Below are 115,343 nucleotides of genomic sequence, written 5' to 3' on the forward strand. Positions count from 1 at the left end.
GCATGTGATATAGCTTTGGGTTTAGCTTTTGAAAGGTTTGAGTGCTGACCCATTTTACTTCTTCAATATCCTGATCCGGATCTAGAATGTTCATCTCTCCCCCGGTTATTTCCGCAAAGAACGTAATGATCAGCGCATGATGCTTTTTATCTTGAAAGAATGCTTCTCGAACCGAATGCAGTTCATTTACTTTGACAACATACCCTGTCTCTTCTTTTACTTCACGGATGACAGCCTGCTGCAGGTGTTCACCTTTTTCCACAGCACCGCCCGGAAGTTCCCAATATCCCTTTACATTCTTGACTGTTAATAGATTTTCTTCCTCATCATAAATAATAGCTGAAACCACGTCTACTCGTTTCAAATAAATCCCCCTCAACATTCTACATTCACATCAATTGCCGGATATATGACACGAACTGTTCATTTTATACATTCTTATTATACTGGTTGGGCTCGTGGGATTTACAGGAAATATCGTTTCTCTTTTGAGACAAATCAAAGCGTCCAACGAGAAAATCATCCGACTGTTAGAACAGTAAAAACCGAAAAAATAAAACCTCTCGCATCTAGCAGGAGGTTTTTGCTATAGGAGAAATCTTCCCCTTACTCATCAAATAACATATTTCTGATTCGCCGAATATAATGAAATGCAATATGACCGAGACATAAAATGAGCCCAATCATCGCAAGAATATAGATGGGTAGCATCAAACCAGGTACATAGTTTACGACAAATCCCAAACTAAACGCTGTCAGCATATATATGCTGATCAACCTCATCAACACCATTCGAAGCCCTCCCTTTCTACAATCACTTTAACATATTTTCCCTTCATTCTCATAATTGGCTTTAAAAAAGATGCGAATCCATTAAGACTCGCATCTTTTACGTATTCAATTCACCTTTTTCGCCCGTGCTTCCTTCCACTGCTCAAGCTCCGAGACTGTTAGTAATTGATATCCTTGTTTGGTCAATTCCTTGATGATCGTGACAGCCGCGTTGGCAGAGGTGTCATAGATGTCGTGCATTAAGACGGTTTCTCCGCTAGACGCATGTGTAAGAATGTAGTTGGCAACGTATTGGCTGTTGCGATATTTCCAATCTTCGGGATCTACATCCCAAAGCGTAACTTTCATGTTGACAGCCGAGTTGATCTGTCCGTTTGTTCCACCATATGGCGGTCTAAAGTGAGTCGGTGTGAACCCGCCTGCTTTTTCAATGATTTGCTGCGTATCTTCTACTTGTTTGATGGCTTGTTTTAATGGCAGTCTTGTGAGTAAAGGGTGGTTATAGGAATGATTTCCGATTTCATTTCCACCTTTTCTGATTTCACCTAGCATATCGGGATAATATTGAACCCTGCTTCCTAATACAAAAAATGTCGCGTGTCCTTTGTTTTCTTTTAAAGCTGTTAAGATTTTTGAAGTTGTTGATGGATTTGGTCCATCATCAAATGTAAGGGCAATGGCTTTTTGATTTGGGTTGAATACTCCCTGTTTTGGCAGTTTTACGATCTTTCTTTTTGCGATCGGTTCTTTTTTCTCGTTTTTGTTTTTTTCTTTATTGATGTATTCTGGCTTTAACATTCCTTTAAGCAGTGTTTTCTTAATCGCCAGCACTTGAGGGCCTTTATTGTCTGGTGCAATTTGCCCTGCTGGAAAATAGAATTCAATAAAACGATCTTTGATGGCAAAATACTGATAATGCTCTGCCTCAGGAGACGTTCCTTGTTTGAGCAAATGCTCGTTTGCAGCAAGAGAGCGATCTTTTTTTAACTCCTCAAATGTCATTTGAGACAGTTTTCGCAGACTTTTTTTCTTTGATAAAAATAGATCATCTATTGATAAAAACTGCTGTTTCTTGAAATCGAAATTGAATATCTTCGTTTCATGTGCGCCTTTTACTCCGCCTTTCCATTCATATGTATTGAATTTGATCGCAGCAGTTTGTTTGGCATAATGAGTAATCTCGTAATCTATGTTTAATTCGTATCGATGATCTTCATCGACATCGCTTGCTTCACTAAACGATGTTTTGAATTTGTCCAGCGCTGTTTCTGCAAATCTTTTCATCTCTTGATCTAGCTTTTTTTGATGAAACACAGGATAGTTCACAGCATATCTCAAGTATCTCCCGTCATTCACGAGGGTCACAATTTCAACTTCTTTATAGCTCGCATCTGGTTCTACCTTCTTCTTCTCTGTCCCGCTTGCCTGCTGATTATGATAAAACGCAGCGATTCCGATGATCATCGCAAGTCCGCATAGGACGAGACTGACTTTCCATTTAATTGACACAATGATTCTCCTCTCGTGATGCCGTCATGCCTGAATGACGTGTGTTTGTAGGATAGACTTTGCATGCCCCCTTTTTAGTTTGCAAATCACACATTTGTCACATTTCCGACACATTTTGGAGAGGAATAAAAAAAGGACTTGATTTCTCAGTCCTTTGATTACTTTTGCATATATAATTGAAATAATTTCGTTTCTTCATCAATGGAACGCGCTCGATCAAATGCCGCTCTGACTGTCTTTGTATTGTTCATGAGCTCGTACAGCATGGTCAGTACAAAGATAAATGCTGCATTCCCATCGATGTAATCATCCGGCGCCGAATAAGATGTAGCCCCTGCCTCTAAAAAAGCATCTGCTAAATTTTTCTCTCCTAGTGTACAGCCTGTAGAGATGACATGAACCCCTTCTAAAGAGGCATACCGCTTGATTTCATCCGCTCCAAAGGCAGTATCTCTAGGCTCCTCATCTTCGTAAACATCTTCCCCTAATTCAGGCATGATAAATGCTCCTTCTTCACCATGAAACGATAAAAGAAGGTAATCTATTTCTCCTCTAACTCTACCAGATAACACATGAATCAGATCATTCGGTCTTCCAATCCAATGCATATCGACTTTCACGCCGAAGTTTTCAAGTGCTGCACGCAGGGCAAAAGATTCCAGCTCACTATTGGGTCCTGCTGCTAATATGATACGCATGGCCTGTTGATCCACTTCTATCTCCTCCAGACTATGATAAAAATAAAACCATTTTTTCCTCATCCGCATATGTATCAGTCCATTTTAGCGCTTTTTCTTCGACAGCGTACGACTCAAATCCAGCGGAGCGATAGAGGCGCTTGGCTGAGTGATTAGTTGTCACCACTGATAAATACATTTGCTCGATATCCTGCCGTTCTCGCGCAAAGGAAAGAACTTTTGTCATCAAGGCCTGGCCTGTTCCTTCTCCGCGGGCACTAGGTGTTACATACATCGCTGTCAGATTCGCTCGGTGTTTTAATTTCTGCAAGGTTTCTTGGATAAGCGTGACTGTTCCCACAAGATGTCCTTGATGAAAGGCGCCAAATGTCCACATAGATTTCGCCGAAGCAAAACGCGCTTTATATTTATCCTCTATATTGATTGGCTCTTCCTCATAGCTCATCGCAAAGCCCTCTGGATTTAATTGCAGTGCTTCTAGTCTGAGTGCTGCATATTCTTCAGCATCATCTGGTGTTAACAATCGAATATTCAGAAAATCGCCTCCAAAAGAATGATGGATACTTCTAATTTTATCTTGAAAAGAACTTTGGATCAAAATTTTATTCCTAAATATAAAAAGGCATCCCATAAAAGGATGCCCCCTTCATTACCACTTACAGCGCTTCACCGGACGGCAGCAAGGGTTTTTGATATCACTGCCGCAATCGTATTCTTCTACAATACACTCGTTGTGAGTCGATTCAGTGACCGGATAGTAGTTTTCGATTCTTTTGATGTTTTTATTGACGTTTGTGATATGCGTTGGGTGAATTTTTCTGATCGTTTGTTCATTCGTTCTTGTGTTGACAATTTGACGTGTGGGGAAAACAACCGTTTCGTCTCCTCCTTGGTTTCCTCTGCGAGGTCCAAAGAAGAAATCATCTAATCGATTTCGGCTCATCTTAACACCCCTTCAAGTTGTCTTTCACTTACACTCTATCGTATGTCAGAGGCACCTTTCGTGATTAGATGCATGTCTATTTTTTAAAAAATCCACTCTCTATCTAGTTTTGTCTTTCTTTACAAAAGGGCAATTTTAACATATTATACAAATGGTACATTAAGAAGAAAGAACATTCATGAAAACAAAATATCAGCTCTTTTTATTCAATGCATTTTTTCCACTCATTATCAAATAAGAGGTGAACGATATGATCAACACGACACAGCCATTCGAACGAAACAAGCTAGACATTGCACTTGAACTAACTCAATTACATCTGAATCAATATCAAACAAACCATCCTGATCAACTGAGTGAAATCTATGCGAAATATTACGCGCTGCTTGAAGTGCTGGATTTGTCTTCCTATGATCAATTGATTGATTTACTGCCAAATGAGCTCAAACAGACGCTTGAGTAAAAAAACCATCTACCCACATGGGATAGATGGTTTTCTTTATTTATACACGTGCTGCCATATCGGTTTCGATTTGCTCTAAGCTTCTTCCCTTTGTCTCGACTAGCACAAAACGGGTAAATAACAGCCCGATTAAGCAGATGACTCCGAATGAGGAGAAAATGACCCCAAAGCTGAATTGATCAGCCAGAATAGGGAAAACGAGTCCAACTGCTAACGATCCGGTCCAGTTAAAGGCAGAAGAGATACCTGCTCCAATACCTCTGACAGAAAGCGGGAAGATTTCGCCGATGATGATCCAGGTGATCGGTGCCCACGAGAAGGCATAGCACAAAATAAAGCAGCAAAGTGAAATCAATGTTACCCAGTTTAAAATTCCTTCACTAACGCCAAGTGCCCCTAATGCGGCGGGAGCAAAGAAAGAAAGAGCCATGCCCGATCCTCCTACGGTGAGAATCGTTCGGCGGTCGAAGCGGTCAACAAATTGTAAAAAGATCACGGTCGTGACGACAAAAATAACACCGACAATGACTGTAAAACCTGCGGCAACTTGAGGTGCAAGCCCTACATTCCGAGCGATACTCGTTGCATAATAGACAATGGAGTTCGCGCCTTGAATTTGCTGAAGGGTTGCCATTCCAACCCCAATGAAAAGAGCCATTCTGAATTTCTTTTGAAACAATTCACGAATCCCCGAGCGTTCTTCTTTGGCGACTTCTAAAATTTCCTGCATTTCTGATTCGATTTCTTCACGGGAAGAACGCAGTGATCCTAATACCTCTCGTGCTTTATGAGCCATTCCGTGTTTAATCAAATATCTCGGTGATTCAGGAAGCTTCAGCATGCCAATATAAAGCACGATCGCAAATAAAGCGGCACTTCCCAGCATCCAGCGCCAGCTGTCTGGGATGGGTTCAAACACAAACGCGACAATATAGCTGAGCAAGAGTCCAGTTACAATCATGAGCTGATTGAGTCCAGATAATTTCCCGCGGATTTTAGCAGGAGCGATTTCAGACATGTAAGCCGGAACCAATGATGAGGCTGTTCCTACTGCTGTCCCTAAAAAGATTCGAGCGATGGTGAGTGAAATCTCTTCTGGTGCGACAGCTGATCCGATCGCCCCGATAAAAAAGATCACGGATGAGACCAAAATGAGTTTTCTGCGGCCAAATTTATCCCCTAAGAGACCGCTTAAGATGGAACCAATGATGGCCCCGCCCATTAATGAAGAGACAACGATTCCAAGCCATAATGGGCTGAGCTGAAATTCTTCCTGAATATGTCCTTCCGCCCCTGCAATAATACCAATATCATATCCAAATAAGATGCCTGCAAAGGACCCGAAAAAGAAGATAAATTTGCTTGACACTTTTTTCTCCAAGTGGATGACCCCCTCACTTAATTAACCGCTTTCATTTCACCCAGTGCTTCTACTGTAACCAGCAGAAGACCTTTCCCCCTTCTATAAAACCACATATTCTGCATTGACTAGCTTTGCAAAATGAACAATTTGATCAACCGTTAAATTGAGAGACACGACTGTATGGTGGCCTCCGCCTTCTTTAATCCATGCTTTGACGCCATCCTGAAAATTCGGTTTGATTTTCCACAATACACGCGCAACTGGTAAATGAGGTGCTGCTTCCTCTGGCTCAAAGGCTTCGACTTCTTGTATGAGCCATTTGAAATGTGTTCCAAAATCCGCTATAGAGACAACGACACCCTCGCCTGCTTTTCCATCAAACACAAGACGTGCTGGATCTTCCCGGTTTCCGATCCCAAGTGGAGACACGACAATGACAGGTTTTGTATGAGCGAGCGCTGGATCTACTTCCAGCATATGAGATTGCAGCACCGCTTCCTGTCCAGACGTCATTTCATACGTGTAGTCCTCCATAAATCCAGTGGATTGATGATGACTCATCACCTTTAATAAGCGGTCCAGTGCGGCCGTTTTCCAATCACCTTCCCCCGCAAAGCCGTATCCCTTTGCCATCAGCCGCTGTACCGCAAGTCCAGGCAGCTGCTTCATCCCATGTAAGTCTTCAAAGTTTGTTGTAAAGGCATGATAGCCGCCTTCATCTAAGAAACGTTTGATGGCGATCTCATATCGCGCCTGCACCTTGACACTTTTTTCCCACTCTTCAACTGAATACGTTCCATAATTCACATCATATTGCGTTAAATACTCAGCAAATAATGCATCTACCTCTTCGTCTTCTACTGCATTTACATATTCGACGAGATCGCCTATTCCAAAGTAGTCAACGGTCCATCCTAATTGAATCTGCGCTTCGATTTTATCGCCTTCTGTCACAGCCACATGCCGCATGTTGTCACCAAACCGGGCTACTTTGATGTGAAAGCTCTCATGATAGGCTGCCGCAACGTCCATCCAATCAGCAATTTGCTGCTGCACTTCCGGCTTAGACCAATGACCGGTCACAATTTGGTTTTGTTTATTTAAACGTGCATTGATATAGCCATATTCTCTGTCTCCATGCGCGGATTGATGGAGATTCATATAGTCCATGTCGATCGTGTCCCACGGAATCTTTTCATAATATTGTGTAACAAGATGCAAAAGAGGCTTTTGCAAAAGACTGGTGCCGCGTATCCACATTTTTGCTGGAGAAAATGTATGCATCCACGTCATCACACCGACAACTTCATCGCGATAATTGACCTCTTTCATAAGCTTTGTGATTTGATCGGCACTGACAGCCAGTTCCTGCAAGATCACTGGATAAGGAAGTAAACCGCTCTCATTTAAAGCATCCGTCATCTTCTGTGCATCTGCTTTTACTTTTTTCAGTGCTTCATCACCATATAAATGTTGTGACCCAACGATAAACCAAAACTCTTTTTTCAGGCTTGTTAACATAGATATCCCTCGTTTCTTTATGTTGAAGGTTTTTGTCCATAGTACGCATGCTTTCCATGTTTTCTTAAGTAATGTTTATCTAAAATTCGCTGCGGCAATGGCTCAGCAAATTCGTTCAATTGCTTGGCAAAAAGATTCATTTTGGCGACTTCATCTAAAATCACACTGTTTGTGACCGCACTTTTAGCATCCTTCCCCCATGTAAATGGACCATGCCCTTGAAGCAATACACCCGGCACCGCCATCACATCTAGGTTTCTTTTCTCAAACGTTTCGATAATCAGCTTGCCCGTTTCTACCTCATAACCCCGATTGACTTCTTCTTCTGTTAGAAAACGAGCGCACGGAACGGCACCGTAAAATGTATCGGCATGTGTTGTGCCCATTGCTGGTAAATCAAGTCCTGCCTGCGCCCAAACGGTTGCCCACATGGAATGGCTATGTGAAATGCCGCCAATTTCCTCAAAGTATTTGTAAAGAACTGCATGTGTAGCTGTATCTGACGAAGGACTCAATTCTCCTTCCACCACTTCACCATCAAAGTTCACCACGACCATATCTTTTGCTGATAGTTGGTCATACGCTATGCCGCTCGGCTTAATCACAAACAAACCACTGTCACGATCACATGCACTGACATTACCCCATGTAAATTTCACAAGTCCGTATTTTGGCAAATCTAAATTTGCTTGATACACTTCTTCTTTTAAGCGATCTAGCATACCGTCGTCACTCCTTTCGTTGGCATCAGATGTGCTACCGCCGCTTCTTCAATCGCAAGCCCATTTTGATAGCGCTTTAAAAATTCGTCAAAGCCTTTGACATCGAGTGGATCGGGCTCCATGAGCTCTTCTGATGTATGGGCAAATACGCGATGGGTGAGAAATTCAGCCAATGTTTGCTGCTGATGATGGACCATATATGAAGCAAGGACAGCCATCCCAAACGCACCGCCTTCTCCAGCTGTTGAAACGACTGATACAGGTGTATTCAGCGCTGCGGCAACCATTTTTTGTCCAACGAGCGGTGTTTTAAATAATCCCCCATGCCCTAGTAAGCGGTCAATCAATACATGTTCCTGTTCCTTTAATCGGTCCATGCCTATTTTCATAGCACCAAAAGCAGAGAACAAATGGGTGCGCATGAAATTAGCAAGATTAAAGCGGCTTTCAGGAGACCTGACAAAAAGAGGTCTTCCTTCTGGCAGTCTCGTAATATTTTCACCAGAGTAATAGCCATAGCTTAAGAGTCCGCCGCCATCTCGATCTGCTTCTAAAGCTTGCTGCAATAAGGATTCGTATAACCTTTCTGACTCCACTTGCAGGCCAAGTGCTTCAAATGCCTCTCTGAATATATTCATCCAAGCGTTTAGGTCACTTGTACAGTTATTTGCATGAACCATGGCAACTGGCAGTCCATCCGGCGTCGTGACCATGTCTACTTCTGGATACACACCTTTTAGATCCTGATCCAGCACAATCATGGCAAAAACCGACGTCCCAACAGAAATATTCCCCGTCCGTCTTTCTACACTGTTTGTCGCCACCATGCCCGTTCCAGCGTCACCTTCCGGCGGGCAAAATGGAATGCCTGGCTGCAAATGTTTTCCTTGATCCAAAATGGCTGCCCCTGCTGCCGTTAACACGCCAGCTTCTTCGCCTGCTAAATAGACACGCGGCAGAAGGTGGCGAAGCTTCCACGGATAGCCTTTTTCTGCAATCAATGCTTCAAATTGCTGGAGCATTTCTTCATTGTAGTCCTTCGTTTGTTCATCAATCGGAAACATCCCTGACGCATCGCCAATACCAATGGCCTGCTTTCCGGTTAACAGCCAGTGAATATATCCTGACAAAGTGGTCATATATTCTAATCGGGATAGATGTTTTTCATCTTCTAATACCGCTTGATACAAATGGGCAATGCTCCATCTTTCTGGAATATGAAATTGAAATACGTCTGTCAGCTTTTGACTCGCCTCGATGGTCGTTGCATTCCGCCATGTTCGGAACGGAACGAGAACCTCTCCTGTATGATCACATGCCACATAGCCATGCATCATCGCTGATACCCCGATTGAGCCAATGGTTTGAATGGTCACACCATACTTTTGCTCGGCCTGTTCTTTCATCTCTCGATACGACACTTGCAGACCTGTAATGATATCAATTAAGTTGTACGTCCATATTCCATCCTCGAGAAAACTTTCCCATTCATATGCACCTTGTGCAATTGGCTGAAATTCCTCATCTATTAAAATTGCTTTAATTCGTGTTGAACCAAATTCAATGCCTAAAGATGTCCGTCCTTCTTTCAAGGCTTTGGCCGTCTCTTTGTGATCCACTCTACGTTCACCCCCATTTTTGATAGCGGTTTCAATTTTCTTTTTCGAGATTCATTGATTCTCTGGTACAATCACAATATAATATTTGTACGTACATATGTCAATAATAAATATAGTTGTACATACATAATGCGACAAAAACTTTCATTTTTTCTGAAGGGGTCATAACAGAAAAGGGAAGCGCCTGTTTTTGATCCGACAACCATGTTAAAATATGTCCATACAATTTCTTCTCAATCCGAGTAGATGATCAACTGAGAAAGAAGTGAAACGATGAAAAAGAAGTACCAGATCATTATTGATGATATAAAAAGCAAAATACTCACAGGGGATTATCGGATCGGGGAGCGTATTCCAACCGAATCAAGCCTGCAAGACATGTATCAAGTAAGCAGACATACAGTTCGAAAAGCCATTTTGGAATTGTCCAGCGAAGGATTTTTGCGCAGCGAAAAAGGTTCAGGCACATTTGTGACCAATCAATATCAAACAAAACCTGCGGGACATGCACATATGAAAACGATTGGGGTCATTACAACATACATATCCGATTACATTTTTCCTTCTATCATTCGAGGCATTGAAAGCCGATTAAACGAAGAGAATTATTCCTTGTTACTGGCAAGTACAAATAACGATGTTGAGCAGGAGAAAAAAGCGCTGGAAATGATGCTGTCATTTGGTGTAGACGGACTTATTGTCGAGCCGACGAAAAGCAATTTATATAATCCAAACATTTCGTACTACTTATCCTTTAAAGAACAGGATGTACCGCTCATTATGATCAATGCCTATTATGAGCAGCTAGAGGTTCCTTTTCTCTGTTTAGATGATGTAAAATCCAGCTATTTAGCCACAAAAGAGCTGATCACCTCGGGTCATCAACAAATTGGACTTATTTCAAAAACAGATGATTTACAGGGAAAATATCGGATGAAGGGCTATATTCAAGCGTTAGGTGAAGCTAAGCTTAATTTCCTGCCTGAGCATGTGCTCTTTTTCGATACAGAATCGAAGCAGCATTTGGGGGAGCAAATTCACACATTCCTGATGGCGCACCAGCATGAGCTGACTGCCCTTGTTTGCTATAACGATGAGGTGGGTTTAGAAGTCGCCAATGTATGCAGCGAAATCGGGCTGTCCATTCCAGATGATCTCTCGATTATTGGACAGGATAATTCGTATATCGCCCAGAAAAATGCCCATGTGAAGCTGACAACACTGACCCATCCTCAGGAGCAAATGGGCCGTGATGCAGCAGACTGGATGATTAAAAAAGTACAAGGAAAAAAGAATCTCCCTGATCAAACGTTTTACGAGCCTGAATTGGTTCCAGGTGAAACGATCAAACGAATAAAATGAGCCCCTACTCCAAGTGGCTCATTTTATTTTAGATTCCAGCATAAGGCGTGAATGGGTCGGATCGCTGAAATGAAAGACATGGGTTTCCCCTCATCCTTAAACAATAAAAATCCCCATCTTATAAAAAGATAGGGAACATATCTATTACGCCTCTTCTTTAGGGGAAGGCACCGCACATACGCCATCTGCACATGCCGCTTCAAACGCATTGTCAGGAGCTTTCTCTGCTTGAGCTGCTTCCTCTTTCCAAGCTGTTTCAAGTGCACGCAGGAACGTATCGGCTGGCTGCGCACCTGCAACTGAATACTTGTCATTGATCAAGAAAAACGGAACAGCATTGATCCCAAACTGTCTCGCTTCTTGTTCATCTTTTCGGACATGATCGGCAAATGCTTCGCCGTCCAAAACTTGCTGCACTTCCTTCACATCAAGACCTGCTTTTTCTGCAATCTCTAAAAGGGTTTGACGGTCCCCAACATGCTTTCCATCTGTAAAATACGCTTGAAACAGCTCTCCCATAACGAAATCGCCTTTCCCCATTTGACCAGCATATTGCGCCAATCGATGGGCATCAAAGGTGTTTGTCAACACGAGCGGATCAAATTGAAAATCGATTCCTTTCTCTTTGCCGGCCTGCTTCACCTGCTCATTCATCGCCATGGCCTGGCTGCGGCTCATGCCATATTTTTTGACGAGCATATCATGAACGTCATGATCGACATCAACAGGTGCGTGGGGATCAAGCTCAAAACTTTTAAACTCTATCTCTACCTGATCCTTCTCTGGGAATTGTTCTAGCGCTGTTTCCAGCTGTTTTTTTCCTATATAACAAAAAGGACAGGCGATATCTGACCAAATTTGTACTTTCATGTTCATCTTCCTTCCGTGTTTACGCTTTTTCTTCAACGATGTAACAATTATAGTTACACCAAATAGAAGATGTCAAGATTCTGATCTTGGTTGAAATGAAAAAGCCTCTCCTTCTAAGAAAGGAAAGGCTTTGAAAATGACTATTCTAAATTTGCATGGTGACCGTACATTGTATGTGTGTCGAGCTCTTTTATTTCCATTAACCTTAAAATGACCGCATCGTATGTCAGAAGAAGCGACTGCTCAAATAGTGAACCCATTGGCTGAATGGTATGATGGTTTCCATCCTGTTGATCCTTCGGTGCACCTGACAATAAGATGACTTCATCCGATAGATCAGCTAAAGGTGACTCAGCAGAAAGCGTGAACGCTGCCACTTTTCCGCCAATTGCTTTTGCCTTTTTTGCAAGGACCAGTAAAGACTCTGTACGGCCAGAGCCGCTCCCCACAATCAAAAGATCCTCTTCTGTAAAGGAAGGCGTATTCGTTTCTCCAATTACATATGCCTTGACGCCAATATGCGTAAGTCTCATCGCAAACGATTTTCCCATCAAGCCAGATCTGCCTGCACCTGTCACAAAGACTTTTTGTGCAGATAAAATACTTGTGACCAGGCGCTCTGCTTGTTCGTCTTGAATGGCAGACGAATGATCAGAAAGCTCATTTAAAATGGCTTTCACATAGTCGCTGGTTTTCATGATTGTGCGATCAGCTGCTTCATTTGTGCAGCCACTTCTGCTTTATTGTCCTGGCTTGCGATACCGCCGCCTACAATGATTAAATCAGGGTTTAATTTCACGACTTCAGGTAACGTATCAAGCTTAATTCCACCTGCAATCGCTGTTTTCGCCTGCTTGACAACTTGTTTAATCGTCATAAGATCAGCAAATGAGTTTTGACCAACCGCTTGCAGGTCATAGCCTGTATGCACACAAATATAATCGACTCCAAACGCATCCACCTCTTTTGCACGGCCTGCGATATCTTTGATGCCAATCATATCAACTAAAATTTTTTTTCCTCTTGCTTTCGCTTCTTTCACCGCTCCTTGAATGGACATATCTTCTGCCGCTGCAAGAATGGTGACGATATCTGCTCCTGCTTCAGATGCCTGCTGCACTTCATAACCGGCAGCATCCATAATTTTTAGATCAGCGAGTACACGTAAATTCGGAAAAGCCTGTTTGACTTCTTTTACAGCACGAAGCCCTTCGTTAATCACAACAGGTGTCCCAATTTCGACCACATCAATGGATGCTTCTACTTCTTTGATCAGCTCAATCGCCTCTGGTATATTCACTAAATCTAATGCTAATTGTAATTTCATCAACTTTCACTCCCGTTTTTCATCTCATCTTCAAGAGCTCCGCGGATGATGCATCTTGAATGATGAAATGAGTATAACAACAGGAATGACGCAATGTAAGTACGCACTTTTTTTTTACATACTATACTTTTCCGCATATGGTTACAAAAAAGATACTGTCTTTTGGGCAGTATCTCAGCGCGCGGACAAACCCTCGCATTCGTTGTCAAGTCTGCGTTCCGGTGCTCACGAATATTCAATTCGCTCCGCTCCGGTACTCGTCCTTCCTAGACTGCAAAGGTTTTCAGGGCACGCTGAAAAGAAGACAAAGGGCTAAAATAAAGTTATTTTAGCCCTTTGTCTACAATCGGTCATCTTTCTATTTATCATCCTTTAAAAAATTGCTGTCGAGATATTGTTTTCCCCAATCATACATCGCCTCTAAAATCGGCATTAAGCTTTCTCCTAGTTCTGTGAGAGAATACTCAACCTTTGGCGGGACGACAGGATAAACCTCCCGGTGCACAATGTGATCTTCCTCTAATTCTCTTAGCTGATTGACAAGCATTCTTTGCGTAATCCCTGGCATTAACGACTTTAACTCACCAAAACGTTTTGTCCCTTCTCTGCCAAGGTGCCATAAAATCAGCATTTTCCACTTACCGCCGATAATATTCAGCGTCAGCTCTTTTTCGCAATTGAACACTTTATTTTCCATTCGTGATGACAACGACATACACTCCTTTAATTTCAAACCACTTTATCATTATACTGCGGCAAAAAGAATTGCCCGAGCATACGGTCTTCGTTATTGATTTTGTTTTTTGACAAAAGCCATCACAGCCTCTGTCATTTTTTGTGCTTCTTTTGGCGCTCTGTCTGATCCAAACCATTTGTTCAGGTCACTATGGCTTAGCGTATGAACCCGAAAAACAAACCGAGAGCCTTTATCATGATTTAGTTTTTCTGCAAATCGGTACACCTCAGGATTTTCCCAGCCCGTCACCAAATAGACAGGCGGTACATTCGCTTGATTCATATAAGTGACAGGTGATGCCTTTGTCCAATTCTCCTTTTGTTTGCCAAAGACTTTTTTGTACGATGGGATGGCTTGTATAAATTGATTGAGGTTTAACGGCCCGTCTAGAACAACAATGGAATTGATCGTTTTTGGCGACAGCCCCACACGTTTTAAGTAGGTCGAATCTGTGGCAACCAGCGCCGTCAAATGACCGCCCGCTGAGTGACCCATGACATTGATTTTTGATGAATCAATTTGATATTCATCCGCATGATCCTTCACCCATTTAATGGCGTTTGCCGTATCATCTGCCATCTGCTCATAGTTGGCATCAGGGTGAAGCCTGTAATTCATTGAAACAAACACATACCCTTGACCTGTAAAATAATCAGCCTTTGAAGCGACTCTATTCTTATCGCCGCCTGTCCAGCCTCCGCCATGGAGATAGATCATCACAGGATGCTTCTTCTTTTTGTCTTCATCTTTGCCCTTTGGCATATACATATCGAGTGTTTGCTGTTTATTTTGTGTGTCTGCATAATGGATATTGGTTGTCGGCTTAGGCTGGTTGAAACGGAACACAAAGAATGCGCATACCAATAAACCAGCGATGACCGCCGCAAATAAGAGCCATTTCATGATTCGATTCAATGTCATTGCACCTTTCTGTGTTGGGATGGGGAAGCATGAGTAGCAGATATGTAGAGAAACTAGCACGATTCAATCAATACTAAATTCATATGGGATGTGCACGTGCAAAACAATTGGTCAAGTCGTAATATTTATTATACTCCTTAAAGTGGTGAAATTCATTGATTTGCTCTAGAGGGTTGATATCGAAACCAGGGATTTGTTTCTGGATTTTTCATCTAAAAACCAATGTCATAGCTTATCCTCCAAGAGGTTATTTTATAAATGCAATGATTCGTTTTCTTGTTTCTTCATGGTACTGGATATAGGAATGTAATAAAGGATACGATTCAAGGATGTGTTGAAACGATTTGATTTGAGGATATTGCTCTTCAAATGACTGACGCAGCACGTTTAGCTGTTTTTTTGGAATTCGTTTATGATCGATCACATAACTTAAGCTGCCTGTCACAAGAGTGAAAAATTCATAAAAATCATCGGACCACAGACCAGTTTCCTCCTCAAAAGATAGGATCTCTTCAGGGTAATCTGAATGAAAACAATATTGATAGCGCTGCTTCAAATCATTGATTAATGCTGTTTTATCTTGGCTGATGTTCATGGCCTTATGCTCCCTTTATATATAGACATTACTGATAATCATTTCTTTGTCTATCATTAGTAATTGATACTTCCCAATTTAAACCACAAGTAACATTACGAATAATTTGATAGCAATTGACTGAAATATTCATTGAATGTTTTTTGATCCTTCAATAACAGTTCTAACCAATTTGCTAAAACGGGATGATCCAGTGGTTTCCATTCTTTTTCTAATAAAATATTTTGGGGACAATCTTTTTTTGATACCATACCTATTACACAAATTTCCAAATCTCTATCTGCTAGAATCGCCCACTGCAAAGAACGGGATAACCAAACCACTATGTTTGAGTTCGTAATTATATTATCCGCTATAGAACCTTTTGGGTGCGTCCATAGTGCATTTACATAATCCTCACCGGAAATGTTCACACTCGCTTTCAGCCAATTGTAATAACCAAACTCCTTAAAATAATAATCAACTGGATCTGGCTTAAGGACTGCGGTCAAAAATTCTCTATCACTTGTTGAATTTAATAAATCCTTGATTGTAGGTAAAATATCATCACTTAATGCCCACTCAAACTCTTGAAACAAAAAACAATCAAAATTCTTACGGAAGACTTGTTGCGGCAGCCTTTTATTTTGTTCAAATACATGATCCACTAAATTCTGATAGAACTTGAATTCTTTTTCTGAACGAATAAATAAGTGCTCAGGCTGGTTCAAGCAAAAGCCCCCTTTCTACAACACTCAAGTGATTTCACTATTATTTTCCTAAAACTAAACCATATATCATCATCTTATCAAAATATCACCTTTTATATATAAAAAAAGCACCCTAAACGGATGCTTCAATCAAATGATATTTTTTCAAAATACGATAGGTAATTTCTTTTGCTTCTAGCCCGGTGCCTTCGATATTTGTGGCGAAGATATAGGTTTTGTTTTCATGTTTGATGAAACCTACGTACCAGCCAATGCCTGAGCCGGAGCCTGTTTTTCCGTATAGGGTGGCATGTTTCTTTTCTTCTTGTATCATCATTCGTTTGACGGTTCTCATGACAGATAGGTCAAATGGGAGACTTTCTTCATATAGCTGTTTGAGGAAATGGACTTGTTCTACTGGAGAAATGCGCAGCGAACTGCTTAACCAAAATTGATCGATTCCGCCAGATATGTCTTCGTTCCCATAATGAATGGCTTTCACCCAATGACTCATGCGTTCTTCTCCGATGTCACGCGCCATGGCTTGATAGTACCAGACGACTGAATCTCTCATGCCAGAGCCCAGTGTATGATCCTTATTCCAGTTATCAATCTCTCTTTTTACTCCGTCCCAATATTTGATGTCATATTCATCTCTCACTGCGCCTGTTTGGAGTCCGATGAGGGCATTTGCCACTTTAAATGTTGATTGTGGGGCAAAGCGCTTGTTCGCTCTTTTTTTGTTATACGCCCATGGCGATTTTTCTTTTACTTCTTGGATGACAAATGTGCCTTCCCGGTCTTTCATGAATTCATCTACTGACCACGCTGGTGATGTTCCCTCACTTGATGAAGGCTGGCCGATACAAAGTGCCATCAACATGAAGCCTGAAAACAGCCATTTCATATGCTTTTTCTTCAAAAAAACCGCTCCTTTTCCTATGATTTGTATCGATTGTAGCATGCCTGAGCGATGAGACATAAGGTACGCTTGTCCTCTTTTCTGCCAAATAAAAAAAGCCGGTTTCATCCGGCTTTTTGATCAGATTAGCTTTCTTTTTTCTCTTCTATGGCCTGCCTCGCGATTTTTGAAATCGTCATATCATCCATTGGCGGGTTATGGAGCCCGGCACGAATATCTCGATAGTAACGCTGAAGCGGACAGCCAAGGCTCAAGCTTTTTGCACCGACTAAACGCATGGCTTTATCAACCACTTGCAGACTATGATTAACGACTGTATGCTTCACAGCACCGAATTCATTGATTAACAGCTCTCTTTTCTCAGGCTTTTCATACAATGTTGTCGTCGAATAAATGACGTGGCGTGCTTGCTTTAGTAGTAAATCAATTTCGCCAATCAATGTTTGGACATTCGGCAGGTCACTAATCGTTCCGCTAATACTGTTCGGTGAATGGGTGATGGCATACTGAACAGCATAGTCTCTTGCCGCCTGTGCAATTCCTAAATAGCAGGAAGGAATATGTGCGATCCAAGGGTTTAACGTACCGCCCCGAGGTCCTTTTTGCACTTCAACAAGCATGTCATCTGAAACCACAACTTGATCTAAGATTAAATCATGGCTTTCTGTTCCTCTCATGCCAACAACATCCCATGTTTCTTCTATAGAAACACCTTCTGTATCACGGTGAATTAAGAAAAATCCCATCGACTCTTTTTCTTCAATCCATACGCCGACTAAAAAGTATGTGAGAGCTGGTGACATCGTTGTGAAAATTTTACGTCCATTGATCACCCAGCGATCACCTGATTTCATCGCTGTCGTCCCAGGCTTACCGCCTCTTGTTGGGCTGCCTGTCTGCGCCTCACTTACAGCGCGGTTGACAAGGGCACCCTTCTTCACTTCTTCCGCAAAGAATTGCAGCTGCTTCTCATTCCATAGTTTCTTTTCATAAATTTCACCAACAACTCCTTGGTGCCAGCCAATTGATAAGGCAGTCGCTCCGTCCATGCTGCCAAGCGTTTCTTGAAATAGAACCATATCCGTTACAGATTGACCCCCGCCTCCATATTCAGCGGGAAGAGACAGGGCTGTATATCCCATGTTTACTAATGATTCGATATTCTGTTTAGGAAAATAAGCGCCTTCATCATGTTTTTTTGCGTTTTGTTCGATCGTTTCACGAAGAGATTCCAGCTGATTGAGCCATGTTTTTTGAAAATCGGTATCGACAAATAATGCTTTAGACAAAACGTATCCAACTCCTCTGTTTCTCACAATCTATGATATCTCATTTTTCCAATCGGAATAAATAAAACACACTTTACTTATAGGATTTAATGTGTTAAATTTTATCAATATTAAGTACATCTGTCAAAGGAACGTGATGCTTTTATGATCTCAGCTACTAATCTACATAAATCTTATGGGCAGACCCATGTGTTAAAAGGCATTGATATCACCGTACAAGAAGGTGAAGTGGTCGCAATTATTGGACCGAGCGGATCAGGAAAAACAACACTTCTCCGCAGTTTAAACAGCCTCGATATTCCAGACAAAGGAGAGCTGACTGTTGGAGAAGTCACGATTCAATTTGAACGATATCATAAAAAAGATCTTTTAAAACTAAGGCAGCAATCTTCCATGGTATTTCAGCATTATCACTTGTTTCAAAATAAACGAGCACTTGAAAATATTACAGAGGGATTGATTGTGTCCCAAAACATGTCTAAAAAAGAAGCAGAAAAGGTTGGAGAGCAATTTTTATCGCGGATTGGACTGCTACATAAAAAGGATGCATTTCCGAGTGAATTATCTGGCGGTCAGCAGCAGCGGATTGGAATTGCCCGCGCTCTTGCGATGAATCCTGCGGTGCTTTTGTTTGATGAACCAACGTCCGCACTGGACCCAGAGATGGTCGGAGAAATCCTTGAAATGATCAAAGATATTGCGAGCCAAGGGATGACGATGGTCATTGTGACGCATGAAATTTCGTTTGCAAAAGACGTAGCGGATACGGTGATCTTTATGGCAGATGGGGAAATCGTTGAAAAAGGCTCACCAGAAGACGTCCTCTTGAAGCCTCAGCATGAACGAACAAAACAATTTTTATCCAGGATTCATCGCGGAATGTGGCAAAGATCGGAGGAAGACATATGAAGCAAAAGACAGCATTCATGACAGCTGGTGTCCTTCTGATTCTCCTCTCTCTGATTGGCTGCAGCAGTGTGAAAACAACAACAGATGATGGAAAACAAATTGTGAAAGTCGCACTGAGCGCAGAGGTCAATCCACCCTTTTTAGCCACAAATGACCGAAACGAACCGATTGGCTATAACATTGATTATTTAAATGAAGTGGAAAAAAGACTTCCGCACATACATTTTGATTACATCTTTGGCGAAGAAGAATCCAATTTAATTGGTGTTGGCGCGGGGAAGTTTGAAATGGCAGCTAATTGGTTTTTCAGTAACCCTGAACGTGAAAAACGGTTTCTTTACCCTAAAGTTCCGTACGGCTATTCGATGACAGGATTAATTGTGAATGAATCAAACCGGGATATTCAATCGCTTGACGATATGACATCAAAAAAGCTCGCTCCTGTCAGTCCCAGCGGCGGATTGCGTTCAATATTAAATCAATATAATGAAGAACATGATCCAGATATTCCGCTGACAACCATTGAAAGCCCTTCAAATGAACTCAACTTAAAGCGTGTTGAAAGCGGACGGTCCGATGCGGCTTTTATGAATATTTCGACCTTTGATACCATTCAAAAGCATCTGAACCTGAAGGTCAAAGTGGGCGGGATCGTGTCAAAGGAGCCGATCTATCTTGTCTTACAGCCAAGTGAGAAGCAGCTTGCAGCAGATTTGGACCGGGTTACACAAGAGATGATTGATGATGGAACATTGCCTAAGCTTGCGAAAAAGTGGTTTGGGGTTGATTTCTTTCAAGATATTGACTACATCTCAGAGCAAGGCTATCAATATGAAGAAAGGAAGGAAGCGTCATGACGTTTACAGCTGGAGATTGGCTTCGGATCTTTTTACAGGTGCTTGAACGCCTGCCACTCACTTTTCTCATAATTGCGGTGTCATTGTTTTTCGCCATCATAATAGGGCTCTTATTTGCATGCATTCGTATAAAACAAATCCCAGTACTGAAGCAATTGGCTGTTGTCTATTTATCTTTTACACGAAGTACGCCATTAATTGTTCAGTTATTCTTAATTTATTTTGGACTTCCTCAGCTTTTACTTGTGGCAGGAATTCAAATCAATCATTGGGATCGCGTGTTATTTGTGATGATGACGTTCTCTTTACATACGGGCGCTTATTTATCTGAAGTCTTTCGCAGTGCGTATTCATCAGTTGGAAAAGATCAGCTGGAAGCCGCCTACATTGTTGGGATGACAGATACACAGGCCTTGATCAGGATCATTATCCCGCAGGCCTTTCTCATTGCCCTGCCAAACCTCGGAAATTACACCATTGATCTTGTGAAAGACACGGCGATTGCCTTTACGATCGGGCTCATCGATATGATGGGACAGGTGAAGATCATTTTAGGAAATAACTATGGAATCGGCATGTTTGAAGTGTATGTGATCATTGCGATTGTGTACTGGCTCATTTGTATGAGCATTGAACTAGTCACCATGCTGCTTGAAAAGAAATTTGTAAAAGGCCGCACCAGCCTGTCACGTTAAGGAGGCGATTTGATGCAAACCATTGATATTCCATTTGCGATTGACCAAGTACCACATATTCTAAAAGGTGTTCCTTTCACCTTATTAATTGCACTAGTTTCCATGGCTGTGAGTCTTGTGATCGGATCTGTTTTTGCTTTCATTCGTCTCTTTCGCATCCCTGTACTCAGACAGCTCGTTACGCTCTACGTCTCCTTTTTTAGAGGTACGCCTCTTATTGTTCAACTGTTCGCTTTCTTTTATGGGCTTCCTTTTGTTCTAAGTAACATGAGCGGCACATTTGGGCTGACCTTTCACCCGGATATGGTCTCCCCATTAGCCGTTGCCCTTATTACCTTCAGCCTGCATTCAGCCGCTCATTTAACAGAGGTGGTCCGAAGTGCACTTCTGGCAGTAGACAAAGGGCAGCTTGAAGCGGCAAAAATTGTAGGCATGACCACACGTCAGGCGATGATACGCATTATTTTACCGCAGGCATTTGTTGTGGCCTTACCAAACCTAGGCAATCAGCTCGTTCAGTTATTAAAAGCGACATCTCTTGCGTTTACAATTGGGGTACTCGAAATCATGGGTATTTCCCGGATCATTGCAAATGACGGCTATCAGTTTTTAGAAACTTATCTCGTCTCTGCTTTGATCTATTGGATGCTGAGCATTGTCTTTGAATTAGCCTTTGCATTATTAGAGAAACGTGTCAGCGTATACGGAAGAACTCTCGGACGTTAAAAAGTCGATCAGGCACAAAAACCTGATCGACTTTTTTATTCACCCTTTTTTGGTGTGTTAAACAGTTCTTTTGGTGCGGGTTTGAGCTTTGGTGCAGAGCCGAAAACGACAGGAGCAGAAATATATCTGAACTCTCCTTTTCCATCCATACTGCGACCATGTGCCCATCTGCCTTGCTTACTTTCTTCCCCTCTTGAGAAGTTAAACAAGTCATAGGATACTTGCTGTTTTTCTAATGAACGAGGGAAGGTGGTTGGTACGACGACATCCCCTTCTCGCTCTTCTAATTCTTTAATTGCCGCAAGCCACATATTTTGATGATATGTATCACGAGCAATGAGGAAGGAGAGCATATCTTTGACGCCGCGGTCATCTGTCATTTCGTAAAGTCTTGTCACCTGAAGACGGCCCTGTGATTCTGCATTTAAATTGGCCCTGAAATCAGCCATTAAATTTCCGCTTGCAATGATATACTTGGCATTCCAAGGATACCCTTGACTATCCGCTGCCATCGCCCCTAAACCGGCAACAATTGCATGCTGCGGGTTCATTCCGCCCATAACAGCCGCAAGTGCTGGATCACTTTGATACGCCTGTTCTTGGTCTTTGACGGGTGCATTATCTAATAAACGTGCGATCATCGTTGCCAGCATTTCGACATGACCAACTTCCTCGGTTCCAACATCAAATAACAGATCTCTATATTTTTGGTCTGCCCGGCAATTAAAGCCTTGAAATAAATATTGCATCATTACACTGATTTCACCATATTGACCGCCTAATACTTCTTGCAGCTTTTTCGCGTAAAGCGGATCAGGTTTTGAGGGCTTTGCTTCATATTGCAATTCTTTGATGTGATAAAACATGATGTCATCTCCCTTATCAAAAACATCTTTTCACTTATCACTATTCAACCGCAGCTCTCATTATGAAAATGACCTGATCACATAAAAAAAGAGAATGGCTTATGCCATCCTCTTTGTTATCTTACTTATTCAGCACTGACTAAAATTTTCACTTGATCTTTTTCATTGATTAATGCATGGAAGCCATCCTCAATCACATCGTCCAGCTTGATTTTTTTCGTGACGAGTGTGTCTGCAGAGAAATAGCCTTTTCTCATTAAGTTTAATACAGATGGGAATACGTCTCTGTAGCCGATAATTCCTTTTACTGTACGTTCTTTAATGACAATGTCATTCGGCATAATTTCAGCGCCTTTTTCCCAAATGCTTACAATGACTGTTTCGCCTGAAATTCTAGTTGATTGGATTGCTTGCTTCAATACAACAGGTACACCTGTCACTTCAAAAGAAACATCGACGCCACCGTTTGTGCGGCTAGCAATTTCTTGAACAACATCTTCATACTGAGAAGGATCTACAATGATCGCTCCAAGCTCTTTTGCTTTCTCTTGACGTTCTTTTGATAATTCAACTGCATAAATATCAGTAGCACCAGCTGCTTTTAATGCTTCAATGACAAGTAAACCAATTGGTCCGCAGCCAAACACAGCCGCTGTATCCCCAGCTTGTACTTTACTAGAACGAACCGCATATAAAGCAACCGCAGAAGGCTCGACAAGCGCGCCTTGCTCATATGAGATTTCGTCTGGTAATAAATGAAGTAATTCTTCATCGACTGATACATATTCAGAGAATCCACCGCCGCCTCCGGCAAGCCCTAAAAAGCCCATGTTTTCATCTAAGTTATAAGCACCTTGATGGCCGTGAGTTGCAAAAATAGGTTCAACAACCACTCGATCGCCTACTTTATAATTGCTCACGCCTTCTCCTACTTCAACAACTTCACCAGAGAACTCGTGTCCCAGTGTAATTGGTGCTTTTTCTTTTGTAAGTGGATGAGGTTCATTCACAGGAATGAAGATCGGTCCGCCTAAATATTCATGTAAATCACTACCGCAAATGCCACACCATTTTACTTTCAGTTTCACTTTTCCTGGAGCAACTGTTGGTTCATCAATTTCCTCTAGTCGAATGTCCTTTTTATCGTGCCAGCGTAGTGCTTTCATTTGTAAGACTCCTTTTCTCATCAATTTAATTAACTTACTTAAATAATGATAACATAATTTTTTTAATTTTCTAAGTAGGATGCACTATTTTTTTGACAGTCAATAGACGAAAGATGACAAAACATAACAATAGACAGATTAGAAGCATACATATACACCCAATGATGACGGAGATTCTGATCGATAAAATATGAGCGAGTCCGCCAAATATTCCTGTCATGGCCATCGTCAGAATGGCTTCAACCAAAGCATAAAAGCTGGCTACCCTCCCCATCACCTCTACAGGAATATTCGTTTGATAGAACGTCATAAAGCCTGTGTTCGCAAATGCTAAAAAGAAGGCTAATATAAAAAATCCACCGGCGGCTGCAACTAGACTGCTGGAAAATGCATAAATAAGATAGCCAAACGCCACAAACAAACTGCCGATTCCAAGCATCAGCGAAACTGACAGCCTTTCGACAATGACCGAATTAAGACTTGCCCCTGCGATAATACCCGCTCCAGCTATACTGACAAGAAGGCCATATTGTGTATCAGTCAGCATCAATACTTCTTTTGCAAAGGCTGTTTCAAGTGAGTCTATGGCCGTAGGAAGGACCGTTATCGCCGCACTAAATAATAAATATACCGTCATGATCTGGCGTGACGTCAGACTAAAACGCAGAACAAGCTTTGCATCCTCTTTTAACATTGAAAGGGAAAACCGCTTTTGGGCAGCATCTGTTTTGAGCAAATTCGGTAAACACATCGTTAACAGTGCAGATATCAACAGGCAGATGGCATTTACATAAATTGAAAGAACAGGCGTCCCGATGAGAAAGAGCAGACCTGCTGCTGCGGGCCCAAGTAAAAATCCACCGGATTGTAATAAAGAGCGAATGGCATTAAACCGTTTTCGGTTATCCGCCGGGATGAGTCCTGTCATATACACCATCGACGCTGGATGAAACATCGCTTGTGCCATCTGTATGAAAAACACCATGACATACAGAATGAGCAGATGTCCTGAAAATAAGGCAAAAGGGATGCATGCAATGAGCAGAGCACGGGTAATATCTAAACTGATCATCACTTTCCGCTGATTCAGCCTGTCAATCAAACTGCCGGACCAGCTATTGGTCAAAAGAGCAGCAGCCGGTCTTAGCAAATAAACTGCTGTTACAGCAAGTACAGAGCCCGTTTCTTGAAAAATAAGCAGATGGAGGGCAATCATATAAATCCATTCTCCTATGTTCGCGATCCCGATGGCTCCAAGTAAAATACTCATATCCCGCCAATGTTTTTTCATCATTGTCCCCCCTATTTGTCATAAAAAAATCCCGCCCCCAAGACATGTCTGTCTTGAGGACGGGATTTACTCCGCGTTGCCACCTCAGTTCATTCATCTGTTGCCAGATGAACCTTAGCGGGTGATCATTCACCCTTCTCTGTAACGGGAGAAGTTCGCTGCACCACCATCCGAGGGAATCCGGTGCAGAGCTAAGAGGCTTGGTTCCATCATGCTTCCCAGCTCCTTCTCAGCTTCACGGAGTTCTCTGTGTGGGGCAGCTATGATGTACTCTTCTCTATTTGCGCTTTGTCTTTTTTTCATCACGATCTTCAGCTGAATTGTTACATATTGTACTGCGCCTCGATCAAAGCGTCAATGTTTTTTTCATGTTAATCCGCATAAATCATTTTCCTAGTCATGCCGCCATCAACAACCAAATCTGTGCCGTTCACAAATTGATTGTCTTCATCTGTTAAATAAAAACAGGCTTTCACAATATCCTTTGGCGTGCCGACTCGATTGGAAAGATGCTGCTGATGGTCAATTTCTCGAAGACTTTTCTCATCTTTCGTTTCAATCCATCCAGGGGAAATGCTATTTACCGTAATGTGATCCTGACTAAAAGAAACTGCCAAGGCATGAGTAAGCGCGGAAATGCCGCCTTTTGATGCAGCATATGCTTCTGTATAGGGCTCTGTCATGGTCGCACGGGTAGATGAAATGTTCACAATGGAACCGCCGTTTGGATTCTCTTTGATGTAACGTGCTGCTTCTCTAGCGCATAAAAAAGTCCCTCTTACATTTGTATGCAGCACATGATCCCACTCATCGACCGTTAACTCATAAGGCGATGCTGTGCACATGACGCCGGCATTATTAATAAGAATATCAATTGTTTTGCAGTGCTCCACCGCAAACGACATTAAGCGCTGAATATCCTTCTCCTGTTTCACATCTGTTTTAATGAAATAAACTTCAAAGGACTCTTTTCTCAGCTGCTCCTCCAAACGCTTCCCCTTCTCTTCATCTATATCCGCAAGCACCACACGCGCCCCTTCTTTTGCATAACCGCAGGCGATCGCTTCACCAATACCATTGGCTGCGCCTGTGATGATGACGGTTTTATGTTGAAAATTCATCATTCATCCAATCCTTTCTCCATGAGATGTTGTCGTCTATCATATCATTTTGAGGAATCTCGGCACAAAACTGAATTTGTATGACTAGATCAACTGGTCAAAGAGGTCACCTGCTTCGTAAAATTGAGCAGTAATTGATTTCTCATTTATCGTAGATAAGAAAAAAGCGTATTATAGCGAAATCAAAGGTCGTCCATCTCTTGATTTGTTGTTATTTAGAATCTAATTGAATATATAAAATGATTAAGATTTAGGAAGTAGGATGTTGTTCTGTCCCAAAGAATACACGAAAGCAACTGACTCGAAACATTTTCGTTTAATCTTCAGTTAAACGACCATTTTGCCAAAGCTGTTGATAATACGGATGTGTTTTTTGTAATTCTTCATGTGTGCCTTGACCTGACAAGCGTCCATCTTCAAAGACAAGGATTTGGTCTGCACTTGTAATCGTGGATAACCGATGGGCGATGATGATCGTCATCCGGTTTTTCGTTAACGCTTGAAGAGCAAGCTGCACTTCACGCTCTGATTCGTTATCTAAGTTCGATGTCGCCTCATCAAGTAATAAGATTCTCGGATTTCGTAAAATCGCACGAGCAATCGCAATACGCTGTTTTTGACCACCTGAAAGCTTAATACCTCCTTCACCAACCTCTGTATCGAGGCGTTTATCCAGCTGCATGACAAAATCATAGGCATAGGCTGCTTTTAATGCGCCAAGTACCTCTTGTTCACTTGCTCCATTCGTCCCGTACATGACGTTGTCACGAATCGTTCCGTTTAATAACGGTGCATTTTGACTTACATAGCCAAACAACCCACGCCACTCTGTTAAGTTAAATTGCTCAATGTTTTCTTTGCCATACAGTATCGCACCTGATGACACGTCATAAAAACGTTCAATAAGGGAGAACATGGTCGTTTTCCCGCCTCCACTTCGGCTGACAAAGGCCGTTGTTTCATTTGGCTTTAACGTAAACGTCATACCTTTTAACACGTACTTTTCGTTGTACTTAAACGACACATTTTCAAAATGAATCGGCTGTGACGCAGCAGTTACCGGTTTACCGTCTTGGACTTCACGCTTCTCATCTAAAGCCTCGACAATACGCTCTGTTGCGCCAAGTGTTTTTTGTAAATCAGTAAAGAATGTCGCCATTTGTGTAAATGGCATAATAATTTGTACTAAATAAATCATGATTGCCACAAGCTCGCCAGAACTAATGGCACCTGAAGCAACCTGTGAACCGCCATACCCAAAAATCGCAATGATCACAACCATCATGAGCAGTGTCATAAGTGGTGAAAGAATCGCAACAATTTTTGCTTCTTTTAATCCATACTTGTACAGCTGCTGAATTTGCTTTTCTCCGCCTGCTAGCTCTTGCTGCTCTGTTTGTGAAGCTTTCACAAGGCGAATGTTTGTTAAAATTCTTCCTAATCGTCCGCCAAATCCTGCCAACTCATCTTGATTGGCTTTCGAAATCGCGTACATTTTTTCTCCTAGCGGATACGTCACAAAAATTGTGAGTGGTACGGCGATCAGTAGCAGCAGCGTCATTTTCCAGTCAATCCACAATAAAACAACGATTGCACCAAGTATCGCAAAAAGCCCTGACACAAACGATACGAGCTTTTCCGTTACAAACTCCTTTACGACGTTTGTATCCTGCGTAATTCGACTCATCGTTTCGCCAGATTCATGTGCATCGTAATATGTTAATCGTAAATGCAGCATATGCTCCCATACTTCTGTGCGTAAATTCGCGACAACTCCTTCACCTAAACGACGCATCATATAAAATGTAACGGCACTAAGCATCGCCTGTACAATTAAAACACCAATGACTGGAGAGAGTGATGTTAATGCAAAACCAGTATCTGAAATTTGGTTAATAAGCTTCATTGTGAGTAGTGGCACAGCAAGTCCAGCTGCCACCTCTACGATACTTATAAAAAATAAAAGAACTAATTGACTATTCGCCATTTGACTGCGCTTCATCAAAATCCAAAGCTGTGAGATTTTCCCTTGCATTATGATTTACTGCTCACTTTCGTCATGACCTTTTCAAAACGGAAAAACTCATACTCTTCATCCGATTCCGGCTCTTTGCCTTCAACATTAGGTCCTGGGTTGCCTTGGTGATAAAACTCAACAATTTTAAAGCCGCATTTATTCACGTAAAAATGAATATTACGCTTTTCAAAATATGGTGTGTGCAGCTCCCAAACCTTCGTCTCTGGGAACGCTGCTTCTATCGCTTCCCACATTTTAGTGCCAAGACCTTTGCCATGTGCATTTGCCCTTGTATACAGGAAATCCACTTCGTTTCGCTGGGTTTCGTTATTCATTTTCAATACAACACCACCAATTCTTTCGGCGTTTAGTAAAAGTTGACGTACAACCGATTCTTTAGCAGTAAGTGAATGATTGAAATCTTCCTCAGACGGGATTGGTCCCATTTCTGCCGGATCTTCCGCATCTGTAAAACGATCTTGTAACCCTTTCATAAATGCCTCTTGTAATTCTGCCTTAAATGCTGCTAGCTCGTCCTGCGGTACAGGTGCTAATGTCATTTGTTGATTTAGTTTTGTCATTTCTAAATAACCCTTTCTTGTAAACTGATTAAAAATGGTCTAGACTCCGTTTTCGAATCCAACCTTCCGCCTTATTACTCCATTTCATTGAGAAACCCAACCATTTACCAAGCCAAGTTAGTAGTGGTCGAATGTTAGGTCATGTTAAGTACAAGAAATAGTGTAAAGTATGGAGTAACTCTAGAGTAAAGAAAGAAATGAAAAATATATTCGAAGAAATAATTATCAGCTAAACCTCTTATGTAAAGCGACGAGAAAATAGGTTGGTCGGTACCAACGGAGAAACTTTACGAGCAATCTACTCATTTTTTTAAAAAACTTGGGGTTAAAATACGGTATTGTGTATGCAAAAGAAGATGACTTAAATGAGGAGTCTGGAGATGTAGGCTGCCTATTTGTCGTCTATATGACCGTCAGCAAGAATGAAAACAGCTGGGTTCTATGAGATTATTTATCATCAAGGACCTTATGAAGAAACCTTAGAAAGTATCTCTTTCGTTGATATGTATTGTATATTCAATGTGAATTCCACAATAAAGAGCCGTCCCATTTATGGAGTGGCTCTTTATTGTTAAACATTTATTGAGAAACCAATACCATTGGCTGCGCCTATGATGATGACTGTTTTCCCTTTAAAATGTAGCATATGATTAATTCCTTTCAATGACTCGTATGAATGATTTACTTTTACCCTTTCCTGAAAAGAGCAATCCAGTCATCCACCTCTATTGATTCTATTTGATCCTCTGTCATGTTCAATCTATAATATTGCTTTATTTTCTCGTTAGCATCTAACATGTATTTTGTAACGATCTCTTCTTCCTTTAAAGTTTTTGTTGTTCGCTTGACCCATTCTTGAAAAGGGTAACGTTTTTTTCGTTCCATTGATCTTACTTCTTTTATTCCCTCTTTATAAAACAATTCCCGCCATTGTTCTTTAGATAGACAGGACACATGACTTGGGTCTCTCAATCTTTCCAGCTCATTGATAAATAGTGCAAGCTCTTCATCATTTGGCGAAACATTATCAATAAAGAAAAACAGACCATTTGACTTTAATACGCGAGATGCCTCTTTGGCAAACTGTTCAGGGTGCGGGAAATGGTGTGCTGCAATTCGGCATGTGACCATATCAAATGTGCCATCTAAAAAAGGAAGGCTTTCTGCATCCGCTACTACATAAAAAATTTGTGGATACGCTTTTAAATGAAGTGATGTATGCGAAAGCATCTCTTTTGTTAAATCCGTCGCAAATACTTGATTCACATATGGAGCCAATGCTTTTGCGGTATGCCCGCCACCAGTTGCTATATCGAGGACGATCCAGCTTTCTTCTGGAGCTGTCCATTCAACAATTAGATCCAGGTCTGCTCCCTTTGCATGAGTTTGACTCGTCACATACTTTTCTGCATTTCTCCCAAATTGTTCTACAACCCTTCTTTTGGCTTGATCTGAATTCATCTAATTCCTCCCCCTTGAAATGGATTTGTATATTCTATGTGATTTTCCACAATAAAGAGCCGTCCCATTTTATTGAGCGGCTCCTTTCATGTTAAAAATTATCGAGAAAGCATCCCGTGCGGGTCAATGACAAATTTCTTCGCCACACCCGAATCAAAGTCACTATATCCTTTAGGGGCTTGATCAAGGTCAATGACGGTCGCATTGACGGCTTTAGCGATCTGTGCTCTGCCGCTTAAAATGGATTTCATTAGACTGCGATGATATTGCATAACAGGGGTTTGACCTGTCACAAAGGTATGAGCCTTCGCCCAGCCAAGTCCAATTCGCACTTTCAGAGAACCGACTTTTGCATCGGCATCCACTGCTCCTGGATCTTCTGTGACATAAAGCCCTGGAATTCCAAGCTTGCCGCCAACTTTGGTAATATCCATAATCGTATTTAAAACAGTTGCTGGTGCTTCTCCCTGGTCTCCATGACCCGAAGCTTCAAAGCCGACACAATCGACGGCACAATCAACTTCTGGCTCCCCTAAAATATTCGTAATTTGTTCGCCGATTCGATCATGTTTTCGTAGATTGATCGTCTCACAACCGAAGCTTCTTGCCTGTTCCAGTCTTTGCTCATTCAGATCTCCAACAATCACAGCAGATGCGCCAAGAAGCTGAGCCGAATGTGCTGCTGCAAGACCTACTGGCCCAGCACCTGCAATATATACGGTCGAACCAGGCTTTACTCCAGCCGTATAAGCACCATGAAAACCTGTCGGGAAAATATCGGAAAGCATCGTGAGATCAAGTATTTTTTCCATCGCTTGATCTTTGTCTGGAAATTTGAGCAGTTGAAAATCTGCATATGGAACCATGACATACTCGGATTGGCCGCCAACCCATCCGCCCATATCTACATATCCATAGGCAGAGCCTGGGCGGTCCGGGTTTACATTTAAGCACACATGGGTTTTTTGTTCCTTACACATGACGCAGCGTCCGCATGCAATATTAAACGGAACGGACACGAGATCTCCTTTTTGAATAAACTCCACATCTCGCCCAACTTCCACGACTTCACCTGTAATTTCATGACCAAGGACAAGTCCTTCAGGTGCAGTCGTACGCCCTCTCACCATGTGCTGATCACTTCCGCAAATATTCGTCGTCACTACTTTTAAAATGACGCCATGCTCACATTTGCGCCCCACATTGGCTTTAGGTACACCCGGGCCGTCTTTTAAGACCAAATCAGGGTATCCAATATCCTCAACTGCTACTTTTCCTGCTCCTTTATAAACGACACCTTTGTTTCCCGACATGATTTCATTCCTCCCTTTTGTTTAAAAATGAAGTCTCTACAATTTTCTCTATTTCTTAAGCAATTTCCTTCTTCAAACAGCACATTATGTGAAAAATAAGGAGGCACATGTCTATGTGAGAAAGAAAAATGTGTCTTTCAGCGAAATAAAAAAGAAAATATTGAAAAAAAAGCTAAACTTTTGCAGAACGGTGTCGATATAAGAAATAAGCCAGACAGGTATCCTTAATCGACAAACAAATTCCTTATATATACTATCATTCCTTACACACCTGGCTGGCGCCTATATCACATACAAAAGGCTCTTCTGATGAAGAACCTTTTTTTATTGCAGGCAAAGAGGCTCCTCTGACGAAGAGCCTCTTTTTTGAGTGCTTGTTCATTACCTGGGAAATATTTTCATCATTTTAAGGCTTTGATACAGATGTATGTATCATAGTGATAAACCGAGACTTCTCTAAAGTGATATGCTGAAAACAGACGGCTGATCTCTTCTTCACTGTACGATGAAAAAGATGTTGACCGTTTTTGTTCGTTGATCAGCTCCTGCTTTTGGAAAGATAAAAATACTTCTCCATCCACTTGAAGGACGCGGTACACTTCCTTCATGACTTGCTCAATATCCTTCAAGTAATAGATCGTCTGCACCGTAAATAATTTATTGAATGATCTGTCTTCAAAAGGTAATTGCTCAGCCTTACCAAGCGTAATGACGGCTTTGTCCTGTTCCGCAAGCTTCTTATGTTTTCTTTTTGCATATTTAATCATATGGCGAGAGGCATCCACTCCATATACTTTTCCGCGGTCAAGTTTTTCAGCTACCTTTGATAAGGTGATGCCTCTTCCAGTCCCAATTTCTAAAATTCGGTCATTTTCTTGTATATTTAAGAGTTGAATCGTCCATTCATTGATATTATGATGATTTTTTTCCATATAGCGGGCAACCCATTTTGAGAACAAGCCTTTTGGTTCCCTCATTTGTTTTCCAATCCAGCTTTGAATCAATGTTAACACCTGCTTTTCACCAGTAAATAAAACTATTTACAAATTTTCTTACTTTTCATATCGGCTCTCACCTAACAAAAATTAAGACCTAGTCCTAATTTATTTGTCTTTTATAAGACGCTCCTTTTCAGAAAATGTTTCGCAGAAAGTGAAAATTTTTTTAACCTGAATAGGCGTTTTCATTATTTGTGCTCAGATTGATTTCGTTTTCTGCATGAGCTGCATAATTTATAAATGTATCTTGATTAGATAAAGGTGGTGCTAGATTATGGGCTTTGGCGGTTATTCTGGAGGCTACTGCGGTGGCTACGGTGGCGGTTTTGCAGGCGGATTCGCATTGCTTGTTGTACTGTTCATTTTGTTGATCATCATTGGTGCAAGCTGGATTTGCTAACGTAAAAGGAGCAGGAAACGTCATGGTTTCCTGCTCCTTTTCTTTAATACCAATAAGTCCGGTACTGATACATATAACGTCTGAGCATTTCCTCTTGCTCTCTTTGCATGCGGTATGGATTGCCGTATCCGTGCTTTAAGGAATGCGGAATAGATGCATACCCGTGCCCGACAGAAGGAAATCTCATATATGGTGACATCGACATTCATTGATCACCTCACAATCACCTTTTACGGTATCATATGTGCAGGTGATCAATGTGGAGCGTGTCTAAACCTGGTCCTTCTCCATCGTATAACAATCAAGCATGGCAAGCATCATAAACATGTCAATCTCCTCCTTTTCACATTTTTCATTTCCTGTTTTAGTTCATATACTTTAGTTGTTTCTGTTTCATTTCTTCATAAATTGTTTCGACTTCTTGTTCGTAAAGAACGGTCTCAATGTCCTTGTATTTCCGCTTAATCGTCAAAGTAATAAAAAATAAATGGATTGTCATATACGCTCACCTCCCTTCAGTTCGCAGCACGCGAAATAGCCCGCAGATCTTCTTTATCAGTTGACCTGCGGGCACACAAAAATGCAGATCAAAAGACAGTGTCTTCCAACCTGCAATGGATGATACGTGTGAAATCCTCGTTTACTTAAACAGTTTTGAAGCGTGCACCGTATAAGGCAAAGGAAGGACACGAACTCTTCCACAGGCTGATGACATGATGAAATTGTTGGTTGAATTGATCACAAGTAGATACGAATAACATATTCTTCAGCCTCCTTTACGTTTTTTTAATTACTTTGTAAGTATATCCAGCAAGCACCATTTTGTAAACCTGTTTTTAGTAATATAGATGAATTTTGTGTTTTTGACTAAATTTCTACAGTTATTCTTGTCCGATTATCCAATACAATAAAAAAGCCTCCTCAGGCAAATGAGGAGGCTTTCGAATTAATCTTCATCTAATTCTTGCAGTTTCTTTTGAAAGAAAATCGCTCGTTTAACACAAACAAAAGCTGCTAATAAGAAAACACAATCTATTCCGATCATCAGCATTTTTGGAGATGCTTCGATGTGCTGGTTCGGTAAGATCGTACCAATATATAAAAAGGTGCTGACAGCAAGCAAAATAAAAGCGTACTGCTTGTAATCTGTCACTAAATCACTCCACTTTTTCTTCACTTGTTTCACCTTCCAGTTATCAATGTCTATTCATAGCTTAACATAGTGAGAGAAAGCGAGGAGCATGTAAATCTATCCATTCGCCAGTGCGCTTAGTCCTTGCTTGATATCATGTAGTAAATCATCCACATCTTCAATTCCGACGGAAATACGAATTAAACCATCTGTGATGCCAAGCTCCTCCCGGCGGTCTTTTGGAATGGACGCATGGGTCATCCGGGCAGGGACAGAAATTAAGCTTTCAACCGCTCCAAGGCTTTCTGCGATTGTAAACAGCTTAAGCTGGCTTAAAAATACATCGACATGTTCTTCTTTTCCAATATCAAAAGAGATCATGCCGCCGAAGCCGGATGCTTGTGTTTTCGCAAGTTCATGTCCAGGGTGAGTATCGAGACCTGGATAATAAACACGTGTGACGGCTGCATGCTGCTTTAAAAACTCAGCGATTTTCTGTGCATTTTGTTGATGTGCTTCCATTCGTAGTCCAAGCGTTTTCATCCCTCTCATGAGAAGCCATGAATCCTGCGGTCCAAGAATTCCGCCTGTCGAGTTTTGAACAAAGTGCAGTTCTTCTCCAAGCTCTTTCGTCGCTGTGACGACAAGCCCGCCTACAACATCACTATGGCCGCCTAAATACTTAGTCGCACTGTGCAAGACAATGTCTGCGCCATATTCAATCGGCTTTTGGAAATACGGTGTGAAAAATGTATTGTCGACAATCATCAAGATGTTGGCTTCCTTTGTCAATTCGCCGATGGCTTTTAGATCTGTCATTTTGAGTAAAGGATTGGTTGGCGATTCAATGTAAACGGCTTTTGTTTCAGGTAAAATGGCTTTTTTCACTGCTTCAGGATCACTTGTGTCAACAAAGGTTGCAGTAATGCCAATGCGGTTTAGCACCTTTGTGATGACGCGGTAGGTTCCGCCGTACACGTCATCTGTCAGCACAATATGATCTCCGCTGTTAAACAGCATCATCACAGCCGTAATGGCTGCCATCCCTGAACCAAATGCGTAGCCGCTTGCTCCTCCTTCAAGATCACGAATGACTGTTTCCAGGGCAGTTCTTGTTGGATTTGCTGTTCTGGAGTATTCATACCCCGTATGTTCGCCTGCTTTCGGCTGCTTATAAGTACTCACTTGGTAAATCGGTACAGACACGGCGCCTGTTCTTTCATCACCCGTTGTTCCGCTGTGAATCATCATTGTTTTTGGTTTCATTCTATTTTCCTCCCTCATAAATTCCTTTACTTAAATATCGCTCACTGCTGTCAGGAAAAATGGTGACAATGACTGTCCCAGGTGCTGCTTTCTTTGCTTCCTCTAAAGCGGCAAATAAAGCGGAACCGGAAGAGCTGCCGATGAGAACACCTTCTTTTTCAGCTGCTTCTTTCACCATTTGAAACGCATCATCATCACTGACAGTGTAAATCTCATCAAATAAAGCCTGCTCCATATAATCTGGGATAAATTCAAGGCCAATTCCTTCCGTTCTATGCGGACCCGGGTCCCCTCCATTTAAAATTGATCCTTCAGGCTCCACAACCACTGTTTTTAACGACTGATTCTGCTCTTTTAAATAGGCGGCACAACCTTGAAAAGTTCCGCCAGATCCTGCTCCCGCCACGAATACATCGATATTCCCTTTTAAGTCGGACCATAATTCGGGACCGAGCGTTCTGTAGTAAGTCAATGGATTTACTTGGTTTTTAAATTGTAAAACACAATAGGCATTGTCAAGGCTTGCCTCTAATTCAAGGGCTCGATCAATCGCACCCTTCATGCCTTCTTTTCTCGGCGTATGAATAATCTCTGCACCGAGCGCCTTCATCAGTTGTTGTTTTTCTTGACTAAAATGTTCTGGTACACAAAAAATGGTTTGCAATTGATGCTTTCTTGCACTTAGGGCAAGCCCAATTCCTGTGTTTCCAGCAGTTGCTTCAATAATAGTTCCGCCTGGACGCAGTTTGCCAGATGCTAATGCTTCTCTGATGAGCATGTCACCTAAACGATCCTTAATACTTCCACCTGGATTCATCATCTCAAGCTTTGCATACACCTCAACGCCTTCTGGGACGCCAATCCCTGACAGCTTTAAAAGCGGTGTGCGGCCAATTAATTCAGTAATATCCTTTATGACAGCCATATGATTCCCTTCCTTTGTATGGAAAAGAAGGGGGGAACCCCTTCTTTTATTGTGTTTGCTTTATCATACGCAAGACAAGGTCGGTTGAGTGAATCGCTGCTTGCTCAAGGAATTGATCAAAGGAGATATTGGATTCTTTCCCTGCAATATCTGATAGCGCTCGAACGACAACAAATGGCGTACCAAAGAGCTGGCAGACCTGTGCAACGGCTGCGGCTTCCATTTCCACCGCATATAGCTCTGGAAACTTCTCTCTCACAAACGCTACACGATCCGGATCATTCATAAACGAATCTCCTGTTGCAATCGTTCCTTTTGCCACTTGAATATGATCAATTTCTAAAGCAGATTCTTCTGCCAGCTTCACAAGCTTTTCATCTGCAATGAAAGCAGCTGGAAGTCCCGGCACTTGTCCATATTCGTAATCAAAGATGGTCACATCTACATCATGATGTCTCACATCAGTAGAGATGACAATATCACCTACATTTAATGAGTGGTGAAAACCGCCAGCAGATCCTGTATTGATCACATAATCTGGCTGAAAGCGGTCAAGCAGTAATGTTGTGCTGACCGCTGCATTTACTTTTCCAATCCCTGATTTTAATAAAATCACTTCTTTATCTTCATAAACACCTGTTGTAAATTCACACCCAGCGATGTTTTCTTGTGTAGCATTTTTTAGTTGATCTCTTAAAATCGTCACTTCTTCTTCCATTGCACCTATAACTGCGATTTTCAAATCAAAAACATCCTTTCATTCCCTTTTCTTCGCTTCTACGATCCAAACAAAATCATTCATTTGATGAAAGGACGTGCTAAAACCTTCTTCTTCAAAGATTTGCTTTAGCACATCAATGGATGGATAATATTCCGTTTCTAAATCCTCTGCAAGCTGATCGAACCCTGCGGCTCTCGCTTTGTCGATCTGAGCTTGATGTGCTGCTTGATTTTGAAACATTGTATCAGCAAAAACTATTTTACCATCTGAGTGAAGGATGTTGCTATAGGTGTGAATGGCTTGTTTTTTTTCTTCATCCGTTAAATGGTGGAATGCATATGAGCTGACGATCGTATCCGGCTCAAAAGGCGGCGCTGGAAATGATAAAAAATCCCCATCATGAAGTATATTTGGTATTCCTTTTTGAAGAGCTGCTTTCTTCATAGCATCTGATGGTTCAACACCAAACACGTTTTTATCAGCTGCAAGCAGGAGCGCTGTTAGATTCCCCGTACCGCTTCCAAACTCAAGAACATCTTGGCCTGAACGGCGGGTAATTTCTTTTAAAATAGCCGGATACCGGCGAAACACTTCTTTATACTGCTCGTCATGACCACTCACCGTGTCGTCATAAGAGTCAGCCCAATGATCAAATAAAGAAAGAAATTCACGTCCCATTTTCTTTCCCTCCACTTTATCTTTTTATTCCTATGCGTATAGTATGTTTTATTCCGTCGAACAGTTCCTATCCTACCACAACTTCTGTTTCTTTCCTACTAAAAAATACTGGGAGAGGTAGAAAAATATTTGCCCTTCTGAGGGAGAGAGATTAAGATGAATGAAGAGTATAGAGAGGTGAATCAAATGGATTTTCAGCTGGATTTTTTAAAGGATAAAATTGAATTTTTTGAAGCAACATCTTTAAAAGAACTTGAACAAAAGATCCAAAAACAAATTGAACATAATCAGGCGATTCTGCTGACCGTTCATTCTGTCAGTCATCAAACGACTGGGATCGATGAGCGGATTTTGTATACAGCAGTTGTTCATTTTAAAGCGAATGTCTAAACAAAAAAAGATAGCAAATATGCTATCTTTTTTTCGTGTTTATCTTAATTTTTCAACCTTCACAGGTTTCCAGCCTTTTTCATCTACCCACGTAATTTCCACGCGGTAGCGTTCACCTGTTGATTTATCACGGATGGTTCCTTTTGCATCTTGAGGACCTCCGTTATTTCCTAACCAAAGAACGGTCATTTGATCTTCTGAAATTCCTGTCGCATAGGACATCGCTTTGATCATTTCTTTCCAGTCTTTTGATTTAGAATCATAGGTCGCTGTATGTGAACCGGATTGCTCTGTTCCTACAGGCTCCCAGTCATCGTTTTCGTATGTTTTGTCTACGTCACTCGTTTTGCCACCGTCTGTTTCTTTGGCATCTTTTAACGCATCTTTATTAGGTTTTTCTTCATCATCTGTCTTCTTCGTATCGTCGTCTTGATCAGATGAATCATCTTTTTTTGCATCTGAATCATCGGATGTGTCTTTCTTTGGATCTTTCACATCTTCTTCTGAGTTTTGTTTATTTTCACTTGTTGCAGGTGCCGTTTTTGATGGTGCATCCGCTACATCTGGATCTTTCGGCTTATTAAAAATTAACAAACTCGATGCGACAACCAAAATAAGCACCACAACGATACCAATTAATATGTTAAGCACCATATTTGCCTTTCTGCGCTTATCACGATGTTCAAATCGAGAATTTCTACTCAAAATCTCTGCACTCCTTTGCCTCTGTTCCCTAAGTCGTTTCTATTCTAACATGACATGTAGGGATGTTCTATGTCTGTTTCTTTTCAATTTCATTGACCTTTTTTACAATATCATAAAACGCATCATTTGTCTTAGCCCGGCCACTTGTCTCGTCAAGGTGAACAACCACAAGGGCGTATTTTGGTTTTTCTACCGGAAAGTATCCAGCAAACCACTTATGATAAAGCGGATTCCCCTTTTTGTCTTGACCGCCGGTTTGGGCAGTACCTGATTTTCCCGCTACATCGTATGGCAAATCTTGAAACCTTCTTCCCGTTCCCTTGTCAGAGGTCACCACCTGTCTTAAAAATTTTTGCAGCTTTTGGGCTGTATAGCGGTCTATGCTGCCCCCTTCAGGCCGTTTGTTTTGAAAGGACAGCATCGTTGTTCCGTTTTGATACAGCACTTTTTCTGCGATTTTCACTTCTTTTCGTTCTCCTCCTCTTGCGATCGTAGCCATCATATTCGCGATTTGCAGAGGCGTCGTTTTGACATTTTTTTGTCCTATTGCGGTTTGTGCAATGGCTTTTTTGACATGCTTGTCTCTTTTATCTCCCCACACACTGCCTGTTTCTTCACGATCAAACTGTTTGAAGTGCTGCTTATGATAGACATCCCCTTCCCAGCCAGCTCGATCTAAGAGTCCAAGCTTTGCAGCCGTCTTTTCGATGATTTGATCATCTGTTTGAATGAGCCTTTCAGCAAGTGTCGCAAAGGTATAATTGCAGCTCTCAGAGAAACTGTCCGTCAGATTCAGCACTTCCTGTTTTCCTTCAGGCTCTCCATATAAATTCTTTCGACAGTCATACATGGTTTGTGGCTGGTCAAGATTTTTTTCGATTGCTGCGGCAAGCACAGCCGTTTTAAAGACTGAGCCTGGAGCAATCGCTGTCAGCATATAATTTCTTGCCTCATGCCGGTTTTTACTTGTGACATTTGGGGTACTCGCCATCGCGAGTACACTGCTGCTTTCAATGTCGAGCAGAACGGCACCGCCTTTTTCAACGCCTTGTTCTTTGAGCACCTTCTCCATTTCAGCCTGCATGTCTTCATCTATTGTTGTCTGTACCTGAAGTGGATAAAAGGAATGAGCTTCTGCTGTATATTTGACGTCCATACCGAACAAAGGGTTTCCCCTTCCGTCCACATGATATAACAATTTTGTGTCTTGCTCGGGTAATAGAAATTCGTCAAAGGTGCTTTCCAGCCCAAATGTGCCGATTTCAGTACGAATAGAAAGCTCTTTTTTGTCAGGATAACGCTTTCTCAATAGTTCTGGATTCTCGCTTGTGAAACCTAATGTGTGGAGGGCAAGTCTTTTTTTGTCCTTCTCTTTCATATATACGCCGTACACACCTGAATATTTCATATCATTGATGTCTTTCAGCTTTTTTTTCGTAATGTCATCTTTTAAAATGAGAGGTTTTTTCGTTTCTGTTAACTGTTTTTTGAGTTCATCCTCTTCCATCTCAAGAATAGAGGCGGTTTGCTGTAAGCGTGGAAGATCATATTGCAGGAAAGGAAATAAGATAACCGCAGGCTGTTCTTTTGTAAGAAGTGCTTGGCCGTTTCGATCTAAAAACTCACCGCGCCCGTCTGAAATAACGACTTCTTCTGTTCGCTGTTTGACACTTTCTTGTATTAAATTGATATCAAGCTTTGAAAACGATTCTGTGAAAAACAGCTGAATTTCTGCCAGTCTCATCAGAAGACCGAGCATTAGTATAAAAATAATCGCACCTGTCCATTGAATTCTTCTTTTTTTGCGCATAAAAACACCTCGTCCCTATTGTGGACGAGGTGTTTACCTGATAAACGTGATTATGAAATTTTTACAATTTGGACGAACATTTCTCCGCCAGGTGTTTGAACGGTTACTTTGTCGTCTACTTGTTTACCTAAAAGGCTTTTTGCAATAGGTGAATCGTTTGAAATCTTGCCTTCGAACGGGTCAGCTTCTGCACTTCCAACAATTGTGTAAGACTCTTCTTCCCCGTCTGGTAATTCAACGAATGTCACCGTTTTACCAAGTGAAACCACATTTGAATTTCCTTCATCTTCGATAATTTTAGCATTACGAATCATATTATCAAGCGTTGTAATACGGCCTTCTACAAACGCCTGCTCTTCTTTAGCAGAATCATACTCCGAGTTTTCAGAGAGGTCTCCAAAACTTCTAGCGATTTTAATACGCTCTACAACCTCTTTACGTTTAACCGTTTTCAAATATTCAAGCTCTTCTTCTAATTTACGTTTTCCTTCTTCTGTCATTGGAAATACTTTCTCTTGTGCCATGAATCATTCACTCCTTCTATTAATCCTCATCATACAAACTTTCTGCACGTGAGTGACGACTGAAATATACAAGAATGAGGACATGTTCAGGCCCTCATTCCTTCTGTACCATATTCGTAAAAGTCCATCTTACATGGCGTCCCTTTTAGATGCAACTATTATGCCTTTTATTAGACAGGACCACTCGCAGCGGTCTAAAATCGCACAAACTGTGGAAAGGCACAGGAAGCTCCTGTACCTCGTTCGGCCATTTCGATCATATGTAGAAGAATAGCTTATCCATTCTCCATCTTCCAATACATAATATGGTCAGTGTACGATATGTCTATGCTATATTATTACAAAATTGCATTTTGATCAAGAATTGTTTGAAAATTTGTGATGATTTGTTTGTCGTTTTTTTAATATACTTTTTCAATTTCATTCTTTCGCTATGTGGTAGTGATTTCTCCATCTCTTCTTTTCTTCATTGTTTTCTTATCATATCAAACCCTTAAGATTTTTTCCGAGAATGCTGCTCTAATAACAGTCTATAATGCTGCAGCAACACGTTATTGGACAGATAACCAGAGTGTTGCTTCTGTTAGCTCTAATGGGCTAGTGACCGCTCATTCTCGTGGCGATGCCACTATCACTCTTTATAAAAACAAGTTTTTGTGAGAGTTTGGTAAGATGATGCTGAAAAGACCTTTACTATGTAAAGGTCTTTTTCTTCTCCACCATTTACTCTGCTCGATTTTGAAGAATGGTTTGAATTTTTGTGACCATTAAGTCGATCGCCACATGGTTTTGGCCGCCTTCTGGGATGATGATATCGGCGTATCGTTTCGTCGGTTCAATGAATTGATTATGCATCGGTCTGACCACAGATACATATTGTTCAATCACCGAATCGATCGACCGGCCTCTTTCCTTCGTATCGCGTAAAATGCGGCGGATGATGCGAAGGTCTGCATCTGTATCGACATACAGTTTAATATCCATTAAGTCTCTCAAACGTTCGTCTTCGAGCGCAAAGATACCTTCAACGATAATGACATCCTTCGGCTCAACATGAACCGTCTCTTCTGAACGTGTGTTTAGTTTAAAATCATATATTGGTTTTTCAATGGATTCGTACCTTAAGAGCTGTTCCAAATGCTCAAACATCAGGTCATTGTCGAATGCAAGCGGATGATCATAGTTCGTGAGCAGGCGCTCTTCAAATGGCATATGACTTTGATTTTTGTAATATAAGTCTTGCTGAAGCATGAGGATGGAATGTCCTTTAAATTTTTCATAGATTGAATTGGTGACGCTCGTTTTACCTGAACCCGAGCCGCCAGCAATACCAATGACAACTGGTTTACTCCTCATGTGGCTGTTATTTCCCCTTTCTCATCATGTTGCTAGGGTATACTTTTTGATCAAGCTTGAATTTGACGATTTGCAGCGGATGACGAGCGGCATCTAGTTCATTTCCTTTTTCATCCCAAATCGTTTCAATTTTGCATGTGAAATTCTCAATCTCTGGTCCGAAGAATTCGACTTCGTCGCCTTGCTTAAAGAAGTTACGCTGCTGCAATGTCACGATTTGTTCTTTTTCATCATAATGAAGAACAAGACCTGCGAAATCAAATGTCGTTTTCTTCCCATGGATGCCAAACATTTGTTCATCCGTTCCTGGTACGCCTTCGAAAAAGGCTGGTGCTGTGTCACGGTTTGCGCATTTATCTAATTCATCTAACCATTCCTGCTGAATGACAAAATTGTCTGGGTCAGCACAATACGCATCAATGACTTTGCGATATACACTTACAACAGTGGCAACATAATGAATGGATTTCATCCGTCCTTCGATTTTTAAGCTGTCAATTCCCATTTCGATCATTTGAGGAATGGATTCAACAAGCTTCAAATCTTTTGGACTCATTGCAAATGGCGCATCTTCCTCACCAAATAAAGGCGCTTCCTCAGAACCTTCTAGTTTATAAAGATCATAATCCCAGCGGCAGGACTGGCAGCAGCCTCCGCGGTTAGAATCTCTTGCCGTCATATGGTTACTGAGCACGCAGCGGCCAGAGTATGCGATACACATCGCACCGTGAATGAATGTTTCGATTTCAATATCGACCTTTTCTTTCATTTCTCTAATTTCTAGCGCACTTGTTTCACGTGCAAGCACCACACGCTCAAGCCCTTCTTCCTTCCAAAACTGAACAGCTTTCCAATTTGAAAGAGATTGCTGTGTGCTTAAATGGACTTCAAGTTTTGGTGCAACACGTTTACATGTTTCAATGATCAGTGGATCAGCTACGATAATGCCTGCTACTCCAGCGCCCTCGATCCCTTGAAGGTATTCCTCCAGCCCGTCCATGTTTTCATTGTGGGCGAAGATATTTGTTGTCACATAAATGCGTGCGCCATATTTGTTTGCAAATGCGACACCTTCTGCCATTTCTTCAATTGAAAAGTTATCTGCATTTGAGCGAAGTCCAAATTCTTTCCCGCCAATAAAAACAGCGTCAGCTCCGTAATGTACAGCAATTTTCAGTTTTTCCAAGTTTCCTGCGGGTGCAAGCAGTTCTGGTTTTTTTGTAATGACACGTTTCCCATCAATCATTTCAGAAATACCATCTTTCAATAATGCCATTTCCTCTGCCTCCTCTTATCTTAATAAACCGTTTCTTTAAAGAAGAACCCTGTATCAATCGAACGATTCACTGGCTGAATCTCTTCAATCCGCTTCACCCAGTCATCTTTCTGATCTTCATACGCGTCTTTGTCAGTCGTTAGTAAATCAATTGCTTTTCTATAAAGTGATGTCACCTCTGTCATATAAGAAAGTGACTTTAAAATTCCGTCAATTTTAAATGAGTCAATGCCTGAGTCAACAAACTCTTCTAATTCGTCAATCATACACACATCATTTGGACTCATAATATGTGTTCCGTTTGCATCCTCGAAAATAGGATATTTGTTTTGACGCTCTTGGTCATGCAGGAATAGCCCTTCCTCCATGTTTCTGCCTACGACATCCATTTGTTTGCCCTGATATTCAAAGTAGTTGCCGATGAGCGTACGTTTCGATTGAAACATACATGTCATGCCATGGACTTGAATTTCAATCTCCACTTCAGCATTTTCTTTGATGTCGATCACACTGTCCATATTCAGCTCTTTTGCAAGAACAGCACGCGATGCACCTTTTCTTCCCCAGTAGTTACAAGTGTAATAGTTTGTCCCAGTCGTTTCTGTACTCCAGTGAAGATTCAGGTTCACTCCTGTTTCCTTTGCTGCCATGATCACGGCTGGGTCTCCAAAGACGACGCCGTCCACGCTTAATGAATCGAGAAAGGTTAAATAATCTCCAAGCAGCTGCACGCGATCATTATGAAAAATCGCATTCATCGCTACATACACTTTTTTGTGATGGGCATGTGCAAGCAGAGCCGTTTGTTTCACATCTTCTCTTGAAAACTCACCTGCAAGACGAATACCGTATGTTTGTTCGCCTATTAAGAATGCATCAGCTCCTGCCTCAATTAATGGCAGTACGTCTGACACGCTGCTTGGCGTCACAAGCAATTCTGGTTTCTTCATGATTGGTCACCTCTTTTTGTACTAATGGCGATCCCGTCTCCAACTGGAATAATGCACGTTTGGAAATCAGGGTTTGACATGAGCCATTGATTGTATCGATCAATTTTTCCAATTAATTGTTTTTTTCGTTTATCTTCAATTTCTTCTTCATAATTCGTTGCCACTAAGCCTTTAAATAATACATTGTCTGTGATAATCATTCCGTCGTGAGCGAGCATCGGTTCAAACAATTCAAAAAAACGCTTGTACTGCCCTTTTGCGGCATCAATAAAAATCACATCATAGGGCGCCATCGTTTGGACCGTTTTAGCCGATTCCATCGCATCACCAAAAAACACGTGTATTCTTTCTTTTAACTTTAATTCCTCAATGTTCCGTGTTGCTTCTTCATAGCGCTTTGCATTTCGCTCAATCGTATAAATCTCAGCATCTGGAAGAGCTGTTGCCATTCGAATAGCGGAATAGCCAATCGCTGTCCCGACCTCCAGAATTTTCTTCGGCTGTTTCATCGAAAGCAGCTGCAATAAAAGCTCGATGCTCACCTTTTCCATAATTGGTACATGATGCTCTTTTGCATAGATCTCTAATTGAGCGATTGCATCAGGACTTGGGTGAATTAAATGTTCAATATAATCATTTATTCGATCATCTTCGATAGTCATTATCTGTCTAGCTCCTTCATGACCTGAAAAAGAAGAGTCCTGCCTATTGCAGCTCTCTTTCTCGTCAATCTTTCGTTCATCTAAGTAAAAACAACCCGATATATTTTACCACAAAGAAGTAGCAATTGCGAACCTATAAAATGGAGATTCCAACGAAAAAAACTGCAGGCAATCTCGTATTGTCTACAGTCTTTTTCGATTCACTTGTCCATTAATTGCTGCCTGTGATGTATTTCGCTTTTGCTTTATTATGCTCATTTAACGTTTTCGTAAATACGACTTCTCCATTTTTCTTCGCAAGGAAGTAAACGTAATCCGTTTTCTCTGGATGCAGTGCGGCTTTCCAAGAGGATTCACCCGCATTTGCAATAGGTCCAGGCGGCAGCCCTTTGTTGTTATACGTGTTATAAGGAGATTTCACTTTTAGGTCTTTGTAATACACGCGGGATTTATGCTCACCAAGTGCATAAAGAACGGTTGGATCAGTTTGAAGCGGCATGTCTTTTTTCAACCGGTTATAGAATACACTTGAGATTTTTGCCCGATCTGTCTTTTCTGTTGCTTCCATTTCAATCAGTGATGCCATCGTTAACACATCATGTATGGACATGTTTCTCTTTTTCATGTCTTTTTCATACGTTTTCACGTATTGATCTGTTTGTTTAATCATCGTTTCAATGATCGTTTCGAGCGATTCATCCTCACGATAAAATGGATACGTAGCAGGGAATAAATAACCCTCCAACGGATGTTTCACCTGTTTTCCATTCACCTGTGATGTCACGGTTTTCGGATACTTTTTCATTAACGTTTGAATAAAAGCAGGATCATCCAGCTTCGCTTCAACTTCCTTCGCTGAAAAATTCGTCTGGTTTGCAATAATGGCAGCAATATCAGACAGCTGTTTTCCCTCTGGAATCACTAGCTGAAAGGCGTAGTCTGTCCCGCCAGATGTCAGTTTTTTAATCAGTGTGTCTGCGTCCATTGTTTGTTTTAGATGAAAATAGCCTGCTTTAAAGCCGGACGCTTTTTTGTATTTTGCATAATAAGTGAAAATCGTGTCATTCGAAATGAGCCCATTATCTTTTAAAATGCCCGCAATTTCGCGCACAGATGTCCCATTTGGAATATGAATATTAATCGTTTGTTTACTTTTTTGATCGACCGGTCCAAGTGCTGATTTAACATATACAAAGCCTGATAATGCTGCAATGATGATGACAGCAAGGACTGATAACAGGACGATCCCCATTTTTCTTTTGAAGAATGGTCGTTTCTTTTGTTCTGAAAACATGCATGGCCCTCCTCACATCTAGCTTTTATAGTACATGATTCGACGGAGTTCGGCAATTACTTGCTTATGCATCTCATGACAGAACTTGACATAACACGGCTAAACCAATGCCGCCACCGCTTCCAATAGCAGCCATGACATAGCTTCTATTCGGTAAGGCGTGCGCTTCATAAAATAATCTCACCATCATAGCAGCTCCTGACGCGCTGTATGGATGCCCAAGGCAAAGTGCACCGCCTCTTCTATTGATCCGCTCATATGGTATACCCAGCGTCCGGGCAATAAGTGCTGGTTTCAGCGCAAACGCTTCATTGATTTCAAATAACGCCACTTCTTCTGCCTTTATATTCTCTTGATGCAAAAGTTTCTCGATCGCATCAATTGGTGAAGCAGCTGGAAAATGAGGATGTATCGCTGTCACAGCGCTTCCGACATACCGTAACATCGCCTTATATCCACTCGCTTCCGCTAGCGATCTTTCCAACACAGCGACAGCAGCTGCTCCGTCTGCTTCCTTACAGCTATTGGCGGCAGTCACAGTTCCTTTTCCCGGTAAAAATACAGGCTTTGCCCGCTTGATCAGCTTTGCCATCGGTCTTATTTTAGCAGCGGCTTCATCTATGTTCATCCCGTCAATCGAAACGATTTCTTCTGAATATGTACCATGTGTGAATGCCGCTAAACTTCTTTCCCAGCTCAAAAGGGCATAGTCATCTTGTTCTTTTCTCGTGACAGAAAATGCCGACGCGGTCAGCTCTGCTGCTTCTCCCATATGCGGATCTCCTATCCGCTCCGGTGAAAAGCGTGCTCTCTCTTTCATTGGTGAGCTGGAAATGCTCTCAGTCCCGCCAGCGATATACATCGTGCCCTCCCCCGATTGAACCATGACGCAAGCTGTTCGGATCGCTTCAAGACCAGAGGCACACTGCCTGTCAATTGTCATACCAGGAACGTGTAAAGGAAGTCCTGCTTCTAATGAGGACAGACGGGCCATATTTCCACCGCCTCCGACGACATTGCCTAATATGACGTCATCCGGTGTCATGATCTGAGACAAATGCCGGATAAGGGGAGCGGCTAATTGCTCTGGGCGATAATTTTTCAGCATCCCATTTTTGTCACCGAAGGGTGTTCGTTTTGCCTCTACAATCACTGCTTGCATGACAATTGCTCCTCCGCCCACTTTTTCATGCTCGCGCGGGCTATTTTTCCGCCGGATGTTTCAATCATTTGATCAATCACAAGCCATTTTTTTGGTACCTTGTAGGCGGCCAGCTTTTCTTTAACAGCTTGTCGAACCGCCTTTATTTGCGGCACTTGCTCCAGTATGGCAACAGGGATTTCACCCCAATATGGGTCAGGAACGCCAACCACAATCGACCGTTTTACCTCTGGCTGATCATTTAGCACACGCTCAATTTCCTCTGGGAAAATATTCAGTCCTCCATAGACAATCATGCCATTCTCACGACCGCTCATATACAGATAACCGTCTTCATCCAGCCATCCCATATCGTAAACTGTCAGCCACTCCTCCGGCGGTTTCTGCTCATGCAAGTATCCTGAAAACGTCATTGGGCTCTTTACATAAATCCTCCCTGTTTCATTTGGCTGGCAGACAGATTGATCGGGCCGCCTTACTTCTACTTGAATGGAGGAGAAAGGCCGTCCAACAGAAGAAGGTTTTTGCAGAAAGTCATTTGAAGACAAATAAGAGACAAAACTTAACTCTGATGTACCATAAAAATCAAAAAAAGTGATATGTGGATAGTTGGAGACGAGCTGTTCTTTTGACGAGATGCTCCAATCTGCTCCCGATGACATGACAAGAAGCGGATTGTCTCCTTTAAAAGCATCGATTTGCAGTAACGTTTCTGTCATTGTTGGGACAGTATACATCACGGTGATATGACCTGTCTCTAAGGCTTTCTTTGCTTTTCCTGGCACAAATTTTTCTAAAAGCGTCACTGTACCGCCAAAGTATAATGTACTGATGGCACCATATAAAAAGTGTGAGGATAAAAGTGTACCTAATATGAGAACATGATCTTGATGAGTGATTCCAAATGAAGCGGTGGTCATTTGAAAGCTCTCGATCCATGACTGCTGACGCCTAATAAAGGCTTTCGGTGAGCCCGTTGATCCTGACGTAAAACCCATATAAAAGACAGGGTCCTTCTCGGTATCACTTTTACTGCATGGACTGTCTGTGAGAAGACTCATTCTTTCCTTCCATTCAGATAAAGAAAGAATCGGTATGTCCACGCTTCCCTGTTCAAATCTTTTCATCAATCGATCCTCTATAATGGCGAGATCCGCCTCACTTAACAAGAGCTTTTCTACACATTCTTCATGACTCCATCTCGGATCAAGCGGAACGGCTGTCCACCCTGCACAAGCAGCGCCCGCAAATATTTGAAGAAAAGAAGCACCATTTGATAATAAAAAAGCGATTCTTTTTTGCTGATGAGCCGTTTCTTGTAACCACTGCGCCGATCTCTGTACACGTTCGTACCAATCTTGATATGTAATGCTTTCTTGCTCATCTATGATGGCAATCTGATCTGGTTTCATTTCTGCATGTACTGCATAGCTTTCCGTTATTCTGTTCAAACTGCACGCCTCCCTTTATGCAGATCCCTTTTTCGATATGACATGGCCTGTATGATTTTGACCGTAAAGACAGCACACATTCCCGCTTTGATGAGATCACCTGGAAGATAAATCAAACTAAGGAAAGCGGCCTGCGAGACCTTAATATGCATCATCATGGCTTGAAAGGGGATGCCGCATATATACAAAATCACAATACTGCAAACCGCATAGATCACAAAAAGACGCAGTGCGGTTACTTTTTTCAGCCGGTTCACCCATAAGCTGATCATGAAGGCAGCAACAGGATAAGCAAGAAGAAAACCACCGCTTGGCCCAAAGAAGACCCCTATCCCGCCTCTCCCGCCTGACAAAAGAGGTGCGCCTGCTGCCACAACCAAAAGAAAAAGACATAAACTGATCAGTGCTTGTTTTGGCTTTAACAGCCCCCCAGCAAGCAAAAGACCTGCGGTTTGCAATGTAATCGGTACAGGTGTAAATGTAAGTAAAATCGGCGGGATCAAGCCTAACATCCCGATGACCGCTGTCATTAACGCTATTTGCATCATATCTTGTATTTTCAATCTCAATGCCCCTCACTCAATTTATTGTTAAAAACAGAGTAAAAGGTACAATTCATTATGTCAACATAAAATAAAATTAAGTTAACATAGTGATCGTAAAAAAAGACCTGTGAAGAAAGATCAAGAAGATCTGTTCACAGGCCTTTTATTTGTTCTATTCTTCGTCTTCTTGATCTAAGAACGTATTTAACGTTTCTTCAATCATGTCCCATTCTTCATCCGTTTCAATCGGCTCTAGCTCGCCATCTTCACCGTCTTCGTTCGGTGTGAAGCTTGATGCATGAATTTCAATTTCCTCATTGTCTTGTTCAGAAATTGGGTAGTAAAGAACATAAGATTTGTTAAAATGGTCGCTTTCAAAAGTAAATAGTACTTCGCAAAGCTGTTCATTTCCATTATCATCAACAATTGTAATTTGCTTTTCTCCGTGTTCCATTTGATTCACCTCATTTTAATTTAAGCTGTCTAAATATCCTTGCAGGATCATGACAGCCGCCATTTTATCAATGACTTTTTTACGCTTTTGTCTGCTCACATCTGCAGAGATGAGCATTTTTTCCGCTGCCATTGTTGACAGACGCTCGTCCCAAAGCACAACAGGAACATTGTACGTGTTTTCTAGCACTTTCGCAAATGATTGGCTGGCTTCGCCTCTAGGACCGACCGTACCGTTCATATTTTTTGGAAAGCCAAGTACAATTTTATCCGCTCCGTATTCCGCTATGATCTCAGACAGGCGGCTGAGACCAAAGTCTCCGCCTGCTTCATCAATTTTAATTGTTTCAATCCCTTGCGCTGTCCATCCCATTTCATCACTGATCGCAACACCAAGGGTTTTCGTGCCTAAATCTAAGCCCAAAATTCTCATGTTTTACGCCTCTTTATGTGTCTCTAAGTACGATTTAACCAATTCCTCAATTAATTCGTCTCGTTCTAGTTTACGAATTAGGTTGCGTGCATCCTGATGTCTTGGAATATAAGCAGGGTCGCCTGACAGCAAGTATCCGACGATTTGATTGATCGGGTTGTATCCTTTTTCTTGGAGTGCGTCATGAACTGTAATGAGCACTTCATTCACATTGGTTTCAGCTGAATCATCAGAGAAGTTAAACTTCATTGTCTTATCAAATGAACTCACTGCTTCTTGCACCTCTCTTCCAACATTCTACTAGCAAGCTTTTTTCTAACCGCTCATCTAATACCATTATTCTACACTACATTGCCTGATTATAAAACGGATTTGACAGATTCTTCGACAGTTGCCAGTGCTTCTTCAAGCTTTTCTGGTTGTTTTCCGCCTGCTTGTGCCATGTCTGGACGTCCGCCTCCGCCTCCGCCGCAGATTTCAGCTGCCTGCTTCACAAGCTTCCCTGCATGCAGACCTTTTTCGATCACGTCTTTTGTTACTCCTGCTGAAATGTTTACTTTTCCGTTTTGAACGGCTCCCAGGACGATGACAGCTGATCCTAATTTAGCTTTTAAGTCATCAACCATTGTTCTTAAATGGTTCATGTCTTTAGCATTTACTTTTTCAGTTAATACTTTCACTCCGCCAACTTCTGTCACCTTCTCTAAAATAGAGCCTGCTTCTGCTTGGCTTAATTTCGCAAGGAGAGATTCGTTTTCTCTTTGAGCCTCTTTTAAATCTGCCTGTAATGAAGCAATCCGTTTTGGTACATCCTTCGTATTTGACTTCAGCTCACTTGCTGCCTGCTCTAAAATCGCCAGCTGGTCATTTAATTCTTCATAAGCACCTTTACCAGTCACAGCTTCAATACGGCGTGTTCCAGCACCAATACCCGACTCAGATGCAATTTTAAACAAACCGATTTCCGCAGTGTTTTGCACGTGACAGCCGCCGCATAGCTCGATGCTGTAATCGCCCACTTGGACAACACGCACGATATCGCCATACTTCTCGCCAAAGAGCGCCATTGCACCCAATTCTTTTGCTTCAGCAATTGGTTTCAGGTCAATGGCAACAGAGATGCCTTCCCAAATTTTTTCGTTGACGATTTTTTCAATTTGAGACAATTCTTCTTTCGTCACTTGTCCAAAGTGAGAGAAATCAAAGCGAAGTCTGTTTTCATTTACCAATGAACCTGCTTGGTTTACGTGGCTTCCTAATACATCTTTCAGCGCCTGATGCAGAAGGTGTGTCGCTGTATGGTTTTTGACAATCCCTTTTCGAAGAGCTGATTCCACTTCTGCAGTGACCTCGAGACCTTTTTGAGCCGTACCGCTTACGACGACTCCTTCATGGACATGCTGACCGTTTGGCGCTTTTTTCACATCTTTGATCTCAATGATGGCTTCTGCACTTTTTAGTGTTCCTTTATCCGCTACTTGTCCGCCGCTTTCCGCATAGAAAGGCGTTTCATCTAACAAGATTTGCACCGTGTCTCCTTCATGTGCTTCAGAGACAAGTTCACCATTTTGAAGCAATTCGATAATGCGAGTTTCCGCAGTTAAATTTTCGTAGCCAACAAAGGTACTTTCCACTTTAATATCGCCTAAAGCGCCGCCTTGAACCTGCATACTGCCGACATCTTGTCTCGCATTTCTTGCCCGTTCACGCTGCTTCTCCATTTCCGCTTGGAAGCCTTCTCGATCAACTGTCATGTTTTCATCTTCTGCGTATTCTTCCGTCAGCTCGACAGGGAATCCATACGTGTCATACAGCTTAAATACATCTTCACCTGAAATCTGTGAGCTGCCTTTGTCTCTTTCTTTTTTGATCACTTCTGACAAAATAGCTAACCCTTCGTTCAGTGTTTCGTGGAAACGTTCTTCTTCGTTTTTGATGACTTTCGCAATAAATTCTTCTTTTGCTTGTACATCTGGGTAGAAATCCTTCATGATCTCAGCAACAACTGGCACTAGATCATACATAAACGGACGATGGATATGGATCGTTTTTGCATAACGCACAGCGCGGCGCAGCAAACGTCTTAATACATATCCGCGGCCTTCATTGGAAGGAAGCGCACCGTCGCTTACAGCAAAGGCAACTGTCCGGATATGGTCAGCAATGACTTTAAATGCTGTATCTTTTTCCTTCGCCAAACCATAGCTTTCTCCAGAAATGGTTTCGACTGCACGAATAATCGGCATGAAAAGGTCTGTATCGAAGTTCGTTGGCACATTTTGAATGACAGATACCATTCGTTCAAGGCCCATCCCTGTATCAATGTTTTTCTTCGGCAGTGGAGTGTATGATCCATCTGGATTATGGTTGAATTCAGAGAACACGAGATTCCATACTTCTAGATAACGCTCGTTTTCTCCGCCTGGATATAGTTCTGGATCGTTCATGTCGTCACCGTATGATTCACCGCGGTCATAGAAAATTTCTGTATTCGGTCCGCTTGGGCCCTCGCCAATATCCCAGAAGTTGCCTTCAAGACGGATAATACGTTCTTCAGGCACACCAATTTTATCTCTCCAAAGGATATATGCTTCTTCGTCCTCTGGGTGGACTGTCACAGATAACAAATTCGGATCAAAGCCAATCCACTCTTCACTTGTGAGGAATTCCCACGCCCATTCAATGGCCTCTTCTTTAAAATAATCACCAATAGAAAAGTTTCCAAGCATTTCAAAGAACGTGTGATGACGTGCTGTCTTCCCTACATTTTCAATATCATTCGTACGAATCGATTTTTGCGCGTTGCAAATACGCGGATTGTCAGGTACGACGCGGCCATCAAAGTATTTTTTTAATGTTGCCACCCCACTGTTGATCCATAAAAGTGTCGGATCGTCATGCGGTACAAGTGACGCACTCGGTTCTACAGCATGTCCTTTTTCTTTAAAAAAGTCTAAAAACATTTGACGTACTTGAGCTGAAGTTAAAGTTTTCATTCAAAAATCCTCCCTTATCATTCATCAATCTCCACACAAACGAAAAAACATCCCGCCCTATGCAAGCACAAAACGACTTACACAGGGACGAGATGTTCTCGCGGTACCACCCTGATTATAGACAAATTCGTCTATCACCTTCACATCCGATAACGCCGGAAGAGAGCGGCAGTGTTTATCTGCACTCGGGACTAGCTTCCGTTAAAGGTCTGATAAGGCTTTTCTCAGCAAATAAAGCCTCTCTCTGCAACAGCTTTTTAACGTACTCGGGTCCGTCATTGAATTTCAATATGTATGAATCGAAATTATTATAGACAACTCGGCTCGTCTTGTCAATGAACGCTTCGTCTCATCAGGATATATTGCACAATGATCACCCTGATAATCGCAGCTGCTGGTACGGCTAAAATCATCCCAATTAAGCCAAATAGCTCCCCTCCTGCAAGCAAGACAAGCATAATGACGACAGGATGCATATGAAGACTTCGTCCTACAATGATCGGGCTGAGGACATTGCTCTCTAAAAATTGCAGCACCGCTACTGTGATCAATACGATGATGACCGATTTCACTGAGATGGTAAACGCAATAAAGATGGCAGGAACTGCGCCAATTATCGGTCCAAAATACGGAATCACGTTCGTTGCTCCTATCAGCATGCCAAGAACGAGCGGATACGGGATATGAAAAAGCCAAAGCACAATGGCTGCTGCACCCCCGATTAAAGAACAGACAAGCAGCTGCCCTCGAATATAATCACCAAGCGATTCATCCACTGCTTTCACAAAGGCATGCCCCCTCTTCCTAAATGACGGCGGCGTTAAATACCATGCCGCCCGTTTCATCGTATTCATGTCTTTTACCATATAAAAAACAAGAAAAGGAATAAGTGCTGCAACTAATGCGTAATCAAATAAAACTTTACAGCTAAGAATCATCCGCTCAGCGCTATTGGCTGCATATGTCTCCGATTGAACAATGAAGCGGTCCAAGCGGTCATGAAGTCCGTCAGGCCAGTGGCTCGTATGATGATGGATATGTGATAAAGCGCCATTATACGTTTCAGCGATGACAGGAATTTGTTCTGACAGCTCATTTAACTGTGCAATCATAACAGGCGCTCCTTTATATACCGCAAAACCAATCCCGCCAAAAAACAGGACATAGATGAGTAAGAGACTGACTGTTCTCGGCAGCCCTCGTGCATGCAGTCTTTCCACAATCGGATAAAGCAGATAAGAAATAAAAATAGCGATGAAAAGCGGAATGAGAACCGCCTTCAGCAATAAAAAAACAGGCATCCATAACTCGTCGAGCTGCAGTAAAATGAGCAAGGATGCAAGGACAAGCAGGACCCCTGCAGCATATATTAGAAATTGGATCGGACGTTTCTTCACCTTTTTCACCTCTTTTCTTATTGTTTAACCATCTTCTGCAATTATCCACGTAAATAAAATTTGTCCTAACTTTGTTAAAAATGAATACACATGAAACATACAGCTCCATCCAAAGTCACTGTTTGCTGTAAAATCTCGTCAGAAAATATTCCATCATTTACTTCTTTTTACACAAGTTGTGCTAGAATCCACTTTAGCTTTAGCCAATGAAACACAAGAGGAGGTTCTTCATGATCACATTCGAAGAAGTCAACAAGCATTATGGCCAGTTCCATGTACTTAAGGACATTAACCTACATATTCAAAAAGGGGAGGTTGTTGTGATCATCGGTCCTTCAGGGTCTGGTAAAAGCACGATGCTCAGGTGTATCAATCGTCTTGAAAGCATTGATGCGGGAAAAGTTCTCGTCAACCAAGTGTCTGTTCAGCATCCGAAGACCAACATCAATCTTGTTAGGCAAAATATCGGAATGGTCTTTCAGCATTTTCACCTCTATCCGCATAAGACGGTGCTTGAAAACATTATGCTTGCGCCGATGAAGGTCAAAAAAGTGAGCAAGGAAGAAGCAAAGGAAACAGCTGAATTTTATTTAAATAAAGTCGGCATTCCTGAAAAGGCAGACACCTACCCTTCACGACTCTCGGGCGGACAGCAGCAGCGCGTTGCCATTGCAAGAGGGCTTGCGATGAAGCCGGAGGTGATGCTTTTCGACGAACCGACATCTGCACTTGATCCAGAGATGATCGGCGAGGTATTAGATGTGATGAAGCAGCTGGCTCGTGAAGGCATGACCATGGTTGTCGTCACACATGAAATGGGCTTTGCCCGCGAAGTGGCTGACCGCATTGTCTTTATTGATGAAGGCAGAATTCTTGAAGAATCAACACCGGCTGCATTTTATGAAAAACCGCAAGAGAAACGTGCTCAATTATTTTTAAGCCGTATATTAAATCACTAGGGGGAATGGTTTGATGAAAAAAATGAAACGCTTTGGCCTGCTGCTCTTTATGACTTGCTGCATCGCCGCTTTGGCTGCTTGTGGATCTACTGAAAAAGGCTCAACTGATGCGAAACAAGGAAGTTCTTTAGAAGCCATTAAGAAAGACAAAAAAATCATTTTCGGTGTAAAAAATGACACACGTTTATTCGGTCTAAAAAATCCGAGCAGCGGTGATATTGAAGGATTTGATATTGACATTGCAAAAGCCATCACAAAGGAAATACTCGGCGATGAAGGAAAAGCAGAATTTAAGGAAGTGACATCTAAAACAAGAATTCCTTTGCTTCAAAAAGGGGATATCCATGCGATTGTTGCGACCATGACAATTACAGAAGAGCGTAAAAAAGAAGTCAATTTCTCAGATGTTTACTTTGAAGCAGGACAATCACTGCTTGTGAAAAAAGGAAGCGACATTCAATCCATTGATGATCTTAAAAAAGGAACGAAGGTGCTGGCCGTGAAAGGATCTACTTCTTCTCAAAATATCCGTGAGAAAGCACCTGAAGTATCCGTATTAGAATTTGAGAACTATCAAGAGGCTTTTACAGCTTTAAAATCAAATCAAGGGCAAGTGCTGACAACTGATAATGCGATCTTATTTGGTATGGCAGATGAGGATTCAAATTACGAAGTCGTCGGCGGCACCTTTACAGATGAGCCTTATGGCATTGCTGTGAAGAAAGGGGATCAAGAATTAACAGATGCGATCAATAAAGCTTTAAAAACGTTAAAAGACAATGGAGAGTATGACAAAATTCTTAAAAAATGGATCAAAGAATAACATTTGTTTCGTCAAGATCAATGCCTCAGGTGAGCCGCTCAAAGGCTCCCCTGTTAATCAGGAAGGAAGTGAACTGATTGCTGCGGTTTTCCATTCTCACTGAAAATGTTCATCTTTATTTAGAAGGCTTTAAATATACCATTGGTGCAAGTGTCATTGCTCTGATTGGAAGCTTTTTGATCGGTACACTCATTGCCATTATGAGAATTGCGCCATTTAGGCCGCTCAACTGGTTCGGAACGGCTTATGTTGAATTTATTCGGAATATTCCGTTATTATTGATCACCTTTGTTTTCTTCTTTGGTTTACCGGTGCTGGGTATTGTAGCAGATGGCTTTACTGCTGGTACGATTGCTCTTGCCATTTATACGTCTGCCTTTATTGCTGAAGCCATTCGTGCAGGGATACAAGCTGTACCGCTCGGACAAATGGAAGCAGCCCGCGCCTCAGGTCTGTCATATGGCGGGACGATGCGGTATATCATTTTGCCGCAGGCGATTAAAATCGTCATTCCCCCTCTTGGGAATCAATTTATTAACCTTGTCAAAAACTCCTCGATTTTAGGTGTCATTGCAGGGTTTGATCTCATGTATCAAGGAGACCTTATTGCGTCTAGAACATTTGTGACGTTTGATGTCTACATCTTTGTTGCGATGTTCTATCTGCTATTAACCATTCCGCTCAGTTTAGGTGTTGGTTATTTAGAAAGAAGATTAGCAAGAAGCCACTAGAAAGGAGGAAACATCATGGATTTTATAGGTGCCTACCAACCTGATCATCTCGCCTTTTTACTTGAAGGATTTGCTGTCACCTTAAAAGTGGCTTTTATCTCCATCATTTTGAGCTTTATCATTGGATTAGTCGTTGGCACATTACGGTTCGCTCAAATACCGATTTTATCGAAGGTGCTTGCGGTAGTTGTAGAAACCATTCGGAACCTGCCACTTTTACTGATCATCTTTTTCACGTATTTTGCATTGCCTGAAATCGGCATCAAGCTAAGCATCACAGCCTCTGCCATTGCGGCTTTAACTGTGTTTGAATCCGCGATGCTGTCAGAAATTATTCGGAGCGGCCTTAAATCAATTGATAAGGGCCAGATCGAAGCAGCCAGGTCTTCTGGTTTAACCTATATTCAAACATTGAAAATGATTATTATGCCGCAGGCCCTGCGCAGAATGGTGCCGCCAATTGTCAGTCAATTCATATCTCTTTTAAAAGATACGTCGCTTGCCGTTGTCATTGCGCTTCCAGAATTATTGCATCACGCTCAAATATTAAACGGTCAAAGCCAATCCTATTTACTGCCGATTTTCCTATTGGCAGCTATGATGTATTTTGTCGTCAATTTCAGCTTATCCATTCTTGCAAGACGATTAGAATACAGGCAGGCATAAAAAGAACATCCGCTCTTGGCGAATGCCAGCGTATAGACCGGTTGGCTATCACGCTGAAAAAAACAAAGGGCTAAAATGAAGATCATTTTAGCCCTTTTTGTTTACATCATTCTCATAACACGTTTTCTTAGCTTTTTCATATCCCGCTTTGATGGCATATCATATCGGCTTGCAAAATGATATGCGAGTGCACCTGCACCAAGCGTTAATAGTGAAGAAGTCATTTTGCCCATTCGAAATTCCCCCTTAACACTTATAGTTGAATTGAACGTTCATCGTCACTAAACAGATCATCTAAGCTGCTTAGTGTCCCATCTTCCTCCACTTGGTGTGTAGATATTTTGCCTTTTGACAGCGTCAATTCAATAAAACAGCCCCAGCAATAATATTGATTGACCCCAATTTTTCCGATGTCTTTACATTTGCAATTTGGGCAAATGAGCATAATCAGCACCTCTTTACGTTCGGTTTAGAACCAGTGCTTCCTTTTGAACGTTCATCAAGGTTCCGGCAGCCTGCAGCTGTTTCCGAATCCCTGATAGCTCTGTAAAGAAGCCGTCCGAGAGTTCATATGCTACGATTGTGCCCGAATTTGAGCAAAAGTATACATCTTCCAAAATGCCTAAATTTTCACCATCAGGCGACTGCAACATTTTCTTTTTTAATTTCGAAAATAACAAGAATGGAGCAGAGGAATCCATGCCCACTCCCTCCTGGCAGCTCACATACAAACCTTTGTCTGTCAGCTGATCAAAAGCAGAAAATGGAACGAGTGCACAGTCTTTCTTTTTCCCCTCTAACACATATCCTCCGCAGCTGCCTCCGGCTAAAAAGCAAATATCTTTTATGGAACCAAGCGATTGGGACAGCTCATCTGTATAGATCGTCATTCCTTCAAGTTCTCGGCATGTTCTCAAAATGTGCTCAACCACCTTTTGCGGAACAGTCTTATCGTGTGCGTTTGCTTCATGACTCATACGAAGAAATGGCTTCCATGAACGGAATGGGTGAAGTTCTTTTCACGCTGAAAAGAAGACAAAGGGCTAAAATAAAAATCATTTTAGCCCTTTGTCAACAATCTGAACCTTCTACTCATGCATAAAATCAAACGGAGTGATTCCCTCCATGCCAATATTTGCGTCATGTACGCTAAACGGAAGCTCTTTTTGGAGTGCTTCAAGTTCTGCATCCATGATTTGTTCGGTTTGCACTAGCCGCATCGTTAAGGACGTTTGTCTGAGGGAATCCTCATTGTTTTTCACGCCCCACTCCAGCGCTGATTCCTCGCCGCACAGTATTAAAAACTTTTTACTGCGTGTAATGGCTGTGTACAGTAGATTCCGCCGAAGCATTCGGTAGTAGCTCCTGACGACTGGCAGCACAACAATCGGGAATTCACTTCCTTGTGATTTGTGAATAGAGCAGCAATAAGCATGTGTAAATTGATGAAAATCTTTTTTTGTAAAGGTGATTTCATTTCCATCAAAGGAGATCACAGCCATGTCTTCTTTTTCTGTATTTTCTTTTGCATAAAAAATCGAGACAATTTCACCGATATCGCCGTTAAAAATGTTGTTCTCCGGCTGATTCACAAGCTGAAGCACCTTATCACCTGTCCGGTACACCACATCACCAAACGGGATTTCTCTGCCCTTTGGTTTTTTAGGATTCAAAATGTGCTGCAGCATTTTGTTGAGCTCATTGATGCCTGCTTTTCCTTTATACATCGGTGCCAGCACTTGAATATCCTTTGCCGAAAACCCTTTTTGAGCAGCATTGCTGACAACTTTCTCAATGACTTCTTTCATTTGATCAGCTGAACACTGAATGAAGGACCGATCCTTTGAGCGTGCAGTGATATCCTTTGGCAGCACACCATTTTTCATATCATGTGCAAGTTCAACAATGGTTGAGCCGTCTGCCTGCCGGTAAATATCTGTCAGGGTAACAGCCGGCACGGCTTTTGAGGCAAGCAAATCCCGTAAAACTTGGCCTGGTCCGACAGATGGCAGCTGATGTTCATCCCCTACCATAATCACTTGGATATGATCAGGAATGGCTTTAAACAAATGATTCGCCAGCCAAATATCCAGCATACTTGATTCATCAATGATGACAAGCTTTCCTTCAATCGGCTGTTCCTCATCATGAGAGAAGCCCTCCGAACCATTCCAGCCTAGCAGCCGGTGAATGGTGACAGCTGGAAGCCCTGTTGATTCTGTCATCCGTTTAGCCGCCCGTCCAGTTGGTGCCGCAAGCACAAATGGGAAGGATTCATCTTTTTTATAATCACTCGGATCAAGAGAAACACCGTGAAGATCACTGTAAAGCTCGACAATTCCTTTAATGACCGTCGTCTTCCCTGTTCCAGGCCCGCCTGTTAAAAGCAGCATCGGGGACATGAGTGCCTTTTGAATCGCTTCCTTTTGTGTCGGTGCATATTGGACGCCTAACCGCTCCTCCAGCTCGCCAAGTGCCAGCAGGAATTCTGATTCAGGAAATTGATCTGCATATTCTGTTTGGGAGACGATTTTTTGAATGCGTTTGGCGACACTTTGCTCCGCATAAAATAAGGATGGATGATAGCAGCGGTCATCTTCAATGATCATTTCTTTTCCTTCGCCAAGTGCAATGATCTGATTGGCAACATCCATTTCAGTCACTTTGTAATCATTGCCGGTTTGGTTGAGCAGCTTGCGGGTTTCGACGATCAAATCTTTCGTTTGTATGTACGTATGACCGTCCTGTAGACTGGCTGTCTCCACTGTATATAGCAAGGCTGCGCGAATCCGTTCTGGGTCATTTCCTGAGATGCCTGTTCTAGCGCCAAGCTCATCCGCCTTAATAAATCCGATCCCCTCAACATCCTTAACGAGCTGATAGGGATTTTCCTCGATTTTCTGCAGTGTTTCACTCTCGTATACTTGGTAAATCTTCATGCTGAGCTGCGGACCAAAGCCATACTGATTCAGGCTGATCATGATTTGTTCCAGTCCTTGATGCTCCTGAAGCGCTGCGGCAAGCTTATCCGCCTTCTTTTTTGATAAGCGCGGTACATCATACAAAACAGCTGGGTCACGCATAATCTTATGAAGTGTCTGATTGCCAAGCTTCCCCACAATTTCTTCCGCCGTCTTTTTCCCTATCCCTTCAAATAAATCACTTGAGAGATAATGAATGATTCCTTGCTTCGTTGTCGGCACTTCCTTTTGAAAATGAGTGGCCTGAAACTGTTCACCAAATTTCGGATGGCTTGTCACTTTGCCATAGAAAGTGTAGGTTTCCTCCTCATGAAGTGCTGGGAAGTAGCCTGTGACAGATGCTGTTTTTTCCTCTAAGTTTTCCGATGTTTCAATGACTTTTACCTTTAACACCGAGTATAAATTACTTTCATTATGGAAAATAACGGCTTGAATGGTCCCCTTTAAAAACGGTTCGTCCTCAAGCTTCATTTGATCTGGATGTTCCTGCACAGGTCTTCCCTCCTTCCATCTATTCTGCCTCTTGAATCAGCTTTTGCGCATGTAGTGCCAGCATATGGTCAGGCTGCACGTCAATGGCTTTACCCAGCATTTCAAGTGCTTCGTCTTTTTTCTCTAAGTACGCATACGCAACCCCTAAATTATAAAAAGCATCTGCATGCTGCGGATCACGCGTGATGACTTCAGTAAAAGTTGTCACCGCTTCTTCCAGCATGTGTTCATTGGCTAAACACATGCCAAATTGGAATCTTGCTTCATTATCCTCTTCGTTTAGTTCAACGGCACGCTGAAGATATGGCATCGCAAGCTTTGGCTGCTCTAATTTGATGAGCGTCTGCCCGAGCATATAAAACAAATCACTATTTTCCATGCCGGCTTTTAGTGCTTGTTCAAAATAGTCTTTCGCTTTCATAAAGTCTTCTTTTAATGTATATACATTTCCTGCTCCATAATAGGCTGCAGCTGCGGTATGATCAAGTTCAATTGCTTTTTGAAAAAAGTTTAAAGCACGTTCAAATTCATTGATACTTGAAAGTAAGTTCGCAAAGTTAATATATGGAACCGGGTCCTTCGGGCTTTTTTCGATCGCTTTTGTAAAAGCTTCAGCTGCTTTTTCGATATTCCCTTGATTCAAGGCTTCTATGCCGATTTCGTTATGATTCATTCGCTCTCTCATCCTTTCATTAAAAAACCTCAACAGCGACGTTGAGGTTTTGAAACATGCTACACATACGACAGCTTTTGACCATCTTTGAAGACATCGTCAATTGTACCGCCGCCAAGACATTCGTCACCATCATAAAAAACAACCGCTTGTCCCGGGGTAACAGCACGAACAGGTTCATCAAAAATAACCATCGCTTCTTGCTCACCTGTCATTTTGACCTTCACATGGTGATCTTCTTGACGGTATCTGAATTTTGCTGTGCAAGTTAATTCACCGTTTTCTCCGACAATATGAGGACGAGTCCAGCTGATATTAACGGCTGAAATGCTTTCAGAGTATAAAAGTGGATTGTGGAAGCCTTGTTCAACAAACAAGATGTTTTTCTCCAAGTCTTTTCCAACGACAAACCAAGGATCACCGCTGCCGCCAATGCCAAGTCCTTGGCGCTGACCGATCGTGTAATACATCAGTCCATCGTGCTCCCCTTTTACTTCTCCGTCCATTGTCTGCATCACACCAGGCTGTGCAGGCAAATATTGACTAAGGAACGTTTTAAAGTTTCTTTCTCCGATAAAGCAGATACCAGTTGAATCTTTTTTCGCTGCTGTTGCGAGCTCTGCTTCTTTAGCTAATTCACGAACCCTTTTTTTCTCTAAATCACCGATTGGGAACATGACTTTATCAAGTTGTTCCTGTGTCAGCTGATTTAAGAAATACGTTTGGTCTTTGTTTGCATCAAGACCTCGCAGCATTTTGACTTCTTCGCCTGTTCTGTCAACACGGGCATAGTGTCCTGTTGCCAAGTAATCCGCACCAAGTGACAGTGCATGCTCAAGGAATGCCTTGAACTTAATTTCTTTGTTACACATGACATCTGGGTTTGGCGTTCTGCCCGCTTTATATTCATCAAGAAAATATTGAAATACTTTGTCCCAATATTGCTTCTCGAAATTCACTGCATAATAAGGGATTCCAATTTGGTTACATACGCGGATGACATCCTCATAGTCTTCCGTTGCTGTGCAAACACCATTTTCATCAGTGTCATCCCAGTTTTTCATAAATATGCCGATGACATCATAGCCTTGCTCCTTTAACATAAGAGCGGCAACTGATGAATCGACTCCTCCGGACATACCGACCACAACTCTTGTATCTTCTGGTCTTTTTGTCATCTTCATCAACTCCAATTTCAATGAAACAACATGCGCGTTTCGTTCTTCAGGTGCTTCGCTGTTTCATTTTTCACACACGAACAAAAGGAAGCATTTATTTGGCTAGGCGTTTGACAACAGCCGCTATCTTACGTGCCGCCTGCTTCACATGATCCTCTTCATTCCCAAGACCGAAGCTTATTCTGACTGAGGACGTCAGCTCTTTTGCTTCTTCGCCATACATGGCGCTTAACACGTGCGAAGGAAGGACAGATCCAGCCGTACATGCCGATCCGCTTGAAACAGCAATTCCTTCCATATCTAAATTCACAAGCAGCGATTCAATGGAGACGCCCGGGAAATGAACATTTAAAATGTGCGGCAATGTCTCTTTCGGATGTCCATTGATAGAGAAATTGAGAGATTCCTCTTCGAATACTTGCAGCATGGTTTCTTTGAGCTTACCATAATGCATCGCTTTTTCTCTTCTATTTTGCTTCGTTAATTGAACAGCTTCTGCAAGCCCAACAATTCCTGCCACATTTTCAGTGCCAGCACGGCGCTTTCTTTCTTGTTCGCCTCCGAATATTTGCGGAGAAAGCTTCACGCCTTCGTTTACATATAAAAAACCTGTTCCCATCGGACCATTCAGCTTATGGCCAGAAGCAGATAAAAGATCAATATGGAGATCTGCTGCATCAATGGGCACTGTGCCAAACGCCTGCACTGCGTCTGTATGAAAATGAGCAGTGTGATCACGCAGAAGTTCGCCAATGGCTTTGATTGGCTGAATCACACCTGTTTCATTATTGCCGTACATGACGGTCACAAGAATCGTATCATCTCTCAATGCTTGTTTTAATTGATCAAGATGAATCAATCCTGTTTCGTCCACATCTAAATATGTCACTTCAAATCCTAGTTTTTCTAGGCGTTCACATGTATGCAGCACCGCATGATGCTCTGTTTTCACAGTGATGATATGTTTTCCTTCATGCTGTCTTGCCATGGCAACACCTGTAATTGCCAGGTTGTCCGCCTCGGTTCCACCGCTTGTGAGGATGATCTCCTGCGGTTTACAGTGTAATTCTCCTGCAATGACTTCTCTTGCTTCATCAAGCCACTTTCTTGCCTCGCGCCCATATGAATGAATACTAGAGGGATTGCCAAATATCTCTGTAAAGTACGGCATCATCTTGTCCACAATACGCTGATCCATCGGCGTTGTGGCCGCATGATCTAAATAGATTCGTTCCATTTCCGGTACACCTCTGATCTAAATATAGAACATATACGAGTCTTGATCCCCGTCATCTGTGTAGCTTGCCAAGTCTTCAAGAGTTGTATTGTCTAGTACGTCTTTTACTGCATCACGAATACGAATCCATAGTTCACGCTTTGCTGGTTCTTCGTTTTCGATGACTTCAACAGGACTAATGGGTCCTTCTAATACACGAATAATATCACCTGCTGTGATCTCGTTTGGTTCATGTGCAAGAACATAGCCGCCATACGCTCCTCGGATACTTTTTACAAGACGGGCATTGCGGAGTGGTGATACAAGCTGCTCTAAATAATGCTCAGACAAATCATTGTTTTGAGCGATTGATTTTAATGATGTAGGGCCTTCGCCATGTTTTTTGGCTAATTCGATCATGATCGTCAGACCATATCTGCCTTTAGTTGATATTTTCAAGTTAAACACCTCTGCGTTTTCTATTCTATGTCATCAATTATTTTTCTGATTTCATATACGCTGATATATAGACCAAAAGCAATTATATCATACTTTCAGCCAACTTTCATTTACGGGTTCTGAGCATGATAGAAGGACGAATCCCTTTTCTATTTGAAGAATTTTCGGTACTCTATACAAACAAGACATTGCTATAGGAGAGATAATTATGAAACCTTTAGCGTACCGGATGCGCCCAAGTCATATTGAAGACATTATTGGGCAGGAGCATCTTGTTGGAGAAGGTCAAATTATTAGGCGAATGGTCGAGGCAAAACATTTATCCTCGATGATTTTATACGGACCGCCGGGCATCGGCAAAACATCGATTGCAACCGCGATTGCTGGCAGTACAAGCATTGCTTTTCGAACGCTGAATGCGGTCATTCATAACAAAAAGGATATGGAAGCTGTTGCCGCTGAAGCGAAAATGAGCGGCCAGGTGATCCTTATTTTAGACGAAGTCCACCGGCTTGATAAAGGAAAGCAGGATTTTCTTCTTCCTTATTTAGAAAATGGCATGATCATTTTAATTGGGGCAACGACGGCTAATCCCTATCATGCGATCAATCCTGCCATTCGAAGCCGGACACAAATATTCGAGCTGAAGCCGCTTGAAACAGAGCAAATCAAAGCTGCGTTAACAAGAGCCTTACAGGATGAGCATCGCGGGCTTGGCGGCTATGAGGTGACAGTGGACGATGAAGCGATGAATCATTTTGCCAATGGATGCGGAGGAGACGTGCGTTCTGCTTTAAATGCACTCGAGCTCGCTGTCTTATCGACAAAAGCTGATGAGACAGGGCATATCACAATCACTCTTGCCGCAGCAGAAGAATGTTTACAAAAAAAGAGCTTCTCACATGACAAGAATGGTGATGCTCATTATGATGTCCTCTCCGCTTTTCAAAAATCCATTAGAGGATCTGATACAGATGCGGCGCTACATTATCTTGCCAGACTGATTGAAGCAGGAGACCTTGAAAGCATTTCAAGAAGATTACTCGTGATGGCTTACGAGGACATTGGCTTAGCCAGTCCGCAGGCAGGCCCCCGCGTGTTAAGCGCAGTACAAACAGCAGAAAGAGTCGGCTTCCCAGAAGCACGGATTCCGCTGGCGAACGCAGTGATTGAGCTGTGTCTTTCCCCTAAGTCTAATTCGGCATATAAAGCGATTGATGCGGCACTTGGTGACATTCGTACAGGGAAAATTGGAGAAGTTCCAGTTCATTTAAAAGATGCTCACTACAAAGGCGCTACAGCACTCGGAAGAGGCGTCGATTACTTATACCCACATGATTACGAAAACGGCTGGGTGAAGCAGCAATATTTACCTGATCCGCTGAAAAACAAGCAATACTATGTACCGAAACAAACCGGAAAATTTGAAGGTGCATTGAAACAGGTCTATGAAAATTTAAAACGCCAGAAATAAAAAAAGCCCCCTGCATGTTAGCAGGCGGGCTGTTTATTTATCCTTCACACGTGTAATTGGAATATCTTTTAAAAGCTTCATAATGACATGACCACCCATGATCAGTCCGGCAACAGACGGAACGAACGCATTAGATGATGGCGGCATTTGCGCCTTGCGAATCTTCGCTTCATCATTTCCAACTTCTTTTCTGACATCTTCGCGAATGACAATTGGACTTTCATCAGAGAAAATGACTTCAATTCCTTTACGAATCCCTTCCTTACGCAAACGTGTTCTCACAACTTTTGCAATAGGATCAGTATGTGTTTTTGAAATATCATCAATTTTGAAGCGTGTCGGATCTGTTTTGTTCGCAGCTCCCATACTTGAAATGATGTTCACACCTCGTTTCAGACACTCTTTCATTAAATGAATTTTATAGTGAATGGTATCTGAGGCATCAATGACATAATCAAGCGGATACTCAAAAAATTGCTCGTATGTTTCCTCTGTATAAAACATCTTCAGGGCAACAACTTCACATTCTGGATTAATATCAGCGATTCTCGCCTGCATTAAGTCAACCTTTGGCTGGCCAACTGTTGATAGCAATGCTGGAAGCTGACGGTTTACATTTGTAATATCAATATCATCTTTATCAACAAGAACAATACGGCCAACGCCTGAACGCGCGAGTGCCTCTACTGCGAATGAACCAACGCCGCCCACACCAAGCACTGCAACTGTACTGTTTTTTAGTATATTTAAGCCTTCCTTGCCAATGGCAAGCTCGTTTCTTGAAAACTGATGTAACAAGTGCCTCACTCCACCTTTATTTAAAATGAATCGAAAGAATCATATCATATTCAGACTTCTCCGTCATCCTTCTCTAAAAGAAAAAAACACAAAAAAGTCCCGATGACGCCGCCAGCATTTCCTTCGTTTTGAACCCCGCACCATGCAGGTGGGTGCTTTCTTCCTGACTTTATAAGTCCTCTAAAGAGGCATTTATGCAGAAAGGAAAGGCAAGCTCCCGTATAAAAAAATGTTCGGTCAAAACTAGGTAACCACCGTACGTATCAGGACTTTATTTATTGATTGATGAAAGCATATCATAGGCATATTTCTTTTTCAAGCGTTTACATACCTATAAACATGCGCCTATTTTACTGTTTTACTTTTGTTTTAATCGCTAAACTCAGCTCATCAAGCTGCGCCTCGCTTACATGGCCAGGGGCATCTGTAAGAACGCAGCTCGCACTTGCCGTTTTCGGGAATGCAATCGTATCTCTTAAGTTAGAGCGGCCTGCAAGCAGCATCACTAAACGGTCAAGCCCAAGCGCGATTCCGCCATGCGGAGGAACACCATGCTCAAACGCATCCAGCAGGAAGCCAAATTGTTCGTAAGCTTCTTCTTTTGAAAAACCAAGTAAGCCAAACATCTTTTCTTGAATGTCCTTTTCAAAAATACGAATAGAACCTCCGCCAAGCTCGTAGCCATTCAGGACAAGATCGTAAGCCTGAGCCTTCATGTCTTCCGGGCTTGTTTCAATTAATTCAAGATCATCGCGAACCGGCATTGTGAATGGATGATGGGCAGCATAGAAGCGGCCTTCTTCTTCATCCTTTTCAAGCAGAGGCCAATCGACAACCCATAAGAAATTGAATACAGACTCATCAATCAGTTCAAGCTCTTTACCAAGTTTTAAGCGAAGTGCACCAAGCGCATCATGGACAACAGACGTCTTATCTGCAACAAAGAGTAAAAGGTCGCCTTCTTCAACTTGCAGCTGTTCTTTTAATTCAGCTTGCTTTGCTTCATCAAAGAATTTAGCGATCGGACCTTTTAATTCAGTCCCTTCTGCTTTTAGCCAAGCTAGACCTTTTGCACCGTAGTTCGCTGCAAATGCACCAAGTGCATCAATGTCTTTTCTTGAGTAGTTCGCTGCAGCCCCTTTTACATTGATGGCTTTCACAGCTCCACCATTTTTCACAGCTCCGCTAAACACTTTGAAATCTGAGTCTTTTACTGTGTCTGAAATGTTCACCAGCTTCATCTCAAAGCGAGTATCCGGCTTATCAGATCCATAAGAATTCATCGCTTCGTCGTATGTCATACGAGGTAATGGCAATGTAAGGTCTACGCCTTTGACATCTTTCATCACCTTCGCCATCATCTCTTCAGCAAGCGTCATGATGTCCTCTTGACTCATAAAGGACATTTCAATATCGACTTGTGTAAATTCCGGCTGACGGTCAGCACGCAAGTCTTCATCTCTAAAGCAGCGGGCAATTTGATAATAACGGTCCATCCCAGAAACCATCAGCAATTGTTTAAATAATTGCGGAGACTGAGGCAGTGCATAAAATTCTCCCTCGTGTACACGGCTTGGAACAAGATAGTCACGCGCACCTTCTGGCGTACTTTTTGTTAAAATTGGCGTTTCAATGTCTAGAAAGCCGTTGTCGTCTAAGAAATGGCGGAATGCTTTTGTGACTTCATGTCGCATTTTCATTGTTTCAAACATTGCAGGGCGGCGAAGATCCAGGTAACGATATTTTAAACGAACATCTTCTGATACCTCGTCTGCTTGATCTGAAATCACAAATGGAGGAGTCTTCGCTTCATTTAAAACGGTAACCGTTTCGACTTGAATTTCAATTTTGCCCGTTTTTAAATTTGGATTGATCGTTGCTTCTTCTCTTGCGACAACCGTTCCTTTAATATCAAGGACATATTCATTACGAATTGATTCTGCTGTCTCAAGCGCCTCTTTTGATAAGTCTGGATTGAAGACAACTTGTACAATCCCTGTACGATCGCGCAAATCAATAAAGATTAATCCGCCTAGGTCACGCCTTTTTTGAACCCATCCTTTTAATACAACTGACTGACCAATTTGGTCTTCTGTTACTTCTCCACAATAAAAAGTTCTACCAAACACAAACATTCCACTCCTTCTTTACGCTTTCTGGTGGGCCTTCAACATTTGAATCAGCTCATCAAGCTTCACTTCAATTTGTTCACCCGTTGTTGTATCTTTCACATTCACAATTTGCTGCGTTAGCTCATCTTCACCAAGAACTGCAATAAATTTGGCTTTTAATCGATCAGCCGCTTTAAATTGTCCTTTTAGTTTCTTCCCTGTGTAGTCCATTTCACTTGAGATACCTTCTTTTCTCAGACGGTTTAATAATGAAACAGAATAATCCTTCGCTTCATCTCCGAGAGAAGCAATGTATAGATCAATACCATCTTGCAGAGGAAGCTCAATTCCTTCAGCATCGATCGCAGATAAGAAACGCTCAATACTCATCGCAAATCCAATCCCTGGTGATTCAGGGCCGCCAATTCCTTCAACGAGTCCATCATAACGGCCGCCGCCGGCTAATGTTGTAATCGCACCAAAGCCTTCTGCATTACTCATGATCTCAAATGCTGTGTGATTGTAGTAATCAAGACCGCGTACTAAATTTGGATCAACGACATACTCAATGCCTATATCTGATAAGTATTGTTTGACCTTTTCAAAATACGTCCGAGATTCTTCATTTAAATAATCTTGAATGGATGGAGCTGTTGTCATCAGTTCGTGGTCACGATCCTTTTTACAATCAAGAATGCGCAGTGGATTTTGATGTAAACGCGTTTGACAGTCGTGACAGAATTCCTCAATTCTTGGTTCAAAGTGCTTGACCAGTGCTGTGCGGTAGTCTGCACGGCTCTCTTTGTCACCAAGGCTGTTAATGACGAGCTTTAAGTTAGAAAGACCTGCTTTCTCATACACACTCATCGCAAGCGAAATGACCTCTGCATCAATAGCAGGATCCTTGGAACCAATCGCTTCTATCCCAAATTGATAAAATTGACGATATCTTCCGGTTTGCGGACGTTCATAGCGGAACATTGGTCCGATGTAATAAAGCTTTGTTGGCTGAGCCGGCTGTGCAAACAATTTATTTTCAACATAAGAACGGACGGTTGAAGCTGTTCCCTCTGGACGAAGTGTGATGCTGCGTCCTTTTTTGTCTTCAAATGTGTACATTTCTTTTTGAACGATATCAGTTGATTCGCCTACTCCCCGTGCAAACAGCTCAGTATGCTCAAAAATCGGTGTGCGAATTTCTTTGTATTGAAAGGCTGCACATGTATCTCTCGCAATTTGTTCAACATACTGCCAGCGTTCTGACTCTTCAGGTAAAATATCCTGTGTGCCTCTTGGAATATTAAAACTCATTTTTCGTCCTCCTACGACCATCATTCATTTTTTATGTGGACATATAAAAAACCCCCGCCTCTACTATATGTATAGTAGGGACGAGAGTTATACCCGTGGTGCCACCCTAGTTGGAACATGATCCAGCATGTTCCCGCTCAATTCCTTAACGCAGATTCACGTTCTCCGCCTATTGACTCATTTTCAGAGCGTTCAGCAGGAAACCTACAGAGTGTTCTTTCGTGATAAATGCCATGCGGATTCGCTTTCAGCCTAAGGCGAGTCCTCTCTGCTCACGCAATTTACCCTACTATTCTCTATCATCAGTTCCACATTTTAAATTTTCAAGTGTGTTGATTTATATTATAATAAGGTCGGTGCTGCCACTCTGTCAACCCTTGCCGTGCCTCTTTTTCTTTTCCAGCTCTTCTTTTGACGTACATCCGTATTCAGATGCGGTCTCTTCAAGGAAGCCTGGCTGATCCATTTCGTCGTGCTGCCAGCGGTCGATATCACGATGTCCATTATATTGCACTCGTCCTAATTTTCTGCTTAATCTCATGTTTGTACATCCTTTTATCACATTTTTATTTAGTATAAACAAATTGATTCATTTTTATTAGGGAAACTGCAAGGAATTCATCCACTACATAACGAATTAACATTCATCGGTTTTACAAGGGAGGGGAAAACACCGTTTTGAATCTGAAAAAACACAATCAAATGATGATGCTGCTTACTTGTTTTGTTCTCATCGCGAGTTCTTTGCCTATGACACATGCTACAGCACAAACAGATCAAGCTGTTGTCGCAACAGATGAAATCAATGTGAGAACGGGCCCTGGTTTAAGCTATGGAATTGCAGCTGTTGTGAAACGCGGCGAAAGTTATCCTATTCTCACTGAACAAGGAGAATGGGTGCAGATCCAATTATCAAACGGACAAAAAGGCTGGGTCGTCTCATGGCTGATTACCACATCATCCGGCGCTCAAAAATCCGCGAAGCCAAAGGCGCAAGGCCAAAGCACGGCTGGAGGCAGTACAATTACATCGACAGCTTCCGATCTTCGCATCCGGACAGGCCCTGGGACTTCCTATCAAGTGATTGGTACTTTCCCGCAAGGCGCTACCGCTAAAAAGCTCGAGACAAGCGGCGAATGGACGAAAATTTCGTATAAACAAGCAGAAGGCTGGGTTCACTCTGATTATGTTTCAGGGGGGCAGAAAACTTCTCAATCAAGTTCCGGCGAGTCCTCTCGCTCTAACCAGACAGGCACAGTTGGCGTATCGAGCTTGAATGTACGACAATCGGCCGCACCAAATGCACAAGTCATCGCTTCACTTGCCCGCAACACACAGATCACCATTTTGCGAGAGCAGAACGGCTGGTATGAAATTGAGGGGAAAGGCGTAAAAGGCTGGGTTGCAAGCTATTACATTGTCACAGGCAAAGGAGCAGGCTCTGCACCTGAAAAGAGTTCATCCTCTTCGGCTTCTGAGCAAAAAGCGTACATTGTCTATGACGGCACCAACATTCGAAAAAGCGCTTCTACCTCTGCTGGGATTGCAGAAAGAGCAACCAAAGGAGCTGCCTATCAAATCGTTCGGACGCAAGGTGACTGGTACGAGGTGACACTATCAAACGGCGGAACTGGCTACGTGGCGAGCTGGGTCGTTCAAACGAAGAAAAATAGCAGCGAAGCGCCAAGACCTCAGCAGGATTCATCGTCTGGAACTGGTTCTTTAAAAGGAAAAACGATTGTTCTTGATCCTGGTCATGGCGGAAAAGACAGCGGCACGATTGGCGCAGATGGTGCATTTGAAAAGAACATCACCATCAAAACCGCCAATTTACTGGCAGGCAAATTAAGGGCTTCTGGTGCAAATGTATATTTAACAAGAAGTGATGATACCTTTATCAGCCTTCAATCAAGGGTGGCCACCTCTCATTATCGAAATGCAGATGCATTTATTAGTCTTCATTATGATAGTTTTATGGACCAAAGTGTTAGAGGAAGTACTGCGTATTATTATCACGCAGCAAAAGATCAGCAGTTAGCGTCAAGCGTTCATTCCGAAGTCGCAAAACGCTCTCAAATCCCTGATAAGGGTGTCAAATTCGGAGATTACTTTGTTTTAAGAGAAAACAAACGCCCTTCCCTTTTATATGAACTCGGGTACTTAAGCAACCCTCAGGAGGAAGCGATCATTTATAGCGCCTCTTACCAAGAACGAGTCACAGAAGGAATGACTGAAGGATTAAAACAATATTTCCGTTAAAAAGAAAGAGGCCTCTGCGCCTCTTTTTTGTTTGACCGCAAAAGAAAAAGACTCTAAACAAACTCCCGCATGAGTTCATCTACAGTCTAAAAAGAATCTATTCTTTGCTGTCCATCAAGATCGTGACCGGTCCTGAATTGGTCAATGACACGTCCATCATCGCACCAAAACGGCCAGTTTCGACATGGATGCCTTTTTCTCTAAGGGTTTTATTGAAACATTCGTAAAGCGAATTGGCTGCATCCGGCTTGGCGGCTTTCATAAAATTCGGCCGTCTGCCCTTTCTCGTATCACCATAAAGGGTAAATTGAGATACAGACAGAACGCTTCCTTTTATGTCCAATAATGAACGATTCATTTTCCCGTTTTCATCTTCAAAAATACGTAAATGTGCAAGCTTTTCAGCTAAGTAAAGCACATCTTCTTCTGTATCTTCGTGTGTGACACCAACAAGCACCATATAACCTTCGCTTATGGCACCTGTGATCTCTTCTTCTACCTTCACAGATGCATTTGTCACACGCTGCACCACAAGCCTCATAGACGATATACTTCCTTTCTAATTCATGAATCGGCGAACAGAGTAAATGTCTTTGATTTGTTTTATGCGTTCGACCACTTTGTGCAAATGGTTAATATTTTGGATAAAGATCGCCATATGGATCGTCGCCACTTTGTTACGATCAGACTTCCCAGAAACAGAGGAGATGTTCGTTTTGGTTTCGTTGACTGCTTGAAGCACCTCATTGAGTAAGCCGCGTCTATCATATCCTAATATTTCAATTTCCACATTGTATTCTTTACGGTTTTGAGCAGGCTGCTCATGCTCCCACTCGACCGGAATTAACCGCTCCTGCGCTTCTCCTGTCTTTACGTTCGGACAGTCCTCGCGGTGAACAGATACACCTCGGCCCTTCGTAATAAAACCGACAATGCTATCACCAGGAACAGGATTACAGCACTTAGATAAGCGGACAAGCAGGTTATCAATCCCTTTGACCCTTACGCCAGCTTCCCGTTTTTTCCCGTGATACGTCTTTGGTTCCACCGTCACTTCTTGAACGGTTTTCTCTTGCTCTTCTTGGTCTCTTTGTTTTCTTTCTTTTTCCGTTAAACGATTGGCGACCTGCAGTGCAGTAATGCCGTTATATCCAACAGCTGCATACATGTCCTCTTCGTTTGAAAAATTAAATTTGTCAGCCACTTTTTGCAGGTTTTCAGCGGTCAGAATGTCTTTCACATCAAACTCAAGGTTTTTGATTTCTTTTTCCACGAGCTCTCGGCCTTTTTCGACATTTTCTTCACGGCGCTGTTTTTTGAAAAACTGTCTGATCTTGTGCTTCGCTTGGGAGGTTTGGGCAAGTTTGACCCAATCCTGACTTGGCCCGTAGCTGTGCTTTGATGTCAGAATTTCAATAATGTCACCTGTTTTTAGTTTGTGATCGAGTGTGACCATCTTGCCATTGACCTTGGCACCGATCGTTTTATTCCCAATTTCCGAGTGAATCCGGTAAGAGAAATCAATCGGAACTGAGCCCGACGGCAGTTCAATGACGTCTCCTTTTGGCGTAAACACAAACACCATATCAGAGAAGAGATCGATCTTTAACGACTCCATAAATTCTTCTGCATCTGTGGATTCATTTTGGAATTCAAGAATTTCTCTAAACCAAGAGAGCTTCTTCTGGAAGACCGCTTCTTCCGTTGATTCTGCTGACTCTTTGCCTTCTTTGTATGCCCAGTGTGCCGCAATTCCGTATTCTGCAATTTCATGCATTTCCACTGTACGGATTTGAACTTCAAGCGGATCACCTTTTGGCCCAATCACCGTTGTATGAAGAGACTGGTACATGTTCGGCTTTGGCATCGCAATATAATCCTTAAACCTGCCTGGCATCGGCTTCCAGCATGTATGGATAATTCCGAGCACCGCATAACAGTCTTTGATGCTGTCGACCAAAATACGAACGGCAAGCAAATCATAAATTTCATTAAACTGCTTATTTTGCAAGACCATTTTGCGATAAATGCTATAAATATGTTTGGGTCTGCCAGAAAATTCAGCCTTGATGTTCACCTCAGACACGCGGTCTTTTACTTCATTGACAACCTCGTCCAAGTATTCCTCACGTTCCGCTCGTTTGCGCTTCATCAGATTCACAATCCGGTAATATTGCTGCGGATTTAAATAGCGGAGTGCTGTATCTTCAAGCTCCCACTTAATCTTTGAAATCCCTAATCTGTGCGCAAGCGGTGCAAAGATTTCAAGTGTTTCATTTGAAATTCTCCGCTGCTTTTCCTGCGGAAGGTGTTTGAGCGTTCTCATATTATGAAGACGGTCTGCCAGCTTAATCAAGATCACGCGAATATCCTGCGCCATTGCAACAAACATTTTTCGATGGTTTTCGGCCTGCTGTTCTTCTTGTGATTTATATTTAATCTTCCCGAGCTTTGTGACACCATCAACAAGCATTGCTACTTCCTCGTTAAAATGCTCTTTTAAATCCTGTAATGTCACATCTGTATCCTCAACTACATCGTGCAGGAAACCGCCTGCAATGGTTGATGGGTCCATTTCAAGATCAACAAGAATACCCGCCACTTGAATTGGATGGATAATATAGGGCTCACCAGATTTCCGGTATTGCTCCTTGTGTGCATTTTCAGCATATTCATATGCTCGCTCTATAAATTGAATATGTTCAGCGGACAGGTATTCTCTTGCCTTGTCAATGACCTGCTGCGCCGTTAAAACTTGTTCGTTCGCCATGGAATCACCTTTTTAAATGAAAACTGTATTGTAGTTTATTATCAAGAAAAATTCGATAGATGTAAAGAGAAGAAGTCCGCTAAAAGATTTTTGATAGGAAAAAAGCACCCTTCTTACTGAGTGCTTTTTACGAAAAACTCCATTAGTATTGCATTAACGTCATGATGTCGTAGCCGTCAAGCTTCTTTCTGCCATCCAGATACGTCAACTCAATCAAAAATGCAATCCCTGCCACAACGCCGCCTAATTCCTCTACAAGCTTGATGGACGCTTCAATTGTTCCACCAGTTGCCAGTAAGTCATCTGTAATCAGGACACGCTGACCAGGACGAATCGCATCTTTATGAATCGTTAATACATCTTTACCATATTCCAAGCCGTAATCGACTTTAATGACTTCACGAGGAAGCTTTCCTTCTTTACGAACCGGTGCAAAACCTACACCAAGTGCGTATGCTACAGGGCAGCCAATAATGAATCCACGCGCTTCAGGTCCAACAATGAGATCAATGTCTCTTTCCTTCGCGTATTCAACGATTTGATCCGTTGCATAACGGTACACTTCGCCTTTATCCATTAACGTTGTAATATCTTTAAATTGTACACCTTCCTTTGGGTAGTCAGGTACAACTGTCACATATTGTTTTAAATCCATCTTTTCCTTTTCCTCCTCGTACGTCAAAGCACAGGTGAGACTTCGCTCATCATGCTATTCAGCCATTCCTTCAGCTCTTTAGCTGAGGAATATGTTAGTGTTTGATCGAGTTCCATCAATCGTTGTTTTGCTGTATAGGACGCTGACGCCGTTAAATCTTTTTTAGGGGCATCAAGTACTATTGACAGCACACCATTCTCTATTTTAACAAAACCGAGTTCAAAAAACACCTTTGTCATAAAAATGATTGTATCTTTTGTCCAGCCTCTATGTTTGGCAAGCTCCATTCCTTGTTCTTTGATAGGAAAACTTCCTCGTTTAAACAAGAACCCATAAAACCATTTGAATTGATCACGGCTTGGGAAAGAGGACATAAAATGATCTTCTTTTCTTTGAAAAACCGTATAAATTCTTGCAGGCTTTTGATTTTCTAAAAGCTGCTTCAGCAATTGCTCATCTGCGGGAACATCTGCAAAGACCACATACTTTCCTTGTACATCAAATGTTGATACATTTTCTGCATGAACGTGATGAATGGGGAGATCGACGTCCTGTTTTGTTGCTTCATCAAAACAGACAACCAATGATTTTTCTGAATCAAGTGTCGAAACTTTCTTCTCCCAATCCTTTTTCCCGCGCAGATCAAACAGCTGCCATTCATCAACTCGTGCATCTTTTAACATCAGCTGGGGCTTCTTCCGGTTATTCCATTCATTAACCGACATTTCTCCAATCACAGAAATGCGGCTTCCTGGAACAATTTCCTCTTTTAATTTCCCTTGGTGAAAGCCGACACAGTCAAGCAGTGTGTCTTCGTCTTTCAGAGACATTTTAATATGGTTGTGATTTGCCCCAATCGTTCGGATATCTTCAAGCTTCGCATCTTCAATCATAATGAACGGTTTTGGGTTTGACATACCAAATGGTGACAGCATCCCCGCTTCTTCAATCGCTTGAACCGTCAATTCGTCTATCTTGCACACGGCATCGACGCGCTGAATTGGAATAAAATCTTCTTCCGTCAATGTTTCATTTGCATATTGATTTAATCTTTCCCTTAGTAAAGATACATCATCCGCTCGAAGTGTCATCCCTGCTGCCATCGGATGCCCGCCGAAATGCGGCAGGATGTCGCGGCATTTGCTTAGATGGAAAAATAGATCGAAGCCAGGAATACTCCGGGCTGATCCTTTTGCCATTTGCGTCTCTTCATCTATTCCAAGCACAATCGCCGGACGAGAAAAAGTATCCGTCAATTTAGAGGCAACAATTCCGACAACGCCCGGATTCCAGCCAGCTTTCGCTACAACGATCGCAGACTGGTCATCACCTGCCTCTTCCACCATTTGAATGGCTTCTTCTGTGATCGTACTGACAATCTTTTGTCGTTCTTTATTCAGTTCCTGTACAAAACGAGCGAGCTCTTCTGCTTCATCCTTATCCTCAGTCATCAGAAGATGAACGGCTGGATCTGCCTGTTCAATTCGCCCAACAGCATTCAGCCTTGGCGCAATTTGAAAGCCGACCGTTTCCTCGTTCGCTTCTTCTAGAGTGGCTCCCGCTTCTTTCAATAACGCTTTCAGCCCCGGTCTATTCGACTGCCGAAGCTGCACAAGGCCTTTTTTGGCGAGCCATCTATTCTCATCGTGAAGCGGTACGAGATCCGCGATTGTCCCGATTGCTGCAAGATCTAACAGCTGAACTGGCAGCTCTCCAAGAAGTGCATGCGCCACTTTAAACGCGACACCTACACCAGCAAGTTCTTTAAAGGGATACTCACAGCCAGGCTGCTTAGGATGGACAATGGCAAGTGCCTCAGGCAGCTCCTCACTTGGTTCATGGTGATCTGTAATGATCAGGTCTAACCCTATTTCTTTTGCAATACGTGCTTCATTTACAGCAGCAATGCCTGTATCGACCGTGATGACAAGCGATGCTCCTTGCTCCTTGATATATCGAAAAGCCTGTTCATTAGGTCCATAGCCTTCTTTAAATCGATCTGGAATATAAAAGTCTACTATCGCAGACCGCTCTTTTAATGTATGTAAAAGTACAGACGTACTTGTCACACCATCTGCATCATAGTCTCCGAAGATCACAATCGATTCCTGCTCTTCGATCGCTTTGTTGATGCGCTCTACTGCTTCTTTCATTCCTTTTAATAGGAATGGATCATGAAATTCGGCTTTTTGATCAAATAAAAAAGACCTCGCCTCTTCTACTTCTTCAAGTCCTCTTTTTACGAGAAGCGATGCAGTCAGCGCTGAAATATTCAGATTTTCAGAGAGTGATTTCACTTTTTCTTCGCTTGGATGTTCATATTCCCAGCGCATTTTGGATAATAACATAAATTCACCCCTCAACCACACTATTATACTAGAGTAGCCTGAGGGGTTTCAATTTTTATTTTATGAAATTGTGCTGGAAGATTATTTTTCCTTCCGGTCAAATGATGCTGGCTGTTCTTTTAAAGGCGTGACATGAGATTTTTTTTGAAGGTCTTTGTCTGCCTTTTTCGTCGAAGCAGCAGGTGCAGCGGCTGCACGCTCAGATTTTAATGCTTTTAGTTCACGTTTCAGTTTCACAATTTGGAAGATCCCTGCAAATGCCACAATCAGTCCGCCCATTAAAACTGAACCGATAATGACAAGGATCAGCGGCCATTCAGCCGTTCCAAATAAGTAGTGTACCTCGACAGGCCGTACATTAATCACGGCAAATACTGAGACAATTAATACGAAAATAAATGCGAGTATGATGGTCCATTGTTGTTTGTTCATCTACAAATCCCCCAAGCTTTTTCTTTTATTCTTCCCTTTTCACTGCCTTTTTTAAACACCGATAGAAAGCAGTGGAAGAAAACCTATCAGCATGGGCATGATCAGCTGCTGAGTTTTTCTTTAATCAGATTCTTTAATTCTTTTCTTTCTCCAGAAATGACAAGGGTATCCCCTTCTTCGATGATGGTATCTGGTCCTGGATTTAAAATCTTCTCATGTGATTTTCTCACAATGGCGATGACTGTTACTTGATAGTTTTGGCGAACATTGAGGTCACCGATGCTTTTCTGAACAGCTGGTGCATTCTTTTCAATTTTAAACCATTCAATCACCAGTTCATCAATGGCTACCTCTACGGTTTCAAGCGCTTTCGGCTTATAGACCATGCCGCCTAAAATAGCCGCGATTTGTCTTGCTTCTTCATCGTTTAGCAGGATGCCAGAAATCGTTTCTTCGTGGTCGTCCTCCTGAAAATGATACATTTCTCTTCTGCCGTCATCATGTGTAATGATGGCAAGCTTCTCATTATTTCTTGTGATCATTTCGGCTTTATGACCGATACCTGGCAGTTCAGTTTCCCGAACCTTCATAACAGCCCCTCCAATGAATAAAGCCAAATGCCCTAAACAGACACTTGCTTTCTATACTGGTCTAAACGTAAGTCATTATAGCAAAAGACCATTTCAAGATCAATGAAACCCAAAATGTTTTTTCAAAGCGTCTACTTTTCGGGAAAAACGATAGAAAAAGACTGCCGAAAAAGGCAGTCTTTCTAGATTAAATATCTTGATCTGTATCTATCTTAGCTGGTTTTTTCAGCTCACGGCCTTTCCACATCAGCCAAATTTGTGCCGCGATGTAAAGGGATGAGTATACCCCTGTTAATAAGCCGACAAGTAAGGCGATGGAGAAGTTTGTAATCGACGCTGATCCGAAGATAAGCAGTGCGATCACAACGACAACTACAGTCAGCACCGTGTTGACAGATCGCGTAAAGGTTTGCTGTAAGCTTAAGTTCACAATGTACGATAGATCTTCAATGGTTTTCGGTTTACGTTTCTTCATTTGTTCACGAACCCTGTCGAAGGTAACGATCGTGTCGTTGATCGAGTATCCAATGACTGTGAGGATCGCGGCAATGAAGGTGACATCCACCTCTAAGCGCGTAATACTAAAGAAGGCGACAATAAAGAATGCATCGTACAGCAATGAGGCAATCGCCGCAATCGCCATTTTATATTCAAAGCGGATGGATACATATATAATGATCCCAATTGAAGCAATAATAACGGCATATAATGCATTACGGGCAAGCTCTTTTCCGACAGTCGGAGACACTGTACTTACGTTCGGCTCAGTGCCATATTTATCTTTGAAGTAATCTTTTACTTCAGCAATCTTTTCTTTGTTTGGCACACCGACAAATCGTGCGGCTGCCTGATTTTCTTTTTGACCCGATAACACGACACTGTCCGTCTCAAGACCAAGCTTTTTAAAGTCTTGCTCTACTTGTGCAGTGGTCAGCTTGTGATCGCTTTGAACATCAATTCTCGTTCCACTAGCAAAGTCAATACCAGCATTGAGCTTGAAGATCGAAAGGACGATGATTCCCGCAATAGTAACAGCTATGGAGAAAATCATAAAGCCTTTACGTTTGCTGACGAAATCCCATTTATCAAATGGCGTTTTCGGTTCGGTATTTTCTGTAGTTTCATGAATACTCATGATGTCTTTTTTGCGGACACCAAACCAGCCTTTTTTGCGGTCGAGCGCGCGGCTCTCTACAAGCAGACCAAGAAGGAATCTTGATAGGAATACAGCCGTAATAAAGCTTGTTAAAATGGAAAGGATCAGCATAGTCGCAAACCCTTTTACAGAACTTGTCCCGAAGAAGAAAAGGACGCCCCCTGCAATAATACTCGTTAAGTTTGCATCAAAGATGGTCGCAAATGATCGGCGGTTCCCTGACCTGAAAGCAGAACGGACAGATTTACCGAGCTTAAGCTCCTCTTTGATTCGTTCATATGTGATGATGTTGGCATCAACCGCCATCCCTACTCCAAGAATCAGCGCCGCAATTCCAGGAAGTGTCAGAACAGCCCCCATCCAGTCAAACACCTGTAAGGTAATATAAATATACGTTGATAACGTAATGACAGCAATAAGACCAGGTATTCGGTAATAAAAAAGCATGAATAAGAAAATGAGGGCAATTCCCACAATCCCTGCAAAGACAGTTTCATTTAATGCCTGTTCGCCGAATTGCGCACTCACTGAAGTGGAGTACTTTTCAGTTAATTTCACTGGCAATGCACCAGCATTTAAAATACTTGCAAGGTCTTTTGCCTCTTGGACAGTAAATTTCCCTTCAATTTGTACGTCACTGCTGTTAATCTCTTGATTCACATTTGGTGCAGAGACATACTTGTGGTTCGATTTTGAGACTTCTTTTTTGAAGGAATCTCCTTTATGGTAATCAAGCCAAATGACAAGCTGATTATTTGGTGCCATCGCTGCTACTTTTCTTGTGACGTCACCAAATTTTTTCGCATCTTTTAGTTTAACCGTCACAATTGGCTCATTCGTTTGACTGAATGTTTGTTTTGCACTGTTTTCGACTAAGTCAGCCCCGTTAAGGAGTTCTTTATCATTCGTATCTCTAAAGGATAGCTGTGCTTCAGTGGAAAGAATCTCCCTAGCTCTGTTTTGATCTTTTACCCCTGCAAGCTGCACGCGGATACGATTATTGCCTTCAATCGAGATGTTCGGCTCACTTACTCCAAGCACGTTCGCTCTTCGGTTAAGAGCCTCCACTGTACTAACGAGAACACTATTTGTGATCTTGTCCTCTTTTTTCACTGGATGTACATCATACAGGACTTCAAATCCACCCTGTAAATCCAGCCCTAGCGTCATATCTTTCGCAACAGGCTTTGTTAGTAAGCCTACGCCAGTTCCGATTAACAGAACCACTAAGAAAAACGCAAGAATGCGCCCTTTTTTCATTATGTATTTCCTCCTTAAACACCTGAATCCATTAAGATGGCTTATTTCAACAGTTCATCAAGCATATTCTTGCCATCTTCACTGTCCAAAAAAGCAGACGTTTTAAACGACTGAACGGTTGCATAGTTCATAAATTCGCCTATTTTCACAGATAAAATATCTGCAACCATTACATGAATCGGATACTCTTGTTTTTTCTTCCACTTCTTATTCTCTAAGTATGACCATAATTCCTCTAAATCTACATCTTTATAGCCCAAAACGATGAATTCTTCAAGCTTACTGAACAGAAAAGGCTTTAAATGGTCTTTGTAAATAGCTGCTGGGTGTTGTGTCATTGCGTAGCTCCCCCTTTTCAGTTTTTTATCGAGAGACTTGTCATGCTTGGACGATATACACGCATATCTTATTGTATATGATTCTATGTCGTTTGAGAAGGCAGGTGATCTGTGATTTGACGAAGCAAACGTTTTTAAAGGGGACCATCATTTTAATTTTAGCAGGTTTTATCACGAGAATATTGGGTTTTGTCAATCGAATTGTCATTGCGAGGTTCATTGGCGAAGAAGGGGTCGGGCTTTATATGATGGCTGCACCTACCTTTTTTCTCGCCGTGACGCTCACGCAATTCGGACTGCCTGTCGCTATTAGTAAGCTTGTTGCAGAAGCAGAAGCCCGGGGTGACAAACAGAAAACAAAACGTATTCTGGTCATGTCCCTTGCGATAACAGGAACACTCAGTCTGATTTTCACGCCGCTCTTTTTATGGTTTGCGCCCATCATGGCAGAAAATATGCTGACAGACCCTAGAACGGTCTATCCACTGCTGGCTATTACACCTGTCGTACCAGTCATCGCCATTTCAAGTGTGTTAAGAGGCTATTTCCAGGGCAGACAGCAAATGAGTCCGCTTGCGATGTCTCAAGTTCTGGAGCAGGTCGCAAGAATTTCGCTAGTGGCGGTATGTACAACGGCTTTCCTTCCTTACGGGATTGAATTTGCGGCAGCAGGTGCGATGGTGTCATCTGTGATTGGAGAGATGATTTCACTTGCTTACTTACTGATCGCCTTTCGCTATAAAAAGACCATTCGTATTCGAAAACGATTTTTTAAAGCGATTCATGACGGGAAGGACACATTTAAACAGCTGATGAGCATTGCCCTGCCAACAACAGGCAGCCGTTTTATCGGGAATATTTCGTGGTTTTTAGAGCCGATTGTTGTCGCGCAAAGTCTTGCCATTGCTGGTTATGCGGCTGTAGAGGCGACAAGGCAGTACGGGGAGTTGACCGGGCTTGCTCTGACCCTTTTGACACTGCCTAGTTTTATTACGTATTCACTCTCCACTGCATTAGTTCCGGCGATCAGTGAAGGAATGGAGCAGAACAAACGTAAAACGGTCGAATACCGTCTGAAGCAGGCGATGCGCCTATGTTTACTCAGCGGAGGCATTTCATGTATTATTCTTTTCGTTTACGCAGAAGATTTAACGCTCTTTATGTATGGTTCATCGCACGCGGCCATTTATGTGAAATTCATGGCGCCATTTTTCCTTCTATATTATTTTCAGGGGCCTCTTCAAGCCGTGCTTCAAGCACTCAATTTAGCTGGTGCGGCGATGACCAACAGCCTGATTGGCGCTATTGTAAAAACAGGGATGATTTTTGTTCTTGCTTCACAGCCAGGCTTTGGCATTATGGGCGCTGCACTGGCGATCTTAATCGGTATCATCCTTGTCACACTGCTCCATGCAGCAACTGTTGGAAAGGTGCTGCCTATTCATTTACCATTAAAGGAATATGGACTATGCGTCCTTGTGATTATCAGTACAGGTGCTGTCAGCCTTTGGCTGAAATCTCAAGTAAACGGACTTTTTTCTGCTCCTATTGAACTTGTGACGCTCATTTTCATTACGTGCACGCTGTATGTCATTCTATTAATCTGCCTAGGTCTAGTGAAACGAGAAGAGCTGCGCCGCATCCCGTTCATGGGGAAGCTGTTTTAGCTCATCTCTTTTTGATCACTTCATCTTTCAAATCAATATAAAATGTTTTTTGATTAAAGCTGCAGTAAGAGATTTGTTCGATATCATGATAGCCTCTTTTAGCAAGCTCATCTTTCAGCCACTGTTCATTTTGATTGATTTGCTTTAGGTGGTCATGCTGCACTACACCATCCGCAACAAGTGGAAGCTCAAGCGCTGCATGTTTGCGCTTGTTTTCTTTTTCGACGACGGCGAGCTTTCCAGACGGCTCTAAAATGGCGTAAGAGACATCCTGAATGCTGTCGATGTTATTTTCTCTTAATTGAATGAGCAGGTCATCAAAATTGTATCGCTGTTTTCTCATTGCACCTTCGTCTATTTTCCCATTGATGATAAGCAGGGCCGGTTTTCCGTCAAGAAAGCGCCGGACACCTTGAAATTTTAATGAGAGGTAGGCAAGTGTGATTTGAATGAAGGTTAACAGCAGGATTGGCCATACCGTATGTAACATGTTATCCTCTACTTCTTCTATGGCGAGAACCGCAATTTCTGCGATCATCATAAAAATGACTAGATCTAAAATGCTCAGCTCGCCAATTTCCCTTTTGCCCATTAAGCGAAATATAAACCAAATAAGAAAATATAAGATGATGGTTCTCATGGAAATGATCAAGATGTCCTGCATGTGATGTAAACCCTCCTTCTCCAACATAGCTTGTGTCAAAACACTTTATTTATGTAGAAAAGAAACGTCTGAAACATGTCTATTTTTTCTTCACTGTGAATACATTTTAGTAAAAGACAAGCTTCGTTCAATTGGAGAGGAGACGAATCTACATGCAGGAAACGAAACAAATTGGAAAAGGCATTTTATCCGGCTTAATTGCCATTTTTATCGTGATGGTTGTCACAAGTTTACTTGTGTCACTCATGCTTACATTCACAAGTATGCAGGAATCATCATTTAAATGGATGATTATGATTTTGTCCTTTGCTGCCCTTTTATTAGGAGGCATCATTTCTGGCGGGAAAGCAAAGGAGCGCGGCTGGCTGATTGGTGCGGTCACATCTATCATTTTTTCTCTCACTGTATTTTTATTTCAATATTTGGGGTTTGGAAAAACGTTTTCACCAGAGCAGTTTATCTATCATGGAGCATTTTTAGGCATTTGTATGCTGGGGGGAATGATTGGCGTCAATCTTCGAGGCAAATAAAAAAAGAGCGGTCATATCGCTCTTTTTTTATGGCTATGTATCAGAGGATTAGCCTTTGTCAGCTAATTCTCTAATAGCACGACGATCGAAAGTTAAACGGTTGTTTTCGCTTGTTTTGATGACCACTTTTGATTCATCAATTGAGTCGATTTCACCGTGTAAACCACCGATTGTGACGATTTTATCGCCTTTTGATAAAGATTGCTGCATCTGACGCACAGCTTTTTGTTGCTTTTGCTGTGGACGGATTAACAAGAAGTAAAGCACAGCAAACATGACAACAATCATAATGATTGAACCCATACCACCATCCATTCTATTTCACCCCTTTCTAAAGCATTGTAAAGCCTTTCGTTTATGCGTTAAAAGTTTTTCGCATTCGGTTTGTTAAAGCCGTAACGCTCAAAAAACTCTTCTTTAAAATCACCTAAACGATCCTCACGGATAGCTTCTCTCACTTGCTCCATTAATTTTAACAGAAAATGAAGATTATGATAAGTTGTTAATCGAATTCCGAACGTTTCATTTGTTCGAATTAAATGTCTAATATAGGCGCGTGTATAGTTTTTACATGTATAGCAGTCACAGTTTTCATCGATTGGTCTAAAGTCACGCTCATATTTTGCATTTTTCACAACAAGACGGCCTTCACTTGTCATCAAGGTACCGTTTCTTGCAATTCGAGTTGGCAGTACGCAATCAAACATATCTACTCCGCGAATGGCGCCGTCAATTAAGGAATCTGGCGAGCCGACACCCATTAAGTACCTCGGTTTGTCTGCTGGTAAAAATGGTGTTGTAAATTCAAGTACACGATTCATCACATCTTTTGGTTCCCCTACAGATAAGCCTCCGATGGCGTAGCCTGGAAAATCAAGTGAAACAAGGTCTTTTGCACTTTGTTTTCGAAGCTCTTCGTATTCTCCGCCTTGGACAATCCCAAACAGCCCTTGATCTTCAGGACGCTGGTGCGCTGATAGACAGCGCTCTGCCCACCTGCTTGTCCGCTCCACAGAACGTTTCATGTAATCGTACTCTGCAGGATACGGCGGGCATTCATCAAATGCCATCATAATATCAGAGCCAAGTGCATTTTGGATGTCCATGGCTTTTTCAGGAGATAGGAACAGCTTGTCTCCGTTTAAATGATTACGGAAGTGAACGCCTTCTTCTTCAATTTTTCTAAATTCACTCAATGAAAAAACTTGGAATCCACCTGAATCAGTTAGAATGGCTCGATCCCAGTTCATAAATTTGTGCAGACCGCCTGCTTCTTTTACGATATCGTGACCTGGACGGAGCCATAGGTGGTACGTATTGCTTAAGATGATGCCTGCATCCATTGCCTTTAATTCTTCAGGCGCCATTGTTTTGACTGTAGCCAGTGTACCTACTGGCATAAATACAGGTGTTTCAAAGGAGCCGTGCGGTGTATGAACGCGGCCAAGACGTGCACCTGTCTGTTTACATGATTTAATGAACTCATAACGTATCGGTGATTGCGACAAAAATGAGCCCTCCTGTCTTCGTTGTATAATGTTATTGAATCAGCATGGCATCGCCAAAGCTGAAGAATCGGTATTCCTCTTTCACAGCCTCATTGTACGCTTTTAGTACGTGCTCTCGTCCAGCTAATGCGCTGACAAGCATAATTAACGAGGATTTTGGCAGATGGAAATTCGTGATCATGCCATCAATTGCCTTGAATGTGTAGCCAGGGTAAATAAAGATCGACGTCCAGCCGCTTGAGGCTTTGAACTCACCATCATGTGCACTTGCAATGGTTTCAAGCGTTCTAGTTGACGTTGTGCCGACTGAAATAATCCGCCCGCCTTCCTTGCGAACGCGATTAAGCTCATCAGCTGTTTCTTCATTCATTTCATAAAACTCTGCGTGCATTTCGTGTTCTTCAATACGTTCTGCACTTACCGGCCGAAACGTGCCAAGCCCAACGTGCAGCGTAATGAAAGCAATGTGCACACCTTTTGCTTTCAGCGCATCCAGCAGCTCGGTTGTAAAGTGGAGACCGGCAGTTGGCGCGGCAGCGGAGCCAACCTCTTTTGAATAAACGGTTTGATAGCGTTCACGGTCGTCAAGCTGCTCTTTAATATATGGAGGCAGCGGCATTTCACCAAGGGATTCAAGCACTTCATAAAAAATGCCTGTATATTGAAACTCTACTTTCCTTCCGCCATGTTCCATTTCCTCTGTACATACAGCTTGGAGCCGTCCATCACCAAACGTGATAACCGTCCCTTTTTTCACCCGTTTGGCTGGTTTGACAAGTGTTTCCCAGTTGTCTCCTTCTTCTTGTTTCAATAGAAGAAGTTCAACTTTGGCACCTGTATCCTCTTTCATCCCAAACAGACGTGCAGGCAGAACGCGCGTGTTATTTAGAACGAGACAATCACCCTTTTGAAAATAATCGATGATTTGTGAGAATGTATCATGTGTAATCGCACCCGTTTGTTTGTTTAAGACCATCAGTCTTGATGCATCTCTTTTTTCAAGCGGCACTTGTGCAATTAATCTTTCTGGTAAATCAAAATCAAATAGTTCTAGCTTCATTTCCTTCACCTATTCTGTAGTTAACTAGTTAACGTTATTTCATCCGTCCAAAGATATTCAGTAATATGGTCAGTACGATACTAATGACAATGCATGTAATGACAGGAAAAAAGAACGTTACATTCCCTTTTTTCACAAAAATATCACCTGGAAGCTTACCAACCAATTGAAACACTAATCCTGCGGCAAAAAGGACACCACCTAAAATCATTAATATTTTAGGGAATTCAGTCACGAATCGGAACCTCCATTTGAAAATGTTCATACGCTTCTCTTGTGACGACCCGTCCTCTTGGCGTTCTTTGCAGGAAACCAATTTGCAGTAAGTACGGTTCGTACACATCTTCAATCGTATGTGATTCTTCTCCTATTGTCGCTGAGATCGTATCAAGCCCAACAGGACCGCCTCTAAATTTTTCGATCATACTTAAAAGGAGCTTATGGTCTATATGATCGAGGCCTAGCCTGTCGACTTGAAGACGCTCAAGGGCATCTTCCGCAATGTCCTGCGTAATGGCATGATTCCCAAGCACCTGCGCAAAATCTCTTACTCTTCTGAGCAAACGATTGGCAACCCTCGGTGTTCCCCGGGAACGTCTCGCAATCTCTTCGGCAGAGCGAATGTCGATCCCAATCTCAAACAGCTCGGCTGTTCTTGCCACAATGTGAGCCAAATCTCTTTGCTCATAGTATTCCAATCTTGCATGTACCCCAAACCTATCACGAAGCGGCGCTGTTAACAGCCCGACACGGGTCGTTGCACCTACAAGCGTAAATGGCGGTAAATCAAGCCGTACAGAGCGTGCTGTATCTCCTTTTCCAATGACAATATCTAAACAAAAATCCTCCATTGCTGGGTACAGCACTTCTTCAATTGAGCGCTGCAAGCGGTGAATTTCATCAATAAACAATACATCACCTGGCTCTAAAGATGTTAAGATGGCCGCCAAATCACCAGGACGCTCAATCGCTGGTCCTGACGTTGTACGCAGCTGAACATTCATTTCATTGGCAATGATCGACGCAAGCGTTGTTTTCCCAAGTCCAGGAGGTCCATATAAAAGGACGTGATCAAGCGTTTCCTGCCGCATGCGGGCAGCTTCAATAAATACGCTGAGGTTATCCTTTACTTTTTGCTGACCGATATATTGGCTAAGTGTCTGTGGCCGCAGACTTTGCTCAATGGCTGAGTCATGGTTGTCTGCTTCAGTTGAGACGAGCCGTTCATCCATGAGACATCACCCTATTTCAACATTTTTTGTAATGCTTTTTTCACATATTGATCGGTTGTGAGATTCTTTTCTTCTTTTAATAATGGAAGAACCTTTTTGATTTCACGATCACCGTATCCAAGGACACTTAAGGCTTCAAGCGCTTCATCTAATGCAGTTTGCTGCGTTTCGACCTGAATGTGGTCCTCATGATTAAATAAGTTGCCAATCATTTCTGGCACCACATCTGCCAGTTTGCCTTTTAGATCCAGAATGATTTGACGTGCTGTTTTTTTGCCCACACCAGGGAATTTAATCAGAAAGGCTTCATCTTCACGTTCTATCGCTGAAATGACAGCGCCAGGATCACCGGAAGCAAGAATCGCGAGTGCGCCCTTTGGCCCAATTCCTGTGACATTTAACAGTTTTGTGAACAGCGCTTTTTCTTCTCGTGTTTGAAAACCGTATAACGAAAAGGCGTCTTCCTTTATGTAATGATACGTATAAATCGTTTCTTGTTTATTTACTCGATAGATAAACGGGTTTGGGGTATAGACTTGATATCCCACTCCGCCGTTTTCAATGACAACATATTGCGGGCACACATAATCAATGGTCCCTTTTACAAACTCTATCACCGTTTTCACCTCTTTGACTGTTCTTCATTGTAACATAAATCGAAGAGAAAACCGCAATAAAAGTTAACATACGTTCGCTCAGTATATTTTTATGATAAAACCACGAAAAACAGCTTGCGGTCTTCACACCAGCAAGCTGTTACACGCTTTAAAACGATATTTCATTTCGATAAGGCTTCATGACTTCAAGCACATGCTCAAATTCATCCTTTGTTCGAAAAGGAATGCCTTGCTCAAGCTGCTTTTCCACATGGCTTTCTAAACGGGACGTATCAATTTGAAAAAAGAGATGAATAGGCTCCGCCCAGCCGTCAGGCCTTCCATGAAACGTAGAAATCACACCGTCCTCTGATAATCCGATATATCCATTTGCTTTACTTAATGGAGAGATATCATCAATTTGCTTTCTAAAAAGGGCAAAATCCTCTTTTTGTTCTACCAGCGTCCAGCCTTTATACTGCGCCCAGAATGTGTCTTTGTCTTCTAATGATGCCCGGTGCCTTTCAATACTCACATCGCCGTCTAGATAGACTTTTTCAAGCTGGATGGTAATAGAGTCTGACTGCTTTTGCAAGTGTTCTTTCCCTTCCATATCCGCAGCGAAAAAAAGCACACTTGTCATGATAAGTCCTGTAACGAAACATTTCATCTTCACTTTCACTATTTACACCTCTTTAGAACATGAGATCGATGCATGACATATGTAGTTTGACCCATTTTTCTAAACATTAACCAAATCGATGATTCAAATGTATGTTAAGAGTCTTTCGTTGTATCCTTCATTCGTAAATGTTATGTTTTATACAATCCATTGCTTTATCGAATGACACGGTTTTTTCATCATTCGTTTTTCAGCCGCATAAACTGAAACCAAAGAAGGTGAAGTCAATGTCAGATGTCAAAAGATTAGCCGAATCGATTCAGTATCATGAAGAGAAACGTTTTCATAAGCTTGCCTATAAACCGGCAGAGCTTGAACTGTGCGGCAAAGGAAGAAGTGCCTATGTCTTTTTATACAAAAAAGACGGCAAGAAAATGGCACTAAAAGTCTTTTTCCCTTCTTATCAGCATATTGCCCGCAAAGAGGCTGCCATTTACGAAAAACTTTCTGGTTCGTCTTACTACCCTGAGATTTATGAGTCTGGGGATCAGTATATTTTAATGGAATATATTAAAGGCTACACATTCTATGAATGCCTTACAAAAGGAATTCCTATTAAAAAACAAATGATTGAACAAGTCGATGATGCGCTGGAGGAAGCGCGTGAGAAAGGATTGAATCCTTCTGACATCCATCTGCGCAATCTGATCTTAACAAAAGAAGGACGGATCAGAGTCATTGACGTTGCCAGATTCACGCAAACGAAAGCATGTCATCAATGGGATGATTTAAAAGCCGCTTATGCCTATTACCAAAAACCTTTTTTCCCTAAAAAAGCACCGCGTCTGTGGCTTGAAGTCATTGCTTATTTGTATAAAAAGAACTGGCTGTCCCGCGGGCAGCTTAATAATCGAAATGATTTTTCTGCATAATGAAAGCCGCTCTCTTTTGAGCGGCTTTCTGCGTTATTCTGTTTCTACATGGATACTATTGACGTTTAATAGGTTAATGATTTCATTATTCAGCTTAAACCAATGATTGGCTTCTTCAATTTTTTTATACACATCATAGGTAGCTGGACGTTTGAGCTCGAAATCAAGCACTTCCCCATTGTTCATATGAAATGTTACCTTAAATACTTTCATCATAAGATCACCTTCCACTCTTCTTGTTCGCTGGTCAAATAGATCAGCTCTTTTCATTCATTCTCTATTGAACTCGTTTCCCCTCCTTGTTTCCATTCAAACCCAAGAAGTTTAAATTTTGTTTAAATTCACACAACATATCTATCTCTCATATCTGCAAAGAAGTATATTGGTTAAAAAGGAGGCTGCCCTTGATGAAGCAGAAAAAGAAACGAACATCTCCAGAAAGAAAAACAGTCTTTTTTCATTTAACAGATGCCCTCATTCCAAGTGTGGACATGATGGCATATGCAGCAAAGGCATTTTTTCACCTTTTAAGAAAAGCCTTCTCAGCCGTTTGATAAAACCCCGCACAGCATCGTGCGAGGTTCTTTTTTTAGGGCTGATAAATTTGACTTCCCTGGCTGACAAACTCCCTCGCCTTCTTTTCCATCTCTCTTTTCACTTCTTCAGATTGATTACGGATATCATGAGAAATTTTCATACTGCAAAACTTCGGTCCGCACATCGAGCAAAAGTGAGCGGTCTTAGCGCCTTCAGCAGGCAATGTTTCATCATGGAACGCCAAGGCTCTTTCTGGATCCAATGACAGGTTGAATTGGTCCCGCCATCTAAATTCAAATCTCGCTTTTGATAATGCATCATCACGCTTTTGAGCAGCAGGATGTCCTTTTGCTAGATCAGCGGCATGTGCGGCAATTTTATAAGCGATCACGCCTTCTCTCACATCTTCTTTGTTCGGCAGACCTAAATGCTCTTTTGGCGTTACATAGCAGAGCATGGCTGTTCCGTACCAGCCGATCATGGCAGCGCCGATGGCGGATGTAATGTGATCATACCCCGGCGCGATATCTGTTGTAAGTGGCCCTAACGTATAAAAAGGTGCTTCCTTGCAAATATCCATTTGCTTATCCACATTCTCTTTGATTTTATCCATTGGGACATGTCCAGGCCCTTCAATCATTACCTGCACATCATGTTTCCAAGCGATCTCTGTTAACTCACCTAACGTTTCAAGCTCTGCAAACTGCGCTTCATCATTGGCATCAGCAATCGAGCCTGGTCTAAGTCCGTCTCCAAGAGAAAAGGCGATATCATACGTTTTCATAATTTCACAAATGTCTTCGAAGTGCGTGTAGAGGAAATTCTCTTGATGATGAGCAAGACACCATCTTGCCATAATTGCACCGCCTCTTGAAACAATTCCGGTCACCCGATCAACTGTGAGCGGAATATATCTTAACAGCACGCCCGCATGAATTGTGAAATAGTCTACACCTTGCTCTGCTTGTTCAATTAATGTGTCCCTATACACTTCCCACGTCAAATCTTCTGCGACTCCATTCACTTTTTCAAGGGCCTGATAGATAGGAACGGTTCCTACTGGGACTGGGCAATTTCGAATGATCCATTCTCTCGTTGTATGAATATCCTTTCCAGTAGACAGATCCATCATTGTGTCTGCCCCCCATCTGATCGCCCACGTCATCTTTTCTACCTCTTCATCAATGGATGACGTGACAGCTGAATTGCCAATATTCGCATTGATTTTGACATGAAAATTCCTTCCGATAATCATTGGTTCACTTTCTGGATGGTTAATATTCGAAGGAATGACGGCTCTTCCGCTCGCTACTTCCTCTCTAACGAATTCAGGGCTTAGCTCTTCTCTTATTGCGATAAACTCCATTTCAGGCGTAATGATGCCTTTTTTGGCATAATGCATTTGCGTCACACACGCACCTTGTTTCGCACGGAGCGGTATATGATGAAAATCAGTCTGGATAGAATGGAAGGACTCCTTCTCCCTTGAACGATATCCGTTATCTTCCGGTTTTACATAACGCCCTTCATAGCTTTCTGTATCTCCTCTTTCTTCAATCCATGCTGCCCTAAGACGCTTTAATCCCTTTGTGACGTCAATATGAACGTTCTCATCGGTGTATGGTCCACTTGTATCATATACACGGACTGGTTCATTTTGAATGTCGCCCGCCTCTGTCACAGTATGTGAGAGCGTAATCTCTCTTTTTGGCACTAAGATATCGGGTCTTGACCCTTTCTCATACACCTTATGGCTGCCGTCAAAGCTGGATAATAATGATTGGTTGGATGGGACACTTTTCTTTTCTTTCATTTGCTGTTCTCTCCTTTTCTTCTTGTCACCGGACAGGATGGAATCAGCACCAGCAAAAAACCAGGCTCTATTTAAAGAACCTGGTTTCGTCGTCAGAAATAAACATGCATATCATTGATATGATCCATGCATCATCTTCAACTTCCCCACGCTGGTACGAGCCAGATCAGGTCCAAAGGGTTAAGAAGCTTATGCTACTCTCTCAGCCCATTTACGGGCACCCCTAGTCACTTTTATTGATTTCCACATCAGTGTAGCATAGAGACATCATGAAAAAAAGAAGATTCAGGAAAACAGTTCCTTTCACCTACAAGCGTTATAGATCATGTTGATATACAGACTTCTATACATAATCTGTCTCTCTCATTTCAATTAAATCTGAAATAATCGTTGATCCTTTTCTCCTATTATGTATAATTAATCTAAACGGAGAATTTTTATACAATTTAATCAAAGGAAGTTCTAGTCGATTGCAAACATTTCTCACATTTATCGTCGTAGGATTCTCAATTGCTCTGCCTGTTGGAGCAATCACGGTTGAAATGACAAAACAGGGACTCAAAAACGGATTCTTTCATGGTTTAACTGTCGGAGCAGGCGGTATGACCATAGACTTATTACTTATTTTGGCTTTATATGCTGGATTTGCTCAGTTTTTATCTTTGCCGTTTGTTCAAATCCCGCTCTGGCTGATCGGAGCTGTATTTCTAATGATTCTCGCATACGATTCCATTAAAAATGCGGATCAAGATATCCATTTAGCAGGAGAAAAGGTCAATAAATCATTCGCAAAAACATATCGAAACGGCTTGCTCGTGGCGGTATCTCCTGGAAATCTTGTGTTCTGGGTTTCTGTTTTTGGGGCTGTACTTGCGGATGCGTATACAAAAACAGATTCATCTGAATTTATGCTGGCTGCCGGCGGTATTTTGGCAGGGATTCTCCTTCATGACATTGGTCTTCTCACACTTGTATCGTTAACAAGAAAAGTGATGAATCGAACGATGATCAAGTGGACATCCATTATTGCTGGTATTTTATTACTAGGGTTTGGCTGTTATTTCTTTTACGAATTTTATATAGGCATCAAGGTTTATTTTTAAAAAAAGGCTAAAGTTCGTAGTGAACTTTAGCCTTTTTGTGTCTAACTATCGGGTCATGCCTGTTTGGCCTGTTTCAAATTGCGTTCTTCTCATATCTCTAAAGCGTGTGAATGCACCTTCATCTTTTATGACTTGGACTGCTCTTCCATCCGCATAACGAGTCGCTGCTTCTTCTACTTGTGATACACCTTCTGACGTCAGGCGGCCATCTGATTTAATGGCAATATACACATTCTCATCCGTCACCATGACTTGAGAGTCTGCCACGTGATTCATTTTATTGATGCGGTTGGCAATTTTTCTTGAACGCTGGATGTTCTCTTGTTTATCGTAGCCTGAGAACGACATTTGGTTATGATAGTTCATATCTCCATGACTGTAGCGTCCATCTCCACCTGTGAGAGGCATTCGATCATCAGCTTGAGGACGTGTACGGTAATCAACATTTGTTGTATTTCTCCCGTTCATTCCCTCCATGAGTTCAGAAACTGGTCCTTGATGATCTTGGTTGTTGTCTTCCGCTCGTTGATTCGAATGATAACCAACCGGCTGACCTGATTGATTATGACGTGTATCGACACCTGCGTTATTATTTGCACCACATGCTGTTAAACCAATAGGAAGAAGCACTAATGCGATTGTTTTTTGCCATTTTTGTCTCAAACGAAAAACCCCCTGTACAAATTCAATCTCATGAGCGCGAAACAGGCTCTGTTTTAGCATGTACAGTTAGGAAAAAAATCAAGCTGTCAGTTATAAACAAAAAAAGGAACGATTGAGATCGTTCCTTCTGTCATTAATCTTCTTCTTCTTCCTCCGGCCTTGCAAAAACGGATTGACCTGGATATGGCTGCATGTAAGGCTGAGCTGGATAAGCCCCCATTTGGCCATAAGGAACAGGATTCGGATAATGTCCTGGCCAAGGCTGATGATGCTTCATGCCATCATCGCATCCGCAATCTTCCTTGCCATATGCTGCATTTGGAACGTTTGGATAAAAGCCTTGATTTGCGTTGGCATTTGCATTGGCGTTTGGATGCGTATGGTGATGCCAGTGATGTCCGTCGTTTTCATGGTGCTCATAATTTTCTCCGTAGTAAGCAGGCGCTTGATACGCAGGATAATACGGATGAGCCGGGTATGGATATGGCATCATATGATGATGATAATATGGATGGATAGGATAACATAAGCCTGATCCCGGTAAAATTGGCGATGCCGGCACCATTTGCTGCGGATATGGATACATCGCCGGCATGTAATGACCATGACCATAACCAAAATAAGGATCATATGGTTCATGATGATGATGCTGGTGATGATGCTCGTTATTTTCAGCCACTCCCCCTACCGCTGCCCCTCCCACATTTGGCATTTGCGGGAAGTTAGGAAGGTTCGGATAATTGCCATGCTCCATGTCTTTTCCCTCCTCTTTTTGATGCGGAATATGAATAAATGGATCATACCCCTTTGCCACTTCATCTTTTAGATGACCTTTATTTTCATGATGCAAATGGTCCTTGTGATCTTTATGTTCCTTATTTTCATGATGGACATGACCCTTGTTATCTTTGTGGTCTTTATTTTCATGATGAAAATGATCCTTGTGATCCTTTTTGTTATGAACATGATCTTTCTTCTCATGAACGTGATCTTTTTTTTCATGATGATCTTTTTTGGGAGGAGGTGTGAATGGCTGGTAGAGATTGGTCTGATAATAGTTCACATCCACTTGCGGAAAAACTGGCTGCTCGATTTTTGGCACTGGCGGTACATATGGTACCGGTTCATTTGGCTTTTCCTTCGGTTTCGTATCTTGCACTTGCACAACATCTTTTGGCTTTTCTTTCACATACGGATGTTCTTTCGTTTTTGGCATTTCTTTTGCTTTGTGATGATCTGTTTTCACAGGAACACCACTAGATGGAATTTTAATCTTCATACCCGGCATGATCAAATCAGGATTACTGAGCTGTGAATTTAGTTTTTTCAATTCTTGAAAGTCGACTCCGTATTTCTTTGAAATTTTCCAAAGGGAGTCTCCTTTTTGCACAATATGAATTTTCAACGTTTTCCCCTCCTATGCAAAACGTGAACGTAACGGTTATGTCAGAAGTACAATATGTTTCAACATAAATTTATGCCTATTTACAAGCCGATATGATAAAAACTTGTTTTCTGATAGGAGGGGCTGATTCATTATTTAATGGCGAGCATTTTCTCGAGTGCAAGCAAAGCGTCTTTCGTGATGTCTTCATTGACCTGTATCAACCCGACCGGCTGACCCTTCTCAATGCTTTCCAGTGACCATAGCAAATGAGGCAGATCAATCCGGTTCATAGTCAAACATGGACACATATCTGGGTTAAGGGATTCAATTTGTTTATCTGGGTGCTGCGCTATGATCCGTTTGACTAAATTCATCTCTGTTCCAATCGCCCATTTGCTTCCTGCTGGCGCCTGTTTAATCGTATCAATAATAAATTTCGTTGAACCTGCTAGGTCAGAAGCCCTTACGACCTCATGCGTGCATTCAGGATGAACAAGAATTTGAATGTCACGGTCTTTTTTTCTCATGTCTTCTATATTTCGAACGGTAAACTTCTCATGTACGGAGCAATGGCCTTTCCATAAAATCATCTTAATACGGGAAAGCGGCTGATCGGTGATGAGCTTTTCTTCTATCTGATCCCAGACAGCCATTTCTTCTAGCGGAATACCTAAATCAAATGCTGTATTACGCCCTAGGTGCTGATCAGGGAGAAACAGAATCCGCTCTTTTTGTGTCAGCGCCCACTCGAGTACTTTTTTAGCATTTGATGAAGTAACTGTTGCCCCGCCATGTTTGCCAACAAATGCTTTAATGTCTGCTGTTGAATTGACATACGTAAGCGGAAGTATTGTATCGCCAAACAAATCAGTGAGCTGCTCCCATGCTCTGTCTGTTTGTTTCATATTTGCCATATCTGCCATGGAACAGCCTGCCCTCATATCTGGCAATACAACGCTCTGATTCTTGTTTGACAGCATATCTGCCGTTTCCGCCATAAAATGAACACCGCAGAACACAATGTATTCAGCCTCATGATTGTCAGCAGCTATTTGTGCCAGCTGCAATGAATCTCCTGTTGTATCTGCAAATTCAATGACCTCATCCTTTTGATAATGGTGGCCTGGTATAAAAAGCTTTGAGCCAAAAGCCCGCTTAATGTCTAACACTCGCTGCTTCATCTCATCAACAGAGCGGTGTTTATATTCATCTGGCATCATGACTGCATGTTGATTGGCTAATACATTAAGCATGGACATGAGTTGTTCCCCCTTTATGACTGAATTCCATATTCATACTAAAATCAAATGCTGGAGCAGAATGTGTCAGAAAGCCAAGTGAAATAAAATCGACTCCTGTCCCCCTGTAGCTTGGCAATGTCTCTAGCGTGATGCCTCCTGAAGCCTCTGTCAGAATGGACTCTGGTGTCATTTGTTTAAAACGTTTTACCTCGTCCGGAGAGCAGTTATCAAACATGATGACATCCGCTTTTGCATCAATGGCTTCTATAAGCTGCGTTTCTGATTCAATTTCCACTTCAATTTTCACCATATGACCGGCATATGCTCTTGCTTTCTCTACAGCTTCACGGATAGAACCGCATGCCGCAATATGATTATCTTTAATCATCACCCCATCCGATAAGCCAAAGCGATGATTCTTTCCACCACCTGTTTTCACTGCGTATTTCTCTAACATACGCAGGCCGGGTGTCGTTTTTCTCGTATCACAAATCGTAATAGACGGGTCAGCTAATCTGCGGACCGCCTCATGTGTTAAGGTAGCGATACCTGTCATTCGCTGCAAAAGATTTAAAATGACCCTCTCTCCCTTTAATAAGTCGTTGACTGGGCCCTTTATTTTCGCCAGTACAGCGCCTGAATGAATCCAATCACCTTCTTGAAAATACAGCTCAGTTTGAATCTGTTCATTCAACAGGCGGTACCCTAGATCAATCACTTGTGATCCTGCCAATACACCAGATTGTTTCGCAATGATAAAAGCTGTTCCCTTCTTGTCTCCAAAGATGGCATCTGCTGATACATCTCCAAAGCCAATATCTTCTGTGAAAAAATGAGTGAGCATTTGTTTTAACTGTAAACGTTCCATTTGGCACCGATCCTTTCATTTTTCATGATATGAATGTGACCTTTTTCATGAACAATCTGCCTGCCCCGCCACAACGCATCGCTCCGCTCTGGATAATCCATTCGATAATGGCCGCCTCTGCTTTCTGTACGGAGTAATGCAGATTTGGCAAGGCAAACCGCTAATGCCCATTGATTGCTTAATTCGATCTGTTCATTTGTGATATCCTTCACATTAATTTGCTGAAAATTGACACGTTGTAACGAATGAAGTAAAGTCTGCAAGCCTTTTTCATCTCTCACAATGGCCGCAAATGTAGTCATCCATTGTCTCAGCTGAGTTGTTGAAATCATTGGAACCATCCATATTTCTTGAATTGAAAAAGGTGGACTTGTTTCTTTCTGTTTAGGCAGTTGTTCAATTCTCTGTGCCGCTTTGCTGCCTAACACGAGACCTTCCAGAAGAGAATTACTCGCCAATCGATTCGCACCGTGTAAGCCAGTACAGGCCGCTTCTCCAATGGCAAATAGCGCTGGAACAGTCGTTTCTCCATATTCATTGACGCTGATGCCGCCCATTAAAAAGTGCATACCGGGGGAAATTGGCAGCCTGCCGCTTTCCATATCGACGCCTGCACGCTGGCACATCTGAGCAATGGCTGGAAAACGAGCTGAAAAATGCGGAATATCATGGATGTTAAGATACAATTGATGACCTAATTGCTGCTCATGAAAAATAGCTCTAGCGACCACATCTCTAGGTGCTAAATCAGCTTGTGGGTGAATACCTTTCATGATCCGCCTGCCTGTTTCATCTTCTAAATAAGCTCCCTCTCCCCGTACTGCCTCTGAAATGAGGCCAACTGCTTTTCCAGCTATTGTTAAAAGAGTTGGATGGAATTGAACAAATTCGAGATCCACTAATTGTGCCCCGGCTCGATAGGCCATCATCAGTCCGTCTCCTGTGATAGAAGGATCATTTGTATTTGTCTCATACAGGGAGCCGCAGCCGCCAGTTGATATAACAACGGCATCTGCGGTCATTGTTTGTACGTGTCCTGTCTCGTCTTTCCATACAACACCCTTGCATATCCCTTCATGAACCAATAGATCAATGACATGATGATATTCATATAAATGAATATGTGAGCCGAGCTGACTTTTCAGATACTGTACAAGGGTTTTCCCTGTTTGATCTCCTCCTGCATGCAAGATGCGATGAGTGGTGTGTGCCCCCTCTTTGCCTAATTGCGGCTCTCCAGCCTCATCTTGATCAAATGGACAGCCATCTGCTACGAGCTGCTGCACAAGATGTTTTCCAAGTCTCACGATTTCTTGTACGGTTCTTTCATCATTGTGGTCACAGCCAGCATCTAGTGTATCTTGCACATGCTGCTCAACTGAATCATGTGCTGAAAAGGCAGCAGCAATTCCACCTTGTGCCAGCATGGAATTACTAGATGAACATTGTTTTTTTGTCATCATGATGACCTGGCAGTTTTTCGAGATATTTCTTGCAAAGGAAAGCGCTGCAATGCCTGATCCCACCACAATGACTTTTTTGATTGATGACACCATTGCCCCTCCTGTCATTTACACCTGTCTTGACACATATCATTACACAACACTAAAATAAATACAAGAAAAAATTTTCACACGGGAGATGGATAGGTTGGTTTATTTAGATTACGCAGCTTCTACACCTGTTTCAGAAGAAGCACTGCATGTTTTTGAGCAGCTGAGTAAAAATTTCTACGGAAATGCAAGCAGTCTTCATGATGCTGGGGGAAAAGCAAATGACATATTGACTTACAGCAGACAATCACTCGCTGCCATGATCGAGGGTGAACCAGATGGGATCTACTTTACAAGCGGTGGAACTGAATCCAATCTCCTTGCGATTCAATCGATCATCCATGGACTACCAGCACATCAACAGCATGTCATCACAACTTCAGTCGAGCACCCTTCGGTTCATCATGCAGTTAGCAGCTTAGAGCGTCTTGGCGTAAAAGTCACGATCATTGAACCGAATCAGGATGGAATCATAACAGAGGACATTCTCAAAAAAGCAATATTGCCTGAAACAGGGCTCGTATCTATTCAGCATGCTAATTCAGAAACAGGGATTATCCAGCCGCTTGCTGAATTAGCACCTCTTTTAAAAGAAAGGAACATTCTTTTTCATACAGATGCTGTGCAAACATTTGGAAAGGTACGTGTGTCCATCAAAGAACTTGGAGTCGATGCCGTGTCCATCTCAAGTCATAAAGTGTATGCTCCTAAAGGCGCTGGTGCCGTTTATATGGGCGCTCATGTTCCTTGGAAACCTTTATATACAGGAGCAGTTCAGGAAAATGGCTTACGTCCAGGGACAGTAAACGTCCCGTGTATCGGTGCTTTTGCTGCTGCAAGTGAACAAGCAATGCTTAGGCTGGATGAACAGCAAAAATTAGATGAACAGCTGCGTGATTATTTTCTTCAGCAGTTAAAAATCAGACAGCTGCCAGTTCGTACACTTCAGGACAATGACAATCGCCGTACGCTGCCTCATATTATTGGTTGTTTTTTTGAAGGGTTTGAAGGACAATATGTAATGTTAGCATGTAACCGGCATGGGATTTGTCTATCAACTGGAAGCGCATGTGCTTCTGGTTATCACCATCCTTCCCCTGCTGTGAAGGCATTGCGTGTATCAGATCGTGATGCCCTTCAATTTATTCGACTATCATTTGGATGGCAGTCATCAAAAGATGACATCGATCAGCTTTTGCATACATTTGAGCATTTGCAAAAGGAGAAGAAGGGAGCTTAGGACGTGGAGCAAGAGAGGAAACTCATTGGCGAAGAAAGAAGAACCGCCATTTTAGAGTGGCTGAAAGAAACAGACACACCGCTTACTGGAAGCTTTTTAGCTAAAAAAGCGGCTGTCTCTCGACAAGTCATTGTACAAGATATTTCATTATTAAAAGCAAAAAATGAACCCATTATTGCCACAAGCCAAGGCTATGTGTATATGGCAGCGCAGCATGCGCCAGAAAGAGAAATTGAACAAATCATCGCCTGCAAGCATGATCCTGCTCGTACAGAAGAGGAACTGACCTTGATTGTAGACTTTGGAGTGACGGTGAAAGATGTGATCATTGAGCACCCTGTTTATGGTGAACTAACGGCCTCCATTCGCGTCAGCACACGGAAACAAGTCGCTGATTTTGTCCATCATATTTCTAACACCGGCGCGTCCTACTTGTCAGAACTAACAGACGGCGTGCATCTGCATACTCTCACTTCTTACAGCCAAAAGCAGCTTGACCAAGCCATTCAAGCGCTGGATGATGCTGGGTTTTTAATAAAAGACTAAAAAAATAGTGTCCTGCACGGGACACTATTTTTCATTCGTTAATTCATATGTTTGATAGCTGCCGAGCAGCTTGACCTCACAGCCAACCGCTTCTAATTCTTGAATCGCACCAGGGACTAGGACATCATCCATTTCTTTTTCGATGTCAATAATAAATAAATAATGTCCAAGACCTGTTTTTGTCGGACGGGATTCAATTTTTGACAAGTTGAGATTCCGCCAAGAAAAAGCAGACAGCACGCGGTGCAATGCGCCTGATTGGTCATCCTTAGGCAGACTGACCACAATGGTCGTTTTTGGCTTTGATGAGAAACCAGAATTCATTGGGAACGATGCGTTAGGATCTTTATGTAAAATCACAAAGCGTGTATGGTTGTGCGGATAATCATGAATGTCTTTTTTCGCAATCGTCAAACCATACGTTTTTGCGGCAATTTCATTGGCAATAGCCCCAACAGCTTCATCTGGATGCTCACTGATGTATTTTGCTGCATAACCTGTTGATTCTACTGGCCGATGAGGAATATGAGGGTACTGCTTTTTCAGAAATTGATGACACTGGGCAATCGCGTGAGGATGCGACTGAATGACATCTAACGTCTCCCAGCTCTCCGCTCTTGATGGGTGGACAAGCAAATGCTGCCGAATTGGTGCTGTCATCTCCCCCACAATGGACAGCGCTTCTTCATGAATTAAATAATCAATCGTTAAGTTCACAGAGCCTTCGAGGGCATTTTCAAGTGGAACGACCGCCAAATCGACTTCGCCTTTTGACACAGCATCCATACATTGCGGAATCGTTGCATAGGCACGCTGCACCGCATCTTTTGGAAAACAAGAGCATACGGCCAAATGAGTAAATGTTGCTTCTGGTCCAAAATAACCTACAGTTAATTGCTTCATCTGCTATGATCTCTCCTTTTACGCCCCAGAACCGAGAATTTCGACTTTTTCGACAAATTCAAGCTTTCTTAATTGATTCATGACGGTGTTGATATCATCTGCCATACCAGCTGTACTAATTGATAAGGTGACATTCGCTCTTCCTTGCAGCGGAATCGTTTGGTGAATGGATAACACATTACAGCCAGAGTCAGCCACAATTTGAAGCAGTCTTGATAAAGCCCCAGACCGATCCTCAAGGTGGAAAAACAATGTGATGATCTGCTCTTTTACCATTGTATAAAATGGAAAAACAGCATCTCGGTATTTATAAAAAGCACTGCGGCTTAAATCCGCTTTTTGAACAGCATCGGCAACTGAATCCGCTTTTTTGCGATCGAGAAGCTTTTTGACTTCAAGCGTTTTTCGCATCGCATCTGGAAGTACATCCTCTCTTACTAAATAGAACGTTTCTTCTTTCACCTGTTTTCTCCCCTTTTAAAAACGGGAGAGCCCATGGTCTGGACCCTCCTTTTGATCAATCAATAAATTCGAATTCAAATTCAAGCAGACGAATGATGTCGCCATCTTTTGCACCGCGCTCACGCAAGGCATCATCGACACCCATTCCGCGCAGCTGTCTAGAGAATCGTTTAACAGATTCATCTCTTGAGAAGTCTGTCATCTTAAACAGACGCTCAAGTGCTTTACCCGTTAAGACAAATGTGCCATCAGGATCTCTAGAGATCTCAAATGGTGCATCGCCTTCATCAAACCTGTACATCACGCGGTTATCCGACAGCTCCTCTTCATTATAGAGCGGGAATTCCGGTGTTGTTTCAAGCTGATTGGCGATTTCAAATAAGAGCTCACGAAGCCCTTCTCTTGTGATCGCACTAATCGGGAACACTTTATGATCATCCGTTAATTTTTCTTTAAATGCCTCTAGATTGTCAGCTGCATCTGGCATGTCCATTTTGTTCGCAACAATGATTTGCGGACGCTCTGTCAATCTCATATTGTACTGCTCAAGCTCTTCATTAATCGTCACGTAGTCTTCGTATGGGTCACGCCCTTCAAGTCCAGACATATCAATGACATGGACAATGACACGTGTACGCTCAATATGACGTAAAAATTGATGACCTAAGCCAACGCCTTCGTGCGCTCCTTCGATCAGTCCTGGCAGATCCGCCATAACAAAGCTTCGGTTATCGTCTGTTTCAACAACCCCGAGGTTCGGTACAAGCGTTGTAAAATGATAATCCGCAATTTTTGGTTTCGCAGAAGAGACAATCGAGAGCAGCGTTGACTTCCCGACACTTGGGAAACCAACAAGTCCAACATCTGCAAGTACTTTTAATTCTAAGATGACGTCACGTTCTTTACCTGGCTCACCGTTTTCAGACAGCTGTGGTGCAGGGTTTGCTGGTGTTGCGAAGCGTGAATTCCCACGTCCGCCACGTCCGCCTTTGGCAATGACAGCCCGCTGCCCATGCTCTGTCAAGTCAGCTAGTACTTGTTCCGTCTCTGCATCTGTCACAACCGTACCCGGTGGAACTTTGACAATCATTTCTTCCGCATTTCGGCCATGCTGGTTTTTACTCATTCCGTGCTCGCCGCGGTCAGCCTTGAAATGGCGCTTATAACGAAAGTCCATTAACGTTCTAAGTCCTTCGTCTACTTCAAATACAACATCTGCACCATTTCCGCCGTCGCCGCCTGCTGGGCCGCCCTTTGGTACATATTTTTCACGACGGAACGCCACCATACCGTTTCCGCCGTCACCGCCTTTAACATACACTTTAACCTGATCTACAAACATAACTTCCTCCGTTTCTCTGCATCACATATCTCGTTCTTGCCTCAAACAAAGCTCAATCATGGACTCATGAGGCGTCACATGAAATTGCGTTATACTCATACATGGATAGTTTGCGTCATGAAACGCATTTAACGCATCCAAACTTGTTAATTTTCCTTTGAAATCAAAATATAAGATCACATCATTTTCTTCATGATCTGTTTGGAAAGTGACCGTTAAATGATTTTCAGTTTTTTGGCAAACTGATTGATCGAATATCGAAAACAACTCCTGTGATACCGTTAGCAGCTGCGATTCATATGCTGATAAGTCTCGGGTTTCACCAAGCACTTCATATTCTAAGGTGATAAAATGCGACTCCCAATTAAATGTTAGAAAGTAATAGGCCAATTGGGGAATTTTTAAATTTGAGAGTTTGGATTCATGCTGTGCTTCAATGACCATTTCTTCTATAATTTCAAACACGCGGTCATATTTTTCTAATGTCAAGTTGCCTTTGATCAGCTGTAATTTATTCATCCAGTCGTGTCTTGAACGACTGAGCAGATAGATCAATTCATTTGTTAATGCAACGTGAGTTAATTTTTCATTTTCTTTACTTGGTATCTCTTCCATTATCGCACTCCCAATCGTTTGGTCTCTCTTTTAGGAGTCTTATCATCAATATGTCTCCCTGAATTATAACAGAGAAGACAGCATAGAAAAACACTAGTTATGTGAGGAAAGGTTGTTTTTTCTGATCGTATAGGAGAAAATGAGGCAAAGTCAGCAAACGTTCTTTGATATTTATGGAGTGCATCTTCTTTTATCATCTTCGGTACTGCTTGTAAAAAGTGAAAAAAACTCCAGTCAATGACCGGAGTTTTTAGCAATTATTGTGCCGCAGGATATACGCTCACTTTTTTACGGTCACGACCGAAACGTTCGAATTTAACCGTTCCGTCGATTTTAGCGAAAAGAGTGTCGTCGCCTCCGCGTCCAACGTTTTCACCTGGATAGATTTTCGTTCCACGTTGACGATAAAGGATAGAACCACCAGTTACGAATTGACCATCAGCACGTTTAGCGCCTAAACGTTTAGACTCAGAGTCACGTCCGTTCTTTGTAGAACCTACCCCTTTTTTAGATGCGAAAAATTGAAGATCTAATCTAAGCATGAAGTTCACCTCCTATTTTTTTGTTGATATTCTCACATAATCGTGATAATCTCGTTCAATTGTCTCTAAGGAAACGACCATGCCTTCTAAAAGCAGCTGGGCTTTTTCAAAGGATACTGGATCTGTATCAGCCGGCAGTTCAAAAGAGAAGTAGCCGCCTTCTTCACCAATATCAAGCAGTGGGTCCAATCCTGTCAGTGCAATAATTGAATTGACTGAGCCGAAAACAACAGCAGATACACCTGCACAAACGAGATCCTGACCTTTTTCAGCAAACTCGGCATGTCCAGTCATCTGAAAAGACGTAATGCTTTCATCTGCTGATGACCGAGTAATGGTTGCTTTGATCATATCACTCACACGCCTTAAGCGTTGATTTTTTCGATAACAACTTTAGTGTAAGGTTGACGATGACCTTGTTTCTTGTGGTTGTTTTTCTTCGGTTTGTACTTGAACACAGTAATTTTCTTACCGCGACCTTGTTTTTCAACTTTAGCCGTTACTGTTGCTCCAGCAACTGAAGGGTTACCCACTTTGACAGTGTCTCCGCCGACAAACAATACGTTTTCGAAAGTTACTGTTTCACCTGCTTCAGCAGCTAGTTTTTCAACATAAACAGTTTGACCTTCTTCAACTTTTACTTGTTTACCACCAGTTTCGATAATTGCGTACATCTCTGCACCTCCTAATAAACTCAGACTCGCCGAATACAGGGGGCCATAGGCACTTTACACCTGCTCCGCGCGGTTGTAGCACGGGTGCTACATATCCATAACATTAAAAAATATATCAAACTAGACGCAGAATGTCAATGTATTTTCACCATTAGTACGGTAAAAGAAGCTCTTCCATTGAGGAGGTGGTTCTGCGATCTGAAAAATACGCATGGAGCAGTTCATTTTCATCAAGCTGGCTCATCTTCACGCCATCTCTTTCAATAATAATTGGATGCTTACAGCCCCTTTGAAATCGTGCCATCACTTCGTATACTTTCTCCTCTGCACTTGCTCTCAGCGGAATCAGTTTTTCTACCTTTTGCTCTTTTTTACCGTAATACCGTTCTAGTAAAAAGCGAACCCTGACGTAATGCCGCTGCCTATGCTCCATCACGAGTGAATAAGCTAAAAAAGTAAGCAGCACCCAGCCATTGAATTGCAGCGGTGCAAACAAAAGTAACCCTCCTGTCAATAGACCGAAAAAGACAAGTGAGCCTTTTATTGCTAGGGCATGTGCACGTTGGAAAGGGTAAAAAACAGATAAGAGCAAAAAGAATAATTTTCCGCCATCAAGCGGCCAAACGGGCAAAAGATTCACAAGGAAAATCGCCATATTATAAAAGGTAAACATCGTAAAGACGTCGTGAGAGATAAGAGAAGCCTCCATGAAAAGCCATGCCATGAGCTGGAGCGGTACATGCTGAAGCGGCCCGCACAAAATGACCGCCAGCTCTTCTTTTAACGGACGGTTCCCATGTTCCTCTACTTCCACCGTTCCGCCAAATGGCAGTAAAAAAATCCGCCGAATGCGCCAATGATAATAGCAGGCAGCCGCTGCATGTCCAAGTTCATGGACACAAACAATCACAAGCAGACAAAGCAGCGGCTTGATTTGACCTGACAGAATCGCAAACGCCATCACAATCCACAGCAGCGGATGGATGTGAATTTTCGTCAGCATGAGCAGCCATCTATTCAAAGGTCATCACCTGAATAGGATCGATAAATTGTTCATTTTGCTTAATGGCAAAGTAATACGTGCCCTTCCCTTGATCATCAAGCGAAATCTGGCCAATTTTTTCACCCTTATCGACAAAATCGTATAAGGCCACATCGGCTTTCTTTAATTGACCGTACCAGCTATAGCTGTTATCTGCATGCTGCACTACAACGGTAAGCCCTGTATCGCTTTGCTTTTTCACCTCGACCACGTAGCCTTCCTTCATACTATCAATGGCTTCAGCGGATGTCTCCACTTTGACACCTGCTCCATTTTGTGTAAAGGATTCCTGCACTTTACCAGAGGCAGGAACAGCGAGTTCTTGATTCGCTTGTACGTCCTTTTGGCCATTTTTTTTCTCTGTTAAAAAAGCCAGCGGATGTCCAACTGTTTTTTCAAACCAGCGGTTAGCAGCAGCAAATTGAAAATCTTGCTCAAAAGTCTGAGTAATCATTGGCTTCAGCTGCTGAAACGGACCTGTCTGACCTTTAAATGAAATGGCTGCAATCAAGACAAGGGACGCTGATAATAAGCATTTAAGCACAAAGGTATTCGGGTTAAATAAGGGATGACGGTATTTCTTTGGCTGATGGGACGCCGGTTCATAGGAGGTCGAGCCAGAATGCTTTTCTTCCTCTGTCAGCATAACCCATGGCGGGATATCTTCTTTTTTCTTGAAAGCCGTCTTCTTAGGGGGAGCAGCTGGCTGCATCATTTTGCGGCGCTGCGCGATTTTCTTTCGGTACTCGTCCACTCTTTTCATGAGATCACCCTTTACATACAAACAGTTTGTACATTTTATGTGACAACCCCATCTGATATGCAACAAAAAGACCGATTCTCATCGAATCGGTCTCAGCATGCAGACAAACCCTTGCATTCAGTGTCAGGTCTGCGCTCCGGTACTCACGACTGTCAAATTCGCTTCGTAAAGGTAGCCGCCTTTTCTAGACTGCAAAGGTTTTCTATCACGCTTAAATGATTATGCTCTTACACCAAAAAATGCTTTCAGCTTTGCAAACATTCCCTTGTTTTCTTCTTCAAAAGATTGAAGCGGAACAGATTCGCCTAGTACGCGGCGGGCAATATTGCGATAGGCAATCGATACTTTGTTTTTAGCATCCATAACAATCGGTTCACCATTGTTTGAAGCCTTAATCACATCATCATCATCTGCTACGATGCCAAGTAGATCAATTGATAAATGATGTACCACTTCATCTACATCCATTGAATCGCCATTTTTCGCCATGTGTGTACGAATACGATTGACAATCAAACGAGGCGGTTCGATATCTTCTTGTTCTAACAAACCGATGATTCGGTCCGCATCTCTTACAGCTGAGATTTCAGGCGTCGTCACGACAATGGCCTTGTCTGCACCGGATACAGCATTTTTAAAGCCTTGCTCAATTCCAGCAGGGCAGTCAATGACAACATAATCAAAGTCTTGTTTCAATGATTGAATTAATTCTTTGATCTGTTCCGGCTCTACAGCCGTTTTATCACTTGTTTGAGCAGCAGGTAAAAGATACAAAAGATCCTCGAAACGCTTATCTTTTACAAGCGCTTGATGAATTTTGCATCTTCCTTCTACTACATCGACTAGATCATAAATAATGCGGTTTTCTAGCCCCATCACGACATCCAGATTCCGAAGGCCGATATCGGTATCAACTAGACACACTTTTTTCCCTTGAATTGCTAGTGCTGTGCCTAAGTTTGCAGATGTTGTTGTTTTGCCAACGCCGCCTTTTCCTGAGGTAATCACAATAGCCTCGCCCAATTTCACATTCCTCCCTCAAGCCTTGTCAGATTAGGTCTTATATGAGCCAATTGCTGCAGGCGTTCAATGATCATATTGCCATCTATATCTAAATAAGCACATTCCATTTCATTTCCATCTTCTTTTTGGTCTGGTGCACGGTTAAAAACTTGTGCGATGCGAAGCTGTGTTGGAATCATATGAGATGCCGCAATAACAGCCTGTTTGTTGCCATTACATCCAGCATGCGCCACACCTTTTAATGCGCCAAGCACAAAAATATTTCCTCCTGCGCGAATCGTTCCGCCAGGATTGACATCTCCTATTAATAAAAGATCTCCTTCGACATGCAGCACCTGTCCAGAGCGTACAATTTTTGCTACAGAAGTAATTTCAGCCTCTGCTTTTAATCGTCTCGCCTCTTCAGTTGACATGACGTCACTTTCAATGGAGTGGATGACGAGATGTTCATTTTCAGACACCGCTTCAGTCAAACGCGTCTCCTGATCCTCTGTTAAATACCGAAAACCAAGCTTAATATGCACATTGACCTTATGTCCTTCTCTTCCATCTGTATATTGCTCAAGTAATAGAACCTCTCGCAAGCCGGAAAGAAGGTCATCAAACGAACAGTCATCATTCAACTGTAATGTTAATCCGTTTTTTGTACCTTTTATCATCACATATTGCTGTTTTTGAGTTTTCAAGATGCTCACCTCAACAACATACTCATTTCGCCGTAATTGGACAAACTCCTGCTTTTATTCGTCGATCAGTCCTTGTTTCACGTGGGTGAAAAAGAGCCTAAACGGCACAACAAGTATGAGAGACGCAGCAGTATTTAAAAGAATCGTTGGAATAAAGCGTTCGATGACATACGTATTAAACGGCATAATCCCTGGTTGAATTGTCGCTTGAACGCCGTATACATAAAACTCCATCACGGAAACAGCAATAATCGACAGAAAGACAACGACTAACATATTCGTTTGCAGAACTTTAAAGGCTTTTGCTAACAAATAGCAAAGCGCCCCAAAGCCAAACATATGAACACCAAGTATGCCTGTATATGAAATATCATATAAAAGTCCAAAGATAAATCCGTAAATCACACCATATTTTTGATTCACAAAAGCAGTCATAAATACAAGTGCGAGTAAAATGAAATGAGGAGCTAAAATTTGATTCTCTGAAACAAATGGGAGCTTCACTAAATCAACAAAAATGCTGTCAAATACGAAGATAAACAACATGACGAAAGCAAGAAGGACACGTTTCACGAGCCTTCCTCCTTCGTCAATTCAGATGCATCTGCTGTACTTGTGCTGCGATTCACCACAATCACGCGGTCTAAATTGTTGAGTTCAGCCGCTGGTTCTACGTAAATGATCTTTGTCAGGCCGTAATGGTCTGGCTCGATTTCACTTACCTTACCAATCGTTAAGCCTTGCGGGAATACGCCCCCTGCTCCAGATGTTTCAACAAGATCTCCTTTTTTGACATCCCCATCTGCATCGGATTTCAGAATATTCATAGTCAGCATTTTTTTCTTGCTGTCATAACCGTTAATGATTCCATTGAGTTCTTCTTTGCCCTTTTTCGCAAAAATTTTCGTTGAAATTCTATTATTTTGGTCAGTAGAGCTTAGCAATCTTACAGTCGAAGTAAAATTGTTGAGCTTATCACTTTCAATCTTCCCAATTAATGCGCCACTCTCATTAGTGACTGCCATATCTTTTTCCACGCCTTGTTTTTTCCCTTTATCAATCATCACAAAGCTATCCCAAAGAGAAGGGTTTCTTGCGATAACAGTTGATAGAATTGGCGTGTAGTCACGAATAGAGTTCACATAGCCAAGCTGTTTGCGAAGCTTTTTGTTCTCATCTTCTAGTTCTTGAAGTTTCGCCTCATATTGAGTTTGTCCATCAAGTTTTTTTCGAAGACGCTCGTTTTCATCATATGTGTTCTTTAAATCTTGTACGTTCCCATAAATACCGGCAATAAATTGTGATGGTTTATGAAAGACACCTTGAAAAAAGCCTGTCGTATCCCCCACTAATTTTTCCGGCCATGAAGCACCTCTGCCGCTTTTCACTGAAAAACCAATCATGGCCACCAGTACGATGACACAGACAAGGAGCAACATTAATCTTTTATTCATAAAAAACTGCGGCATGTCTTACACCTCTTTAATTACGCCCGATTATCGATTATCTTTTGATTTTCCTTTGAACAAATGAATATGTTCTAGTGCTTTCCCTGTCCCGATTGCCACACAGTCAAGCGGGTCTTCTGCAATAATGACTGGCATTTTCGTTTCATCGCTAATGACTTTGTCAAGATTACGCAACAGTGCACCGCCTCCTGTTAAAACAATTCCGCGGTCCATAATATCTGCTGCGAGCTCAGGCGGGGTTTTTTCAAGAGTCATTTTCACTGCATCGACAATTGTTTCCACCGTATCGCGAAGCGCTTTTGCAATCTCTTCTGCCGTAATAGAGATTGTTTTTGGCAGACCTGTTAAAAGGTCACGTCCACGAATGTCCATCTCATCATGTACGTCAGGCTGCGCAGAACCGATTTCCATTTTAATCGCTTCTGATGTACGATCACCGATCATTAAGTTATACGTTTTACGGATGTAGCTGCTGATCGCATCATCCATCTCATCTCCTGCCACGCGGATTGATTGTGATGTCACAATGCCGCCAAGAGAAATAATCGCTACTTCTGTTGTACCGCCGCCAATATCCACAACCATACTTCCTGTTGGTTCCCATACAGGAAGGTTAGCACCGATTGCCGCAGCAAATGGTTCTTCAATCGGGTATGCGTCACGTGCACCAGCTTGTCTTGTTGCATCAATGACTGCACGCTCTTCTACAGCTGTAATACCAGATGGTACACATACCATGACGTAAGGTTTACGAGCAAAAAGCCCTTTGCCTTTTAATGCTTGATTAATGTAATATTTCATCATTGTTGCTGTCGTCTCGTAATCTGCAATGACACCGTCTTTCATTGGGCGTAGTGCCACAACATTACCAGGTGTACGGCCAATCATGTTTCTAGCATCATTTCCGACTGCCACTATAGACTTCGTATCAGTTTCCAAGGCTACGACCGAAGGTTCTCTTACAACAATGCCTTTTCCTTTAATAAAAACAAGCGTATTCGCTGTGCCAAGATCTATTCCAAGGTCTTTTGTACCAATTCCAAACATATGTATGTATCTTCCTTTCTTAAACCAAAATTCCCTTAGGGAAAAACTCATAAACTCTATTATATCGTAAAACATTGAAAAAAAAAGTGTTACAAATACCCTTTTTCCTTCAAACTCACAAATTTTTGATCACCTATGACAAGATGATCAAGCAGCTGTATTCCAATCAGCTTTCCACATTCAAAAAGTCGCTGTGTGACTTCAATATCTTCCCTGCTCGGCGTCGGATCTCCAGATGGATGGTTGTGCACACATATAAATGAAGCAGCGGACCGTTTAAAGGCCTCTTTGAAAATTTCACGCGGGTGAACGATGGATGAGTTCAAACTTCCAATAAACACGGTATGTTTATGAAGGACTTGATTTTTAGTATTGAGATAAAGACAAACGAAATTTTCCTGTTGTAAAAACCTCATATCTTCCATCACAAAGTTTGCCCCATCCTCTGGTGTGCGGATCACATAGCGGTTGTCCGTCGTTTGATGGTGTAATCTAGTGCCGAGTTCTAAAGCAGCTAAAAGAGAGACAGCCTTCGCCTTTCCAACTCCTCGAATCTTCGACATTTCTTCAATTGAGGCTTCTCTTATAGTGCGAAGACCGCCAAATGTTTGCAGAAGTCTTGCAGAAATTTGAAGAACTGATTCCTTTTTTGTGCCTGTCCTTAAAAGAATCGCAACAAGTTCATGGTTTGACAGACTGCCGGGACCATATTTGATCAATCGTTCTCTCGGCTTTTCATCTTGAGGAAAATGCTTTAGCAACATAGGGAAATCGTTCATGATGCCCACTCCTTTTAGATTCCTTCCTGTCATCAAAAAGGGGTGATTCCAAATGTTTCGAGCACTCTAACTGTTTTGGCAATAGGGAGACCTACAACGGAAAAATAATCACCATCTATTTTTTGAACAAACAGTGCGCCTTTTCCTTGAATGCCATAGCTTCCCGCTTTATCAAGCGGTTCTCCCGTTTCGATATAGCGTTCTATTTCATTTTGCGTAAGTGTCCAAAACGTCACTTCTGTCTGTTCATAAAATGTTTCTTTTCTATTCTCTGACTGAATCGTGACACCCGTCAAGACTTGATGTGTCTTTCCTGACAATAATTGAAGCATTGAGGCCGCTTCTTCCTTGTCTTTTGGTTTCCCAAGACATTTGCCGTCAATTGCAACAATCGTATCTGCACCAATAATCACAGCTTCGGGATATAATATTTGAATATCACTTGCTTTTTGTTCTGCCAACCATTGGACGTTCTCTGCAGGAGAAAAGTTTCGATTTATTTCTTCTTTTAAATCACTTGCTTGAATGTCATAAGAAAACCCTGCTAAATCAAGCAATTCTTTTCTTCTAGGTGATTGAGATGCGAGAATCAATTGGTTCATGTTTGTTCATCCTTTCAGGGTTTAGCCTAAGAAGTAAGATACCCATTTATCCTATCAAATGTATATCTTACCGACAATTTACGAAAATTCATTTTTCATGTTCCTTCATCATTATGTTGGATGCAAAAGAAAAAAACTAGTCATTTTTTGACTAGTTTGGTTTCTTAAAATATGATTTTACGTATTTAATTGATCAAGCAGTGCCTGCTGAGATTTCCACCCGTTTTCAGCAGTAGGTTCATTTAACAGCTGCACCGCTTTCAGCAAACTGCTTTTAGCTGGAGCGTCCATTGTTTTGGCACTTTCAAGCTCAGAGATCAGCTGCGTAACGTCCTTTTGATCCACATCATCCCCTGCAATGACCTTAGAGGATAAAACAGATGCCTTTTCTATTAAACTAGTCAGCTCCTCCGGTACTTGAAATGAGAGTTCCTTGCCTCCCCACGCCTCAAAGTGCTGATCAATCAGCTTCTTCCCAACAGCACTTGTCATGCCCTGTTCTGTCGCAAGCCCAGCAATGACATAATAGCCATCATCCATTGAGACCTTTTTTCCCGCATATCCTGCTTCTTTTAAACTACCAACTAATTCATCTGCTCCTTTCTCAGAGGAAAACTTTCCAGCCTGTACGACATATGTTGAAAAACTGCCAGAGGCGCTTTTTTCATCTTTATTCTCTTTTGATTCATCAGCAGTATCTGCTGGCGGCGCATCCCCGCCCGCTTTCATTGATGATTGATTTCCGGACGCTGAAACGCTGATATCTCCCCCTGATGGATTCTGAGTACCATCTTGACTTAAGCTAAGTGCAAACACACCAAGGCCTGTCCCAAGAACCACTGCAAACACAATCGTTGTCATCACTCTCTTAAACGGGCCGCGGTTTTTACCGAACTTCTGGTCAAAGGAGCCTTTTTTCTTTTGATAAGGTGTGACGACCTTTGGGTCAGAATGATAAATATGATCAGCTGCGTCATCCCACTGGAAGTCTTCTTCTTTCGGTTTAGCCGGTTCTTCCTCGGAAGCAGCTGTCTCCTGTTCTGACTGCCTTTTTTCCTCCCAATTCGAAAACGTCACTTGATCA

123 protein-coding genes, 1 other RNA gene, 3 pseudogenes, 1 riboswitch and 4 other annotated features (2 of these 132 cut by a window edge) are annotated in these 115,343 nt (G+C 42.2%); of the genes and pseudogenes, 23 read left to right on the top strand and 104 right to left on the bottom strand.

Features of this window, described 5'->3' with window-relative positions; all coding sequences use genetic code 11:
* The 6 genes from MHB67_RS11920 to MHB67_RS11945 form a co-directional block, all read right to left on the bottom strand.
* Positions 1-364, bottom strand: the 5' portion of a protein-coding gene (locus tag MHB67_RS11920) for an NUDIX hydrolase (RefSeq protein WP_122631114.1). 62 nt of this gene lie to the left of the window's left edge; only the first 364 of its 426 coding nucleotides appear in the window; it begins with the start codon at positions 362-364; its stop codon lies beyond the left edge, outside the window.
* 242 nt (positions 365-606) lie between these two features.
* A complete protein-coding gene (locus tag MHB67_RS11925) occupies positions 607-792 on the bottom strand; it encodes a hypothetical protein (protein ID WP_122631115.1) in 186 nt (61 codons plus the stop codon).
* A 105-nt stretch (positions 793-897) separates the two neighbouring features.
* Positions 898-2,301, bottom strand: coding sequence for a polysaccharide deacetylase family protein (locus MHB67_RS11930; RefSeq protein WP_342492528.1), 1,404 nt, complete (start codon positions 2,299-2,301; stop codon positions 898-900).
* 158 nt (positions 2,302-2,459) lie between these two features.
* The gene (locus MHB67_RS11935) at positions 2,460-3,014 is read right to left on the bottom strand and encodes a delta-aminolevulinic acid dehydratase (protein ID WP_270127719.1); all 555 of its coding nucleotides are present in this window, start codon (positions 3,012-3,014) and stop codon (positions 2,460-2,462) included.
* A 16-nt stretch (positions 3,015-3,030) separates the two neighbouring features.
* Positions 3,031-3,597 carry a GNAT family N-acetyltransferase gene (locus tag MHB67_RS11940; RefSeq protein WP_342492529.1) on the bottom strand — a complete coding sequence of 189 codons (567 nt, stop codon included), beginning with the start codon at positions 3,595-3,597 and terminating at the stop codon, positions 3,031-3,033.
* Positions 3,598-3,648: 51 nt separating this feature from the next.
* A complete protein-coding gene (locus MHB67_RS11945; protein ID WP_065214609.1) occupies positions 3,649-3,942 on the bottom strand; it encodes a spore coat protein in 294 nt (97 codons plus the stop codon).
* A 250-nt stretch (positions 3,943-4,192) separates the two neighbouring features.
* On the opposite strand from MHB67_RS11945, the gene MHB67_RS11950 reads away from it, so the two are divergent.
* Complete coding sequence (locus tag MHB67_RS11950; protein ID WP_024427922.1) at positions 4,193-4,405, top strand: hypothetical protein; 213 nt, start codon at positions 4,193-4,195, stop codon at positions 4,403-4,405.
* A gap of 40 nt (positions 4,406-4,445) precedes the next feature.
* Here MHB67_RS11950 and MHB67_RS11955 read toward each other — a convergent pair whose 3' ends face one another.
* The 4 genes from MHB67_RS11955 to MHB67_RS11970 all read right to left on the bottom strand — a co-directional run bounded on the left by MHB67_RS11955 (position 4,446) and on the right by MHB67_RS11970 (position 9,630).
* Entirely contained in the window at positions 4,446-5,786 is a 1,341-nt protein-coding gene (locus tag MHB67_RS11955) for a sugar porter family MFS transporter (RefSeq protein ID WP_106025008.1), read from the bottom strand.
* An 81-nt stretch (positions 5,787-5,867) separates the two neighbouring features.
* Positions 5,868-7,289 (bottom strand): L-arabinose isomerase, encoded by a 1,422-nt coding sequence (gene araA / locus MHB67_RS11960; protein WP_103131919.1) that lies wholly within the window; start codon positions 7,287-7,289, stop codon positions 5,868-5,870.
* Between the two features lie 17 nt (positions 7,290-7,306).
* Positions 7,307-8,011: an L-ribulose-5-phosphate 4-epimerase gene (locus MHB67_RS11965; protein ID WP_122631122.1), complete on the bottom strand. Its 705-nt coding sequence runs from the start codon at positions 8,009-8,011 to the stop codon at positions 7,307-7,309.
* Positions 8,005-9,630, bottom strand: a complete 1,626-nt coding sequence (locus MHB67_RS11970; protein ID WP_342492530.1) for an FGGY-family carbohydrate kinase — start codon at positions 9,628-9,630, stop codon at positions 8,005-8,007. The genes MHB67_RS11965 and MHB67_RS11970 overlap by 7 nt, the downstream gene beginning before the upstream one ends.
* A 273-nt stretch (positions 9,631-9,903) precedes the next feature.
* Between MHB67_RS11970 and MHB67_RS11975 the strand changes: the two genes are divergently transcribed.
* Positions 9,904-10,992 carry a GntR family transcriptional regulator gene (locus tag MHB67_RS11975; protein WP_024423077.1) on the top strand — a complete coding sequence of 363 codons (1,089 nt, stop codon included), beginning with the start codon at positions 9,904-9,906 and terminating at the stop codon, positions 10,990-10,992.
* Positions 10,993-11,136: 144 nt separating this feature from the next.
* On the opposite strand, the gene MHB67_RS11980 is transcribed toward MHB67_RS11975, so the two are convergent.
* The 9 genes from MHB67_RS11980 to MHB67_RS12020 form a co-directional block, all read right to left on the bottom strand.
* A complete protein-coding gene (locus tag MHB67_RS11980) occupies positions 11,137-11,862 on the bottom strand; it encodes a DsbA family oxidoreductase (RefSeq protein WP_024423078.1) in 726 nt (241 codons plus the stop codon).
* Positions 11,863-12,002: 140 nt separating this feature from the next.
* Positions 12,003-12,560: a 6-phospho-3-hexuloisomerase gene (gene hxlB / locus MHB67_RS11985; protein ID WP_024423079.1), complete on the bottom strand. Its 558-nt coding sequence runs from the start codon at positions 12,558-12,560 to the stop codon at positions 12,003-12,005.
* Positions 12,557-13,189 carry a 3-hexulose-6-phosphate synthase gene (gene hxlA, locus MHB67_RS11990; protein WP_213404628.1) on the bottom strand — a complete coding sequence of 211 codons (633 nt, stop codon included), beginning with the start codon at positions 13,187-13,189 and terminating at the stop codon, positions 12,557-12,559. The genes hxlB and hxlA overlap by 4 nt, the downstream gene beginning before the upstream one ends.
* A gap of 358 nt (positions 13,190-13,547) precedes the next feature.
* Entirely contained in the window at positions 13,548-13,886 is a 339-nt protein-coding gene (locus MHB67_RS11995; protein WP_034646559.1) for a winged helix-turn-helix transcriptional regulator, read from the bottom strand.
* A gap of 90 nt (positions 13,887-13,976) precedes the next feature.
* Positions 13,977-14,846, bottom strand: a complete 870-nt coding sequence (locus tag MHB67_RS12000; protein WP_213404627.1) for an alpha/beta hydrolase — start codon at positions 14,844-14,846, stop codon at positions 13,977-13,979.
* Between the two features lie 247 nt (positions 14,847-15,093).
* Positions 15,094-15,441: a YxiJ family protein gene (locus MHB67_RS12005; RefSeq protein WP_122631836.1), complete on the bottom strand. Its 348-nt coding sequence runs from the start codon at positions 15,439-15,441 to the stop codon at positions 15,094-15,096.
* 95 nt (positions 15,442-15,536) lie between these two features.
* Complete coding sequence (locus MHB67_RS12010; RefSeq protein ID WP_285709031.1) at positions 15,537-16,151, bottom strand: hypothetical protein; 615 nt, start codon at positions 16,149-16,151, stop codon at positions 15,537-15,539.
* Positions 16,152-16,263: 112 nt separating this feature from the next.
* Positions 16,264-17,052, bottom strand: coding sequence for a BPU family class D beta-lactamase (gene blaBPU / locus MHB67_RS12015; protein WP_342492531.1), 789 nt, complete (start codon positions 17,050-17,052; stop codon positions 16,264-16,266).
* A 125-nt stretch (positions 17,053-17,177) separates the two neighbouring features.
* Positions 17,178-18,341, bottom strand: coding sequence for an acyl-CoA dehydrogenase family protein (locus tag MHB67_RS12020; RefSeq protein ID WP_122631834.1), 1,164 nt, complete (start codon positions 18,339-18,341; stop codon positions 17,178-17,180).
* A 120-nt stretch (positions 18,342-18,461) separates the two neighbouring features.
* Between MHB67_RS12020 and MHB67_RS12025 the strand changes: the two genes are divergently transcribed.
* From MHB67_RS12025 to MHB67_RS12040, 4 genes are read left to right on the top strand one after another with little or no spacing between them, the layout of a single operon-like run.
* On the top strand, positions 18,462-19,250 hold the full coding sequence (locus tag MHB67_RS12025; RefSeq protein ID WP_342492928.1) for an amino acid ABC transporter ATP-binding protein: 789 nt from the start codon (positions 18,462-18,464) through the stop codon (positions 19,248-19,250).
* Positions 19,247-20,107 (top strand): amino acid ABC transporter substrate-binding protein, encoded by an 861-nt coding sequence (locus MHB67_RS12030; protein ID WP_133744237.1) that lies wholly within the window; start codon positions 19,247-19,249, stop codon positions 20,105-20,107. Before MHB67_RS12025 ends, MHB67_RS12030 begins: the two co-directional genes overlap by 4 nt.
* Positions 20,104-20,802 carry an amino acid ABC transporter permease gene (locus tag MHB67_RS12035; protein WP_342492532.1) on the top strand — a complete coding sequence of 233 codons (699 nt, stop codon included), beginning with the start codon at positions 20,104-20,106 and terminating at the stop codon, positions 20,800-20,802. Before MHB67_RS12030 ends, MHB67_RS12035 begins: the two co-directional genes overlap by 4 nt.
* Positions 20,803-20,814: 12 nt before the next feature.
* A complete protein-coding gene (locus MHB67_RS12040; RefSeq protein WP_122631830.1) occupies positions 20,815-21,528 on the top strand; it encodes an amino acid ABC transporter permease in 714 nt (237 codons plus the stop codon).
* Between the two features lie 35 nt (positions 21,529-21,563).
* Here the strand turns inward: MHB67_RS12040 and MHB67_RS12045 are convergent, their stop codons facing one another.
* From MHB67_RS12045 to MHB67_RS12060, 4 genes are all read right to left on the bottom strand, one after another.
* Entirely contained in the window at positions 21,564-22,394 is an 831-nt protein-coding gene (locus MHB67_RS12045; protein ID WP_342492533.1) for a manganese catalase family protein, read from the bottom strand.
* Between the two features lie 125 nt (positions 22,395-22,519).
* On the bottom strand, positions 22,520-23,560 hold the full coding sequence (locus MHB67_RS12050) for a 2,3-butanediol dehydrogenase (RefSeq protein WP_342492534.1): 1,041 nt from the start codon (positions 23,558-23,560) through the stop codon (positions 22,520-22,522).
* Positions 23,561-23,630: 70 nt separating this feature from the next.
* Positions 23,631-24,851 carry an MFS transporter gene (locus MHB67_RS12055; protein ID WP_342492535.1) on the bottom strand — a complete coding sequence of 407 codons (1,221 nt, stop codon included), beginning with the start codon at positions 24,849-24,851 and terminating at the stop codon, positions 23,631-23,633.
* Between the two features lie 52 nt (positions 24,852-24,903).
* Positions 24,904-25,144 (bottom strand) — a binding site (T-box leader).
* A gap of 78 nt (positions 25,145-25,222) precedes the next feature.
* A complete protein-coding gene (locus tag MHB67_RS12060) occupies positions 25,223-25,972 on the bottom strand; it encodes an SDR family oxidoreductase (protein ID WP_122631842.1) in 750 nt (249 codons plus the stop codon).
* Between the two features lie 21 nt (positions 25,973-25,993).
* Here MHB67_RS12060 and MHB67_RS12065 point away from each other — a divergent pair.
* Positions 25,994-26,189, top strand: a pseudogene (locus tag MHB67_RS12065) (IS5/IS1182 family transposase); the annotation flags it as partial.
* Between the two features lie 99 nt (positions 26,190-26,288).
* Here the strand turns inward: MHB67_RS12065 and MHB67_RS12070 are convergent.
* The 5 genes from MHB67_RS12070 to MHB67_RS12090 form a co-directional block, all read right to left on the bottom strand.
* Entirely contained in the window at positions 26,289-28,007 is a 1,719-nt protein-coding gene (locus MHB67_RS12070) for an ABC transporter ATP-binding protein (RefSeq protein WP_122631827.1), read from the bottom strand.
* Entirely contained in the window at positions 28,007-28,570 is a 564-nt protein-coding gene (locus MHB67_RS12075; protein ID WP_122631826.1) for a GNAT family N-acetyltransferase, read from the bottom strand. Before MHB67_RS12075 ends, MHB67_RS12070 begins: the two co-directional genes overlap by 1 nt.
* A gap of 687 nt (positions 28,571-29,257) precedes the next feature.
* A complete protein-coding gene (locus MHB67_RS12080) occupies positions 29,258-30,031 on the bottom strand; it encodes a methyltransferase domain-containing protein (protein ID WP_342492536.1) in 774 nt (257 codons plus the stop codon).
* A 98-nt stretch (positions 30,032-30,129) separates the two neighbouring features.
* Complete coding sequence (fdhA, locus tag MHB67_RS12085; protein ID WP_024423097.1) at positions 30,130-31,344, bottom strand: formaldehyde dehydrogenase, glutathione-independent; 1,215 nt, start codon at positions 31,342-31,344, stop codon at positions 30,130-30,132.
* Positions 31,345-31,745: 401 nt separating this feature from the next.
* Positions 31,746-32,348 (bottom strand): methyltransferase domain-containing protein, encoded by a 603-nt coding sequence (locus MHB67_RS12090; protein WP_024427897.1) that lies wholly within the window; start codon positions 32,346-32,348, stop codon positions 31,746-31,748.
* A gap of 319 nt (positions 32,349-32,667) precedes the next feature.
* Here MHB67_RS12090 and MHB67_RS12095 point away from each other — a divergent pair.
* A pseudogene (locus MHB67_RS12095) lies at positions 32,668-32,742 on the top strand (YjcZ family sporulation protein); the annotation flags it as partial.
* A 43-nt stretch (positions 32,743-32,785) separates the two neighbouring features.
* Here the strand turns inward: MHB67_RS12095 and MHB67_RS12100 are convergent.
* The 7 genes from MHB67_RS12100 to MHB67_RS12130 form a co-directional block, all read right to left on the bottom strand.
* The gene (locus tag MHB67_RS12100) at positions 32,786-32,941 is read right to left on the bottom strand and encodes a hypothetical protein (protein WP_223251019.1); all 156 of its coding nucleotides are present in this window, start codon (positions 32,939-32,941) and stop codon (positions 32,786-32,788) included.
* Positions 32,942-33,106: 165 nt separating this feature from the next.
* Positions 33,107-33,241 carry a YrzI family small protein gene (locus tag MHB67_RS12105; protein ID WP_065214597.1) on the bottom strand — a complete coding sequence of 45 codons (135 nt, stop codon included), beginning with the start codon at positions 33,239-33,241 and terminating at the stop codon, positions 33,107-33,109.
* A 447-nt stretch (positions 33,242-33,688) separates the two neighbouring features.
* Positions 33,689-33,919 (bottom strand): YrhC family protein, encoded by a 231-nt coding sequence (locus MHB67_RS12110; protein ID WP_073206443.1) that lies wholly within the window; start codon positions 33,917-33,919, stop codon positions 33,689-33,691.
* Positions 33,920-33,991: 72 nt separating this feature from the next.
* Entirely contained in the window at positions 33,992-35,140 is a 1,149-nt protein-coding gene (locus tag MHB67_RS12115; protein ID WP_024423100.1) for a bifunctional cystathionine gamma-lyase/homocysteine desulfhydrase, read from the bottom strand.
* A gap of 1 nt (position 35,141) precedes the next feature.
* Entirely contained in the window at positions 35,142-36,065 is a 924-nt protein-coding gene (locus MHB67_RS12120; RefSeq protein WP_213404624.1) for a cysteine synthase family protein, read from the bottom strand.
* Between the two features lie 46 nt (positions 36,066-36,111).
* On the bottom strand, positions 36,112-36,807 hold the full coding sequence (gene mtnN, locus MHB67_RS12125; protein ID WP_024423101.1) for a 5'-methylthioadenosine/S-adenosylhomocysteine nucleosidase: 696 nt from the start codon (positions 36,805-36,807) through the stop codon (positions 36,112-36,114).
* Positions 36,808-36,822: 15 nt separating this feature from the next.
* Positions 36,823-37,464, bottom strand: coding sequence for a methyltransferase domain-containing protein (locus MHB67_RS12130; RefSeq protein WP_342492537.1), 642 nt, complete (start codon positions 37,462-37,464; stop codon positions 36,823-36,825).
* A gap of 186 nt (positions 37,465-37,650) precedes the next feature.
* Between MHB67_RS12130 and MHB67_RS12135 the strand changes: the two genes are divergently transcribed.
* Positions 37,651-37,854, top strand: coding sequence for a YrzA family protein (locus MHB67_RS12135; protein ID WP_342492929.1), 204 nt, complete (start codon positions 37,651-37,653; stop codon positions 37,852-37,854).
* 39 nt (positions 37,855-37,893) lie between these two features.
* Here the strand turns inward: MHB67_RS12135 and MHB67_RS12140 are convergent, their stop codons facing one another.
* The 3 genes from MHB67_RS12140 to greA form a co-directional block, all read right to left on the bottom strand.
* The gene (locus MHB67_RS12140; RefSeq protein ID WP_106025820.1) at positions 37,894-38,559 is read right to left on the bottom strand and encodes a YrrS family protein; all 666 of its coding nucleotides are present in this window, start codon (positions 38,557-38,559) and stop codon (positions 37,894-37,896) included.
* A gap of 67 nt (positions 38,560-38,626) precedes the next feature.
* On the bottom strand, positions 38,627-40,369 hold the full coding sequence (locus MHB67_RS12145; protein ID WP_342492538.1) for a penicillin-binding protein 2: 1,743 nt from the start codon (positions 40,367-40,369) through the stop codon (positions 38,627-38,629).
* A 50-nt stretch (positions 40,370-40,419) separates the two neighbouring features.
* Complete coding sequence (greA, locus tag MHB67_RS12150) at positions 40,420-40,893, bottom strand: transcription elongation factor GreA (RefSeq protein ID WP_008358505.1); 474 nt, start codon at positions 40,891-40,893, stop codon at positions 40,420-40,422.
* 525 nt (positions 40,894-41,418) lie between these two features.
* On the opposite strand from greA, the pseudogene MHB67_RS12155 reads away from it, so the two are divergent.
* Positions 41,419-41,553, top strand: a pseudogene (locus tag MHB67_RS12155) (Ig-like domain-containing protein); the annotation flags it as partial.
* 63 nt (positions 41,554-41,616) lie between these two features.
* On the opposite strand, the gene udk reads toward MHB67_RS12155, so the two are convergent.
* From udk to MHB67_RS12220, 13 genes are all read right to left on the bottom strand, one after another.
* Positions 41,617-42,249 carry a uridine kinase gene (gene udk, locus MHB67_RS12160; RefSeq protein ID WP_024423106.1) on the bottom strand — a complete coding sequence of 211 codons (633 nt, stop codon included), beginning with the start codon at positions 42,247-42,249 and terminating at the stop codon, positions 41,617-41,619.
* A gap of 7 nt (positions 42,250-42,256) precedes the next feature.
* Positions 42,257-43,525, bottom strand: a complete 1,269-nt coding sequence (locus MHB67_RS12165) for a U32 family peptidase (protein ID WP_024423107.1) — start codon at positions 43,523-43,525, stop codon at positions 42,257-42,259.
* 20 nt (positions 43,526-43,545) lie between these two features.
* Entirely contained in the window at positions 43,546-44,475 is a 930-nt protein-coding gene (locus MHB67_RS12170; protein ID WP_342492539.1) for a peptidase U32 family protein, read from the bottom strand.
* Positions 44,472-45,137, bottom strand: coding sequence for an O-methyltransferase (locus MHB67_RS12175; protein WP_024423109.1), 666 nt, complete (start codon positions 45,135-45,137; stop codon positions 44,472-44,474). Before MHB67_RS12175 ends, MHB67_RS12170 begins: the two co-directional genes overlap by 4 nt.
* A 211-nt stretch (positions 45,138-45,348) precedes the next feature.
* Positions 45,349-46,431 carry an endolytic transglycosylase MltG gene (mltG, locus tag MHB67_RS12180; RefSeq protein ID WP_103131901.1) on the bottom strand — a complete coding sequence of 361 codons (1,083 nt, stop codon included), beginning with the start codon at positions 46,429-46,431 and terminating at the stop codon, positions 45,349-45,351.
* Between the two features lie 73 nt (positions 46,432-46,504).
* Complete coding sequence (locus tag MHB67_RS12185; RefSeq protein ID WP_103131900.1) at positions 46,505-47,593, bottom strand: acetyl-CoA C-acyltransferase; 1,089 nt, start codon at positions 47,591-47,593, stop codon at positions 46,505-46,507.
* Positions 47,581-49,044, bottom strand: coding sequence for an acyl-CoA synthetase (locus MHB67_RS12190; RefSeq protein WP_103131899.1), 1,464 nt, complete (start codon positions 49,042-49,044; stop codon positions 47,581-47,583). The genes MHB67_RS12185 and MHB67_RS12190 overlap by 13 nt, the downstream gene beginning before the upstream one ends.
* On the bottom strand, positions 49,041-49,607 hold the full coding sequence (locus MHB67_RS12195; RefSeq protein WP_073206472.1) for a biotin transporter BioY: 567 nt from the start codon (positions 49,605-49,607) through the stop codon (positions 49,041-49,043). Before MHB67_RS12195 ends, MHB67_RS12190 begins: the two co-directional genes overlap by 4 nt.
* Positions 49,608-49,761: 154 nt before the next feature.
* On the bottom strand, positions 49,762-50,043 hold the full coding sequence (locus tag MHB67_RS12200; RefSeq protein WP_024423112.1) for a DUF1292 domain-containing protein: 282 nt from the start codon (positions 50,041-50,043) through the stop codon (positions 49,762-49,764).
* Between the two features lie 15 nt (positions 50,044-50,058).
* The gene (gene ruvX, locus MHB67_RS12205) at positions 50,059-50,475 is read right to left on the bottom strand and encodes a Holliday junction resolvase RuvX (RefSeq protein WP_024423113.1); all 417 of its coding nucleotides are present in this window, start codon (positions 50,473-50,475) and stop codon (positions 50,059-50,061) included.
* Positions 50,476-50,478: 3 nt separating this feature from the next.
* Positions 50,479-50,745 (bottom strand): IreB family regulatory phosphoprotein, encoded by a 267-nt coding sequence (locus tag MHB67_RS12210; RefSeq protein WP_008358522.1) that lies wholly within the window; start codon positions 50,743-50,745, stop codon positions 50,479-50,481.
* Positions 50,746-50,834: 89 nt separating this feature from the next.
* The gene (gene alaS / locus MHB67_RS12215; protein ID WP_342492540.1) at positions 50,835-53,471 is read right to left on the bottom strand and encodes an alanine--tRNA ligase; all 2,637 of its coding nucleotides are present in this window, start codon (positions 53,469-53,471) and stop codon (positions 50,835-50,837) included.
* 80 nt (positions 53,472-53,551) lie between these two features.
* Positions 53,552-53,759 (bottom strand) — a binding site (T-box leader).
* A 44-nt stretch (positions 53,760-53,803) separates the two neighbouring features.
* Positions 53,804-54,868, bottom strand: coding sequence for an AI-2E family transporter (locus MHB67_RS12220; protein WP_103131898.1), 1,065 nt, complete (start codon positions 54,866-54,868; stop codon positions 53,804-53,806).
* A gap of 230 nt (positions 54,869-55,098) precedes the next feature.
* Between MHB67_RS12220 and MHB67_RS12225 the strand changes: the two genes are divergently transcribed.
* From MHB67_RS12225 to MHB67_RS12240, 4 genes are all read left to right on the top strand, one after another.
* Entirely contained in the window at positions 55,099-55,827 is a 729-nt protein-coding gene (locus tag MHB67_RS12225; protein ID WP_024423116.1) for an amino acid ABC transporter ATP-binding protein, read from the top strand.
* A 13-nt stretch (positions 55,828-55,840) separates the two neighbouring features.
* Entirely contained in the window at positions 55,841-56,650 is an 810-nt protein-coding gene (locus MHB67_RS12230) for a transporter substrate-binding domain-containing protein (RefSeq protein ID WP_103131897.1), read from the top strand.
* Positions 56,651-56,727: 77 nt separating this feature from the next.
* A complete protein-coding gene (locus tag MHB67_RS12235; protein WP_024423118.1) occupies positions 56,728-57,381 on the top strand; it encodes an amino acid ABC transporter permease in 654 nt (217 codons plus the stop codon).
* 15 nt (positions 57,382-57,396) lie between these two features.
* Positions 57,397-58,047: an amino acid ABC transporter permease gene (locus tag MHB67_RS12240; protein WP_024423119.1), complete on the top strand. Its 651-nt coding sequence runs from the start codon at positions 57,397-57,399 to the stop codon at positions 58,045-58,047.
* A gap of 101 nt (positions 58,048-58,148) precedes the next feature.
* Here the strand turns inward: MHB67_RS12240 and MHB67_RS12245 are convergent, their stop codons facing one another.
* From MHB67_RS12245 to MHB67_RS12280, 8 genes are all read right to left on the bottom strand, one after another.
* A complete protein-coding gene (locus MHB67_RS12245; RefSeq protein ID WP_003216198.1) occupies positions 58,149-58,280 on the bottom strand; it encodes a YrzQ family protein in 132 nt (43 codons plus the stop codon).
* Between the two features lie 20 nt (positions 58,281-58,300).
* Positions 58,301-58,492, bottom strand: a complete 192-nt coding sequence (locus MHB67_RS12250; protein WP_003216308.1) for a hypothetical protein — start codon at positions 58,490-58,492, stop codon at positions 58,301-58,303.
* A gap of 13 nt (positions 58,493-58,505) precedes the next feature.
* Positions 58,506-59,024 (bottom strand): PRC-barrel domain-containing protein, encoded by a 519-nt coding sequence (locus tag MHB67_RS12255; RefSeq protein WP_051170124.1) that lies wholly within the window; start codon positions 59,022-59,024, stop codon positions 58,506-58,508.
* 111 nt (positions 59,025-59,135) lie between these two features.
* The gene (locus tag MHB67_RS12260; protein ID WP_149126431.1) at positions 59,136-61,520 is read right to left on the bottom strand and encodes an ATP-dependent RecD-like DNA helicase; all 2,385 of its coding nucleotides are present in this window, start codon (positions 61,518-61,520) and stop codon (positions 59,136-59,138) included.
* 19 nt (positions 61,521-61,539) lie between these two features.
* Positions 61,540-62,193, bottom strand: a complete 654-nt coding sequence (locus MHB67_RS12265) for a tetratricopeptide repeat protein (protein ID WP_056767976.1) — start codon at positions 62,191-62,193, stop codon at positions 61,540-61,542.
* A gap of 59 nt (positions 62,194-62,252) precedes the next feature.
* Positions 62,253-63,371 carry a tRNA 2-thiouridine(34) synthase MnmA gene (mnmA, locus tag MHB67_RS12270; protein ID WP_103131895.1) on the bottom strand — a complete coding sequence of 373 codons (1,119 nt, stop codon included), beginning with the start codon at positions 63,369-63,371 and terminating at the stop codon, positions 62,253-62,255.
* A gap of 94 nt (positions 63,372-63,465) precedes the next feature.
* A complete protein-coding gene (locus MHB67_RS12275; RefSeq protein ID WP_041086402.1) occupies positions 63,466-64,608 on the bottom strand; it encodes a cysteine desulfurase family protein in 1,143 nt (380 codons plus the stop codon).
* Between the two features lie 18 nt (positions 64,609-64,626).
* On the bottom strand, positions 64,627-65,046 hold the full coding sequence (locus tag MHB67_RS12280; protein WP_024423125.1) for an Rrf2 family transcriptional regulator: 420 nt from the start codon (positions 65,044-65,046) through the stop codon (positions 64,627-64,629).
* Between the two features lie 208 nt (positions 65,047-65,254).
* On the opposite strand from MHB67_RS12280, the gene MHB67_RS12285 reads away from it, so the two are divergent.
* Positions 65,255-66,520, top strand: coding sequence for a replication-associated recombination protein A (locus MHB67_RS12285; protein ID WP_076840405.1), 1,266 nt, complete (start codon positions 65,255-65,257; stop codon positions 66,518-66,520).
* Positions 66,521-66,553: 33 nt separating this feature from the next.
* Here MHB67_RS12285 and MHB67_RS12290 read toward each other — a convergent pair whose 3' ends face one another.
* From MHB67_RS12290 to MHB67_RS12310, 5 genes are all read right to left on the bottom strand, one after another.
* Positions 66,554-67,318: a tRNA threonylcarbamoyladenosine dehydratase gene (locus MHB67_RS12290; RefSeq protein ID WP_024423127.1), complete on the bottom strand. Its 765-nt coding sequence runs from the start codon at positions 67,316-67,318 to the stop codon at positions 66,554-66,556.
* A 92-nt stretch (positions 67,319-67,410) separates the two neighbouring features.
* Positions 67,411-67,591, bottom strand: a non-coding RNA gene (ssrS, locus tag MHB67_RS12295) — 6S RNA.
* 77 nt (positions 67,592-67,668) lie between these two features.
* A complete protein-coding gene (gene aspS / locus MHB67_RS12300; protein ID WP_024423128.1) occupies positions 67,669-69,447 on the bottom strand; it encodes an aspartate--tRNA ligase in 1,779 nt (592 codons plus the stop codon).
* A gap of 18 nt (positions 69,448-69,465) precedes the next feature.
* On the bottom strand, positions 69,466-70,740 hold the full coding sequence (hisS, locus tag MHB67_RS12305) for a histidine--tRNA ligase (protein ID WP_103131894.1): 1,275 nt from the start codon (positions 70,738-70,740) through the stop codon (positions 69,466-69,468).
* 73 nt (positions 70,741-70,813) lie between these two features.
* Positions 70,814-71,052, bottom strand: a binding site (T-box leader).
* A 58-nt stretch (positions 71,053-71,110) separates the two neighbouring features.
* Positions 71,111-71,281, bottom strand: coding sequence for a YrzK family protein (locus MHB67_RS12310; RefSeq protein WP_003216250.1), 171 nt, complete (start codon positions 71,279-71,281; stop codon positions 71,111-71,113).
* A gap of 137 nt (positions 71,282-71,418) precedes the next feature.
* Between MHB67_RS12310 and MHB67_RS12315 the strand changes: the two genes are divergently transcribed.
* A complete protein-coding gene (locus MHB67_RS12315; protein ID WP_122631820.1) occupies positions 71,419-72,999 on the top strand; it encodes an SH3 domain-containing protein in 1,581 nt (526 codons plus the stop codon).
* A 97-nt stretch (positions 73,000-73,096) separates the two neighbouring features.
* Here the strand turns inward: MHB67_RS12315 and dtd are convergent, their stop codons facing one another.
* The 8 genes from dtd to MHB67_RS12355 form a co-directional block, all read right to left on the bottom strand.
* Positions 73,097-73,540: a D-aminoacyl-tRNA deacylase gene (gene dtd / locus MHB67_RS12320; protein ID WP_024423131.1), complete on the bottom strand. Its 444-nt coding sequence runs from the start codon at positions 73,538-73,540 to the stop codon at positions 73,097-73,099.
* 18 nt (positions 73,541-73,558) lie between these two features.
* Positions 73,559-75,769 carry a bifunctional (p)ppGpp synthetase/guanosine-3',5'-bis(diphosphate) 3'-pyrophosphohydrolase gene (locus MHB67_RS12325; RefSeq protein WP_024427858.1) on the bottom strand — a complete coding sequence of 737 codons (2,211 nt, stop codon included), beginning with the start codon at positions 75,767-75,769 and terminating at the stop codon, positions 73,559-73,561.
* Between the two features lie 142 nt (positions 75,770-75,911).
* A complete protein-coding gene (locus MHB67_RS12330) occupies positions 75,912-76,424 on the bottom strand; it encodes an adenine phosphoribosyltransferase (RefSeq protein WP_024423133.1) in 513 nt (170 codons plus the stop codon).
* Between the two features lie 23 nt (positions 76,425-76,447).
* Complete coding sequence (gene recJ / locus MHB67_RS12335; protein WP_103131891.1) at positions 76,448-78,772, bottom strand: single-stranded-DNA-specific exonuclease RecJ; 2,325 nt, start codon at positions 78,770-78,772, stop codon at positions 76,448-76,450.
* Between the two features lie 81 nt (positions 78,773-78,853).
* Entirely contained in the window at positions 78,854-79,204 is a 351-nt protein-coding gene (locus tag MHB67_RS12340; RefSeq protein WP_103131890.1) for a lipopolysaccharide assembly LapA domain-containing protein, read from the bottom strand.
* Positions 79,205-79,305: 101 nt separating this feature from the next.
* Positions 79,306-79,794, bottom strand: a complete 489-nt coding sequence (locus MHB67_RS12345; protein WP_024423136.1) for a cation:proton antiporter regulatory subunit — start codon at positions 79,792-79,794, stop codon at positions 79,306-79,308.
* 187 nt (positions 79,795-79,981) lie between these two features.
* Positions 79,982-82,210 carry a protein translocase subunit SecDF gene (secDF, locus tag MHB67_RS12350; protein ID WP_103131889.1) on the bottom strand — a complete coding sequence of 743 codons (2,229 nt, stop codon included), beginning with the start codon at positions 82,208-82,210 and terminating at the stop codon, positions 79,982-79,984.
* Between the two features lie 41 nt (positions 82,211-82,251).
* The gene (locus tag MHB67_RS12355; RefSeq protein ID WP_103131888.1) at positions 82,252-82,548 is read right to left on the bottom strand and encodes a post-transcriptional regulator; all 297 of its coding nucleotides are present in this window, start codon (positions 82,546-82,548) and stop codon (positions 82,252-82,254) included.
* A gap of 116 nt (positions 82,549-82,664) precedes the next feature.
* On the opposite strand from MHB67_RS12355, the gene spoVB reads away from it, so the two are divergent.
* On the top strand, positions 82,665-84,215 hold the full coding sequence (gene spoVB / locus MHB67_RS12360) for a stage V sporulation protein B (RefSeq protein ID WP_025092429.1): 1,551 nt from the start codon (positions 82,665-82,667) through the stop codon (positions 84,213-84,215).
* Between the two features lies 1 nt (position 84,216).
* On the opposite strand, the gene MHB67_RS12365 is transcribed toward spoVB, so the two are convergent.
* On the bottom strand, positions 84,217-84,879 hold the full coding sequence (locus tag MHB67_RS12365) for a DUF421 domain-containing protein (protein WP_024423139.1): 663 nt from the start codon (positions 84,877-84,879) through the stop codon (positions 84,217-84,219).
* 152 nt (positions 84,880-85,031) lie between these two features.
* Between MHB67_RS12365 and MHB67_RS12370 the strand changes: the two genes are divergently transcribed.
* Positions 85,032-85,409 carry a TIGR04086 family membrane protein gene (locus MHB67_RS12370; RefSeq protein WP_024423140.1) on the top strand — a complete coding sequence of 126 codons (378 nt, stop codon included), beginning with the start codon at positions 85,032-85,034 and terminating at the stop codon, positions 85,407-85,409.
* 48 nt (positions 85,410-85,457) lie between these two features.
* Here the strand turns inward: MHB67_RS12370 and yajC are convergent, their stop codons facing one another.
* From yajC to MHB67_RS12405, 7 genes are all read right to left on the bottom strand, one after another.
* Positions 85,458-85,724, bottom strand: a complete 267-nt coding sequence (gene yajC, locus MHB67_RS12375; RefSeq protein WP_008360993.1) for a preprotein translocase subunit YajC — start codon at positions 85,722-85,724, stop codon at positions 85,458-85,460.
* Between the two features lie 47 nt (positions 85,725-85,771).
* A complete protein-coding gene (gene tgt / locus MHB67_RS12380) occupies positions 85,772-86,917 on the bottom strand; it encodes a tRNA guanosine(34) transglycosylase Tgt (protein ID WP_073206504.1) in 1,146 nt (381 codons plus the stop codon).
* A 31-nt stretch (positions 86,918-86,948) separates the two neighbouring features.
* Entirely contained in the window at positions 86,949-87,977 is a 1,029-nt protein-coding gene (queA, locus tag MHB67_RS12385; RefSeq protein ID WP_024423142.1) for a tRNA preQ1(34) S-adenosylmethionine ribosyltransferase-isomerase QueA, read from the bottom strand.
* Positions 87,978-88,011: 34 nt separating this feature from the next.
* A complete protein-coding gene (locus MHB67_RS12390; RefSeq protein ID WP_012010741.1) occupies positions 88,012-88,212 on the bottom strand; it encodes a DUF2905 domain-containing protein in 201 nt (66 codons plus the stop codon).
* Positions 88,205-89,209: a Holliday junction branch migration DNA helicase RuvB gene (ruvB, locus tag MHB67_RS12395; RefSeq protein WP_103131887.1), complete on the bottom strand. Its 1,005-nt coding sequence runs from the start codon at positions 89,207-89,209 to the stop codon at positions 88,205-88,207. The genes MHB67_RS12390 and ruvB overlap by 8 nt, the downstream gene beginning before the upstream one ends.
* Before the next feature lie 11 nt (positions 89,210-89,220).
* Positions 89,221-89,826: a Holliday junction branch migration protein RuvA gene (gene ruvA, locus MHB67_RS12400; RefSeq protein ID WP_024423144.1), complete on the bottom strand. Its 606-nt coding sequence runs from the start codon at positions 89,824-89,826 to the stop codon at positions 89,221-89,223.
* A 148-nt stretch (positions 89,827-89,974) separates the two neighbouring features.
* The gene (locus tag MHB67_RS12405) at positions 89,975-90,475 is read right to left on the bottom strand and encodes an intercompartmental signaling factor BofC (protein ID WP_073208378.1); all 501 of its coding nucleotides are present in this window, start codon (positions 90,473-90,475) and stop codon (positions 89,975-89,977) included.
* A 239-nt stretch (positions 90,476-90,714) separates the two neighbouring features.
* On the opposite strand from MHB67_RS12405, the gene MHB67_RS12410 reads away from it, so the two are divergent.
* Positions 90,715-91,359, top strand: coding sequence for a serine/threonine protein kinase (locus MHB67_RS12410; protein ID WP_034279877.1), 645 nt, complete (start codon positions 90,715-90,717; stop codon positions 91,357-91,359).
* A 33-nt stretch (positions 91,360-91,392) separates the two neighbouring features.
* Here MHB67_RS12410 and MHB67_RS12415 read toward each other — a convergent pair whose 3' ends face one another.
* Positions 91,393-91,575 (bottom strand): hypothetical protein, encoded by a 183-nt coding sequence (locus MHB67_RS12415; protein WP_008342761.1) that lies wholly within the window; start codon positions 91,573-91,575, stop codon positions 91,393-91,395.
* A 191-nt stretch (positions 91,576-91,766) separates the two neighbouring features.
* On the opposite strand from MHB67_RS12415, the gene MHB67_RS12420 reads away from it, so the two are divergent.
* Positions 91,767-91,913 (top strand): hypothetical protein, encoded by a 147-nt coding sequence (locus MHB67_RS12420; RefSeq protein ID WP_167364625.1) that lies wholly within the window; start codon positions 91,767-91,769, stop codon positions 91,911-91,913.
* Between the two features lie 35 nt (positions 91,914-91,948).
* Here MHB67_RS12420 and thiC read toward each other — a convergent pair whose 3' ends face one another.
* Positions 91,949-93,709, bottom strand: a complete 1,761-nt coding sequence (thiC, locus tag MHB67_RS12425) for a phosphomethylpyrimidine synthase ThiC (protein ID WP_103131886.1) — start codon at positions 93,707-93,709, stop codon at positions 91,949-91,951.
* A 126-nt stretch (positions 93,710-93,835) separates the two neighbouring features.
* A riboswitch (TPP riboswitch) is annotated at positions 93,836-93,944 on the bottom strand.
* A gap of 235 nt (positions 93,945-94,179) precedes the next feature.
* Here thiC and MHB67_RS12430 point away from each other — a divergent pair.
* Positions 94,180-94,812, top strand: a complete 633-nt coding sequence (locus MHB67_RS12430; RefSeq protein ID WP_024423148.1) for a LysE family transporter — start codon at positions 94,180-94,182, stop codon at positions 94,810-94,812.
* A 45-nt stretch (positions 94,813-94,857) separates the two neighbouring features.
* Here MHB67_RS12430 and MHB67_RS12435 read toward each other — a convergent pair whose 3' ends face one another.
* From MHB67_RS12435 to nadB, 5 genes are all read right to left on the bottom strand, one after another.
* Entirely contained in the window at positions 94,858-95,475 is a 618-nt protein-coding gene (locus MHB67_RS12435) for a YhcN/YlaJ family sporulation lipoprotein (RefSeq protein WP_024423149.1), read from the bottom strand.
* A 133-nt stretch (positions 95,476-95,608) separates the two neighbouring features.
* Positions 95,609-96,880 carry a SafA/ExsA family spore coat assembly protein gene (gene safA, locus MHB67_RS12440; RefSeq protein ID WP_073206510.1) on the bottom strand — a complete coding sequence of 424 codons (1,272 nt, stop codon included), beginning with the start codon at positions 96,878-96,880 and terminating at the stop codon, positions 95,609-95,611.
* A 131-nt stretch (positions 96,881-97,011) separates the two neighbouring features.
* A complete protein-coding gene (gene nadA, locus MHB67_RS12445; RefSeq protein WP_044331573.1) occupies positions 97,012-98,121 on the bottom strand; it encodes a quinolinate synthase NadA in 1,110 nt (369 codons plus the stop codon).
* Positions 98,108-98,971, bottom strand: a complete 864-nt coding sequence (gene nadC / locus MHB67_RS12450; protein ID WP_133744254.1) for a carboxylating nicotinate-nucleotide diphosphorylase — start codon at positions 98,969-98,971, stop codon at positions 98,108-98,110. The genes nadA and nadC overlap by 14 nt, the downstream gene beginning before the upstream one ends.
* Positions 98,953-100,527 (bottom strand): L-aspartate oxidase, encoded by a 1,575-nt coding sequence (gene nadB, locus MHB67_RS12455; protein WP_342492541.1) that lies wholly within the window; start codon positions 100,525-100,527, stop codon positions 98,953-98,955. The genes nadC and nadB overlap by 19 nt, the downstream gene beginning before the upstream one ends.
* 85 nt (positions 100,528-100,612) lie before the next feature.
* Here nadB and MHB67_RS12460 point away from each other — a divergent pair, with 85 nt between their 5' ends.
* The gene (locus tag MHB67_RS12460) at positions 100,613-101,764 is read left to right on the top strand and encodes an IscS subfamily cysteine desulfurase (protein WP_269780187.1); all 1,152 of its coding nucleotides are present in this window, start codon (positions 100,613-100,615) and stop codon (positions 101,762-101,764) included.
* A gap of 3 nt (positions 101,765-101,767) precedes the next feature.
* Positions 101,768-102,310: a transcription repressor NadR gene (locus MHB67_RS12465; RefSeq protein WP_041086449.1), complete on the top strand. Its 543-nt coding sequence runs from the start codon at positions 101,768-101,770 to the stop codon at positions 102,308-102,310.
* A 24-nt stretch (positions 102,311-102,334) separates the two neighbouring features.
* On the opposite strand, the gene pheA is transcribed toward MHB67_RS12465, so the two are convergent.
* The 17 genes from pheA to MHB67_RS12550 all read right to left on the bottom strand — a co-directional run.
* Complete coding sequence (gene pheA / locus MHB67_RS12470; RefSeq protein WP_122631813.1) at positions 102,335-103,213, bottom strand: prephenate dehydratase; 879 nt, start codon at positions 103,211-103,213, stop codon at positions 102,335-102,337.
* An 18-nt stretch (positions 103,214-103,231) separates the two neighbouring features.
* Positions 103,232-103,675 carry an ACT domain-containing protein gene (locus MHB67_RS12475; RefSeq protein ID WP_008342790.1) on the bottom strand — a complete coding sequence of 148 codons (444 nt, stop codon included), beginning with the start codon at positions 103,673-103,675 and terminating at the stop codon, positions 103,232-103,234.
* Positions 103,676-103,730: 55 nt separating this feature from the next.
* Positions 103,731-105,017, bottom strand: a complete 1,287-nt coding sequence (gene obgE / locus MHB67_RS12480) for a GTPase ObgE (RefSeq protein ID WP_122631812.1) — start codon at positions 105,015-105,017, stop codon at positions 103,731-103,733.
* Positions 105,018-105,038: 21 nt separating this feature from the next.
* Positions 105,039-105,632, bottom strand: a complete 594-nt coding sequence (locus tag MHB67_RS12485; RefSeq protein WP_024423157.1) for a sporulation initiation phosphotransferase B — start codon at positions 105,630-105,632, stop codon at positions 105,039-105,041.
* 257 nt (positions 105,633-105,889) lie between these two features.
* The gene (rpmA, locus tag MHB67_RS12490) at positions 105,890-106,174 is read right to left on the bottom strand and encodes a 50S ribosomal protein L27 (protein ID WP_003216586.1); all 285 of its coding nucleotides are present in this window, start codon (positions 106,172-106,174) and stop codon (positions 105,890-105,892) included.
* Between the two features lie 12 nt (positions 106,175-106,186).
* Positions 106,187-106,525 carry a ribosomal-processing cysteine protease Prp gene (locus tag MHB67_RS12495; protein WP_034279847.1) on the bottom strand — a complete coding sequence of 113 codons (339 nt, stop codon included), beginning with the start codon at positions 106,523-106,525 and terminating at the stop codon, positions 106,187-106,189.
* A gap of 14 nt (positions 106,526-106,539) precedes the next feature.
* Positions 106,540-106,848, bottom strand: coding sequence for a 50S ribosomal protein L21 (rplU, locus tag MHB67_RS12500; RefSeq protein WP_003216781.1), 309 nt, complete (start codon positions 106,846-106,848; stop codon positions 106,540-106,542).
* A gap of 12 nt (positions 106,849-106,860) precedes the next feature.
* Positions 106,861-106,933 (bottom strand) — a sequence feature (ribosomal protein L21 leader region).
* 66 nt (positions 106,934-106,999) lie between these two features.
* Positions 107,000-107,869 carry a M50 family metallopeptidase gene (locus MHB67_RS12505; protein ID WP_024423159.1) on the bottom strand — a complete coding sequence of 290 codons (870 nt, stop codon included), beginning with the start codon at positions 107,867-107,869 and terminating at the stop codon, positions 107,000-107,002.
* Positions 107,862-108,653, bottom strand: coding sequence for a M23 family metallopeptidase (locus MHB67_RS12510; protein WP_073206525.1), 792 nt, complete (start codon positions 108,651-108,653; stop codon positions 107,862-107,864). Before MHB67_RS12510 ends, MHB67_RS12505 begins: the two co-directional genes overlap by 8 nt.
* A gap of 219 nt (positions 108,654-108,872) precedes the next feature.
* Positions 108,873-109,676 carry a septum site-determining protein MinD gene (minD, locus tag MHB67_RS12515; RefSeq protein WP_017358134.1) on the bottom strand — a complete coding sequence of 268 codons (804 nt, stop codon included), beginning with the start codon at positions 109,674-109,676 and terminating at the stop codon, positions 108,873-108,875.
* A 2-nt stretch (positions 109,677-109,678) separates the two neighbouring features.
* Positions 109,679-110,362, bottom strand: coding sequence for a septum site-determining protein MinC (gene minC, locus MHB67_RS12520; RefSeq protein ID WP_247721575.1), 684 nt, complete (start codon positions 110,360-110,362; stop codon positions 109,679-109,681).
* A gap of 54 nt (positions 110,363-110,416) precedes the next feature.
* The gene (mreD, locus tag MHB67_RS12525; protein WP_024423162.1) at positions 110,417-110,935 is read right to left on the bottom strand and encodes a rod shape-determining protein MreD; all 519 of its coding nucleotides are present in this window, start codon (positions 110,933-110,935) and stop codon (positions 110,417-110,419) included.
* A complete protein-coding gene (gene mreC, locus MHB67_RS12530; RefSeq protein WP_024423163.1) occupies positions 110,932-111,831 on the bottom strand; it encodes a rod shape-determining protein MreC in 900 nt (299 codons plus the stop codon). The genes mreD and mreC overlap by 4 nt, the downstream gene beginning before the upstream one ends.
* A gap of 27 nt (positions 111,832-111,858) precedes the next feature.
* A complete protein-coding gene (locus tag MHB67_RS12535; RefSeq protein ID WP_007501538.1) occupies positions 111,859-112,878 on the bottom strand; it encodes a rod shape-determining protein in 1,020 nt (339 codons plus the stop codon).
* A gap of 89 nt (positions 112,879-112,967) precedes the next feature.
* Complete coding sequence (gene radC / locus MHB67_RS12540; protein ID WP_029706175.1) at positions 112,968-113,642, bottom strand: DNA repair protein RadC; 675 nt, start codon at positions 113,640-113,642, stop codon at positions 112,968-112,970.
* Between the two features lie 47 nt (positions 113,643-113,689).
* On the bottom strand, positions 113,690-114,259 hold the full coding sequence (locus tag MHB67_RS12545) for a Maf family protein (protein WP_342492542.1): 570 nt from the start codon (positions 114,257-114,259) through the stop codon (positions 113,690-113,692).
* A 177-nt stretch (positions 114,260-114,436) separates the two neighbouring features.
* Positions 114,437-115,343, bottom strand: partial view of an SPOR domain-containing protein gene (locus MHB67_RS12550; protein WP_342492543.1) — the 3' portion only. Its footprint extends 110 nt past the window's final position; 907 of the gene's 1,017 nt are visible here — the last part of the coding sequence; the start codon falls outside the window, past its right edge — the gene reads right to left on this strand; the stop codon is at positions 114,437-114,439.

The organism is Bacillus sp. FSL H8-0516 (genome assembly GCF_038635285.1).
GTDB lineage: Bacteria > Bacillota > Bacilli > Bacillales > Bacillaceae > Bacillus > Bacillus safensis.

Coding starts and splice junctions, on each gene's coding strand:
- MHB67_RS11925 (WP_122631115.1), bottom strand. CDS start 792: ATGGTGTTGATGAGGTTGATCAGCATATATATGCTGACAGCGTTTAGT.
- MHB67_RS11945 (WP_065214609.1), bottom strand. CDS start 3,942: ATGAGCCGAAATCGATTAGATGATTTCTTCTTTGGACCTCGCAGAGGA.
- MHB67_RS11950 (WP_024427922.1), top strand. CDS start 4,193: ATGATCAACACGACACAGCCATTCGAACGAAACAAGCTAGACATTGCA.
- araA (WP_103131919.1), bottom strand. CDS start 7,289: ATGTTAACAAGCCTGAAAAAAGAGTTTTGGTTTATCGTTGGGTCACAA.
- MHB67_RS11965 (WP_122631122.1), bottom strand. CDS start 8,011: ATGCTAGATCGCTTAAAAGAAGAAGTGTATCAAGCAAATTTAGATTTG.
- MHB67_RS11975 (WP_024423077.1), top strand. CDS start 9,904: ATGAAAAAGAAGTACCAGATCATTATTGATGATATAAAAAGCAAAATA.
- MHB67_RS11980 (WP_024423078.1), bottom strand. CDS start 11,862: ATGAAAGTACAAATTTGGTCAGATATCGCCTGTCCTTTTTGTTATATA.
- hxlB (WP_024423079.1), bottom strand. CDS start 12,560: ATGAAAACCAGCGACTATGTGAAAGCCATTTTAAATGAGCTTTCTGAT.
- hxlA (WP_213404628.1), bottom strand. CDS start 13,189: ATGAAATTACAATTAGCATTAGATTTAGTGAATATACCAGAGGCGATT.
- MHB67_RS11995 (WP_034646559.1), bottom strand. CDS start 13,886: ATGGAAAATAAAGTGTTCAATTGCGAAAAAGAGCTGACGCTGAATATT.
- MHB67_RS12000 (WP_213404627.1), bottom strand. CDS start 14,846: ATGACATTGAATCGAATCATGAAATGGCTCTTATTTGCGGCGGTCATC.
- MHB67_RS12005 (WP_122631836.1), bottom strand. CDS start 15,441: ATGAACATCAGCCAAGATAAAACAGCATTAATCAATGATTTGAAGCAG.
- MHB67_RS12030 (WP_133744237.1), top strand. CDS start 19,247: ATGAAGCAAAAGACAGCATTCATGACAGCTGGTGTCCTTCTGATTCTC.
- MHB67_RS12035 (WP_342492532.1), top strand. CDS start 20,104: ATGACGTTTACAGCTGGAGATTGGCTTCGGATCTTTTTACAGGTGCTT.
- MHB67_RS12040 (WP_122631830.1), top strand. CDS start 20,815: ATGCAAACCATTGATATTCCATTTGCGATTGACCAAGTACCACATATT.
- MHB67_RS12045 (WP_342492533.1), bottom strand. CDS start 22,394: ATGTTTTATCACATCAAAGAATTGCAATATGAAGCAAAGCCCTCAAAA.
- MHB67_RS12050 (WP_342492534.1), bottom strand. CDS start 23,560: ATGAAAGCACTACGCTGGCACGATAAAAAGGACATTCGACTAGAGGAA.
- MHB67_RS12055 (WP_342492535.1), bottom strand. CDS start 24,851: ATGAAAAAACATTGGCGGGATATGAGTATTTTACTTGGAGCCATCGGG.
- MHB67_RS12060 (WP_122631842.1), bottom strand. CDS start 25,972: ATGAATTTTCAACATAAAACCGTCATCATCACAGGCGCAGCCAATGGT.
- MHB67_RS12070 (WP_122631827.1), bottom strand. CDS start 28,007: ATGCAAGGGAAAATCTCACAGCTTTGGATTTTGATGAAGCGCAGTCAA.
- MHB67_RS12075 (WP_122631826.1), bottom strand. CDS start 28,570: ATGACAAAACTAAATCAACAAATGACATTAGCACCTGTACCGCAGGAC.
- MHB67_RS12080 (WP_342492536.1), bottom strand. CDS start 30,031: ATGAATTCAGATCAAGCCAAAAGAAGGGTTGTAGAACAATTTGGGAGA.
- fdhA (WP_024423097.1), bottom strand. CDS start 31,344: ATGTCGGGAAACAAAGGTGTCGTTTATAAAGGAGCAGGAAAAGTAGCA.
- MHB67_RS12100 (WP_223251019.1), bottom strand. CDS start 32,941: ATGTCACCATATATGAGATTTCCTTCTGTCGGGCACGGGTATGCATCT.
- MHB67_RS12105 (WP_065214597.1), bottom strand. CDS start 33,241: ATGACAATCCATTTATTTTTTATTACTTTGACGATTAAGCGGAAATAC.
- MHB67_RS12115 (WP_024423100.1), bottom strand. CDS start 35,140: ATGAAACCAAAAACAATGATGATTCACAGCGGAACAACGGGTGATGAA.
- MHB67_RS12120 (WP_213404624.1), bottom strand. CDS start 36,065: ATGGCTGTCATAAAGGATATTACTGAATTAATTGGCCGCACACCGCTT.
- MHB67_RS12130 (WP_342492537.1), bottom strand. CDS start 37,464: ATGGGACGTGAATTTCTTTCTTTATTTGATCATTGGGCTGACTCTTAT.
- MHB67_RS12135 (WP_342492929.1), top strand. CDS start 37,651: ATGGATTTTCAGCTGGATTTTTTAAAGGATAAAATTGAATTTTTTGAA.
- MHB67_RS12145 (WP_342492538.1), bottom strand. CDS start 40,369: ATGCGCAAAAAAAGAAGAATTCAATGGACAGGTGCGATTATTTTTATA.
- greA (WP_008358505.1), bottom strand. CDS start 40,893: ATGGCACAAGAGAAAGTATTTCCAATGACAGAAGAAGGAAAACGTAAA.
- udk (WP_024423106.1), bottom strand. CDS start 42,249: ATGAGGAGTAAACCAGTTGTCATTGGTATTGCTGGCGGCTCGGGTTCA.
- MHB67_RS12165 (WP_024423107.1), bottom strand. CDS start 43,525: ATGGCATTATTGAAAGATGGTATTTCTGAAATGATTGATGGGAAACGT.
- MHB67_RS12170 (WP_342492539.1), bottom strand. CDS start 44,475: ATGAAGAAACCAGAATTGCTTGTGACGCCAAGCAGCGTGTCAGACGTA.
- MHB67_RS12175 (WP_024423109.1), bottom strand. CDS start 45,137: ATGACTATCGAAGATGATCGAATAAATGATTATATTGAACATTTAATT.
- mltG (WP_103131901.1), bottom strand. CDS start 46,431: ATGTTTTCAGAACAAAAGAAACGACCATTCTTCAAAAGAAAAATGGGG.
- MHB67_RS12185 (WP_103131900.1), bottom strand. CDS start 47,593: ATGCAAGCAGTGATTGTAGAGGCAAAACGAACACCCTTCGGTGACAAA.
- MHB67_RS12200 (WP_024423112.1), bottom strand. CDS start 50,043: ATGGAACACGGAGAAAAGCAAATTACAATTGTTGATGATAATGGAAAT.
- ruvX (WP_024423113.1), bottom strand. CDS start 50,475: ATGAGAATTTTGGGCTTAGATTTAGGCACGAAAACCCTTGGTGTTGCG.
- alaS (WP_342492540.1), bottom strand. CDS start 53,471: ATGAAAACTTTAACTTCAGCTCAAGTACGTCAAATGTTTTTAGACTTT.
- MHB67_RS12225 (WP_024423116.1), top strand. CDS start 55,099: ATGATCACATTCGAAGAAGTCAACAAGCATTATGGCCAGTTCCATGTA.
- MHB67_RS12230 (WP_103131897.1), top strand. CDS start 55,841: ATGAAAAAAATGAAACGCTTTGGCCTGCTGCTCTTTATGACTTGCTGC.
- MHB67_RS12240 (WP_024423119.1), top strand. CDS start 57,397: ATGGATTTTATAGGTGCCTACCAACCTGATCATCTCGCCTTTTTACTT.
- MHB67_RS12245 (WP_003216198.1), bottom strand. CDS start 58,280: ATGGGCAAAATGACTTCTTCACTATTAACGCTTGGTGCAGGTGCACTC.
- MHB67_RS12250 (WP_003216308.1), bottom strand. CDS start 58,492: ATGCTCATTTGCCCAAATTGCAAATGTAAAGACATCGGAAAAATTGGG.
- MHB67_RS12255 (WP_051170124.1), bottom strand. CDS start 59,024: ATGAGTCATGAAGCAAACGCACACGATAAGACTGTTCCGCAAAAGGTG.
- MHB67_RS12265 (WP_056767976.1), bottom strand. CDS start 62,193: ATGAATCATAACGAAATCGGCATAGAAGCCTTGAATCAAGGGAATATC.
- mnmA (WP_103131895.1), bottom strand. CDS start 63,371: ATGACAAAAAGACCAGAAGATACAAGAGTTGTGGTCGGTATGTCCGGA.
- MHB67_RS12275 (WP_041086402.1), bottom strand. CDS start 64,608: ATGGAACGAATCTATTTAGATCATGCGGCCACAACGCCGATGGATCAG.
- MHB67_RS12285 (WP_076840405.1), top strand. CDS start 65,255: ATGAAACCTTTAGCGTACCGGATGCGCCCAAGTCATATTGAAGACATT.
- hisS (WP_103131894.1), bottom strand. CDS start 70,740: ATGAGTTTTAATATTCCAAGAGGCACACAGGATATTTTACCTGAAGAG.
- MHB67_RS12310 (WP_003216250.1), bottom strand. CDS start 71,281: ATGAGATTAAGCAGAAAATTAGGACGAGTGCAATATAATGGACATCGT.
- dtd (WP_024423131.1), bottom strand. CDS start 73,540: ATGAGGCTTGTGGTGCAGCGTGTGACAAATGCATCTGTGAAGGTAGAA.
- MHB67_RS12325 (WP_024427858.1), bottom strand. CDS start 75,769: ATGGCGAACGAACAAGTTTTAACGGCGCAGCAGGTCATTGACAAGGCA.
- MHB67_RS12330 (WP_024423133.1), bottom strand. CDS start 76,424: ATGGATTTAAAACAATATGTGACAGTTGTACCTGACTACCCAAAGGAA.
- recJ (WP_103131891.1), bottom strand. CDS start 78,772: ATGTTATTATCCAAAATGCGCTGGGAATATGAACATCCAAGCGAAGAA.
- MHB67_RS12340 (WP_103131890.1), bottom strand. CDS start 79,204: ATGAACAAACAACAATGGACCATCATACTCGCATTTATTTTCGTATTA.
- MHB67_RS12345 (WP_024423136.1), bottom strand. CDS start 79,794: ATGAAGGTTCGGGAAACTGAACTGCCAGGTATCGGTCATAAAGCCGAA.
- secDF (WP_103131889.1), bottom strand. CDS start 82,210: ATGAAAAAAGGGCGCATTCTTGCGTTTTTCTTAGTGGTTCTGTTAATC.
- MHB67_RS12355 (WP_103131888.1), bottom strand. CDS start 82,548: ATGACACAACACCCAGCAGCTATTTACAAAGACCATTTAAAGCCTTTT.
- MHB67_RS12365 (WP_024423139.1), bottom strand. CDS start 84,879: ATGCAGGACATCTTGATCATTTCCATGAGAACCATCATCTTATATTTT.
- MHB67_RS12370 (WP_024423140.1), top strand. CDS start 85,032: ATGCAGGAAACGAAACAAATTGGAAAAGGCATTTTATCCGGCTTAATT.
- yajC (WP_008360993.1), bottom strand. CDS start 85,724: ATGGATGGTGGTATGGGTTCAATCATTATGATTGTTGTCATGTTTGCT.
- queA (WP_024423142.1), bottom strand. CDS start 87,977: ATGAAGCTAGAACTATTTGATTTTGATTTACCAGAAAGATTAATTGCA.
- ruvB (WP_103131887.1), bottom strand. CDS start 89,209: ATGGATGAACGGCTCGTCTCAACTGAAGCAGACAACCATGACTCAGCC.
- MHB67_RS12405 (WP_073208378.1), bottom strand. CDS start 90,475: ATGAAATGTTTCGTTACAGGACTTATCATGACAAGTGTGCTTTTTTTC.
- MHB67_RS12410 (WP_034279877.1), top strand. CDS start 90,715: ATGTCAGATGTCAAAAGATTAGCCGAATCGATTCAGTATCATGAAGAG.
- MHB67_RS12415 (WP_008342761.1), bottom strand. CDS start 91,575: ATGATGAAAGTATTTAAGGTAACATTTCATATGAACAATGGGGAAGTG.
- MHB67_RS12420 (WP_167364625.1), top strand. CDS start 91,767: ATGAAGCAGAAAAAGAAACGAACATCTCCAGAAAGAAAAACAGTCTTT.
- thiC (WP_103131886.1), bottom strand. CDS start 93,709: ATGAAAGAAAAGAAAAGTGTCCCATCCAACCAATCATTATTATCCAGC.
- nadA (WP_044331573.1), bottom strand. CDS start 98,121: ATGTCCATGCTTAATGTATTAGCCAATCAACATGCAGTCATGATGCCA.
- nadC (WP_133744254.1), bottom strand. CDS start 98,971: ATGGAACGTTTACAGTTAAAACAAATGCTCACTCATTTTTTCACAGAA.
- nadB (WP_342492541.1), bottom strand. CDS start 100,527: ATGGTGTCATCAATCAAAAAAGTCATTGTGGTGGGATCAGGCATTGCA.
- MHB67_RS12460 (WP_269780187.1), top strand. CDS start 100,613: ATGGATAGGTTGGTTTATTTAGATTACGCAGCTTCTACACCTGTTTCA.
- pheA (WP_122631813.1), bottom strand. CDS start 103,213: ATGAAGCAATTAACTGTAGGTTATTTTGGACCAGAAGCAACATTTACT.
- obgE (WP_122631812.1), bottom strand. CDS start 105,017: ATGTTTGTAGATCAGGTTAAAGTGTATGTTAAAGGCGGTGACGGCGGA.
- MHB67_RS12485 (WP_024423157.1), bottom strand. CDS start 105,632: ATGGAAGAGATACCAAGTAAAGAAAATGAAAAATTAACTCACGTTGCA.
- rpmA (WP_003216586.1), bottom strand. CDS start 106,174: ATGCTTAGATTAGATCTTCAATTTTTCGCATCTAAAAAAGGGGTAGGT.
- MHB67_RS12495 (WP_034279847.1), bottom strand. CDS start 106,525: ATGATCAAAGCAACCATTACTCGGTCATCAGCAGATGAAAGCATTACG.
- rplU (WP_003216781.1), bottom strand. CDS start 106,848: ATGTACGCAATTATCGAAACTGGTGGTAAACAAGTAAAAGTTGAAGAA.
- MHB67_RS12510 (WP_073206525.1), bottom strand. CDS start 108,653: ATGAAAAGAGTGGACGAGTACCGAAAGAAAATCGCGCAGCGCCGCAAA.
- mreC (WP_024423163.1), bottom strand. CDS start 111,831: ATGCCGCAGTTTTTTATGAATAAAAGATTAATGTTGCTCCTTGTCTGT.
- MHB67_RS12535 (WP_007501538.1), bottom strand. CDS start 112,878: ATGTTTGGAATTGGTACAAAAGACCTTGGAATAGATCTTGGCACAGCG.
- radC (WP_029706175.1), bottom strand. CDS start 113,642: ATGTTGCTAAAGCATTTTCCTCAAGATGAAAAGCCGAGAGAACGATTG.
- MHB67_RS12545 (WP_342492542.1), bottom strand. CDS start 114,259: ATGAACCAATTGATTCTCGCATCTCAATCACCTAGAAGAAAAGAATTG.